Source organism: Pseudomonas sp. W2-17, assembly GCF_041060445.1.
Classification (GTDB): Bacteria; Pseudomonadota; Gammaproteobacteria; order Pseudomonadales; family Pseudomonadaceae; genus Aquipseudomonas.
On record NZ_JAUFNS010000002.1, the window covers coordinates 1 to 115,343 of the forward strand.

The following is a 115,343-nucleotide window of genomic DNA, read 5'->3' on the forward strand; positions in this document are numbered from 1 at the left end:
GTTTCGAGATTCGCCCTGGATGTACGCCATAAGAAAATGCCCCGCATCTTTCGATGCGGGGCATTTTCTTAGATCTGAGGCAGGTTGGCTAGGTTTTCACACAGTCTGTGTGGGACCGGCTTTAGCCGGGAAAGCGTCAGGTGCCACACCGCACATCTTAGGGTGTCCGGACTGGCCTATTCCAGGCTGAAGCCGGTCCTACACTGAGATCGCATGCAGCCTGAGAGACCGCATGCAGCCAAGGTGATCAGGCGTCGGACAAAACCACATGGTCCATCGCTGCCGGCACGCCCACGACCTTGATCTCGGCAGCATTCGCGGCCGGGCTAAAAGCAAAGTCCTCGGCCTTCAGGCTGTGGCTGTAATCCCCCGCCAGGGTGACCTGGAATTTCTGGCCCGCACTGTCCGCCTCGTTGCTGCGCACGTAGGTGCGGTCGCTGTTGGCGTTGTAGCTCACCTGTAATGTGCCGTCGCGGCCGTCGCCCAATCCGGTGAAGCCCAGCGCGGAAACGTCCAGCGTGTCGTGGCCGGTGGTGAAGTCGGTGATCAGATCAGCCGCGCCAACGTAGCTGTCGCTGATGTGATCGAAGCGAAAGATGTCCTCGCCCGATCCGCCGGTGAGCTTGTCGCTGCCAGCACCGCCCACCAGCAAATCATCGCCGACGCTGCCCGCCAGCACATCATTGCCCGCCAGGCCAAACAAGGTGTCGTTGCCCCAGTCGCCATACAGCGTGTCGGCGCCTGCCGTGCCGGTGGCGTTCACCGCGGTCAGCGGCTGGGACGAATCCGTGCGCGTGTCATCGGGGTTGGCGAACAGCACATTGCTGGCGGTCAGGTCATAGAGGTGATTGCCGCTGAGCAGGATTTCAAAGCGGTTGCCGTCGGCGTCCGGTTCCAGTGACTTCAGCGCCGTCTGGTCGCCGGCCAGGTTCAACACGACTTTGAGCGTGCCGTCGTAGCCGTTGCCCAAACCTTTGAAACTAAGCGCCGTGAGGTCGAGGCGATCATGGCCGTTGCTGTTGAAATCAGTAATCAGGTCGCGTTGCGCGTAGCTGCCGCTGGCATCGTTGCGCAGGCTGTCGCTGACGCCGGTGTAGACGAAAGTGTCCGCGCCCGCACCGCCCGTCAGGGTGTCGCCGCCGGTGCCGCCGACCAAGCGATCTGCACCGCCGTCGCCCGACAAGGTGTCGCGCCCGGCACCGCCGAGCAGCACGTCATCGGCAGCGGTGCCGAACAGCTTGTCGTCACTGGCCGTGCCGGTAATCGACGAAAAGAAGTTCGCCGCGCTCAGCGTGCTCAGGTGGTTGCCGTCGAGTGCCAGCTGAAAGCGGTTGCCGGCGGCATCGGCGTCCAGGCTCGACAGGTAGGTAATGTCGGTGCCAGCGTTGTACGACGCCTTCAGCGTGCCGTTGTGGCCATTGCCCAGCCCGGACAATCCCAGCAGGGTCAGGTCGAGACGGTCGCTGCTGTCGTTGAAATCGGTAATGCGATCGGTGAAGGACGTGGTGGCCGTGCGATAGCTGTCGCTGACCGAGGTGAAGCGAAACACGTCGCTGCCGGTGCCGCCGCTGAGGCGGTCCGCACCTGCACCGCCATGGATGACGTCGTCACCGGCGCCGCCGTCGATGCGATCACGCCCTGCTCCGCCACTGATGAATTCGTCCGAACGGCTGCCGATCAGCGTGTCGGCGCCTGCACTGCCGCGCACAATCAGCACATCGCTGTTGTTGTAGACCTGGGTGTTGTTGCCCGCCGCGCTGATGTCGCCCGAATGAGTGCCGTTGATGACGTTGCCGAAGATCACGCTGCCTTCGACGTTTGCCACGTCCGACGGCACCTCGGCCACGCCCCAGGTCGACCCGGCGCTGCCGGTGATCAGGTTGTCGTAGACGAAATTCTGCGTGCCGTTCTCGCTGCCCAGGTTGCGGATCGCCACTTCCGGCACGTCGTTGCTCTGCGCGTTGGCGTGGATGACGTTGTTTGACACTTCGATGTGGGTCGTTCCCTGCAGATTGACGCCCGACCCGCCGTTGTCATGGATGTCGAGGCGATACACGCCGCCGTATTCGATGCCGCGCATGTGCACGCCATCGCCGCCGTTGCCATAGACGTCGCCGCCGATGACGCTGAAAAAGCCGGTGTCGACGCCGCTTTCTTCGTGGACGTGAATGCCGTCGCCAGCATTGCCGGAAGCCTGGTTGTCGGTCAGTGAAAGCGCCACGCTGCCAAGGCCGACATTGATGCCATTACCGCCGTTGTCCAGCGCGCGGTTGTCCTGAAAAGTCAGCGCCGGCAGCGACCCGCCCAGGACGAAGCCATCGGAAGCGTTGTCTGTGGCCGTGCTGTTGCGCACCGTCAAATGCACCGACGCGCCGGTCAGGTCAAAACCGCTGCCGCTGAAGTTCGTCGCGGTGACGCCGTCGATCAACAGATTGGTACTGCTCGCCCCCGACTGAGACCAGCCACTGACTTGCCCGCCGCCGTTGACCTGATTGCCATCCAGCGAGAGATTGCTGACGGTCGCGTCCCGCACGCTGCTGCCTGCCACCACACCCAGCAGAGAGGTGGTGTTCGATCCGGCGCCATCGGCCAGCTTGAGCACGCTGTCATTCGCGCCCTCCCCGGTGAGGGTGACGTTGCTTTTCAGCGCCAGGGCGTTGCCGGAACCGTCGCTGTCCGACACAAGCCAGGTGCCGCCAGGGATGTAAACCTTGCCCCCACCCGCAGCGCTTGCGGCATCAATTGCCTTCTGGATGGCGACGGTATCGTCAGTGACGGAGTCGCCCTTGGCGCCGTAATTGCGGATATCGAAAGTGGGGGTAATGCTCATGCGCTGCTCCTGCCTGGAATACTGACGACCTGTGAACCGGTTGTTGCAACCGGTTCGGCGAACAGGTTGGACCGGCGGATTTCTTGATTGTTAGTACCGGTTTGAAGGCTTTCGTCGGATGGGCCGTATGGGATTGCGTGGCACTTTTTTGGTTAGCCATCCAGTCGCGGGAGTGAAAGGGTGGGTGACCAGACACCCCTGAATTCATTACATTCATTCCAGCTATCCACCCAAGGCCTACCGATGAACAGCTATCTGGCACAGGCACACAATAATCGATGGTCGAACCGGCGCCTGCTCTCGGCATGCCTGGGGTTGAGCAATGAAGAATACCTGGCGCCGCGAACAGGTTTTTTTCCCTCCATTGAGCTGACGCTGCGGCACATACTGGATGTCGATCAGTTCTACCTGGCCGCGCTGACGTTTGATCTCGAAGGTCAACGAAAGGAGCTGCCCGAGCATTTGTCGCTGCAGGAAATCGTCCGGCTCCAAACCGAGGCAGACGGCCGACTGGTTACCTATTGCGAAGGTCTGGATGAGCACGCGCTTGGTCGACGATCGGGTGTGGTGCGGGCGACTGGCATTATTCCGGAACGAGTGGATTGCCTGTTGCTACATCTGTTCCAGCACCAGATTCACCACCGTGGACAGGTTCACGCCATGCTGTCCGGTACCCGCGTACCGCCGCCGCAACTGGATGAGTTTTATCTTGATGGGGATTTGCCATTGAGGGCATCGGATGAGCTTCTTCCCGGCTAAAGCCGGTCCCACTAAAAAGCACCGCGTGCATCCAGTGGGATTGGCTACGTAGCCGGTCCTGCCAAGGATCGCCTACGTCCCATAAGACTGGCGAATAACCCACCGTGGGACCGGCTTTAGCCGGGAAGGCGTCAGATGTCACGCCATCATTCGTTGGCTAGGGAATCAGGTCTTAGCCAATGGCGTTATTTATGCGCCTTGCCCTTGGGCACCATCTGTTTGATCGTGCCCGTCGGAATGTCAACCAACATGTACTGGCCCTTGATCTCCACCCACTGTTGATTTTCGTCCGGCGCGCTCAGGTGACGTGCTTTCCAGTCTTTAAGCGCCAGGCTGGGACGTTGGTATTGATCAGGGACGTTGTCGCCTTCCTTGATTTCCTTGACCCCTGCGCCCGGTCGATCCAGCGTCACGCTTGGCTGTTCGGCTGCGTAGGAAAAGCTACTGACTGCGCATACTGCGGTGAACAGCAGATGAGGGAGGAACTTCTTTCCGAGCATGATCAGATCCTTTGGCAAACGAGTGCCGCTTATTGAATAAGGGGTGACGGTGCATCCGTCATGCTCTGACCGGGACTGATTCCCAGGAGTTCGATCGGATCGCGTGCCATACGCTCGCATCGACTTTCGCAGTGGTTGCCAGTGGGGCAACAGCAGATACCAGAAGCCGAAGATCAACAAAGTCCGAGAGCCAGTCTCGAGACACTTGTTCTCTGTCCACTGTATATGGCATCAATGTCGCTGCACTGCTTGCATGGAAGAAACCGCATGGAAAGCCCCGCGCTCCAGACACCCCGACTGACACTCGCCCCGCTGCGGTTAACCGATGCGCTCGTGATTCAACAGTTATTTCCCCAGTGGGACGTAGTCCGGTATCTGGACAGCCAGGTGCCATGGCCCTATCCCGACGACGGCGCGCTGACCTACCTCCGCGACGTCGCGCTTCCTGCCGTGGCGGAGGGGCGAGAATGGCACTGGACGATACGCCTGACGTCCGAACCGGCGCGTGTGATTGGCTGCATCAGCCTGCACGATCAGCCCGAGAACCACCGGGGTTTCTGGCTCGCGCCGCAGTGGCGAGGTCAGGGCTATATGCGGGAGGCGTGCGAAGTGATCAATGCCTTCTGGTTCGAAACCCTGCAGCGCCCGGTGATGCAGGTGCCCAAAGCGGCGGGCAATGATGGCTCCAGAAAGATCTCCGAACGCGAGGGCATGCGCATGATCGAGCGGCGGGACGGCCACTTTGTCTCGGGTCTCATGGTTCAAGAGCTCTGGGAATTGACGCGCGATGAATGGTTGGCCAGACAGCCGCAGACTTCGGGATGATGCAGCAGGCGCTGGTTTGCTGGGGCAGTTAGCTGATTGCCTGTTGACCTGCCCCGCCTCAATCCCTAGGGTAGCCGGCCTTCTTTACCCCTCAGGAACCCCATGTCCAGCCGCAGCAAACTCCCGTCCACCGTCTACCTTCTGGGCCTGACGATCTTCTCGCTGGTGACGGCCGAATTCATGGTCGCCGGCATGATGCCCGCGCTGGCCGACGCGTTCTCGGTCAGCCTTGCCCAGGTCGGCAACCTCATCGCCTTCTACGCCTTGGGCATGGCCATCGGCGGCCCCCTTGTGACCGTGTTGCTGTTGTCCAAAGGCGTCAGCAACAAACGCTCTTTGATCGCGCTGCTCGTCTGTTATGTGGTCGCCGGCGCAGTCGCAGCGGCGGCTCAAAGTTATCTGGTGCTCGCCGCTGCACGCGTGGTCATGGGCATTTCCAGTGCCGTCTGCATCGGTTTGTGCATGACGGTGTGCGCAGGCCTCGTCACCCCGGAACGACGCGGTCGAGCGGTTTCAGTGGTCCTCGCCGGGCTGATGCTGTCCCCTGTCGTCGGCGTGCCGCTGACCACGTGGGTCGAGCAACACTTCGGTTGGCGTGCGAGCGCCTGGCTGGTGGTGGTGCTGGCGATGCTCTGCACGGTGCTGGCGAGCAAGCGCCTGCCGGCAGGCGCCAATGGCAGCGAACCGCCGCTGCGCCAACAAGTCGCGGACATGAAGAATCCGCCCCTCTGGGCGGCGTACCTCACCAGCGGCTTGATCATCGGCGCCACCTTTGCCGCATTCAGCTATTGCACGCCCATCCTGATTCAGGAAGTCGGGGTCGCGACTAAATTCGTCGCACCGCTGCTGGCGCTCTATGGCGTCGCCAACGTACTGGGCAACTGGGTGGTGGGCCGACTGGCGGATCGCTACATGATGGCGATCGTCGGCTGGGGTCTGGCGATCATGGTGCTGGCATTGTCGGGCTTCGCCCTGGCCGGGGATCATCTGTGGCTGAACCTGATGTGCTTCCTCGCCCTGGGGCTCACCGGCGTGGCGCTGAACCCGGCGATGGTCGCGCGCGTCATGAAAGCGGCCGAGCCCGGCGCGCTGGTCAACATCATGCACACCTCGGTCATCACCGCCGGGCTGGCATTCGGCAGTTGGGCGGGCGGTGTGACCATCGATGCAGGCCTGGGTCTGCGTTCGCCGCTGTGGGTCGGCGCGGCCATGGCCCTGGCAGGATTGCTGAGCCTGGTGCGGCCGATTGCGATGCGTCGCAGCCAGGCGTTGTGCGACTGAAGGCGTCGTAACTGACGTCGGTGTATTGCGAGGTGACGTGTCCTTCAGGGCACGTCAGCGGCGCCAGTCCCCAACAGCGGACAGACCTGCCCCGCCCGCTCGGCCAACAGACTCCGCAGCGCTTGCATCTGCGCGATGCGCTCGTCCAGCAACGCGATTTTCTCGGCGAATAATCCTCTCAGCACGTCGCTTGATACCTGCTCGCTGTTCCACAGCAACGGCAGGTTTTCGCCGATCTCCTTCAGCGAAAATCCCAGCTGTTGCGCCAGCTTGATGTACCCCACCAGCTGCAGGGTCTCCTCCGGGTAGTGCCGATAGCCGTTGGCACTGCGCTGCGGTTTGATCAGGCCTTTCTCTTCATAAAAACGCAATGCGTCCACGGACACCCCCGCACGCACTGCCACTTCGCCTATTTTCATGACACTCAATGCTCACGTTGACTCTGGACCAAGGACCAGGCTTTAGCCTGCGGGCTCAACTGTGAGGGAAGATCATGATCAGCGCAAAGACCAACAGACGCATCGTCAGAAGCAGCGCCTTTTACGATTTGATAATGACGGCGGGGTTCATGACGCCCTGGACGGCCGCATGGGTGTTCGACACCTTTGCCGCGCTGTCAGCCGCTCTGGCACTGGAACGTCCGGTGCCCGTGCTGGACGTCAGCGGAATGCTGTTCGCCAATTTGCTCGGCAGCGTGGTGGTGGTCTGGTCGCTCTGGCGCCTGGCGCAACCGAGCCGTCGCGTAGGGTTATACGACGCACTGGCACGAACGCTGTTCGCGACGTGGCAGCTTTACGCGGTCGGCCAGGGAGCGAGTGTGCTGATTCTTGGGTTTACGGTGTTCGAGGCGGTGTTTGCCGTTGCGCAGGTTTTGCCGGTCAGTGAGCGGCCCCGAGGTGCGCAGGATCATTTTCGGGGCGCGACTTAATGAGCGACGAGCCTCTCACCGGCAACCCTTTCACCCTGCACAAACCCATGGGCCCGCGCCCGGAACGCAATCGCCAGGCTGATCAGCAGCACCAGCAACATCGCCCACGCAAAGGCGCCCGCGCCCCAGTGACCGAGCAGCACGCCGCCCAGAAGCCCGCCGCCCGCAATCGCGCTGTTCCAGACGACCACGTTCATCGACAGGGCCACGTCGGCGCCCTCACCTGCGGCGTCGGCCAGCGCCGTTTGCAGCAGTGTGGCGGCGCCGCCGAAGGTCAGGCCCCAGACGAAGACACCGAGATAAATCGCCGTGGCGGAGGCCGAGAACATCCCGAAGAACACCGAAACCCCGGCGAAGGTGGCGAGGCTCAGCAACACGGCGGTGCGAAGATGACGATCCACCAGACGCCCTCCGACCCAGATGCCGACCAGCGCAGCAATGCCGAACACCAGCAGCACCAGGTCGACATGGGCACCCAACCCGGCGATGGAAACAAAGGGCGCGACGTAGGTGTAGAGAATGTTGTGGGCGAGCATCCAGGTCAGCACCACGCCGAGGACGGGACGCACGCCCGGCGTGAATAAGACCTGACGCAGCGGCATGCGCCGGGAAGATGATTGACCCGGGTAGTCCGGCACTTTGATCAGCACCCAGGCGATCAACAACAGGGTCAATCCGGACATCACGGCAAACGACATCCGCCAGCCGATCGCCCCGCCCAGCCAGGTGCCAAGGGGCACGCCCAGTGACAGCGCGATCGGCGTCCCCACCATCGCCACTGCCATGGCACGACCCTGTGAAGCGGGCTCGACCATGCGTCGCGCGTAGCCGCCAATGAGGCTCCAGGCCAGTCCCGCCGACACCCCCGCGAAAAACCGCGCAATCAGGGTCAGCCAGTAAACCGATGACAGCGCCGTGATGGAGTTGAACAGCAGAAATCCGACGACGGTGAGCAGCAGCACCGTCCTGCGCCGCCAACTGCGCGTGGCAATGGTCAGCGGAATGGCCGCCAGCAACGATCCCAGGGCGTACACCGTCACCATCTGGCCCGCCAATGACGCCGATATGCCAAGGCCCTCGCCGATTTCAGGCAGCAGCCCCGCCGGCAGCGTCTCCGTGACGATGCAGATAAAACCGGTCATCGCCAGCGCCAGCAGTGCCCCATACGGCAGCTGTGTGGCATTTCCCTCATGGGTCATCTTTCGATCCTCCGACTAATATACTGATCGGTAGAAATCTAACGGACCAAGATCGAGTGGTCAACAACTTATGTATCGACTAGTATTTATCTGACTTGAAAGGAGGGTCTTATGGCTCAGATGGGACGACCGCGCACGTTTGACCGTGACGTGGCAATCACTCAGGCACTGCATCTGTTTTGGGAGCACGGCTACGATGCGACGTCACTCAGCCAGCTCAAGGCGAGCATCGGCGGCGGTATCACCGCGCCGAGCTTCTATGCGGCGTTTGGTTCAAAGCAGGCGCTGTTCAATGAAGTCATGCACCGCTACCTGAACACCCATGGACGCGTGACCGACAGTTTGTTCGACACCGCCCTTGCCCCCAGGGAAGCGATCGAGCGCACCCTGCGGTGCTCGGCAAACATGCAATGCGAGGCGGGTCATCCCAAGGGCTGTCTGGTGTCACTGGGTTTTCTGAGTGCGTCCACGGAAGAAAGCAAAACCATCTCCCAGCCACTGGCAGATGCGCGAGCGTTGAACCGTGCCGCGATTGTCGCGTGTATCGAACGGGCCATTGCTGCGGGAGAACTGCCCGCAACGGTGTCGCCGGTCGCGCTGGCCACGGTGTTCGACAGCTTCATGCTGGGCATGTCGGTATTGGCCCGCGACGGCGCGACGGTGGAAACCCTGGACGCCGCAATTACTCATGTGATGGGCGTATGGGACGGGCTGCGCATCGACATGCCGACGAAAGCTGGCGATTCGAACGGGCCAAACCCGCTTACTGCATTCCATTCAACCGGGAGGCGCTGAAAGTCGCACTGGCCAAGGCTCAAAGGCACGTTGAATTGCCCCATGGCTCGTGGCGTCACTGAATGGCGTCATCCCGCAAAGGCCCTCCAGGAAAGCCCCACCGTCCGGTAACATGCGTGCCAGTACTCGCCGTTTACATGACTTCGGGAAGGAACTTGATGATCGATCTCTCAGTATTGCTGCTTTTCGCTGGCGCCTGCCTTGCGCTTACGCTGACACCGGGCCCGGACATGCTGTTGATTGCATCGCGGAGCATGAGTCAGGGCAGAGCATCCGGTTTCGTCTCACTGGCGGGTATTCAGGTGGGCACCTATTGTCACGCGCTGGCTGCCGCACTCGGACTGTCGCAATTGTTGATCAATGTACCTACCGCTTACGACGCAGTGCGATTCGTGGGGGCTGCCTATCTGGTGTTCCTTGCCTGGAAAGCGTTCAGCTCTCCGTCGCCGCTGCGTGCAGATGCAGACCTCACACCCACACCGCTTCTGAGTATTTTTCGGCAGGGATTAGTGACCAATCTGCTCAACCCGAAGATGGCACTGTTCGTGTTGGCGTTGTTTCCGCAGTTCGTTGATCCGACGAAAGCTTCGCTGGTCGCGCAGATGCTGATATTCGCCACCGTTTTGAATGCCATCGGCTTACTGGTGAACGGCGCAGTGATACTTCTCGCCAGTAAAATCGGGTACAAGCTGGCGGCCAATGCCCACATTGCCAAGCGCCTTAATCAGCTATTGGGTGCGGTTTTCTTTGGATTGGCCTGTCGGCTGGCACTGGTCTCGGGCAGATAAGGTCGCCATTGCCCGCGCAGAAAATCTCACCGCCCATTCCGCTGAATAAGGAGCCTCACCATGGCTGCCATCACCGACTATTCGGACACGCTTCATCGCCAGGCCGTGATCGAACTCTGGGACGCCGTATTCGGCTACGAAACCGCCCATAACACGCCCAGCCTCGCCATCGACAAAAAGCTGGCCGTATCGGACGGCCTCTTTTTTGTTGCCCTGACGGACAACGAGGTGGTGGGGACCGTTCTGGCCGGCTACGACGGTCATCGTGGATGGCTGTATGCGGTGGCGGTGCACCCCGCTCATCGCAGAAAAAGCGTAGGCATGCAGCTGGTTCGTCATGCAGAGCACGCCCTGACATTGCGGGGGTGCATGAAAATCAACCTGCAGATCGTCAGCACCAATGCAAGCGTCCAGGCGTTCTATGAGTCTATGGGTTACTCAACCGAACCGCGCATCAGCATGGGCAAGAAAATCGAATCGAACATCACCCATTGATGCGTCCGACGCAGCGGCCTCCTTGCCCTGCCCCGCTGTCTGCGCGCCTGGTCAGGGGCGCAGGGCTTTGCGACCTTACTGAGCCGGATGCGCCTTCAGCCAATTCTTCATCTGCGTGATTTCCGCTGCCTGCGCCGCCACAATCTTGCGCGCCAGCTCCAGCATCTCTGGATCCTTGCCGTATTTCAGCTCGATCTTTGCCATCTCCACCGCGCCTTCGTGGTGCGGCAGCATGCCGGCCGCAAACGCCACATCGGGATCGTCGCTCATCATGCCGTGGTGCATGTCGTCTTTCATGGCGCCCATCGATTGCTGGTAAGCCTCATGCATCTGTTTGACGTCCTCCGCCTGGTCGGCCCTGACGGCGGTTACGGAAAGCAGAGCAATGACGCTGACAACGGCGGCAATCTTTTTCATGACGAAGCATCCTGGATGAGGGTAGAGACGGAGCCGTCACGCTAGACCTTTCCACTGCGGCAAGGTCAAGCGCATTCTCGATTGCCGTTTAAAACACGTCGCTCAACGCCCGAAGGCATCCTTGAGCAGCGCCGAGAGCTGTTTGGGTTTACGCCCCAGAACGTCTTCGAGGTCGGTGCTGGCCTGGTCGAAGGCACCGGCTTTGATCGCCGCGTACCAGCCGGCGATAAATCGGGCCACGTGTGGAGGCCAGCCTTCGTTTTCACGGGCCTGCAGGAAGGCTGCTGACGAGATCGGCTCATAGGGGACCGCCTTGCCCGTCAGCCCGGACAACGCTTGGGCGATGTCAGCAAAGGACCAGGGGCTCCCGCTGTTCAGCAGATAACTGCGATTTCCATGCGCGCTCTGCCTGAGCAGGACGGCACCGGCTTCAGCCAGCTCTTGATAACAGGCCAGCGCAATTCTGCCGTTGCCGGCGGGCGCCGCGAAGCCTGCATTGATCGCGTTGGCGCCGATGAACATTGGCAGATCGTTGGCATACAACGGATGCCGGAGCACGGTGTACGCCAGGCCCGACTGCTCCAGCAGGTGTCCAGTGGCGATGTCGCTGTCGGTGACGCCCTCGATCGGACACAGCACATCGTCGAGCCGCTGGATGCCGGTGTACATCACATGGCCGACACCGGCGCTACGTGCGGCATCGATCACGTTTTTGTGCTGAGCGATCCGGTCGCTGAAGGCTACAGCGGACACCATGTAAATCCTTTCTACACCCTCGAACGCGCTCACAAGGGCGTCGTAATCGGTGTAATCGCCGTAGCGCACCTCCATACCCAGTGAGATCAACGGCTGCGCTTTGACCTGATCCCGCGCCAGACCCACAACGTTGCCGGCGTCGCCCCGCTGCACCAGCGCATGCACGACCGCGTTGCCCAATCGCCCCGTGGCCCCTGTTACCAGAATCTTGCCCATCGACGTCACCTGTTTGCGTTGAGATAACGCTCACTGTGCAGTCATTCACCCGGATGAATTAGTCTTGCATGAGTAGAATCAGCTTCAACCAAACGTTGGAGGTACCGATGGAAACCCTGGGCAATCTGGAGTCGTTTGTGCGTGCTGCGCAAGTCAGCAGTTTCTCCGAAGCGGCCCGGCGCATGGGCGTTTCCGCTGCGGCAGTGAGCAAGAATGTGGCACGTCTTGAAAGCAATCTGGGCACCCGGCTGTTTCAGCGCAACACCCGCAGCCTGACCCTGACGGAAGCAGGCGAAGCCTTCTATGCGCAGGTTGCCGACAGCCTGGAGACCATTCAGGCCGCCGTCGCTCGGGTGGGTGACAATCGCAACGTCCCGGCCGGTCGCCTTCGGGTCAATGTGGCGCCCTCCTTCGCCTACGATTACTTGCTGCCGTTGCTCAAGCCCTTCAAGGAAAAATACCCGGCCGTCATCCCCGATTGGCACCTGGCGCTTGCCCGTGCTGACTTGATCGGCGACGGATTTGACGTGGCGATCGGCGGCGGCATGGAGCTGTCCCCCGGCGTTGTCGCGCGAGAACTGGCGAAGCTGCATCTGGTGGCCGTGGCCTCATCCGACTGGCTCAAAGGCCGGGACCTGCCGCAAACGCCAGCGGATTTGCAGGGGCAGCCGGGGATCGTCACGCGCTCGACCGACACCGGCCGACTGCGCGCCTGGACGTTGCGCAACGGCGTGGGCGAGACCTTTGATTTGAATCTAGACCCGACGGCCATCATGAATGACCCGGAAGCGTTATGCGGTTGCGCGCGCATGGGTCTTGGCGCAGCGCTGGTGCCGATGGAGCGCGCCTGGCCCTGGCTGCAGAACGGCGAACTGATTCGGCTGCTGCCTGAGTGGTACGTGGACCTGGGTTCGGTCTCTGTCTACTTTTCCGCCCGTAAAGCCCTGCCGGCCAAGACGCGGGTGTTTGTGGATTTTCTGGTGGAGCATTTTCGCTCCACGTTGGGCGGTCGATTTCGAGGGGACTAAGGCAGAACCTGGAGGACGCTGCCGCGCTGTTTCGCATCTATAGGCAGGGCTTATGCGAAGGATTGTTTATCGGTCTTGGACGCTATCGTCGGATGGGAAGATGATCGATTCCATCAGCAACACCCACCGGCAACCCCTACCCGCGCCAGGAGAGACCCATGACACAGTCCCACGCCTACAACGACACCAGCCTCGCACTCACCGCCGAAATCCTCGACGCCAAGCAGCGCAAGAACCTGTCCTTCCAGGACCTGACCGACGGCACCGGCCTGGGCCTGGCCTATGTCACCGCCGCGCTGCTGGGCCAGCACCCATTGCCGGCCGATGCGGCGAAAGTGATTGGCGAGAAGCTTGAGCTGAATGACGAGGCAGTCGCCCGTCTGCAGATCATTCCGCTGCGCGGCAGTCTTTCCGGCGTGCCCACTGACCCGACCATCTACCGTTTTTACGAGATGATCCAGATCTACGGCACCACCCTCAAAGCGCTGGTCCACGAACAATTCGGCGACGGCATCATCAGCGCGATCAACTTCAAACTGGACATGAAGAAAGTTGAGGACCCTGAAGGCGGCCATCGAGCGGTGATTACCCTGGACGGCAAGTTCCTCCCACTGCGCCCGTTCTAAGTTGCACCCGCGCTGAGACGTGGACCCGCCGCAACGGCGGGCCGCTTCAAGCTACTCAAGGGCAGCGGTTGTACTCAGTGATCACAACTTAGGCTCAATGACGGAGAGAGGAATACATCATGAAGGCACTCATCGACGGTCTTTTAAAGTTTCAGAAAGAAGTGTTTCCACAACGCTCCGACCTGTTCAAGCACCTGGCGACGACCCAGCATCCCGGCACGCTGTTCATCACCTGTTCCGACAGCCGTGTGGTGCCGGAACTGCTGACCCAGCAGGAACCTGGCGAGCTGTTCGTGATCCGCAACGCCGGCAACATCGTGCCGTCTTACAGTCCGCACCCGGGCGGCGTGTCGGCCACCGTTGAATACGCCGTTGCCGTGTTGGGCGTGACTGACATCGTGGTTTGCGGGCATTCCGATTGCGGCGCGATGACGGCGGTCGCCAAGTGCACCTGCATGAATCACCTGCCCGCAGTGGCCGGCTGGCTGGAGCATGCGGCCTCGGCAAAGGTCATCAACGAGTCGCGGGTTCACATCAGCGAAGCGGCGAAGGTGGGTTCGATGGTGCGCGAAAACGTCATCGCGCAACTGGCCAATCTGCAGACCCACCCCAGCGTGCGCCTGGCCCAGGACAAAGGTCCGTTGAATCTGCACGGCTGGGTCTACGACATCGAGACCGGCTCGATCGACGCCCTGGACGCCGACAACCGCAGCTTCAAGTCGTTGCTGGATCACCCCTCGACCTGCGCCGTGCACGCTCGTCAGGCAAATGCCGCGGCATGAGGGGAGGCTCGGCGTACACTCAACCGGTCTGCCCCTGCCCTTGGTGATCAATCCCATGCTGTTACGACACCTGCGTTATCTATTGGCGGTCGCCGACCATGGAGGATTCACCCGTGCAGCGGAGGTGCTGCATGTCTCGCAGCCGACGCTTTCGCAGCAGATCCGCCAGCTCGAAGACAGCCTCGGGGTGACCCTCTTCGACCGCACCTCTCGCACAGTCAAACCCACCGACGCAGGCCTGGCCTATATAGAATGCGCCCGACGCGTGCTGGTGGAGCTGGCGGCGGGCAGGCGGGCATTGCACGACGTCAAGGATCTGTCCCGTGGCAGCCTGCGCCTGGCCATAACACCGACGTTTATGGCGTATCTGGTCGGCCCGCTGGTGCGTGACTACACCGCGCGATTCCCGAATATCCATCTGGACATTTTCGAGCTGTCCATGGGCGACATCGAGATGGGGCTGGCCGATGATTCGCTGGACATTGCCATCGCGTTCGATCAGGTCCGCAACCCCGACATCGAGTGCATCCCTGCATTTGTCGAAACCCTGGGGCTGATGGTGGGCCGGGATCACCCCTTGTACGACTCACCGATCCCGCTGACCGCCACTCAGGTCGCGGAGCTGGATTTCGCGCTGCTGACTGCGGACTTCGCGACCCGGACCTGCATCGACGGTTATTTCGCCCGTGCAGGCATCACGCCCAAGGTGATGATCGAAGTCAACTCGGTGACCACCTTGCTTGAGGTGATCCGCCACACGCCGGTGGCGACCCTTCTCCCCGAACCGATTGCCACCCGAGACCGCGCACTGCACACCCTCACGCTGACCGATCCGGCGCCTCAACGTGGCGCCTCGCTCCTGCGTCGCAAGAACAACTATCACAGCGCAGCGTCGGGGGCGTTCATGGCATTGGTGCTGGGGCAGTTGGCCGGCTTGGATACCGGCACCGCGTCCCTGGCCTGATCGTCGCCATTTATTGCTTCGAATCCCAGCCGCTCGGTTCCCGAACGCGCTGGCGCAAAAAAACCAAACCAGACTGAGCAAATGCCTCTACCCGCCTGGATACCCGCCTGGCGAATCATTCCCGGTGCCGGAACCTTTGTCTTGCCGCCCGAGTCTTTTCTGGAAGCCGAATTGCATTCTGCCAGCATGCAGCGTAAAACGCTGGCCGCCGATACGTGCTGGATCAGCCGGCTGGCGCAGTCCCGGAGGGAGCATGGCGCACCTCCGACCTCAGGTCATCACGTTACGTTTGCAGGTGGAAACTTGAAGCATTTGACCCGGGAAGCCCTCGAGGCTGAAGTCATGCAGTTGCGGTCGGCGTTGAAGAAAAGTGAAGCCATGAGGCTGGACAGTCTGTGCACCGGCACACGACCGAACGATGTCGCCGAAGAGGTTGCCGAGCAAGCGATCGAAGACGCTCAGACCCGCTGCCGCCTCGCGGTAAAAGCCACCAACGATGCGATCTGGGACTGGGACCTCAAGGAAAACCATGTCCTGTGGAACGACGCCCTGGAACGGGTCTACGGGCATCCGCTCGCCACGGTCGAAATGACCGGCGACTGGTGGATTGCACAGATTCACCCCGATGACAGGCAGCGTATCGTCACCTCGATCCATGACGTGATCGACGGCAGGCAGACCGGCTGGAGTGAGGAGTATCGGTTTCGCCGGGTGGACGGCACCTACGCTCAGGTCCTCGACCGCGGGCACGTCATCCGCGACGTTCAAGGCCACGCCGTGCGCATGATCGGCGCGATGCTCGACCTCACGCCGATTCGCGACACCGAGGCTGCACTGCGTCAGAGCGAGGAGCGTTTCAGGATGATTCTGGAAACGGTCGAAGCCGCCTTTGCCATCGTTCAGGTCAAGTTCGATGCCAACGACTACCCGATCGACTATTGCTTCCTCGAAGCCAACCCGGCCTTCGAACGTGAGGCCGGGGTCAACCTGCGCGGGAAATGGGTCAGGGAATTTGCCCCGGATCTGGAACAATTCTGGTTCGATACCTACGGACGGGTTGCCAAAACCCGCGTGCCGGCCACCTTCGAAAGCTACGCCAAAGCCTTCCAGCGCTGGTTTGACGTGCGCGCCGTCCCCGTTGGCGATCCCGCCGAATGTCAGATCGCGATCATCTTCAACGACGTGACCGGGCGACGTGATGCCGAGGAGCGTCTGCGCCAGAGCGAAGCTGTCGCCCGCGCGAACGTCGAGCGGGTGCAGCTGGCCCTTGCAGCCGGCGCCATTTTCGGCACCTGGCACTGGGACTTGCCCAGCAACAGTTTCACCGTTGATGAGGCGTTCGCCCGGGCCTTCGGCCTCGACCCGCTGCTGGGCCACGAAGGGCTTAGTTTGGAGCAGGTGGTGGAAACCGTGCATCCAGAAGACCGGGCGGGCCTGATGACGGCGATCGACGAGGCCATCCGTCGCGGCGGCGCCTACGCCCATCAATACCGGGTCCGTCGGGCTGACGGCAAGTACTACTGGATCGAGGCCAACGGGCGCGTCAACTTCAGCGAGGACGGCATTCCCCTCAGTTTCCCGGGCGTGCTGATCGATGTCGAGGAGCGGCGTTCGGTCGAAGCCCAGCGCGACCTGGCAACCGCCGCCCTGCGTACCCTCAACGAGACCCTGGAACAGCGCGTGGCGGAACGCACCGCGGCGTTGATGCAGACCGAGGAAAAGCTGCGCCAGTCACAGAAAATGGAAGCCGTGGGGCAACTCACGGGCGGGCTTGCCCATGACTTCAATAACTTGCTCGCGGGCATCTCGGGCTCGCTGGAGTTGTTGAGTGCGCGGTTTGCTCAAGGTCGTCTGACGGATGTCGAACGCTACCTGACGACGGCCCAGGGCGCGACCAAACGGGCGGCTGCCCTGACTCACCGATTACTGGCGTTCTCCCGCCAGCAAACCTTGGATCCCCGGCCCACCGAGATCAACAGCCTTGTCGAGGGCATGACCGAGCTGATCCAGCGCACCGTGGGCCCCAGCATCAGCGTGCAGACCGTTGGCTCGCCGGACAGCTGCGTGGCTCTGGTGGACGCGAGCCAGCTGGAAAATGCGCTGCTGAATCTGTGCATCAACTCGCGGGACGCCATGCAGGACGGCGGCAGCATTACCATCGAAACCCGCTGTCATTTCGTGGGAACAGCGGAAGCACCCCTGCTGGAGGTCCCCGAGGGCGAATACCTGACCCTCAGCGTGACCGACACCGGAACGGGCATGCCGGCCAACGTCGTGGCGAAGGCATTCGACCCCTTCTTCACCACCAAACCCATCGGCCAGGGCACTGGCCTGGGCCTCTCGATGATTTATGGCTTCGCCAAGCAATCCGGGGGGCAGGTTCGTATCGCCTCGGTGGTCGGACAAGGGACCACGCTATCCATCTACCTCCCCCGCTACCAGGGAACGCCCAGCGTTAATGAGCTGTACGAACCTGATGCCGCGGCGTCGACTGCGGGCATCGGCGAAACGATTCTGGTCGTCGATGATGAACCCACGGTGCGCATGCTGGTGACCGAGGTGCTGGCTGAACTCGGCTACACCCTCATGGAAGCGACGGACAGCGCCAGTGGCCTGAATCTGCTTCGCTCCGACACGCGGATCGACATGCTCGTCACCGATGTCGGTCTGCCCGGAGGCATGAACGGACGCCAGATGGCCGACGCCGCGCGCCTGGTGCGTCCGGGCCTGCGGACGTTGTTCATCACCGGCTACGCGGAGGGGGCGGCGATCGGTGCGGGCCAGTTGGAGCCTGGCATGCATGTGCTCATCAAGCCGTTCGGCATCGAGACACTGGCCGCCCGCGTGCGTGAACTCATGAACACGCCGATCTGATAGACCGATCTGATAGTCAGCCCGGCGGCATGACCGGATCAGGCTGACGCGGACCTTCGGCCCACACCTCACGGCTTTTCCGAGAAGCCAGCGCCTCCCCCGGGTGACATCGGAAGCGTGACGGGGCATGGGACGGCGATGTTTCGCGTGCAAACATTGACAGCCTGCTGAAACGCTCGCTATACCTACAGCGTTGTACGACGACAGACGATCACAATCGATAACCCCAATAATAAAAAAGTGATGCCATGATCCCGAACGAGTCTACCCACACGCAAAGCATTACCCGGGCGGCCACCCGGTCCGTCGGCAAATACCGCTGGACGATCTGCGCGTTGCTGTTTTTCGCAACCACGGTCAATTACCTGGACCGTCAGGTGCTCAGCCTGCTGGCACCGGAGCTGTCCACGACGTTTGGCTGGAGTAACACCGACTATGCCAACATCGCCTCGGTATTCCAGTTCGTCTATGCGATCTCGATGATTTTCGCCGGGCGGCTGGTCGACAGGATTGGCACCAAAACCGCTTTCGTGGTGGCCATCAGTGTCTGGTCCACCGGCGCGGTGTTGCACGCGTTTGCGGTGCCACTGGGACAAGGCATTGGCGCGATCACCACCGCCCTTGGGTTCGCCGCCCTTCCGGTGTCAATTGCAGGCTTCATGTTAGCGCGGGCCGTGCTGGCGGTTGGCGAGGCCGGTAACTTTCCGATTGCAATCAAAGCGGTCGCCGAATATTTTCCGAAAAAAGAACGCTCGTTCGCCACCGGCATCTTCAATTCCGGCGCCAACGTTGGCGCAATCACGGCGCCCATTTGCGTGCCACTTATCGCGGCATTCTGGGGCTGGGAATCAGCGTTCATCGTGGTCGGTCTGCTGGGTTTCGTCTGGCTGGGCGTGTGGATTTCGCTGTATGAAAAGCCGGGTCAGCAAAAGCGCCTGACGGCCGAGGAGCTGGCTTACATCCGCAGCGATGAAATCGAGCCAGTCAAGACGGCCCCGCTGCCGGGCGCACCTGCCAGCAAAGTCTCCTGGTTCAAACTGCTCACCTATCGCCAGACATGGGCGTTTGCCTTCGGCAAGTTCATGACTGACGGCGTGTGGTGGTTTTTCCTGTTCTGGCTGCCGACCTACCTGTCAGCGCAGTACGGGATGAAAGGCCAGGCCATCGTCCTGCCGCTGTTCGTGCTGTACAGCATGACCATGGTCGGCAGCATTGGCGGGGGCTGGTTCCCGAGCTACTTCATGGCGCGCGGCGACAAGCCTTATGACGGCCGGATGAAAGCCATGCTGGTGATCGCGCTGTTCCCGCTCGTGGTGCTGCTTGCGCAACCGTTCGGCTATATCAGCTTCTGGGTGCCCGTGCTGTTGATCGGCGTCGGCGCGTCCGCGCACCAGGCGTGGTCCTGCAACATCTTCACCACCGTCTCCGACATGTTTCCGCAGAAGACCGTGGCGTCTGTGGTCGGCATCGGTGGCATGGCGGGCGGCCTGGGCGGCGTGGTCATGACCAAGATCGGCGGCTGGGTGTTCGACTACTACAAGTCGATCAACGACATTCACACCGGCTACATGATCATGTTCGCGATCTGCGCCCTCGCCTACCTGGTGGCGTGGAGTGTGATGAAGACGTTGGTACCGCGCCACAAAGAGATCACCGACCTTTAACCTGTCGGACGAAGCCAGGCCCCCGGCATAACCCGGGGTTGAGGCAACCATGTGGGACCGGCTTTAGCCGGGAAGGCGTCAGGCGCCAGACCGCAAAAGTGATGGCGTTTGCACTGGCCTCTTCCCGGCTGAAGCCGGTCCCACTGAGATCAAAAGCAATACGCACTCGGACGTCGGGTGTGGGCATCCGCAGTGATCACCTCATTCCGGAAACCTCGATAGGTGGTTTCTACCCCGATGGTTGAGTCAAGGCCTCAACCTATGCACATTGCCAGGCGCAGCCCGTGTGGAGCGCGCGTCATTCGCCCAAGCGGGCACCCGCGTCAGCTTCAGTTGTGGCCTCAGGTCCTGGCACCGCGGCGAAGTCGACCAGGGCCGGCGCGGCGACTGTTTCATCGGCCCGTTCGGCAACGACGTCCAATCGAGATTGAGCCAGCAGATCGTTCAGCGCGGCGTGCAGCTTTTGCAACGCCCCTTCCTTACCCACCCACCAGTCGGTGGACCACAGCCACAGCAGGTTCCAGCCCAGACCGGTGAGAATCGCGCCGCGCACTTTGTCCCGGTCCCGGGCAGTGGCAGCGCTGTGGTACGTGGCGCCGTCGCACTCAACCCCCGCCAGGTAATCGCCCGGGCGATCCGGGTGAACGATGCCCAGATCGATGCGGAAACGTGACACCCCTATCTGCGGAAGGACCTGCCAGCCCAGACGCCTCAGCCCTTGGGCCACGGCTTCTTCGAACGGCGAGTCGTAACCGCCCACCGAGCCTTGAACCGCCTCGGCCAGCGCTTTCGGGCCGCTCTGGGCGAACTCGATGAAGTGCTTCAGATCGCGCACGGCCCGCGCATTGGTGCGGTTGAGGTCGATCATCGACGGATCGAACGAGGTGAACACCAGCATTTCTCGCCGCGACCGGGTGATGGCGACATTGAGCCGGCGCCATCCACCGTCCTTGTTGAGCGGCCCGAAGTTCATCGACATCACCGGCGCACCGGGTTCGGTGGGGCCATAACCAATGCCGAGCATGATCAGGTCACGCTCGTCGCCCTGGACCGTTTCCAGGTTCTTGACCACCACCGGCTCGGTCTGGGTGTCCTGGAAGAACGGCTCGATCTGCGGGTATTGCTTGCGGGCCGCGTCCAGCAGGTCGTTGATCAGTTTCTGCTGGTCGGCGTTGAGGGTGATGATGCCGATGGAATACCCCGCCGCCACGAACGCAGGGTCGGTGAGGCGCTTGACGGTTTCATCGACGATGGCTTGGGCTTCGGCCTGGTTGTAACGCCCCTTGCCCTTGGCGTACACGCCCTCGACCTTGCGCCATTCGACGGCGCTGGCGCGGGTTTCCGCTGCCGGGAAAGTGATCAGGTTGCTGTCGTAGTAACGGTGATTGGAGAAGGCAATCAGGCTTTCATGGCGACTGCGGTAGTGCCAGCTCAGACTGTGGCTCGGCACCCCTGCCCCCAGGCATTCGTCGAGGATGCTTTCCATGTCTTCGGCCGTGTCGTCGTCGCCGGCATTCGGCCCCCGGTTGAAGAAGTTGGTCGGCGGCATCTGCCGAGGGTCGCCGGCGATGATCACCTGCTTGCCCCGGGCAATCGAACCGATGGCGTCCCACGGCGCGATTTGCGACGCCTCGTCGAAGATCACCAGATCGAACGGCGGCTGGTCGGCGGGCAGGAACTGCGCAATCGACAGCGGGCTCATGAGCATGCAAGGGGCCAGGCGATTCAGCGCATCGCCCATTTCGATCGCCAGCTGTCGGACCGGTTTGTGCCGGCGCGACTTCTGCAACTCGTGCTTGAGAATGGCAAAGCCGCTGCTTTTCGGGATGTCGTTTTTGGACGGAATCAGACCGCAGAGCTTGGCGCGGATATAGCGCACCGTGAGTTTCGCCAGCTCGTCGTCCAGACGCACGAATGCGCCGATGTCGCTCATGTGTTCGGCCGCCACGAAATTGCGCAGCAAGGGTTCGCCGTCGATGCCCTGGGTCGCGAACCAGTGGGCATAGGCCGTGATGAAGGTCTCCTCGGTGGCGGACGGCAACAGGCTGCCGGCTTCCAGTGCCTGAGCCAGAGTGGCCAAGCCTGCTTGCGCCGCCTGTTCCCTCACGCGGCACCAGTCGCACCACGCCTTGAGCTGCTCTTCCTGCTGCTGGATGGCGAGTGACGTCGCCCGAAGCGTCGCCACGCTCAGGGACATTTCAGTGCTCGTGCACGCCAACCCAGCGAACAACCGCGTGGCCGCCTCAACGCGGGACAACGCCTGTTGCAAGGTCGATACGGCGGAAGCGATTGGGCCGCTGGGCGCCAACATGTCGTTCGCATCAATCACCAGACGCGCCACGGCGCCGCGCAAGACAATCAGGTGCTCGGGTGATTCGGCCAGCCCGATCAGCATGCCGCGCAGACGCTCGGCCAGAGCCACCGCCTGCAGCGTTCGCACCGAATCACTGGTCATGCCTTTCCAACCAGGAAGCGACTGCATGTCGCTGGCCAACGCGTCCAGCTCCAGTAGCTGGGCCTGCAGGCGTTCAAAAATGGCGAGGTCGCCCAGGGTGTCCGGCAGCCCCGCCGCGCCACCCAGGGCGGCAAGTTTCTTCGCCACTTTTTTCTTGGCGAGCGTCGCCAGGAACCAGAACTTGCCCTCGGCTTCGTGCCACTCGGTGCGCATTTGCGCCACCGGCACACGACGGCACGCTTCATCGGCGTAGTCCAGGGACAGGGTTTCTTCAAGCTCCCGATAGCTCTCGATCAATTGGCAACTGCGCCGGGCCGCTTCGATGCGCGCGGCAGCGTCGGGTGCAAAGGCAAATGACAGGTTCAGGCCATGGGATTCAAGGATCAGGGCGGCCAGGTCCGTCAACTGCTGGACCTGAGCCACTTCAGCGACAGCCAACGGCCAGTGGGTCAGTGCCAGCAGCCGCTCGCTGGCGGCGTTCAACTGATCAAGGGCTTGGGGAATCTCGCGGGCCACGCTGGCGATCTGTGCCTGCCAGGCATTCGACCATTGCGTCTGCGCCAGGGCGCCGAATTTGCCTGACAGGTCGCGGGCAGCGCTGCCATTGAGTCCCAGGCGACGGGCGAGATCCAGTAGCTGGGCGTACTCGGTTCCATCGTGTTCCGTGCCTGTTTCCCAGGCCAGCCTTGGGGTCTGAGGGCTATGGTCGCGAACCACCCGACCGATGGACTGATGCAAGGTCAGGCCGTTATCCCAGCGTCGGTGCAGCACATCGACCAACTGGTTGAGCCGTGAGCGCAGGGTCTGCAACCGGGCGGCTTCCCGCTCCCATTCCTCGGCGCTCAGGGCCTCACTCACGTCCCAGGCGCGGTCCAGCTGCTTGAGCACTTCAACCTTGGACGCTTTGCTCGAATGCAGCTCCAGACAGAATTCGCCAAGGCCCTTCTCGGCCAGACGACGAAACACCACGTCAAGGGCTGCGCGTTTCTCGGCCACGAACAGCACACGGCGGCCGAGGGCCAGGTTGTGGGCGATCATGTTGGCGATGGTCTGGGATTTGCCGGTGCCGGGTGGCCCGTCCATGACGAAGCTGTGGGTGTTGGCCGATGCCACCACCGCGGCCACTTGCGAAGAGTCGGCCGGCAAGGGGGCGAACAGCTGCGCCGGCGTGACGGTCGCATCCAGACGCTCGGGGCGGGGGAATTCGGCCGAACCGGAAAAGCCTTCACCCGCTGCGTCGGGATCCAGCAGATGCTTGACCAGAGGACTTTGCAGCAGTTGCGCCGCGTTGGCGTTCAGGTCTTTCCACATCAGGTATTTGGCAAACGAGAAGGTGCCCAGCACCAGCTCGGTGCTGACCTCGAAGCCGGGTACATCGCGCACGGCCCGTCGCACGCTGTTCCAGATGCCGGCGACATCAATGCCGCTGCCATCGCTGGGCAGCTCACCGTCCAGCCCGGGAATCAGCAACTCGAAGTCGTGGCGCAGCAGCTCGAGCAAGGTCAGGTTGAAGCGCGGTTCCTCGTCTAGCAGGCTCAGGGTGACCCCGGACAAAGCGCTTTTGCGATCGAGTTTCACCGGCAACAGAATCAGCGGCGCGGAATAGGTTTTCGGGTCGTCGGCGCTTTTCTTCCACTTGAGGAAGCCGATGGCCAGGAACAGCGTGTTGGCCCCGCCTTCCTCCAGATCGCTGCGGGCCTTGCGGAACAGGTCGATCAGCGTGGCTTCCAGCTTGACCTTCTCCAGACTGGCCAGGACTTCGCCACGCGCGAGTGCCTGACGGGCCACTTCGTCGACCAGGCTTTCGTTGTTCTGCTGTTCATACAAGGCCTCATCGCGGCCGCTGCTTTTCAGGTCGGGAACAGCCACCACGCGAATGCGCTGACCGCTGGAGAGCAGATCCTCAAGGGCCGCCGGATCGGGGCACAGCAGCCGCACACCTTTGGCGCTGTCCGGCAGATGCAGCAGACGATTGCGCGTGGTCAGATCAAGCAGTTTGCGTTGCCACAGGGTGAGTTTTCCCGCCGGGCCCGAGGCGTCTTCATTGATCTCGACATCGAACCCCGGCAGCGACGGTGCTTCCTCCAGCCCTTCAATCACGGGCGGTGCTTCCTCGGCGCCATCGACAGGAGCGACCGCTGACACCAGCGCCATCGGGCGAATCTTCTGCATTCGGGCGCGATGCACATCAATGGCCATGATGAACTGCTCGTCGTTGAGCTCCCGTTCGGCGGCGGCCACGGCCCGGGAAAAACTCGGCGCAGGCGCCTGGGTCGCGAGGGTCGTTTCGAACACCAGCATTTCTTTCAGGTCGAGACGCTTGCGCACGGCCGAGGCTTCATCGGTCAGCAACTGGGAAAATTCCTGCGGCTGCAGCCAGACCCCGGCGAACGCGTGGCCCTTGGTCATGACCAGCAGAGCATTCAACCCGGCCTGCTCCAGCGCGGCAGCAAACAGCAGCGCGGTGTCGAGGCAGGTCGCGACGCCGTTTTCCAGCACCACACTCGGGGGCCGGATCTTCTGGCCCTGCTGCTCGAAACTGGCAGGTGGCAGCGCGTAGCTCAGTTGAAAGCTGCACACCCCCGACCAGATGGCGGAAGCCAGTTCCCAGGTGCGCGTGCGGGATTTGCTTTCGTAGCCGTCGATGCCGTCTTTCTTGCCGGCACGGCGCAGGACTTGCGAGGCGGCTTTGAGCACCCGGTCCACTGCGGGGTCATTGGGCATGCAGAACGCGGCGAGCAGTTCCGGCATGGCGCTCAACCCGCCCCATTCAGTGCGGGCCAGCAGCTCGGTGGGGAAGCGCTGTTCGACGAGCACCGTTTCGCCCCGGGACACGCGCATCACCACGTCGGCGTTCAGGCTTTCCGTCAGGCCGGACAGGTAACCGGCGTTCAGCTTGATGTCGCGATCAGGGATGCCGAGGCGATCACCGGGGTGGATGCGGTCAATATTCCAGCTTCGGCTTTCAACGAAGTCCGGGTCGGTGCTTAAGGTCAGCACCAGATTTTCGAGGGTGGTTTCTTCCTGGTTCCAGAGGCTCAATTCACGCACGAGGGGAACGGCATTCTGGTGGGAGGCGAAGCCGATCTTGCGGGCGATCAGCGCGTCAATCTTGATGTTCATTCACAGGATCCTGAAGCTACGAGCGCTGGCCCCATTAGGGGCGCGCCAAATGGCGCCTATAGTCCATGAGTAATCGATACTTGTGAATGTGTTTATCGGTCAATCAGCCCGCCGGGCATTTTGCAGGGACGCCGGCGCAGCGGTCGGCAACGCCCCGGCTTGCGGCCCGCGCGAGGGCTTCACTGCCTGCGTGAGCCTTTGCTGCCGGCCCGGGAGATGTCCCCCCAGCGGCGCACCAGGTAGTTGTGTTCATCCATGACCGCATTCCATACCGCGATGTGGCCCATGCGCTGCTCGTAGGAGCCGCCATCGCGCACTTCGCCGACGTCGATCAGCGGCAGGCCGTCACTGCCCATCAGTTGTTCCCGCGCGGGCAGTCCGGCGTACCAGTAATCCCACTCGGCCGCGCTCAAGTGTTCGCGGCTGCGGGCCGGATTGCCGATGTAATAACCCTGGCGGGCCATGACCGCACCGGGCCAGCCGGACAGCCACCAGTTGAGGTAGGCGTAGGCCGCATCGAGCACCGCGCCCCTGGCATGGCGCGACAGGGACAACCCGCCGAACCAGCCGCGATAGCCCTCGCGCGGGACGGCGACGCGGTATTTCACGCCGGCCCGATGCAAGCGCACCAGGGTCGGCGACCACAAGCTCTGGATGTCGATCGTCGGATGCAACATCAGCTCCGCCGCTTCTTCATCGTCAGACCAGAACGCGCCGAACATGCCCTGCCCCTGCTTGCGCACGAGGGTGTCGGCCAGCACGTCGATCTCTTCGATGCTCAGGTTGCCGATGTCGCGGAACTGCGCCAACCCTGCGCCTTGCAAGGCGAGCGCCGCGTCCAGCGCGCCAATGGCCGCGTCACTTTGCAGCGCCACCCGCCCGCACCAGGCCGGATCGACCAGCCAGCCCCAGCTTTCGTCCGCCGAGCTGAAGCCGGCGGGAAGGCGTTCGGGACGGTAGGCGAAACTGTCGGCATTGTGGGTCAGCGGCAACATGCTGATCCGTTCGCTCACCGCGCTGCCGAGGCTGCCGTCGTGCTGCACGAACAGGCGCTCGCTGGGCACGCTGCCGCTGCCGAGGCGATCACTGGCCGACAGCCTGCCGCGTTTGGGCAGGTCGTTGATTTCATGCCACAGGGCAACACGGCGCGTGTCGATGGGCTGGATGGCGCGGGCGGGCCAGACGAAATCCACGTTATGGAACCACTGGTCATAGAGGTCGTAACTGTCGGGCTGCATGACCGCGATGCGCTGGGCGGTCTGCACGTCATGCACCTGATAGACCAGCTTGATGCCGAGGTCTTCTTCGGCGCGAACCCGCAGGGATTCAAGCAGCGTCACCGAAGTGCCCAGTACCCGCAGCGTCACGGTCATGCCAGCGCTTCCCGGGGCGCCGGCGCCAGGCGTTCGCTGAACACCTCGAACGAGCGGCGCAGCAGCGCGGTGTCGAGTCCGCGGACGATAAACACCAGCCGCGATCGATGATCGCCGCCCGGCCACGAAGGCAGGTGCACCGGCGCGTGCAGGCAATGCTGCACGCCATGAATGACGACGGGGGCGTGGCTGTTGTTCACGTTAAGCAGTCCTTTGACGCGCAGGATTCGTTCGCCGTGGCATCTTAGCAGCATGGACAGCCAGACCCCGAAAGCGACCCAGTCCAGCGGGCGTTCAAGGGTCAGGCAGCAGACCTGCGCCTCGCCGTGGCGGGCGGCCGTCGAGCGCACGCCCATCAATTGCCAGCGCGCGACCTCCTGGGCGGGATCACTGCTGTGCAGCCCGTCACCGAGCAGCAGTTGATCGCCGCTCTGAATGGCATCCGTGGTCAGCACCGGCGCGGGATTGATGGCACGCAAACGCTGCTGCAGCGTTCGCAGCGCGTCTTCGTCGGCGACGTCGGTCTTGCTGATCAGCAGCCGGTCGGCAGCGGCGACCTGGGCCATCCACTCCGGGTGCAGGCGTTCCTGCAGCGCAGCGTGGCTGGCGTCGACCACGGTCACCACCAACCCGATATGCACCCGCCCGCGAAGGTGCGGGTCATTGTTGATGGTCGCCAGAATGGGCGCCGGATCGGCCAGGCCCGTGGTTTCCAGGAGGATACGCCGAAAGGCCGGCACTTCGCCTCGTGCGCGGCGCTGGAGCAAATCGGTCAACGCGTCGCGCAATTCGCCGCGAATCGAGCAACAGACGCAGCCGCTGGGCAGCAGGACGGTGTCCGGCGCCACCTCTTCCACCAGCAGGTGATCGATGCCGACGTCGCCGAACTCGTTGATCAGCAGCGCCGTGTCCCCGAGGGTTTCGCCCTGCAGCAGGCGCTTGAGCAAGGTGGTTTTGCCGCTGCCGAGAAAACCGGTGATGACGTTCAGCGCGATGCTCATGGGTGCTGCTCCAGATGGTCCAGCAGTCGTTCATCGAGGGGGTCCAACGGGCGCCCGATCAATTGCTCGGCCCGTTGCCACAACTGGTCGAGGCCGCTGGCCAGTTCCTGTTTGCCGGTGGCGCCGAGCAGCAGGTAGGAGACGCCCTGAAAGTCCTCGACCTTCAGGCGGAATGGCGCCACCACCTTGTTGATCGCGGCAATCCGGCGCAGGCGTTCGCGGCGACGGGGCAGTTCGTCGCCCAGCGGGTCGCTCCAGTGCACGTCTTCACCCAACAGGCCGCAGAGTCCACACATGGTTATTTGCTCCTGTTTTATTCGATCTGATGCATCAGGGCATCACATCGCCGGAATTCGGCCCCAGGGTCTGGCCGACGAACAGATTGCCGCCGGGCTCGCTGGCCAGCAGCACCGCGACGGGCGCCACTTCTTCCGCCAGGCCAAAACGCCCCAGAGGCAGCTCTGCCGCCTTGGCGGTTTTCCAGGCGCTGCTGATGCCTGCCACCAGCGGCGTCTCGATCGGTCCCGGCGCAATGGCGTTGACCAGCACGTTGTCCTTGGCCACTTCCAGGGCAAGGGACTTGCTGAAGCCGATCACCCCGGCCTTGGCCGCCGCGTAATGGGTCAGCTCGGCGCCGCCCTTGATGCCCAACTGTGACGCGACGTTGATGATGCGTCCCCAGCGCTGCGCCAGCATGTGCGGCAAGGCGCGCTGACTGGCGATGAACACGCTGGTCAGGTCCACGCGCAGCATGTCGTTCCACATGTCCAGGGTCAGGTCGACACAGCGCGCCTGGGTCAGCATCCCGGCGTTATTGACCAGAATATCGATGCCGCCAAAGTGCTCGACGCAGGCATCGACACCGGCCTGGGCGCCCTCGACGGTACCGACATCGGCCACGCTTTCGACCACTTGGGCACCTAATGAGCGACAGGCCTGAGCGGTGGTCGCCAGGGTAACGGCGTCGCGATCGGCCAGGACCAGCCGCGCGCCCTGCTCGGCATAGGCCCGCGCAATCGCAGCACCGATCCCGCTGCCTGCGCCGGTGATCACAGCGCGTTTATTAACCAGTTGCATGGTGTTTCCTCTTTCAGTCCAGCGCCTGTAGCGCGATCAACAGCGGATCAGCGCTGCGCCCTACTCCGGCCAACGCACGGTCAGGCCGCCATCGATGACAATGCTTTGGCCGGTGAGATAACTGGACTCCTCGCTGCACAGAAAACGCACCAGCGAGGCGACTTCATCGGCCCGGCCGACACGGCCCAGCGGGATGGCCCGGGCCGCTTTGGCAAGGCCCTCCGGCCCGAGTGAGTTTTTGCTGTCCAGCGATTGCGGTGTCTCGATCAAACCCGGAATCACGGCGTTGCAGCGAATCCCCCGGGGTGCCAGTTCAACCGCCAACGAGCGGCACAGCCCCGGCACACCGGCTTTCGCCGCGGCGTAATGCGAGTGGTCCTGCCAGCCATAGACGCCCCCGGCAATCGACGAAATGGCCACCATCGAACCGCCCTCGCCCATGTGCCGGGCCGCCGCGCGGAAGGTGCGCATCACGCCGGTGAGATCGACATCGAGCATCTCGTTCCAGTGCTCATCGGTCATCTCCAGCAACGGCGCGCGGCGCAGCAGTCCGGCATTGGCGACGGCGTAATCGATGCGACCGAAGCGGCTGATCGCCTGCTCGGCCAGGGCGTCCACCGAGGCCGTTTGAGTGACGTCCAGCTCAGCCATCACGCATTCGCCACCGGCGTCGGCGACCATCCGCGCAGTGATCTCAGGGTCATGGGGGTCGGCCGGGTAATAGCCGCCCACCACCGCGACGCCCTTGTGCGCGAAGGCCACCGCCAGGGCTTGGCCGATCCCGCTGGCGGCCCCGGTAATCAACGCTACTCTGCGAGTCATGTTCAGTTCCTTATTGGACGGTTGCTAGTGGACTGTTGCTATTGGACGGTTTCGGGGCGCACGTGGCGGGCGGCGAACATCAGTACACCGGACAAGAAGCACGGCACGGCACCGAAATACAGCGCCGACGTCTGCCAGTCGCCGCCGGCGCTCAGGACCGAGGTCGCGCCAAAACCAGCGACCACGGCGCCAATCGGGCCCATGGCGTGGATGATCGCGCCGCCGGTGGCGCGGATGCTGGTCGGGAAGCTTTCGCTGATGAAAAACAGGGCGGCGGAATACGGACCGATCAGGAAGAACAGCCCGAGGCTGTACAGACCGACCACCGTGGGCATGTTGCTGGGGCCGAAGAGCATGCCGGTGAACGACAGACCGCCGAGCATCCAGCCCAGGCCGATGACGTTGCGTCGGCCGATCTTGTCGCCCATCCAGCCGTGGCTCAGGTAGCCGCAGTAGCCCACCAGGTTCGACAGCACCAGGATGATCAGCGAGTTCTCGAAGGAGATGTGGTGAACGCTGACGATGACCGAGGTGCCCAGCACGCTGAACACCTGAATCGCCGCCCAATTGAGCAGGATCGCCGCGCCGATCACCAGCGTCGCCCGGCGCGAGGTGCCACGGAACGCGGCGCCGATGCCAGCGGTACGATGTTCCTCGTAATCCACGCCGTAGGTCATCGCCACTTGTTTGGCCTGCTCGGCGTCGCCGGCCTTGCGCAACTGAGTGATGCGCTGGTGAATCTGGAACTGCGGGCTTTCCTTGAGCTTGCGCGCCATGAACGCAATCACCAGCGCCGGTATGGCGGCGAAGACGAAGCAGCCCTGCCAGCCGATGACCGGCAGCAGTACAGCGGTCAAACCGGCGGCGATCAGCGCACCGACCGGCCAGCCGCCCTGCACCAGGCTGTAGATGAAGCCGCGGCGTTTGGCCAGTCTCGGGTCTTCCGACGCCGCATAGATTTCGCTGAGGTACGTGGCGTTAACGGTTTCTTCGGCGTAACCCAGCCCGCTCAGGGAGCGAATCAGGATCAGCGGCGACTTGCCCCATGACCCGCCCAGCGCCGTCAGCGCCGAGCAGATCGCGGAACCGGTCACCGTGAAGATGATGCCCATGCGTCGGCCGAGGCGATCCACCAACGGACCGATGGCCAGCGCGATGACCGCAGTGCCCACAGCAGCCCAGGTGGCGATTTCCGCCTGTTCCGCTTCGCCCCATTGAAAGTGCCGACCGATTTCCGGCAGCAAGGTGCCGAACAGGATGAAGTCGTACACCGCAAAGACCCACGCGAAGAAGGCGATCCAGGTGGCGTAGCGCACTTCTTCGGAAGTCAGTTGCCGGGGTTTCCAGCCGGTCAGATCAAGTTTGTTGTAGATGGACATGGGTCACGCCTCGGAATGAAGGGGCTATCAGCTGTGGCGCGGATGACGGCGGACGAAGTCGTCGGCGATTTCGTCGAAGGTGACGAACTTGACCCCGGCGTGGCTCTGGATGTGCTCGATCAGACGCTCCAGCATCAGCAGCACTTGCGGGCGCCCGGAGACGTCCGGGTGGATGGTCATGGTGAACACGGCGTGCTCATGCTCGCGGTAGACCCAGTCGAACTGATCGCGCCACATCTCTTCCAGATGGCGCGGATTGACGAAGCCGTGGCTGTTGGGCGCCTTTTTGATGAACATCATCGGCGGCAGGTCATCGAGGTACCAGTTGGCCGGAATCTCCACCAGATCGGTTTCCTCCCCGCGCACCAGCGGTTTCATCCAGGTGTCGGGGTGCTGGGTGTAATCGATCTTGGTCCAGCTGTCGCCCACGCGCACGTAGTAGGGATGGAAGTCGTTGTGCATCAGGCTGTGGTCGTACTTGATGCCCTTCTTGAGCAGCAACTCGTTGGTGACCTTGCTGAACTCCCACCACGGCGCGACGTAGCCGGTCGGCCGTTTGCCGGTCATCTGGGTGATCAGCTCGATGGACTTGTCGAGGACGATTTCTTCCTGCTCGGGCGTCATGGCGATCGGGTTTTCGTGGCTGTAGCCGTGCACCCCGATTTCGTGACCGGCGTCGAACACGGCCTTCATCTGCTCGGGAAAGGTCTCCATCGAGTGACCGGGCACGAACCAGGTGGTGCGCAGACCGTAGCGCTCGAACAGCTTGAGCAGGCGCGGCGCACCGATTTCACCCGCGAACAGGCCACGGGAAATGTCATCCGGCGAGTCCTCGCCACCGTACGAACCCAACCAGCCTGCCACGGCGTCTACGTCGACGCCGAACGCGCACAAGATTTCTTTAGCCATCATCGTTCTCCAGCGGAGTTATCGGATCATTCGTTTCGGGACGTGCGCAACGCGGCTTCAACGGCCAGCGCAGCGCGCAATAAACGTGAGTCTTCGCCACTCGGCGCGCTGATCAGCAGGCCGGTGGGCAGGCCAAGGCCGTCGCAGCCGCTGGGCAGCGACACGCCCGGCATGTCCAGCAAACTGCCCGGCATGGTCAGGCGCAACGTGGCCAGGTTGGTGCGGATGAACAGCTCATCGTCGCTGAACAACGGCGTGAGCGGCGGCGCCACATGGGCCACGCTCGGGGTGAGCAGAAACGCGCCATCGAGTTCGTCGCTGATCTGTTGCTGAAGACGCTCGCGGGCGCTGTAGAGGTTGATCAACTGGCTGGCCGGGAACGCCCGCGCCGCTTCAAGACGGCGGCGTACGCGAGGGTCGAGTTGTGCAGCGGCGTCGCTGTCGAGCAAGGGCTGATGGAGGGCAAACGCTTCCGCCGCGCCGAGCCAGCCTTGCTGCTGGATGAGATCAAGCGTGGCCTGAAAGGCAGGCGAAGGACGCACCTCGATCAGCGCACCCTGGGCCTCAATCGCGCTCATACAGCGCAGCAGGTTGTCGCGTACGGCGGGCTCGACGCGGGCGTCCTCAAGAACAGCCTGATCGACCCGGAACCGCTGACCGGCCAACGGGCGCGGCAGCAAAGAGGTCGGCTTTGTGCGGCCGCGGAGAATGTCGTCAATGGCCACGGCATCGCGCACGCTGCGTGTCAGAGGGCCGAGGCTGTCGAGGGTATGCGCGAGAGGGAAGACCCCGTCGCGGCTGTAGCGGCGGCAACTGCTGCGAAAGCCGACCAAGCCATTGAAGGCGGCCGGGATGCGGATCGAGCCTGCGGTGTCGGTGCCCATGGCGACAGGGACGATCCCTGCTGCCACCGCGACCGCCGAGCCGGACGAAGAGCCACCCGGAATGCGCGGCTGGTCATGCCCGAGGGGATTATGGGGCGTGCCGAAATGCGGGTTCAGGCCCAGACCCGAGTAGGCGAATTCACTGAGGTTGGTTTTGCCGACACTGACCATCCCGGCCCGTGACAGCAGGCCGACGCTCTGCGCATCCAGCAGCGCCGGCGCGTATTCACGGCGCAACGCCGCGCCGGCGGTGGTCGGGCTGCCGGCTACGTCAAACAGGTCTTTCCAGGCGATGGGCACGCCGTCCAGCGCGCTTGCCGGTTGTCCGGCCTTCCAGCGTGCCGCCGAGGCTGCTGCTTCGCGGCGTGCCCGGGCAGTGGAGAAAGAGATGAACACGTCATCGACGGCGGCGGCCTTCGCCAGCGCTGCGTCCAGGGCCTGCACCGGGTCGTTCGTTCCGTTGGCGAACGCTTCGGCCATTGCCAGCGCATCGGCGAGTGTCGGATCCGGGAAGCGAGCGTCGGACATTTCATCTACCCTTTAATGTACATATTCGGAGAATGTACATTTGATAAAGGCAGAAAGCGTGCCAGAGTCGACGTGCTCTGCTTGTGTGGCCCGATGGGGCATATGGCAACTTGGTCGAGGTGGCCGGGCTAGATGGGTTGCCGGGTTTTGGCCAGCGAGTCGGGGCATTGATTTTTCAGGTGGCGCACGCTAACCGACCCAAGGATGGATATTTACGCAAAGGTACGTTTTAGTGCAGAAAAGTAACAACAGCTCCAATACCGTGCGTTCCTACGTGTCCCGCAGTGACGCGCTGTCTTGTGCGAGAATCGCCGCCCGCCTTCCGAGAAGTGTATGAAATCGATGTCTGCCGAGGATTCCCGCACTGCGTCCCGCTACGCCACGATCCGACAGGTCCTGCGCGATGCCATCGTCAACGGTGACGTGGTTGAAGGATTGGTGCTGCTCGAAGCACCGCTGGGAGAGCTATTCGGCACCAGCCGGGTGCCGGTGCGACGGGCGCTGGATCTGCTGCATGACGAAGGTCTGATCAGTCGCTTCGATGGGCGCGGTTATCTGGTCAATCCCAACGGCAACGATGTACAGCCAGTGCGCCTGGCCCTGACCCACCATCAATTGGGCCTCGATAGCAGTGAAGAGCTGGTCGACACGCGCCCGCTGGGCGAACGGATCTTCGAGGAAATCGGCGCGGCGTTATCGACTTGTATCGCGTTCGGTCATTACCGGCTCGATGAGCAAATCGCCGCCGAACACTATGGCGTCAGCCGGGCGGTGGTGCGCGAGGCGCTGATGCGCCTGCGTGACCGGGGGCTGGTGGAGAAAGAACCTTACTCCCAATGGCTGGCCGGGCCGCTCACCGCTCGAGAAGTGACCGAAGATTACGAGCTGCGGGCCTGCCTCGAGCCTGAGGCGTTGCGCCAGACCGCGCCGGGCTTGAGCCGGGACGACCTGGCCGCCATGCTCGGGCGAGTTGAAGCCGCGCAAAACAATCCGCAGTGCAGCCTGGCAGACATCGAGCGACTGGAAGAAGACCTGCATCACCACTGCCTGGCGGGCATCAGCAACCGCAAGATTGCGACGCTGATCCGCCAGGGCCAGAGCCCCATGATCATCAGCCGGATCTTCTACAGCCAGCTGGGCATCGGCCCCGACGAAGCGATGCTGGCCGAGCATCGGTTGATCCTCGAATTATTGCTGCACGGCGCATTCGATGCCGCCGCGCTGAACCTCAAGGAACACCTCAACCGCGCCCGTCAGCGGATGCTGCAGCGGCTGAAAGTCCTGTCCGTGCTGCCTGAACAGCCCGTCCCGGCGTATCTGACCCGACTCAGCTGAAGAAGCGGGTATGCGCAGAGCAGGACCGGCTTTAGCCGGGAAGTTGCTGGGTGGTGCAGGCAAAACGCATGCTCTCAGTGGGACCGGCTTTAGCCGGGAAGGCGTCAGGTGCAACACCGCAAAATTGATGGCGTACGCACCGGCCTCTTCCCGGCTGAAGCCGGTCCCACTGAGATCAAAAGCATCCGCCACTGACACACCGCGCGTATTTAGTGGGACCGGCTTTAGCCGGGAAGACGTCAGGTGCAACACCGCAAAATTGATGGCGCGCACACCGGCTTCTTCCCGGCTGAAGCCGGTCCCACTGAGATCAAAGCATCCCCCACTGACACACCGCGCGTATTTAGTGGGACCGGCTTTAGCCGGGAAAGCGTCAGGCGCCACGCCGCACAATTGATGGCGCACACACCGGCCTCTTCCCGGCTGAAGCCGGTCCCACTAAAACGCTGCGTGCAGTCAGCGGGACCGGCTTTAGCCGGGAAGACGTCAGGCGCCACACCGCAATATCAATGCGCACGCACCCGCCTGAAATCACTCGGTCACCCACGACCCCCCCAGCGCTGCCTGCAGCTGAACACTGGTGATCAGCTGCGTGGCCACCAGATTGAGCAGGGTCTGGCGCTCGTTCAAGCTGGTGGCCTGGGTGGTGGCGACGTCGAGGTAGTCGATGACGCCGGCCTCATACTGGTCACGGCTCACCGCTGCGGAATCTTCTGCAGACTGCGCGGAGCTGCGGCGTGCTTCCAGCTCAGGCTCCAGGGTGCGCAATTCGACCAGGTAATCCTCGACTTCGCCCAGACCGGTCAGCACGGTCTGGCGATAGGTCGCCACTGTAGCGTCGTAGGCATGACGGGCCTGTTCGACGCTGGCGCGGGTGGCGCCAAAATCGAGAATCGTGCCGGTCAGGCTCGGGCCGATCGACCAGAAGCGGTTGGGCAGCGAGAACAGGTTGCTCAGGGTGGAGCTCTGGTAGCCGCCACTGGCGCTCAACGTCAGGTCCGGGTAGTACGCGGCCGTTGCCACCCCGACCGCAGCGTTGGCGGCGGCCATTTGCCGTTCGGCGGCGGCGATGTCCGGGCGACGTTCCAGCAAGCGGCTGGGCACGCCCAAAGGCACGCCGGGCACGTGGTACTGCCAGGCCGGGTCTGCGGCGAGGGAAAAGTCCGCCGGCGGTTTGCCCATCAGCAACGCGATGGCGTGCTCGTACTGGGCGCGCTGCCACTGCAAGTCGAGCATCGAGGCCTGGGCGCTCTGCAATTGGGTTTTGCCCGTCGCCAGATCGGCCCGCGAGGAGATCTGCTCGTCGTACTTGTTCTGGATGATTTGCAGGTAGCGCTCGTAGCCGGCAATGGTCTCGCGGTACAGCGTGATGCGCCGGTCCAGCAGGCGCAGCTGGAAGTAATTCTGCGCCAGGGACGATTGCGCGCTGAGGGTGGCGTTGGCCAGATCGGCCGCACTGGCCTGTGCGCTGGCGCGGTCCTGTTCGTTGGTGCGGCGCAGTTTGCCCCAGATGTCAGCCTCCCAACTCAGGTCCAGGGTGGCCGAATGCACTTTGCTCACACCCCCTGCCCCGCTGGACGACGAGCCGCTGGCGGACTCGCTGCGGCTGCTCGCCCCGGTGCCGGTCAACGTCGGAAATTCTTCGGCGCGGGACTGACGCACCAACGCCAGGGCCTGCTGGTATTGCGCGGCGTAGACCGCGACGTTCTGGTTATTGAGCTGCACCTGGGACACCAGCGCGTTCAGTTGCGGGTCCTGATAAAGCGCCCACCAAGGCCCTTTGGGCAACTCGTCCTGGGGGTTAGCCGCTTTCCAGCCCCGGGCTTCCTTGAAGGTGGCGGAGATCGGCGCACTGGGTTTCTGGTAGTCGGGGCCAACCATGCAGCCCGTCAACAGGGTGCCGGTCAGCAGCAGAGCGATGGACAGACGGGAAGGCAGCAAAGCGTTCATTCATTCAACCTTGTCAGTCAGCCGGGCACGTGAGTGCGGCGGATACGCATGTGCCAGAAACGCCGCGAAGAACGGCTCAGGCGATCGAGATAGAGGTACACCACCGGGGTGGTAAACAGGGTCAGCAACTGGCTCAGCACCAGGCCGCCGGCAATTGCCACACCCAGCGGTTTGCGCAGGTCGGCGTCGCCGCCGCTGCCGAGGGCCAGGGGCAAGGCGCCGAAGAAGGCCGCCAGCGTGGTCATCATGATGGGCCGGAAGCGCATGCGGCAGGCTTCAATGATGGCTTGCTCAGGCGACATCTTGCGGTCGCGCTCGGCCATCAGGGCGAAGTCGATCATCATGATGGCGTTCTTTTTGACGATGCCGATCAGCAACAGAATGCCGATCAGGGCGATGACCGTCAGTTGCATGTTCACCGCCTTGAGCAGCAGCAAGGCGCCAACCCCCGCCGACGGCAAGGTCGACAGAATCGTCAGCGGGTGGATGTAACTTTCGTACAGCACGCCCAGCACGATGTACACCGCCAGCAAAGCGGCCCCGATCAACCACGGCATGCTGGCGGCGAGCGCGGCGAAAGCCTGGGCTGTGCCGGCGAATCCGTACTGGATGTCACGGGGCAAGCCGACCTTGTCGACGGCCGCATTAATGGCCGCCGTGGCCTGTTCCAGAGAGACGCCGTCCTGCAGGTTGAACGCGATGGTGCTGGTCGCCGACTGCCCCTGATGCGCCACGGCCAGCGGGGCGTTGTCGGGACTGAAGGTGGCAAACGCGGTCAGCGGCACTTGCTGGTTATCGGCGTTAATCACGTACATGCGGTCGAGCATCGTCGCGTCCTGGGTGTACACCGGGTCCAGGCCCATGATGACGTGGTACTGGTTCAACGTTTTGTACAAGGTCGCCACCTGCCGCTGGCTGTAGGCGTTGTTCAGCAGGTTGTCGATGTCGCTGACGCTCACCCCCAGCCGGCTGGCGGCGGCACGGTCGATGTGCAGTTTCATCTCCTGGCCGCCGGTCTGGGAGTCCGAGTCGATACCGGTCAGTTGCGGCAATGCCCGCAGCGCCGCCTCGACCTTCGGTTCCCACACCCGCAGCAGGTCCAGATCATCGGCCTGCAGGCTGAACTGGTAAGTGGCGTTGGCGCTGCGCCCGCCCACACGAATGTCCTCGGCGGGCATCAGGAACACCTGAATCCCGGCCACCTTGTTGTTTGCGCGGGTCAGCCGGTTCGCCACCGCCGCCGCGCTGCTGGTGCGCTGCTTGTAGTCCTTGAGCCTAATGAAGAAGTCGCCGGTGTTGCGCGACCCTGCCCGCCCGCTGCCGGTCGACGACATCACCGCCTCGACGTCGGGATCGGCCGCCAGGTCATGGGCGATCTGCAGCAAATGCGGTTTGAGGGCCTGAAAGGAAATGTTCTGGTCAGCCCGCACGGCGCCCATCAGCACGCCGGTGTCCTGGGCGGGGAAAAACCCTTTTGGCACCGTGGCGTAGAGATACACGTTGAGCCCCACGGTCAGCAGCAGGCTGAACATGGTCAACAGCCGATGACGCATTACCCAGGCCAAGGCCGTGAGATAGGCGCCCTGCATCCGCGCAATGCCGGCTTCAATCCAGCGATAAAGCCGCGGCTCGCGGGCGTCGTGGGCGGGCTGCCGCAGCAGCAGGACACAGAGCACCGGCGTCAGGCTCAGGGACACCAGCATCGACAGGCCCAGAGCAATGCTCAAAGTCACCGCGAACTCCCGGAACAGTCGCCCGACAATGCTGCCCATCAGCAGGATCGGAATGAACACCGCGATCAGCGACAGGGTCATGGACAGCACCGTGAAGCCGACTTCGCGGGTGCCCATCAGCGCCGCACGCAGCGGACGCATGCCGAGTTCCTGATAGCGGGCGATGTTTTCCAGCACCACGATGGCGTCGTCCACCACAAAACCGGTGCAAATGATCAGCGCCATCAGCGACAGGTTGTCGAGGCTATAACCCAGCAGGTACATGATCGAGCAGGTGCCAATCAGCGACACCGGCAGCACCACCGCCGGAATCAGCGTCGCGCGCAGGTTGCGCAGAAACACGAAGACCACGGCAATCACCAGCAAGGTGGCGATCAGCAGGGTTTCTTCGGTGTCATGCAGGGACGAGCGGACGGTCGGGCCACGGTCGATGACGCTGATCAGCTGCACGTCACCGGGAATTTCCCGCTGCAACTCGGGCATCAGCGCCTTGATGCTGTCGATGGTCTTCAGCATGTTGGCGCCGGCCTGCCGGGTTACGCCCAGCGTCACCGAGGGCTGACCGTTGTAATAGCCGCCGACGAAGGTGTCTTCCACCGAATCGTAGACGTTGGCCACATCGCGCAACCGCACCGCAGCGCCGTTCTGGTAGGTGATGACCAGGTCCTGGTAATCGGCGGCCTTGTCGATCTGGTCATTGCCGTCGATCACCCAGCTCTGCCCCTCGCCCTGGAGAATGCCTTTTGGCTTGGCCTTGGTGGCGTCGTTGATGGTCTGCCGCACGGCCTCCAGGGAAATGCCAGCGTGGTTGAGCAGGTTGGGCTGAACGTCGATGCGCACGGCCGGCAAGGCGCCGCCGCGGACCGACACCTCGCCCACGCCGTTCACCTGGGCGATCTTCTGCTGCAACTTGCTGTAGGCCAGGTCGTAGAGTTCGCCAGGGCTGCGTGTCGATGAGGTCAGTGCCAGCATCAACACCGGCGCCTCGGACGGATTGGCTTTGCGGTACGTGGGCAGCGACGGCATCGAACTGGGCAGCAAGCTGCGCGCGGCGTTGATGCCGGCCTGCACATCCCGGGCGGCGCCGTTGATGTCGCGGTCGAGTTCGAACTGCAGGATCAGCGTGGTGGAGCCCTGGCTGCTGGTGGACGTCATCTCGGTAATGCCGGCGATCTGCCCGAGACTGCGCTCCAGCGGCGTGGCCACCGTGGCGGCCATGGTTTCCGGACTGGCGCCGGGCAGCGAGGCGCTGACCATGATCGTCGGGAAATCCACCTGGGGCAGCGGCGCCACCGGCAACAGCATGTAACCGAGAATGCCTGCCAGGGTGATGCTCAGGCTCAGCAACAGCGTCGCCACCGGACGACGGATAAACAGCCGAGACAGATTCATGGCCGAGCACTTCCCCGGGTGCTGTCCCGGCCGCTGCCCCGCTTGAAGCGCGCCCTGGCCCGCTCGGACAGGCGATCAAACATCAGGTAGATCACCGGCGTGGTGAACAGCGTCAGCACCTGGCTGAGCAACAGCCCGCCGACGATCACCAGCCCCAGCGGCCGACGCAGTTCCGCCCCGGCCCCCGTGGCGAGCATCAGTGGCAGCGCGCCGAACAGCGCCGCCAGCGTGGTCATCAGGATCGGCCGCAAGCGCAGCAGCGCCGCCCGGTGAATGGCGTCCCGGGCGTTGAGGCGCTGGTGCTGGCGACCCTCCAGGGCGAAGTCGATCATCATGATCGCGTTCTTCTTCACGATACCGATCAACAGCACCACGCCGATCAGCGCGATCAGACTGAATTCGGTGCCGGTCAGCAGCAACGCCAGCAAGGCGCCGATCGCCGCCGAGGGCAACGTCGACAGAATCGTCACCGGATGGATGAAGCTTTCGTACAGCATGCCCAGCACGATGTACATGGTGACCAGCGCCGCCAGGATCAGCCACAGCGTGTTGCCCGTGGCGGTCTGAAACGCCTCGGCCGCACCCTGATAACGCAGGGTGATGCTGCTCGGCGCGTTGAGTTCAGTCATCACCTCGCTGATGGCATGCTGCGCTTGCTCCAGGGAATAGCCGTCTGCCAGGTTGAACGACACCGTTACCGCCGGAAATTGATCCAGGCGGCTGAGGGACAGCGAACCGGTGCGCTGGCCGACCTTGGCGATGTCGGTCAGGCGCACCATCTGCGCCGCAGTGCCTGTCGTGCTGGTCGAACTGGATGACGTGCTCTGGGTGGAGGTGCTCGAAGACGTGCCCGATGTCGTGCTTGCCGTCGTCGTGGCAGAACCGGTCGCCGCCGCCAGATAGATGTTGTCGAACGCCGCCAGGGATTGCTGGAACTGCCCCGGCACCTGCAGCACCACGCGGTACTGGTTGGACTGCGTGAAAATGGTCGATATCAGCCGCTGACCGAAGGCGTTGTACAGCGCGGTATCGACGTCGGAGGCGCTGATGCCGTAGCGCATGGCGGCCGCCCGGTTCAGCTCGACGTACGCCACCAGGCCCTGGTCTTGCAGGTTGTCGACGACGTCGCGCATTTCCGGGCGGTGCTGCAATTTCTCGATCAGCCGGGGCGTCAGCGTCGACAGATTCGCGCTCTCCGAGTCGTCGAGGGTGAACTGGTACTGGCTCGGGGTCAGCTGGTCATCGACGGTCAGGTCCTGGGACGACACCAGATGCAGCTGAATGCCGGACACGGCGCTGGCGGATTTCTCCAGCCGGGTGATGACCTGGGTCGCAGTGTCGTCGCGGTCGTCGAAAGGCTTGAGCCCGATCTGCAGGCGGCCGTTGTTCAGCGAATCATTGCTGCCGTCGACGCCGATGGTGGACGACACCGACTCCACCGCCGGGTCCTGACGCACCACTTCCACCAACGCCTGCTGACGACGGGCCATCTCGCTGAACGACACGTCCTGGGAGGCGCGGGTGAAGCCCTGAATCAGGCCGGTGTCCTGGGTCGGGAAGAAGCCTTTCGGCACTATCAGGTAGAGGAAGCCGGTGAGCGCCACGGTGCCGACAGCCACCAGCAGCGTGAGACGCTGGTGATCGAGTACCCGCACCAGACCCCGGTCGTAACCGTTCAGCACCTTTTGGTACTGGCGATCGCCCCAGGCGGCGAAGCGGCCTTTTTCGCCCTCGGGCACATGCCGCAGCAGGTGCGCGCAGAGCATCGGCGTCAGGGTCAGCGACACGACCATGGACACCAGAATCGCCACCGCCAGGGTGATGGCGAACTCGCGGAACAGCCGCCCCACCACGTCGCCCATGAACAGCAGCGGGATCAGTACGGCAATCAGCGAGAAGGTCAGGGAAATGATGGTGAAGCCGATTTCCTGGGAGCCTTTCAGCGCCGCGGCCATGGGCTCTTCGCCCTCCTCCAGGTGCCGGGAAATGTTCTCCACCACCACAATCGCGTCGTCGATGACGAAACCGGTGGCGATGGTCAGCGCCATCAGCGTCAGGTTGTTCACACTGAAGCCGGCCAGGTACATGATGCCGAAGGTGCCGATCAGCGACAGCGGCACTGCGAGGCTCGGGATCAGCGTCGCGGTGAAGTTGCCGAGGAACGCAAAGGTCACCAGCACCACCAGCCCGATGGACAGCAACAGCTCGATCTGCACGTCCTTGATCGAGGCGCGGATGGTCTGGGTGCGGTCGCTGATGACTGTCAGCTTGACCGAGTCGGGCAAGGCCGTTTGCAGGGTCGCCAGCTTCTGCTTGATGCTGTCGACCACGTCGATGACGTTGGCGCCCGGCTGGCGCTGGACCGCGATGACAATCGCCGGTTGCCCGTTCGCCGTGGCCCCCAGGTACTGATCCTGCGGCGCCTCGGAAGTGGTGGCGACATCTTTGAGACGCAGCGCGGCGCCGTTCTCGTAGGCCAGCACCAGCTCGCCGTACTCCACCGCGTCGCGCAACTGGTCGTTGGCGTCGATGGTGATGGAGTGGGACGGGCCATCGAAGCCGCCCTTTGAACCGTTGACGTTCGCGGCGTTGACCTTGTCGTAGACGTCTTCCAGGGTCAGGCCGTGGGCCGCCAGGCTGGTGGGGTTGACTTCGATCTTCACGGCGGGCTGCTGACCGCCGGCCAGGCTGACCATGCCGACGCCGGAAATCTGCGAGAGCTTGAGCGCCACACGGGTGTTGACCAGGTCCTGCACGCGGGTCAGCGGCAGGCTGTCGGACGTCGCCGCAAGGGTCAGCACGGCGGTGTCGGCCGGGTTGACCTTTTTATAGGTCGGCGGGTTTGGCAGGTCAGTGGGCAGCAGGCTGTCGGCGGCATTGATCGCCGCCTGCACTTCCTGTTCGGCAACGTCCAGCGACAAGTCCAGGGAGAACTTCAGGGTGATCACCGATGCCCCGGCCGAACTGGTCGAGTACATCTGCGCCAGCCCTGACATCTGCCCCAACTGGCGCTCCAACGGCGCAGTCACCGCCGAAGCCAGCACGCTAGAGCTGGCGCCGGGGTACAGCGTGGTGATCTGGATGGTCGGGTAGTCCACTTCCGGCAGCGCCGAGGTCGACAGCAGGCGATACGCGAAAATACCGGCCAGCATCACCGCGAGCATCAGCAGCACGGTTGCCACCGGGCGCTGGATAAACAGTCTTGAGGGATTCATGGGGCAGCGTTGCCGGCAGCCGACTTCGTGGCGCTGACAGGGGTGCTGGATGCGGCGACATCCGCGCCGGCCGGTTTATCCGCCTCGATGGTCACCGTGCTGCCGTCACGCAGATGATCGATGCCTCGGGTGACGACCTGATCGCCCTTGTCCACGCCCTGGCTGATCACCGTTTGCTCGCCGAAGACCGGGCCGACCTTGACGCTGCGGCGGGCGACCTTGCCGTCTTTCACCACGTACAGAAACTCGCCGTCGCTGCTCAATTGCACGGCGGCCGACGGCACCACCACGGCATTGTGCAGGGTGTCGGTGGTCAGCTTCACGTTGACGAACTGGTTGGGGTAGAGCTTCTCGGCAGGGTTATCGAACACCGCTTTCAACTTGATGCTGCCGGTGGTGGTGTCTATCTCGTTGCTGATGAATTTCAGCGCGCCGTTGGCCAGCGGCGTGTTGCCCAACTGATCGAGGGCCTGCACGCTCAACGGCTCGCCCTTGCGCACCTTCGGCAGCAGGGTCGCCAATTGCGCCTGGGGCAGGCTAAAGGTCACGGCGATCGGGTTGGTCTGGGTCACGGTGACGATGCCGGTGGTGCTGCTGGACGAAACGATGTTGCCCGGATCCACCAGACGCAAGCCGACGTAGCCATCAATCGGCGAAACGATTTTCGCGTACAGCAGATTGAGTTTCGCCGCATCGATCTGGCCCTGATCCGCCTTCACCGCGCCGGCGTACTGGCCGACGGTGGCGATCTGCGTGTCCAGGTCCTGCTTGGCGAGGGAGTCCTTGGCGAACAGTCGCTTATAGCGTTCGGCGGTCAGTTGCGCGCTTTTCAGCAGCGCCTGATTCTGGGCCATGTCGCCCAGGTATTGGTCGAGGGTGGCCTGATAGGCACGGGGGTCGATCTGCGCCAGTAACTGGCCCTTCTTGACGTACTGCCCCTCGGTGAAATACACGGCCATCAGCTCACCGTCGACCCGACTGGTCACGGTGACCGAGTAGTTGGGGACGACCGTGCCGAGCGCCTGCTGAATCACCGGAACATCCGCCGTCCCGGCCGTGCCCACTGCGACGCTGACCGCTGCATTGGGGTCCGCCATCCCCGGCCCACCGTGGCGACCACCGGGTCCGGCGGAAACAGTAGCGCCAGCATCGGTCGACGGCGTCGGGTTGGAGGCGTGCCGGTAGTAGACATAAACAGCCCCAACGGCTGCGGCTATGAGGAGCGCAAGGACAAGGCGCTTTCGTGAGCGGGCTGCCGAAATCTGGGTCATGGTTTACTTCTTTGTGGCCAAGGGACAAAAGTGAAGCCGTCAGCCCGCGCGTCGCCGGGCGGATCGGTAGGGTGTGCAAAACGCTGCGCCAGGCAACGTCGATGCGCGCGGCGCGCTGCAGTCGTGCAGCAGGCGCCGCCTGGCCGGCAGGCTGACGTTCGGATAGAGGTATTTCGAATTGTTGCGACATTTAGCCCTGCGTGATCGGCAGGAACAAGCGACGAGCCCGACCTTTGCAGAGAATTTACATTCGGCGGGTGCATCGGGCGGGCTGCGTGAGACCCGCCGCGCTCACTCCGCCAGCATGACCCGGTTGCGTCCCTCCTGCTTGCCCTCGTACAAGCGCTGATCCGCCCGCTTCAGCGCATCCCGAAACGTCTCCCCGTCCTTCAGGATGGCCACCGCAAGGGTCGCCGTAAGGTTCAGGCTCATCTGCCTGATCTCCCCGGCCTGTTCGCGAATGTGCGTGAGTATCCGCTCGGCGATCAGCCGGGCGTCCTCGAAGCGGGTGTTGGGCATCAACACCAGAAACTCTTCGCCGCCCCAGCGCGCGGCGATGTCCGTGGTGCGTACACACTGGGCGATGACGTCGGCCACCTGCTGCAGCACCACATCGCCCATGTCATGACCGTGCTTGTCGTTGATTTGTTTGAAGTGATCAATGTCAATCAGCACCAGCGCCGTGGGGATCTCCCGCCGCCCTCCACCCAACTGACGCAAGCGCTGCAGCACCCGCCGCCGGGTATAAAGATTGGTCAGGCTGTCGCGGTGGGCGGAGTGATAAAGGTTCATGTGCATCGACAGGTTGAAGCGCACCGACAATGCCGTGGCGTGCAGCAACAACGCCGTTGCGGTCAACGCGTTGGCTGCGCCGAACAGGTCATGGGCGTTTTCGCTGATGCTGAAGACCGGCACTTTGTTGCGCAGCAGGTACCCGCCCACGGTGACGATGAGCACGGCGGCGCTCAGGCAGCCACGGCGCACCGGCGAGGAATGAAAGCCGAAGGCAATGATCGGCACGATGCAGAACACGTAGAGGTGGAAGTTGCTGTCCCAGCCCAGCACCCAGGTGGCGATGGCGGCGTGGGCGATGATTTCAATACAGATGAGCATGCCGGCACATCGATACAGGCGGCGTTTGATTGCCAGCAGACAGGCGATGTACGCCGTGACGCTCACCGCATTGGTGACCCACATCACGGGCAGATCCACGATCAGGAACAAACCCAGCAGCAGCACGTGAATCGCGAACGCGATTTGTACGATCGGGATGATGTGTTTCCAGTATTCAACGGTGGCTTCGCGAGTGACCTGAGTGCGGTCATCGGCGGTAAGGCTGTTCATCAAGGTGTCTCGGGGGAAGTGAATACGGTGAGGATAGGAAATATCCAGGAACAGTGTCCGGCGTCACGCCATATCGCGCTGAGTTTTAGCTTTAATCGCCATTTGATCTGAGTGCAGGCCTTTGATTTTCCGATGTTTTAAAGTTTAGGCGTTTTACCTGCGTTTTATTTGGCACTGGCATAAAACTAATTAAAAAGCGCAACGGTCATTGAAGTACGCGCAACAAGTCTTGCGTACTGCCCATGACCAAAGGAACTGCCACTATGATTCGCGATGACCGAGTAACGCCCGCTGCCTACGACGATCCTGTCTATCGGGGGACCGCTGTTGCCCCCTTGCTCAAACGTATTTCCTGGGGCGCCATTCTGGCCGGTGTGGTCCTCGCACTGGTGGTCTCGCTGATGCTCAGCCTGCTGGGCACTGCGATTGGCAGCGCCAGCATCGATCCGCTGCAAGAAGCCGATCCGCTGGCGGGCATGGGCAAAGGCACCGGCATCTGGCTGGGTGTGAGTATGGTCATTTCCCTGTTCGTCGGGGGCTGGGCCGCCGGCCGCTTGGCCCATCGCGAAGGCGCCTTCCACGGAATTCTGGTCTGGGCCAGCGTTTCGCTGATCAGCGTTTACCTGGTGTCCAGCGCCGTGACCGGCGTCGTGCGTGGCGGTTTGAATCTGGCGGGCAGCGGCCTGTCGGCAGTGGGCAGCGGCATTGCGCAAGTGGCCCCGGCCGTGGGCGGCAAGATCCAGGAGCAGCTGCGCGCCCAAGGCATCGACTTCAATCTGGACGATATCCAGGGCGAAATCGAACAAGCCATGCGCCAGACCGGCAAGCCTGAGCTGGACCCGAACAAGGTCAAGCAGGACGTTGCTACCACCCAGGAAGACGCAAAAAACACCGCTCAACGCAGCGCCGAAGCCCCACAACAGGCCGACGAGCAACTGAGCGGCTTGCTCGACCGTCTGAAAGCCAAGGGCGACCAGGCGTGGGATGCCGCTGACCGTCAGGCCTTCGTCAACCTGATCAAGGCCCGTGGCAACAAGACCGACGCCGAAGCCAACCAGATCGTCGATCAGGCCCAGGCCAGCTACCGTCAGGCGTACGCCAAGTACCAGGAGCTGAAAGCCCAGGCCGAACAGAAAGCCCGTGAAGCGGCTGACGTCGCGGCGAAAAACATTTCCCGCGCCGCCTGGATCCTGCTGATCACCCTGGTGGTTTCTGCCCTGGTGGCAGCCGGTGCCGGTGCAATGGGTCGTCGTACCCAACCGCCTGCGAAGATCGTCGGCGCTGTCTAAGCGTCACGTTCAAGCCCGCCAATGAAATGGCCCGATCGCAAGATCGGGCCATTTTTGTTTGCGCTGAGTGGGGGATCTACAAACCGCACCGTACGTCTGAAAACGCCGGTTCACGCCTGAGCCAGAATGCACCCCAGCAACCCCGGAAAGCGAATATCCAGCTCCTCGGTGCGCAGCGAATTCATGTGCGTGGTGCCGATGTTGCGCGTGTGCACCAGGCCTGCATCGCGCAACACGCGGAAGTGGTGAGACATGCTGGACTTGGGCCGTCCGCCGTCGAGCTCGCCGCAGGTCGCCTCCGCCACCAAGGACAGGCAGCGAACGATTTCGAGGCGCACGGGGTCACTTAATGCGTAAAGCAAACGCTCAAGTGTGAGTTCGGTCGGTAACGGATGTTTGAAGGCGCGCATGCCGCGCATCATACCGAGGGGTTTCATTCTTCGCCATATTTCGAATACTATCGAACAAGCGAATTCAATCATCAGGAGTATTTCATGTCTGCATTGTTCGAACCCTTCACGCTGAAGGACGTGACCCTGCGTAACCGCATTGCCATCCCTCCAATGTGCCAATACACAGCAGACGACGGCGTCATCAACGAGTGGCACCACGTTCACCTCGCGAGCATGGCCCGCGGTGGTGCGGGCCTGGTGGTTGTCGAAGCCACTGCCGTCTCCCCTGAAGGCCGCATCACTCCGGGTTGCGCCGGCATCTGGAGCGACGAGCACGCCAAGGCGTTCATTCCTGCGGTGCAGGCGATCAAGGCAGCCGGATCGGTTCCGGGCATCCAGATCGCCCACGCCGGTCGCAAGGCCAGCGCCAACCGTCCATGGGAAGGTGACGACCACATGGCCGCCGATGATGCCCGCGGCTGGCAGACCATCGCACCCTCGGCCATCGCCTTCGGCGCCAACCTGCCGAAAGTCCCCCAGGCAATGACCTTGGACGACATCGCCCGGGTCAAGCAGGACTTCGTCGACGCTGCACGCCGTGCCCGTGAAGTCGGCTTTGAGTGGATTGAGCTGCACTTCGCCCACGGTTACCTGGGCCAGAGCTTCTTCTCCGAACACTCCAACCAGCGCACCGATGCCTACGGTGGCAGCTTCGACAACCGCAGCCGCTTCCTGCTGGAAACCCTCGCCGCCGTGCGTGAAGTCTGGCCGGAAAACCTGCCGCTGACCGCGCGCTTCGGTGTGATCGAGTACGACGGCCGTGACGAGCAGACCCTCAGCGAATCCATCGAACTGGCCCGTCGCTTCAAGGCCGGCGGTCTTGATCTGCTGAGCGTCAGCGTCGGTTTCACCATCCCGGAAACCAACATCCCGTGGGGCCCGGCCTTCATGGGCCCGATCGCCGAACGCGTACGCCGTGAAGCCGATATCCCGGTGACCTCGGCGTGGGGTTTTGGCGATCCGAAACTGGCTCAGGCCGCCGTGCAGAACGGTCAGCTGGACCTGGTGTCGATCGGCCGTGCTCACCTGGCGGATCCGCATTGGGCTTATTTTGCCGCCAAAGAACTGGGCGTCGACAAAGCCTCGTGGACCCTGCCTGCGCCCTACGCGCACTGGCTGGAACGCTATCGTTAAGCGTCCCGCTTAAAAAATGCCGCCGCTGAGGCGGCATTTTTATTTGTCGACGGCACTGGTTACTATCCGCTGCCGGCCGCCTGTGGGTGCGCCCTGCCCGATTTGAATTTCCTGCCAGGACCTGCCGATGATCAGAGAGTTGAAAACCTTCGTCTGCGTCGCGCGTCGAGGCACCTTTGCGGCGGCCGGACGCGAGGTCGGGCTAACCCAATCGGCGGTGAGCGCGCAGATCAAGAACCTCGAAGACGCTCTGGGCGTCACCCTCTTCGATCGCACCGGCCGCGCCGCCACCCTCAACGCTGCCGGACAACGCGCCGTGGCACTGGCCGAGGAAATGCTGCAGCTGTTCGGGCGCATGGGCAGCCCCGACAGCGCCAATGACTTTCGCGGCGCGCTGCGCATCGGCGCCATCAGCACGGCGCAGACCGGCATCCTGCCCCAGGCCTTGGTGGCGCTGCGCAGCAAGGCGCCGTTCATTGAAGCCAGTCTGGTGCCGGGGGTTTCGTTGAACCTGCTCAGTCAGGTGGACGCCGGCGAGCTCGACCTGGCGATCATGATCAAACCGCCGTTCGCCCTGCCCAAAGAGCTGCACGCCGAGGTCCTCGCCAGAGAACCGTTCGTGCTCATCACGCCATCCGGCATGCAGGGCGACGACCCTCGGCAGATCCTCAGCGACCACCCTTTCATTCGCTACGATCAGCGCTCGTTCGGCGGCCGCCGGGTCACGCAGTTCCTGCGCGAGCGCAAACTTGAGGTGCGGCAAACCCTGGAGCTCGATGAGCTGGACGCCATCGTCAAGATGGTCCGCGCCGGGTTGGGCGTGGCGCTGGTGCCCATGGCCGGGTTATGGCTGGAGCATGCGGAGGACGTGCGGATCATCGACCTCGGTGAGCTGACCTTCTTCCGCGAGATCGTGCTGGTGAGCAAATACCTGCAGCGGCACACGCCGCTGCTGGAGTTGTTCAGAAGCTGCATCGTGGACGCGCTCCCCCGCGCAGGCTGAGGCCATTGCCCGTCGCGCAAGTGCGCTTCGGCGGTTACACCTTGAATTTCCCGACCAACGTCTGCAAGTGCACGCCCAACCGTGCCAGCTCAACACTGGACGCCGCGGTTTGTTCACTGGCGGCCGAGGTCTGCTCGGAGACTTCGCGGACGCTCATCACGCTGCGGTTGATTTCTTCGGCGACAGCGCTTTGCTCTTCAGCAGCAGCGGCAATCTGTTGGTTCATCGACTCGATGGACTGCACCGAGCGGGTGATGCCCCCCAGTGAAACCCCGGCACGGCGGCTCAGTTCGACACTGCTGTCAGTCAGCACGCGACTGTTTTCAAGGATCCCCGCCACCTGCTGAGTGCCGCTCTGCAAACCTGTGATCAGTTGCTCGATTTCTTCAGTGGAGGACTGGGTACGCTGGGCCAGGCTGCGCACCTCGTCAGCGACCACGGCGAAGCCCCTTCCCGCCTCGCCCGCTCGCGCAGCCTCGATGGCGGCGTTCAACGCCAGCAGGTTGGTCTGCTGAGCGACTGACTTGATGACGTCAAGAACGCTGCCGATTTTGCCACTCTCGGTTTTCAGGTCCGCCATTGCCACCGTCGAGTGACCGACTTCGGCCGCCAGACGCTCGATCTGGTCGATGGCCTGACGCACTACCTCGTCGCCATCACGGGCCTCGCGGGTGGCGGTGGCTGCGGCATCGGAAGCGTTTTCCGCGTTGCGTGCAACTTCCTGCACCGTGGCCGCCATCTCGTTCATGGCCGTCGCCACCTGATCGGTCTCGATCTTCTGGCTGTTGACGCCCGCACTGGTTTGCTCGGTGATCGCTGACAGTTCCTCGGCGGCACTGGCGATCTGCGTCACGCCATTGCGCAGCCCGGCAATCAGTTCGCGCAGGTTGACCGTCATCCGCGCCATGCTGCGTTGCAACATGCCAAGTTCGTCTTTGCGCGACACCACACGGGCATTTGTCAGGTCGCCACCGGCCACCTGCTCGGCGGTGCGAAGCGCGTCCATCAAGGGCAGGACAATCAGGCGAGTGATCAGCCAGGCCGCCAGAATGCCGAGGATCAATGCGCCCAGTGTCGCGCCGCCCAACACGTTCCGAGCATGGTCCACGTCTTGGCCGCGCAATACCGCCTGATTTTTTGCCAGTGCATTACTCGCGGCGAACAGATTGGCGATGTCATCGTTCAGGCCCAGCTGGGCCTTGGCGGCGCCCGCCTGGGCCTCACTGAACTGGCTCACGGTCAGCAGATAGGCGTCGAGGGCCGAACCCAGACGCTGGATGGCATCGCCTTGTGCCGCAGGCAGCGCCTGGCCAAGCACCGTGGTGTACGCGCGGGCGTCAGCAATCGCCTTTTTGGCCGGTGCTTCAAGCTCGGGTTTGAGGCTGTAGGTGTAGCCGCGCAATTGAAAGCGCGCCTGCTCGACCAAGGCCTGCGCCTTCACCACCGCAGCGGTCTGTGCAGCGTCGCCGTTCGCGGAAATAGCGGCCTCAATCTTCTGCAATTGCTCCACCGCGGCGTCCGCATTGCTGCCGAAAATCCCACGGGAGGCCTCGCGATTCTGCACAGATTGAACGTAGTCGCTGAAGTGCGCGCGGTAGCGCTTGACCGCCTCCGTCGCCGACTGAATATGGGGAATATTAAGCGCCGAATCGAAATTGGCGCGGCAGTACGCCAGGTGACTGTCGAGGTTGTCCAGCGCCTTGACCACCACAGCGGCGTGCTCTGCATCGTAATTGAGCGTGTAGGACAAGCGCGCAATGCGCATGTCCCGCGTGAGGTCGTTGAGTGTTGCGATGTCGAGGATCCGGTCGCCCCTCTTACTCAGTCCGCCGATCCCGGACCAACCTGCCAGCGCTATCAATAAGGTCAACACCAGCACTGCGCCAAAGCCCAGAGACAGCTTGGATCTGACGCTGATGTTTTCCAGCATCCTGTTCATCGCAGTGAGCATAAGTATTCCAGTCCGATCCGATCATTAAGAGATGCTGAATCGGTTTATCGGCCGCTGGACAGGTAAGTTGAAGTGAAAGCGATGCGGCTGAAACGAAAACAGGCGCTTCTGGCAAGCGCCCGCTGGCAAGGCCGGGTCACTTGGCGAACAATTGGCTCATGTCCTTGAACGCCTTGAACTCCAGCGCGTTGCCGCACGGATCGAACAGAAACATGGTGGCCTGCTCGCCGACCTGGCCCTGGAAGCGGATGTAGGGTTCGATCACGAACCGGGTTTCCCGGCCGCGCAAACGCTCCGCCAGCGCCTCCCATTCTTCCCAGTGCAAGATGATGCCGAAGTGCGGGACCGGCACGTCGTGGCCGTCCACTGCGTTGGAATGCACGGATTCCTGGGAGGTGGTTTTCGGGTGCTCGTGGATGACCAGTTGGTGACCGTAGAAATCGAAATCGACCCATTGCTCGCTGGAGCGGCCTTCGGAAAGACCGAATACGTCGCCGTAGAAGTGGCGCGCGGCGGCGAGATCGTAGACGGGAATGGCGAGATGGAAGGGCGAGAGGCTCATGGTCGATCCTTGGGGACGGGAATGGGATGCCCGATTGTTGGCCTTAATCGGGTGCAGTAAAAGCGGATATTTCTTCTGCTGAGCCTCAATTTTTCCGATCAGTTTCCAACATTTGCCAGGGCCTACCATCGAGCCTCTCACTGCTCGACTGCGCGCCGGGGCCGTGCGAATGGCGCTGCAAGCTGATAGCCGCACGCGTCAAGCCACACTTAATCCCGGCCTTGCACACCCGTTGCCTACCACCCGAATGTGACAGGCGGTCCTTACAGCCACGACCGATTGTCAGATTCCAGTCAAACAGAGGCCTGATTGCGCAGGGAGGCATTCATCTATCGCGCCGCCCGCCGATAGACCGGCAGACAGACTGCAATCCTTTCCCTGCAATCGCTTGAAGGCTCGTACGGCATGACCAAATCCCTGAAATTCAGCCACAAAATCCTGCTGGCGGCCTCGCTGGTGGTAATCGCTGCATTTACTTTATTCACCCTCTACAACGATTATCTGCAACGCAACGCCATCCGGGATCAGTTAAGGGAAAGTCTGAACCAGATGGGCGAAAGTACGGCCGGTAATATCCAGAACTGGATGTCGGGACGCATCCTGCTAGTGGAAAACGTCGCCGAGGGCGCCGCCGTCTCGCCGTCGCCTGAGGTGTTCAACCGCCTGCTCGGTCAGCCAACGCTCATCTCGACGTTCATGAGCATCTACCTCGGCAAGGCCGATGGCTCGTTTGTGACGCAACCGCCTGACGACATGCCCGGGGATTACGACCCGCGCACCCGCCCGTGGTACACCGATGCGCTGAAGGCCGGCAAGACCACCCTGACCGAGCCCTATCTGGACGCCGTGACCAAGGGCCTGATCGTGACCATCGCCACGCCGGTCAAAGGTCCTTCCGGAGTCGTCGGCGTCGCGGGCGGCGACCTGAGCCTGGAAGTGCTGGTGAAGATGATCAGCGCGCTGCGCCTGCAGAACGACGGCCATGCCTTTCTGGTCGACGCCAACGGCCGCATCCTCGTGCATCCGGACACCTCGCTGGTGATGAAAACCCTGGCCGAGGTCTACCCGAACGCTACGCCGCGCCTGTCTGAAGACGTCAGCGAAAGCGAGCACGCCGGCAAGACCGAAGTCGTCACCTTTGCTCACGTTGACGGTCTGCCGTCGGTCAACTGGTACGTCGGCATCGCGGTGGACAAGGCCCAGGCCTACGCCGCACTGGGCGATTTCCGTAACTCGGCGATCGTCGCCACGATCATCGCCGTGGTGCTGATCATTGCGCTGCTGGGCGTGTTGCTCAGCGTGCTGATGCGTCCGCTGAACACCATGGGCCGCGCCATGCACGACATCGCGGCAGGTGAAGGCGATCTCACCAAGCGCCTGGAAATCCTCAGCCAGGACGAATTCGGTTACCTGGGCAACGGCTTCAACCTGTTCGTGGAGCGGATCCATGACTCGATGCGCGAAGTGGCCTCCTCCACCGTGCAGCTCAACGAAGTCGCGCTGCGCGTGGTCAGCGCGTCGAACTCTTCGATGCTGAACTCCGACCAGCAAGCCAACCGCACCAGCAGTGTGGCGGCAGCCATCAACGAGCTGGGCGCTGCGGCGCAGGAGATCGCGCAGAACGCCGCCATGGCGTCCGGGCATTCCAGCGACGCACGCAATATGGCGTCCAGTGGACAGGCCGTGGTCGTTCAGAACATTCAGGCGATGAACCGTTTGTCGACGCGCATCAGCGGCGCCAGCGAGCAGATCGAACAGCTCAACACCAAGACCGCCAACATCGGGCAGATTCTCGAAGTCATCACCGGCATCTCCCAGCAGACTAACCTGCTGGCCCTCAACGCCGCCATCGAAGCGGCGCGTGCCGGGGAAGCCGGACGCGGGTTCGCCGTGGTCGCTGACGAGGTCCGCAGCCTGGCGCACCGCACTCAGGAGTCGGCCAGCCAGGTGCAGAAAATGATCGAGGAGCTGCAGCACGGCGCCCGTGAAGCGGTGGCGATCATGAATGACAGCCAGCGCGAGAGCCATGAAAGCGTGAGCATTGCCAATCAGGCCGGCACCAGCCTGGAAAGCGTGACCGTGCGCATCGGCGAGATCGACGCGATGAACCAGTCGGTCGCCACCGCCACCGAGGAGCAGACTTCGGTGGTCGAAGCGATCAACGTCGACATCACCGAGATCAACACACTGAACCAGGAAGGCGTGGAAAACCTGCAGGCCACGTTGCGCGCCTGTTCCGACCTGGAACGCCAGTCGGTGCGTTTGACACAGCTGGTGGGCAGTTTCCGTATCTGAGGCAAGACGGAGCGCTGTTCATCGCAAACCTGACGCTTGATCGGTCAGTCCTTGCGAAAACAGCGCGCCGACGAAATGATGGCACTAAGCCATCACCGATGATGTCATAGTCCGGTCAACCCAGCCCTTTGGTGCAACATGCTTTCCTTTGTCCTCGATCGACCTGACCCCAATGACGCGCAACTTCTGGCCGAGGTCGATCGCACCATCGCATCGCGTTTTCGCAGCCTGCGTTTCAGTCCCGAGCTGGAACGGCGTTACGAGGCCGAGACGATCGAGCAACGCCGGCAATTTCTGACGGCGGTGGGCATTGGCGGCATCCTCATCTACAACCTGTTCATGGTCAGCGACTGGCTCAGCCTCAACGACATGTTTACCTACGTGGCGCTGGGCCGTGTGTGCCTGATGACGCCGATCTTCCTCATCCTGTTGATCATCGCGCAGCGCGCCAGAACCCGACGCGTTGTCGAAACAACGGCAGCCGTCGGCACCGTGCTGTGTTCGGTGATGCCGCTGATTGCGATGATCTACAGCGAAAGTCCGTTCCGCTTGCACTATCAGTTGGGGATGCTGCTGATCATGGTGTATTGCACGGTGATCCAGCAGGTGCCGGTGCGCTGCGCGGCGGTGGCCATGGCCTGCATGCTGGTCATTCAGCTGGTGACCACTTACCTCGCTGAGTTCGCCGACTTTCAGATCTGGCAAGCCAATGCGCTGTTGTTCTTCTCCACTGCGGCGTTGCTGATGATGGCGTCGTGGTTTCTGGAACACGGCAGCCGCTTGAGTTATCTCTTTGCGTTGCGCGGGCGGTTGCTGCAATCGAAGTTGGTGGAACTGGCGCGCATCGATTCGCTGACACAATTGTTCAACCGGCGTTTTCAGGGCGAGGTGCTGGCCTCCCTGTGGAGCCGCGCGGCGCAGACGCCCATGAATGTCGCAGTCATCCTGCTGGACATCGATCACTTCAAATCCTACAACGACAACTACGGGCACCTGCAGGGCGACACCTGCCTGCGGTTGCTGAGTGGCGTGATCCAGCGCACGGCGCAGAAAGCCAACGCCCTGACCTTCCGCTTCGGCGGCGAGGAAATCCTCGTGCTCATGACCCACGCCCACCCGGCCCAGGCCAGGGCCCTGGCGGAAAACCTGCGCTCGGCGGTCGCCGCGCTGAACGTGCCCCACCCGGTGCTGGGCGACGGCGCCAGAGTCACCATCAGCCTGGGCGTCGCCATCGCCAGCGCACCCCAGACCAGCGCCGAAGTGCTCATCGCCATGGCCGACAAGGCGCTCTACGTCGCTAAAGGCGAAGGCCGCGACTGCCTGCGCTGCGCCCCCGCTGAAGTGGCCTAATAGGCCCGCTAACCCATAGCAGGAACGGCTAACGCGAACATTGTGGGACTGGCTTTAGCCGGGAAGACGTCGGCGTTTACACCGCAGAATCGAGGGTGCACACACGGGTCTCTTCCCGGCTGAAGCCGGCCTGCCAAGCGATCATCCTCGCCCGCAGCATCCTCATATCTCCAAAAGTGCCAGAAAAGCATATCCCCCCAAACGTCAATTACGTGACACCTATAACCGCCCAAATGTGCCGATCGTCACCAAACGACGGTTTCCCGACATACGGCGACAACTTTTCCGTTCAGGTAGGTCATACCTGCTGCAGTGCCGATTGGAAATTGGCACGCAGCGTGACCTCAGCCTGTGACCGGAGATAAGTACATGATTTTTAACGTCCAAAATTTTGGCGCCAAGGGAGATGGCGTCTCTGACGACACCGCGGCCATCCAACAAGCGATTGATGCAGCTGCGGCGGCGGGCGGAGGACAAGTCTATGTACCCCCCGGGACCTACATCGTGTCAGGCGGCGAGGAACCGTCCGACGGCTGCCTCATGCTCAAGAGCAACGTCTACATGTACGGCGACGGCATGGGCGTCTCCAACATCAAGGTCGCGGACGGTTCCGACACGAAAATCACCGGTGTCATTCGCTCCGCCTACGGCGAAGAGACCCACGACTTCGGGCTGAGCAACCTGACCATCGACGGCAACCGGGACAACACCACCGGCAAGATCGACGGCTGGTTCAACGGCTACATCCCGGGCAAGGAAGGTTACGACTCCAACGTCACCCTCGATGGCGTGGAAATCAAGGACTGCTCCGGTTACGGCTTTGATCCCCACGAACAGACCGTGAACATGGTCATCAAGAACAGCGTGTCCCACGGCAACGGCCTGGACGGCTTCGTCGCTGACTTCCTCAGCGACAGCACCTTCGAAAACAACATCGCCTACGACAACGATCGCCACGGTTTCAACGTGGTCACCAGCAGCCACGATTTCACCCTCAGCAACAACGTCGCCTACGGCAACGGCGGTGGCGGCATCGTCGTGCAGCGCGGCAGCGAGAACATTCCTTCGCCGAACAACATCACCATCACCGGCGGTGAGGTCTATGGCAACGGCGCCGAAGGCGTGCTGATCAAGCTCTCCAGCGAGGTCACCATGACCGGTGTCGATATCCACGACAACGCCAGCGCCGGCGTTCGCATCTACGGCAGCAACAACGTCGACGTCATCAACAACACCCTGAGCAACAACTCACTGGGCGGCGGCGTACCGGAAATCATCATCCAGTCCTACGACGACACCAAGGGCGTTTCCGGCAAGTATTACAACGGCAGCGACAACACCGTTCAGGGCAACACCATCAACGGCAGCGCCCTGTCGACCTACGGCGTCGCCGAGCGCAACGAAGACGGCACCGACCGCAACGCCATCATCGGCAACACCATCACCCACACCACCAAGGGCGACACCCTGGTGTATGGCGATGGCAGCTACGTCAGCGCCACCGTGCCAGTGGTGGCGGTTCAGGGCACCGACGGCAACGACACCCTGCTGGGCAGCGACGCCAACGAGATCTTCTACGCCGGCGCGGGGAATGACACCGTCAACGGCGGTGGCGGCAGCGACATCCTCATCGGCGGCGCCGGGGTCGACAAGCTCACCGGCGGCGCAGGCGCGGACATCTTCCGCTTCACCAGCGAGTCCGACAGCTACCGCACCGCGACCACCAGCTTCGACGACACCATCACCGACTTCGACCCGACCCAGGACAAGATCGACCTCGCCGGCCTGGGCTTCACCGGGCTGGGCAACGGCCGTGGCGGCACCCTGCAGATCAGCTACAGCGCCAGCAACGACCGCACTTACATCAAGGATTACGATGCCGACGCCAACGGCAATCGCTTCGAGCTGATCCTGGCCGGCAACCTGGTCAGCGCGCTGACTGCCGACAACTTCATCTTCAACCGCACCCTCACCGGCACCACCGGCAACGACTCGCTGCAGGGCACTGACGGGGCCGACACGCTGCTGGGCCTGGCCGGCAACGACAGCCTGGCGGGCGGCGCCGGGGACGATCGTCTCGACGGCGGCGCCGGCCAGGACACCCTCAGTGGCGGCGCCGGGGCGGACACCTTTGTGTTCTCCAGCCGCATCGACAGCTACCGCAACTACAACGCCGGCGGCGCGAATCTGGGTGACGTGATCACCGATTTCGACGTCACCGCCGACAAGATCGACCTCTCCAAGCTGGGCTTCACCGGCCTTGCCGACGGCATGAACAACACCGTGTACGCAGTGCTCAACGACGCCGGCGACAAGACTTACATCAAATCGCTGACCGCCGATGCCGAAGGCAACCGCTTCGAAGTCGCGCTCGTGGGCAATTACCTCGACAAACTGACCAGCGCCAACTTCGTCTTCGCCACCGCCCCGACGGTCAATCAGGCGCCCGTCGTCGCCAACCCGCTGCTGGACCAGAACGCCACCGAGAACACGCCGTTCAGCTACGTCGTGCCCGGCACCAGCTTCACCGATCCGGACAATGACACCCTCAGCTACAGCGCAACCCTGGCCGACGGCACCGCCCTGCCGACCTGGCTGATCTTCGACGCCGCGACCCGCACCTTCAGCGGCACCCCGGGCAACACGGCGTCGGGTACCTACGCGATCAAGATCACCGCGAGCGACGCCAGCAACGCCACCGTCAGCGACAGCTTTACCCTCGCCGTGCAGGACGTGCCGGTAACGCCGGGCGTGATCAACGGCACGCCGGGCAACGACACGCTGACCGGCACCACCGGTAACGACCAGATCTTCGGCGGCGCGGGCAATGACACCCTGAACGGCGGCGACGGCAACGACGTCCTCATCGGTGGCGCCGGTGCCGACAAACTCACCGGCGGTGCGGGGGCGGACGTGTTCCGCTTCACCTCCACCCAGGACAGCTACCGCACGGCGACCACCAGCGCCAGCGATCAGATTCTCGATTTCGATGTGGCTGCCGACAAAATCGACGTCTCGGGCCTGGGCTACACCGGTCTGGGCAACGGCCTCAACGGCACGCTGCAGGTGTCCTACAACGCCAGCACCAACCGCACCTACGTCAAGGACAGCGTGGCAGACGCCAACGGCAACCGTTTCGAGCTGTCACTCGCGGGCAATCTGGCCGGCAGCCTCAACGCCAGTCACTTCGTCTTTGCCAGCCAGAACCTGCCGCCCAACGTGGCGCCGGTGGTGGTGATTCCACTGCTGGACCAGAACGCGACGGAAAACTCGCCGTTCACCTACGCGGTCACCAGCAACAGCTTCTCCGACGCCAACAACGACGCGCTGACTTACACCGCGACCCTGGCCGATGGCAGCGCCCTGCCCGACTGGCTCAGCTTCGACAGCACCCGCCTGACCTTCAGCGGCACGCCGACCAGCACGGCCTCCGGCAACTACACGCTATTGATCAAGGCCACCGACCCGTCGGGCGCGTCGGTCAGTGACAGCTTTGCCCTCGCCGTTGCCGATGCGCCGGCCAGCACCATCACCGGCACCGACAACGGCGAAACGATCGCCGGCACCGCAGGCGCCGACCTGATCCTCGGCCTGGGCGGCAACGACACCATTCGCGCCGGCGCAGGGGCAGACATCATCGACGGCGGCGCTGGTCGCGACTCGCTGTACGGCGGCGACGGTGCCGACACCTTCCGCTACACCAGCGTTCAGGACAGCTACCGCGACTACAACACTGGAGGGGTGACAGCCACCGACACGATCTACGATTTCACCCACGGCGTGGACAAGATCGACGTCTCCGCCCTGGGCTTTCTCGGCCTGGGCGATGGCAGCAACGGCACGCTGTACCTGAGCCTGAATGCCGCTGGCGACAAGACCTACATCAAATCCAGCGTCCCCGATGCTGACGGTCACCGCTTCGAGATCGCCTTGAGCGGCAACTACATGAATACCCTGACGGCGGACGACTTCGTGTTCGGCTCCCGGGCCGACCAGGACATTCTGTTCCTGCCGACCCTCGGCCAGTCCAACGCACGTCTGCTGCGCATGACCGAAGACGACAGCCAGTCCGGCACCACCATGCTGGTGGACGGTTTGAGCAAGTACACCACCTACGACGTGCGCAGCCAGTTCAACGACGCCGACGGCAATGGCATCGACATCGCGGTGGGCGGCAGCACGGTCAACGGCCTGTCGACCCTCGGCCCTGAAGAATTGAAGCTGTGCTGGTGGCTGACCGACACCGACCAACCGGGCCCGGCCCTGTTGCGCGCCGTGGCCTTGCTGAACGACCAGCTCACCGAGTTGAAGTCGATCGACAACGTGACCATGGGCATCATCTGGGGCCAGGGCGAGGAAGCGGCACAGGAAATCGCCCGCGCTTCGGACAAGGATGCGGCGGCGGCGGCGTACAAGGCGGCGACCTTGTCGGTGTTCGATTACCTGCACGCGCAGTTCGGCAACTTCAACGTGTACATGATGGAAACCGGTCACTACGACCAGGACGCGGCCCGCGCCCGCGGTTTCTCGGAAGAGAAGATCGCCGGCATCGTCGAAGGTGTCGGCTATGTCCGCGCCACCCAGGAAGCGATCGCTGCCCAGCGTGACGATGTGAAGATTGCGGTGGATTACACCGACCTGCCCCTGCGCCACGAAGTCGACCCGCTGGTCTACCCTGACGACGTCTGGCACTTGCACGAAGAGTCCGCCGAGATCGTCGGTCAGCGTCTGGCCGACTACATCGCCGACGACCTGGGCTTCCACGGTGACCCAAGCGACAACAACAGTGTGCATGCCATCTTCGACGGTGCGCAGAACGAAGGCGGCATGATCTTCGGCACCGACCAGGACGACACGCTGGTGGGCTCGTCCGGCAACGACACGCTGGACGGCGACCTTGGCGCCGACAGCATGAGCGGTGGCGACGGCAACGACATTTACATCGTCGATAACGCTTTCGACAGCGTCACCGAAAGCAGTGACTCGCCGTCGCAGATCGACACCGTGCAGGCGTCGGTCAGCTGGACCCTCGGCGCGAACCTGGAAAACCTGGTGCTCACCGGTGTTTCAGCGATCGACGGCAACGGCAACGACCTCCGCAACTTCATCACCGGCAATGCGGCCGACAACGTGATTGATGGCGCCGGCGGCGCCGACAGCATGAGCGGCGGCAATGGCAACGACACGTACTACGTCGACAACAGCGGCGACAGCGTGATCGAAACCAACACCGATCGCGTCTCCGGCGGCATCGACAGCGTGCACAGCACCCTGGCAACGTTCACCCTGGGCGCCAACGTCGAAAACCTGTACATCGACAGCCTCGATGCGGCCAATGGCATCGGCAACGCGCTGGACAACGTGCTGTTCGCCGGCAGCGGCAACAACGTGCTGGACGGGCGGGACGGTAACGACACCGTGTCTTACGTTGGCGCGCAGGCCGGCATCACCGCCACGCTGTCGACCTCTGCCCAGCAGAACACCGGCGGCTCGGGCCTGGACACGCTGAAGAGCGTCGAGAACCTGATCGGCAGCGCCTTCGCCGACAGCCTGACCGGCAACAGCGGCGCCAACGTGCTCAACGGCGGTGCCGGCGATGACACGCTGATCGGCGGCTCGGGCAACGACCGTTTGATCGGCGGCGCGGGTACCGATTCGCTCACTGGCGGCACCGGGGCGGATACCTACGTGTTCGACTCCGTCGCCGACATGGGCGTCGGTGCGTTGCGCGACGTGATCAATGGCTTCAAGAGCGCCGAGGGCGACTTGCTCGATTTCAGCGCCCTGGACGCCAATCCGCAGACACCGGGGATCGACGCGTTTACCTTCATTGGCAGCAACGCCTTCGACAGCAATGACGCGACCGGGCAGATACGCTTTGCCGACGGGATCCTCTACGGCAGCATCAACGCCGACGCCACCCCGGATTTCGAAATCCAGCTGGTGGGCGTCAAGGAGCTGCACGTCACTGACCTGGTTGCCTGATTGATCGCGTAAACACAACAACGGCCTCCGCAATGGAGGCCGTTTTTTTTGATGGATAGCGCACCTGCCGGCCCCTTCCCGGCTAAAACCAGTCCCGCTGAAAGCATCCCGTGCATCCCGTGCATCCAGTGTCACTGACTGAACCCGGAAGGTGGGACCGGCTTTAGACGGGAATGGGGGTTATGCGCACCGCAAACTCCCGGGGTTGCTGCGGTTCATGTGGGAGTGAGCTTGCTCACGAAGAGGCCAGGACATTAAGTGAATCTTCAGGGGCTGGAACGGCGCCTTCGTGAGCAAGCTCACTCCCACAGGTTCGGTGTTTGTTGAATGGCCGAAGTCTACACGGTGAGGCGAAAACGGCGCGAGGTCGTCTATCCGACCCTCGGCACGGGGGCCCGTCCTTGTACGATCCTGAATCCAGTGATCGTCATTTGAGTACAGATCCCGGCCATTCATCCGCCACGGGTGTCGATCATCGACTGCCCTGCAACTCGATTGAATTTTCGCGAACCGCCTCCCTCTGACCTACATATCAAGAAAAGTCAGCAGGCTACCCATGACCTCTTTACAGCTTCTTTCCGAGCGTTCTGCCACGGCGCACTTATCCAACGGCGCCCACCACTCGCTGTACTCCCGTCTGCTGCGCGGACAGGTAGAAGCCGAGCGGGATAACGTCCGTGATTTTCTCCAGGAGCAACTGGAAATCGCGAAGACGCTGCCGTCCAATCTGCCTGCTGACCTGAATGATCTGTCGGCATGGGTGGCCAGCAACAGTCATTCCGTGGCCGAGCAATATCGCGTCTATCTGGAGGAGCGCCGCGCCGGTGGGCCCCGTAAATTCTTTACCAATAAGGCCCACGCTCTGTATTTCCTGCAAAGCGTTGCGCCGAGCAAACTGGTGGACGGCGCCTGGCTGTACGGCACGGTGAAGCATGCCAATGACTGGCGCTATCACGGCCTGATCCGCACCTACCTTGAAGAGCTGGGCGACGGTGAGCCTGCGCTGAACCACGTCGTGCTGTACCGCAATCTGCTCACCGAACACGACTGCGCGCCCATCGCGCAGCTGGACGATTCGCTGTATTTGCAGGGCGCGATTCAACTGGGTCTCGGCCACTTGAGCGACGAGTTCCTGCCAGAAGTGCTGGGCTACAACCTCGGCTACGAACAACTGCCGCTGCATTTGCTGATTACCGCCTTCGAGCTAAGTGAGCTGGGCATCGATCCGTATTACTTCACCCTGCACGTGACCATCGACAACGCCAGCTCCGGCCATGCCCACAAGGCGGTACAGGCCGTACTGGATCTGCTGCCGAACGACGACAGCAAGGATGAATTTCTCCAGCGTCTGCGCGCAGGCTACCTGCTCAACGATCTGGGCATTGGTTCGACCGATATCGTCCGCGCGTTCGATCTGGAAGAAGAAGTGGTCTCGATGCTGGAGACCAAAAGCACCTTCGGCCAGCACATGCATTCGGATTATTGCCGCCTCGAAGGTCGCACGATCAATGACTGGCTCGCCACCCCTGGCCAGAGCCGTCAGCTGCTGAGTGCGCTGGAAGATCGCGGCTGGATCAAGCGCAATCAAGACCCGCAGGACAGCCGTTTCTGGCAACTGATCGACGGCCCCGGCGCGGTGATGTTCGGCGTGTTCAGCGGTTATGAAATGCAACTGCTGAAGGACTGGATCGCCGGTGACTGGCAGGCCGCCGAGCAGAGCAATCCGTTCCGCACCCGCTTTCGTCGCCGCCACGTGGTCGCAACCGATGTCGTACAACCGCGCAACGCCCCTTCCCTGCCCCTGGAAAAACTGGTTGAGCTGATCGCTCCCGATTCCCATCCAACGCCGGAAGGTCTGGCGGCCACCCGAATCTATGCCCGCCAGTTGGCGCAAGGAAGCCTGACACGATGAACCAGCAGACAGTGCTCGAGCCGACACTCGATACCCCGGAAATGACCGACGAAAGCCACGACCTGGCGCTGCTGCGGTTGGGCCAACGCCTGCAGGCTGATCACTATCGTTTCATGACGGTCACACCCTTGACCCATCAGCGCGTCAACGGACGTGAGCAGAACCGAAAAGCCCGTAGCCTGCGCGACGTCTTCGGCTGGAGCCGCCCTTTCGAAACCGGTTTGCTGGACGAGTCCGAGCTCGAAACCTTGCTTGCCGCCGGTGTACTCCGTGCCCATGCTGGCCTGTGGGTCAGCGACGTGCGGTGGTCGAGCCTCGACGATTTGCTGTTCGTCCACTCCGCCTTCCCCACCGTGGCCCACGACTCGGTGTTCTTCGGACCCGACACGTATCGCTTCGCCCAGGCCATCGAAGAGCATCTGCGCACCTCCACGCACCCGATTCGCACTGCCGTCGACATCGGCTGCGGCAGTGGCGTCGGCGCGATATTGATCGGCCGTGCCCGTCGGGATGCCAGTGTGCTGGCCGTGGACATCAACCCGACTGCCTTGCGCTTTACTGCTGTCAACGCGTCGTTGGCCAATGCCGGCAACGTGGTCGCCTACCACAGCGACATTCTGGCGGGCACCACGGGCGAGTTCGACCTGATCGTCGCCAACCCGCCCTACATGAAAGACAGCCAGGAACGCGCCTACCGTCACGGTGGCGATCAGCTGGGTTCGGAGCTTTCCGTGCGCATTCTGGCCCAAGCCATCGAGCGACTGGCCCCGGGCGGCAGCGTCTTGCTGTACACCGGTGCGCCTTCGGTGGACGGCGTTGACCTGTTCCTTGAGCAGGCGCGCAAGCTTGTCGACCGTCCCGACCTCGCCTGGTCCTATCGCGAGATGGACCCCGACGTGTTCGGCGAAGAGCTGGAAACCGAGACCTATCAGGAAGCTGACCGCATTGCCGCCGTGGTGCTGACGGTGACGCGGATCCAGTGATCTATCCGACCACGCCGGACGGTCGCTATTTCGTGGTCAAGGGCCAACTGTGGCGATGCAGCAACCCCGCCCTTGGCGAAGAAGAGCGGCAGCAGTGGGTCAACGCGCTGATGAAGGCCCGGCAAGCGGTCAAAGCCGCCAAGCGCGCCGAAGATGCTGACGCGCTCAAGGCGGCTCGCGCCTCGGTCAACGCGGCAAAGATTGCACTGGGCGAACGCGGCCCGGTGTGGTGGTCGGACGGTGCGGCAGACTTCAATCGCTATAAAGCTGTGAATACGCCCTATCGGGACTGGTTCGAGTCACTGCAACAGTGAGCGGCTGCAGTCCCCAGACTTGCAACACATGACCTGACAGCGGCGCGTTATCAAATTCTCTGAACGATTAATGCGTTCATTGCGTCGGAATAATTACGGGCACTCAAGCCACGTCAAGGACAGAAGAGGAACTTCACTATGGCAAATCTCATTCAGACTTCCGCACTCGCATTGTTGATGGCCATCGGTAGCCAAGGCGCTTTCGCTGCCCAGGACAATGACGACTTCGTTGAAGATGCATCGGCCAAAGGTGTGGCTGAGGTCGAAGCCGGCAAACTTGCGCTGGAAAAAGGCAGTTCTGCGGATGTAAAAGCGTTCGCGGAAATGATGGTCAAAGACCACACCGCCGCTAACACCAAACTCAAAGGCATCGCTGACACCAAGAAGCTGGAAGTCTCTGACAACGCCATGCTGATGGACAAAGCGAAAGCGATGATCCTGGAATTGCGCAGCTCGAAGTCGTTTGATCAGGCGTATGCGAACAACCAGGTGGTCGCCCACGAGCAAACTATCGCGCTGTTCAAGAAAGAAGCCGCTGAAGGCAAGGATGCAGATCTGAAAGCGTTCGCGACTGCGACTTTGCCTAAGCTGGAAGAGCACCTGACCCACGCCAAGGCCTTGGCCAAAGCACACGGCGGTGACGCTGCCAAATAATTCGGACGGTGCCTGTCACGGGCTGATTCGAACATTTAGTTGAGAGAGGCAGGGTTTAAACACCCTGCCTTTTTCACATGTGTCAGAGTGTCGTCATGCGACACACGCCCGCCCCTTAGTACGTGAGGCCCGACATGAGCAATGCAACCCGCAATCAAATGGCTGTTGTCCTCAACCAACTCAACGAACTTCGCAGCAGCGTGAACGAACTGTTCCGCCTTGAGCTTTCCGAAGTCACCGAGCTGACCGGGCACCAGACGGTGGACTACAAGCAGAGCATCGCCCAATGCTTCGCCACGCTGGAGGCCTCCATCGTCGACATGGAGCAGACCCTGTCAATGCTGGCCGAAGCGACAGAGCAGCGTGGGGCTGTTTGACCTGCTCCGCTATTGTGATCTTGCAGTGTCTGGGCCGACGCCTTCCCGGCTAAAGCCGGTCCTACTATGGAAACGTGATCCTTTAGTGGGACCGGCTTCAGCCGGGAAGAGGCCCGTTCAGGCGCCATTGGTTTTGCGGGTGTGAAGAGACGATCGCTCCCACTCTGGAACTCCGCCCTCGCCGCGAACTCTGCGTTTAACAGACACATGCCGCAGGGTGAGGGATTTCCATGAATGCCGGACTGGACGACTACAACCGCAAGCGGGATTTCGACGCCACGCCGGAGCCCTCAGGCAGTGCCAAGAAAAAACGCGCTCCGAGCAAAAAGGCAGCCCATGCCCTGCAGTTCTGCATCCAGAAGCATGACGCCTCCCGCCTACATTACGACTTCCGCCTCGAAATCGATGGCACCCTGAAAAGCTGGGCCGTGCCGAAAGGCCCTTCGCTGGACCCCAAAGCCAAGCGCCTGGCGGTCCATGTGGAAGATCATCCCGTCGAATACGCCACCTTCGAGGGCAGCATTCCCGAAGGGCATTACGGTGCAGGTGACGTCATCGTCTGGGACCGCGGCGTGTGGACGCCCCTCTCCGACCCCGCCGACGCCTACGCCAAGGGCAAACTCAAATTTGAATTGCAGGGCGAGAAGCTCGGCGGCGTGTGGAACCTGGTCAAGACGCACATTCCCGGCAAGCAGGAACAGTGGTTTCTGATCAAGCATCAGGACGAATTCGCCCGCCCGGAAACCGACTACGACGTGGTCAAGGCGCTGCCCGACAGCGTGCTCAGCGAGCGCACCCTGATCCCGAAAAAACGTGGCGGCAAATCGACCGCATCCAAGTCGGCAAAGCCCCGGCCTGAACAGCCAAAGCCTGTAGAGAAGGTCCCTGCCCCGCGCAAGAAATTCGCCAGGGCGCAACTGGTGGGCGCCGAACCTGCGGAGCTCCCGGACCTCATCAAGCCGGAACTGGCCACGCTGGTGGAGTCCGCCCCCGAAGGCGACTGGCGCTACGAGATCAAATTCGATGGCTACCGGGTCATGGCGCGGGTCGCCGACGGCAAGGTGCAGCTGTTCACCCGAAACGGCCATGACTGGACCCACAAACTGCCGCGCCAGGCCGAAGCCATCGCCGGGCTGGGCCTTGAGTCGGCCTGGCTCGACGGCGAGATGGTCGTCGCCAACGATGACGGCGTGCCAGACTTCCAGGCCCTGCAGAACGCCTTCGAGGCCGGCCGCAGCGGCAACATCATTTATTACCTGTTCGACATGCCTTTCCTGAACGGCATGGACCTGAGGGAAGTGCCGGTGGAACAGCGACGCGCCGCGCTGTCCAAGGTGCTCGAACGGACCGACGACGAGGTGCTCAGGTACTCCGAAGATTTCGCTGAAGTGCCGGAAGTCCTGCTTAACAGCGCCTGCCAGATGAAGATGGAAGGCCTGATCGGCAAGCGCGCCGGCAGCCCTTATGTGTCGCGCCGCAGCGGCGACTGGATCAAGCTCAAGTGCAAACGCCGCCAGGAATTCATCGTCGTGGGCTACACCGATCCGAAGGGCGCGCGCAGCAAATTCGGCGCGTTGCTGCTGGGTCTGCACGATGCCGACAGCGGTGAATTGAGGTACGCCGGCAAGGTCGGCACCGGCTTCAACGAAGCGACATTGGGCACGATCTACGACCAGTTGACCCCGCTCCACGGGAAGAAGGCTGCGGTGGTCAATCCGCCCACCGGCTTTGAAGCCAAAGGCGTGCACTGGCTGAAACCGGTGCTGCTGGCGGAAGTGGCCTTCGCCGAGATCACCAAAGAGGGATCGGTGCGCCACGCAGTGTTCCATGGCCTGCGCACCGACAAGCCTGCCGAATCGATCACCGAAGAGCTTCCGGCTCCGGCGTTTTCTGCCGAGCAAAGCTCCGAGCCAGAGTCGGAGCCAGAGTCGGAGCCAGAAGAGCCAGAGGAGAAGCCAACGCCCGCGCGCAAACGCGCAACAGCATCCAGGGCGGCCAAGTCCGAAGAAAGCCGGCCTGGATCAGCAGCGCCCACCGACGCCACAACGGGCAAGATCCGCCTCACCCACCCCAAGCGGGTCATCGACCCCACCAGTGGCGTGACCAAGCGCGACCTCGCCGATTACTACATCCGTATTTCCGAGTGGCTCCTGCCGCAGCTGTCTCAACGCCCCGTGGCGCTGGTGCGTGCGCCCGAGGGCATCGGCGGCGAGCTGTTCTTCCAGAAAAACGCCGACCGCCTGGCCATCCCCGGTATCGAGACCATGGGCAAGGAATACACCGGCCACCCCGTGATGCTGATCAACAACATCGAGGCGCTGATCGGTGCGGTGCAGATGAGCGCCATGGAGCTGCACACCTGGAACGCCGTTGCCAAGAATCTGGAGCGGCCGGACCGTTTCATTCTCGACCTCGACCCTGACCCGGCGCTGCCCTGGAAAACCATGGTGGAAGCCACGCAACTGACCCTCGCCGTGCTGGATGAACTGGGGCTTAAATCGTTCCTGAAAACCAGCGGCGGCAAGGGCATTCATGTGGTCGTGCCGCTGACGCCGAAAGCCGACTGGGACGCCGTGAAGGAGTTCAGCCACGCCATCGTCAAGCACATCGCCAGGCTGCTGCCGGAGCGGTTTTCGGCGGTGTCGGGGCCGAAGAATCGCATTGGCAAGATCTTCATCGATTACCTGCGCAACGGCCTCGGCGCCACCACCATTTGCGCGTACTCTGTGCGCACCCGGGAAGGCCTGCCGGTCTCGGTGCCGATCCATCGCGAAGAGCTGCTGGAGATCAAAGGCGCCAACGCCTGGGACATCAACACCGTCCACGAACGCCTTGCCGAACTCGACAGCGACCCGTGGGCCGACCTTGGCAAAACCCGCCAGACCATTACGGCGGAGATGCGCAAGCGGGTTGGGCTCAAATAGCCGCCGCGCACACTTCGTTGTGAGGCCGCGATCACATAATGAGACCGCGTGCTCATTGTAGGACTGGCTTTAGCCGGGAAAAGCGTCGGCAGTCACACTGCAGAATTGAGGGTGCACCCACCGGCCTCTTCCCGGCTAAAGCCGGTCCTACTAAAACACCGCATTTCTCCCGTGGGACCGTGATCACATGGTGGGACCGGCTTTAGCCGGGAAGGCGTCAGCAAACGCACCGCAGAATTGATGGCGCTCACTCCGGCCTCTTCCCGGCTGAAGCCGGTCCTACTAAAACACCGCATTTCACCAGTGGGACCGTGATCACATGGTGGGACCGTGATCACATGGTGGGACCGGCTTTAGCCGGGAAGGCGTCAGCAAACGCACCGCAAAATTGATGGCGCTCACTCCGGCCTCTTCCCGGCTGAAGCCGGTCCCACTAAAGCACCGCGTTTCACCAGTGGCACCGCGATCACATAATGGCACCGCACGCACCGCTAATCCCCCCACCGCTGCAAAGTCCTGAACTAAACCCCCCGCCGCCTGCTCCGCTACTTAGTTGCCCCTAATTAATCGCGGAGAAAAATCACAATGAGAGCACTCACCTATCACGGCGCCCATGACGTCAAAGTCGACACCGTTGCCGATCCGGTCCTCGAACAAGCTGACGACATTATCCTGCGCGTGACCGCCACGGCCATCTGCGGCTCCGACCTGCATCTGTATCGCGGCAAGATCCCCACTGTCGAACACGGCGATATCTTCGGCCATGAGTTCATGGGCATCGTTGAAGACACCGGCTCAGCCGTGACCGCCGTGCAGCGCGGCGACCGGGTCGTGATCCCCTTCGTCATTGCCTGCGGCGAATGCTTCTTCTGCAACCTGGACCTGTACGCCGCCTGTGAAACCACCAACACCGGTCGCGGCGCGATCATGAACAAGAAGGCCATTCCACCGGGTGCTGCGCTGTTCGGCTTCAGCCACTTGTACGGCGGCATCCCCGGCGGCCAGGCCGAATACGTGCGCGTGCCCAAAGCCAACACCGGCCCGTTCAAGGTCCCCGGCACGCTGTCGGATGAAAAGGTGCTGTTCCTCTCCGACATCCTGCCCACCGGTTATCAGGCGGTCCTGAACACCGGCATCGGCCAGGGTTCGAGCATCGCCATCTACGGCGCGGGGCCTGTGGGTCTGATGGCGGCGGCCGTGGCCCGAATGCTCGGCGCCGATCAGATCTTCATGGTTGACCACCACGCTTACCGGCTGGCTTACGCCCAGGCCACCTATGGCGTCATCCCGATCAACTTCGATGAAGATGACGATCCGGCCGACACCATCATTCGTCAGACCAAGGGCATGCGCGGCGTCGACGGCGTGGTCGATGCGGTAGGTTTCGAAGCCAAAGGCAGCACCACGGAAACCATTCTGACCAACCTGAAAATGGAAGGCAGCAGCGGCAAAGCCTTGCGCCAGTGCATCGCGGCAGTACGCCGTGGCGGCGTGGTCAGCGTGCCGGGTGTGTACGCCGGCTTCATTCATGGCTTCCTGTTCGGCGATGCGTTCGACAAGGGTCTGACCTTCAAAATGGGCCAGACCCACGTGCAGCGCTACCTGCCGGAACTGCTCGAGCACATCGAGGCCGGGCGTCTTGCCCCCGAGGCGATCATCAGCCACCGAATGTCGCTGGAGCAGGCCGCCGAGGGCTACAAGATTTTCGACAAGAAACAGGAAGACTGCCGCAAGGTCATCCTGACACCGGGCAGCCCCGAAATCCCTCTGACCGAAACCGAAACCGTGACCCAGACCGGAACCGTCACCGGCATCCCCGCCATGTGATGGCACGCGCACCGAGGACAATGATATGGAAACGCTCTTCTCGATCGCCCTGGCGGTGATCATCCTGCTGGTCGACGTCTGGGCCATCGCCAGTGTCTGGCGCAGCACCAAATCGTCCGGCACCAAGATCGGCTGGGCGGTGCTGATCTTCGTTTTCCCTGTCATCGGTGTCGCCATCTGGGGCATCGCCGGGCCGCGAGGCATCGCCGAAGCACCCACGTCCAAGGAGCACAGCAAGGGCTGAAAGAACGAAGGGGCTGCACAGGCAGCCCCTTTTCCATGCGTGACGTGTAGTCGCAACTTCCTATGTGCGGTGCCGCAGCGCCGACAAGATCCTCTACAGGATCGGCTTGCCGCCGGTCACCCCATAACGCGTTCCCGAAATGTAACTGCCTTCGTCGGAGCCCAGCAGCACATAGATCGGCGCCACTTCCACCGGCTGACCCGGCCGGCCGAGCGGTGTTTCCTGGCCGAAGCTTTTCACGTCTTCGTCGGTCATGGTCGACACGATCAACGGCGTCCAGATCGGGCCGGGCGCGACGCTGTTCACGCGAATGCCGCGTTCACCCAGCAACTGCGCCAGGCCGGCGGTGAAGTTGGCGATGGCGCCTTTGGTGGCGGCATAGGGCAGCAGGGTCGGCTTCGGCGAGTCGGAATTGACCGAGCTGGTGTTGATGATCGAACTGCCCGCGGCCATGTGGGGCACTGCGGCCTTGCAGATGCGAAACATTGCGGTGATGTTGATATCGAAGGTCTTCACCCACTCCTCGTCGGGGATTTCTTCGAGGGTTTTGTGGGACATCTGAAACGCAGCGTTATTGACCAGCACGTCGATGCGGCCAAATTGCTTGACCGTTTCATCGACGATGGCCAGGCACTGCGCCTTCTCGGCCAGATCGCCCGGCAACAGCAGGCACTGACGGCCCGCCTCCTTCACCCAGCGGGCGGTTTCCCTGGCGTCTTCGTGTTCATCGAGGTACGAAATCGCCACGTCAGCACCCTCACGGGCATAGGCAATCGCCACTGCGCGACCGATGCCGCTGTCGCCGCCGGTGATCAGCGCAATCTTGTTGCTCATGCGGCCGGAGCCCTTGTAACTGCCTTCGCCGCAGTCCGGGGTAGGCTCCATCTTGCTCTGATCGCCAGGCACTGTTTGCTGCTGAGGCTTGAACGGCGGTTTCGGGTAATCAGTCATGGGGCTCTCCTTGAAATAGTCCAACACAAACGGTCAGCGTCAAGGGTGGACTGAAGGCGCGAGGGATGAGTTCGGAGTTTTTTAAAACGGGCTTGCCAGGCGGTTTCATCGAGTACCGATGCGATGTGGATTCTTTCCACATCCGCAACACTGTATTGCTAAATGTTAGCTAGCTAACGGAATTGACCGCTGCTACTTTCAATCACGTTGAATCCGCCGATTTGACAACCCCCCCGGGGCCGCCTTCGCGTCAGAGATAACGCGACGGCGGCTCGCTTTTTTTGTGCCGGCCCCTCGCACATCCGTATCAGGATTTGATCGCAAGCCATGCCCACGTGGCTCGCCAAAACACAGTCAGGCCTCCCCTTTCCCTTCCGAGTCGGACATCATGAGCGTCGGCCGTTTCCTGGCCCGTCATCCACACACTCGTAGAAGAGAGCTCCCATGGCAAACCCCGACATCACCTTCACGCCGGATCCCGACGCCGATTCCATCTCCTCGGACGTCGCCGGCTTTGGCGGTCTGCTGGTGTCCACGCAGATCCCCACGCGCGCCGACGGCACTCTGGAACTGGGCGGTATCGTCGAGCAGAGCGAATGCACGCTGCAGGCGCTGAAAGTGGCGCTGGAGCGGGCCGGCAGTTCCATGGACCGCGTGTTGCACCTGACCATCTACCTCACCGACATGGCCGATCGCGCCGCTTTCAACGACGTCTATAAACGCTTTTTCGCCAAACCCTGGCCCGTGCGCGCGGCGGTTGGCGTCGCTGCGCTGGCCGTCGAAGGCATGCGCGTGGAAGTCACGGCGATGGCCGCCAAGGCCTGATCTCGCGGGTTTCCCGGCGCCCCGCTCCACAGGCAGGCGCCACCGGGCAGCAGACGGGTGCCGGTCAAGCGTTTCGCCGCTACAATGCGCGCCTTGACCGTGACCGTGCCGACTAAAAAAATATGTCTCTGCCCAAACATCACCTGGAATTGCTCAGCCCCGCCCGCGACGTGGCCATTGCCCGCGAGGCCATTCTGCATGGCGCTGACGCGATCTACATTGGCGGCCCCAGCTTCGGCGCGCGCCACAACGCGGCCAACGACGTCAGCGAAATCGCCCAACTGGTCGAGTTCGCCCGCCGTTACCACGCCCGCGTCTTCACCACCATCAACACCATTCTTCACGACAACGAGCTGGAGCCTGCGCGCAAGCTGATCCATCAGCTCTACGACGCAGGCGTCGACGCGCTGATCGTGCAGGACCTCGGCGTGATGGAGCTGGACATTCCGCCCATCGAGCTGCACGCCAGCACCCAGACCGACATCCGCACGCTGGAACGCGCACGCTTCCTCGATCAGGCCGGCTTCTCGCAGCTGGTACTGGCCCGTGAGCTGAACCTGCAAGAGATCCGCGCCATCGCCGACGAAACCGATGCCGCCATCGAATTCTTCATTCACGGCGCGTTGTGTGTGGCCTTCTCCGGTCAGTGCAACATCTCCCACGCGCACACCGGCCGCAGTGCCAACCGGGGTGACTGCTCCCAGGCCTGCCGTCTGCCCTACACGTTGAAAGACGATCAGGGTCGCGTCGTCGCCTACGAAAAACACTTGCTGTCGATGAAAGACAACAACCAGAGCGCCAACCTGCGCGCACTGGTGGATGCAGGCGTGCGCTCGTTCAAGATCGAAGGCCGCTACAAGGACATGGGCTACGTGAAGAACATCACGGCCTATTACCGCCAGCGTCTGGACGAGATTCTGGAAGACCGCCCGGACCTGGCACGCGCTTCTAGCGGCCGCACCGCGCACTTCTTCCTGCCGGACCCGGACAAGACCTTCCACCGGGGTAGCACCGACTACTTCGTCACCGACCGCAAGATCGACATCGGCGCGTTCGACTCTCCGACCTTCACCGGCCTGCTGGTCGGCGTGGTCGAAAAAGTCGGCAAGCGCGACTTGCAGGTGGTCACCCATGAGCCGCTGTCCAACGGCGACGGCCTCAACGTGCTGGTCAAGCGCGAAGTGGTGGGTTTCCGCGCCAACATCGCCGAGCCCAAAGGCGAGTTCGAAGAAGATGGCGAAAAGCGCTATCGCTATCGCGTCGAGCCGAACGAGATGCCGAAGGGCCTGCAACTGCGGCCCAACCATCCCCTCAGCCGCAACCTCGATCACAACTGGCAGCAAGCGCTGCAGAAGACCTCGGCCGAGCGCCGCATCGGTTTGTCATGGGTTGCGCGTCTGCGCGAAGAGCGTCTGGAACTGGTCGCCACCAGCGAAGAAGGCATCAGCGCCCGCGTCGAGCTGAACGGCCCGTTCGGCGTTGCCAACAAACCGGAGCAGGCACTGGAACAGCTGCAGGATCTGCTCGGCCAGCTCGGCACCACTGAATACCACGCGACGGCCATCGAGCTGGACGCGCCCCAGGCATTCTTCATTCCAAACTCGCAACTCAAGGCCTTGCGCCGTGAGGTCATCGAGAGCTTGACCACCGCTCGCATCCAGGCGCACCCGCGCGGTGCCCGCAAGCCGGAAACCTCGCCGCCGCCGGTTTACCCTGAGGCGCACCTGTCGTTCCTCGCCAACGTCTACAACGAAAAGGCGCGGCACTTCTATCACCGTCACGGCGTGCAGCTGATCGACGCCGCGTATGAAGCCCATGAAGAGAAAGGCGAAGTGCCGGTGATGATCACCAAACACTGCCTGCGCTTCTCCTTCAATTTGTGTCCGAAGCAGGCCAAGGGCGTGACCGGCGTGCGCACCAAGGTGGCGCCGATGCAGCTGGTGCATGGCGATGAAGTGCTGACGTTGAAGTTCGACTGCAAGCCGTGCGAAATGCACGTGATCGGCAAGATCAAGGGGCACATTTTGGGACTGCCGCATCCGGGCAGCGGCGTGCAGGTAGTGGGGCATATCAGCCCCGCGGACTTGTTGAAAACCATCCCGCGCGCACCCCACTGATCCGGGCCTGTGGCGCTGACCGCGCTGCACCTTTCGGAATGGAGCCTCCGGGATGCAGCGCGGTGAGTCAGCGCCGTGCGACTTCGTGCTTGATGCAGCCTTCGTAATACACCTGTTTGACGCTTTCCGGCCGCAGCCTTGAAGGGCTGTCGTAGGTCTGTTCGGTGATGCCCAGCGCGCTCATGCGCATCCATTGCTGGGCGAAGTGCTGGGCCTGCATCTTTTTGCGTGCGCCGTACAGCGTCAGGCCGGAGAGTTTGTATTGCTGAGCGGTGCCCGCCATCCCGGCGCCCCAGGTGCAGAGGTCGCGTTCGTTCTTGCTCGGAGGCCGCGCGAAGGCCTGGGAAGTCACCGTTGCGAGAACGCAGAAGGTCAGTAGAGCCCTGAGAAATGACATGCGATTCCTTGCCTAAGTAACTGATCAGGCGTGGATTCTGACGAGAGCGCCCTTTCACCGGGGCCAGCATATTGCCTTTTTTCTCGACCAACCGACCAATGACACCCGCGCCGCCACGTCTCAGGGCCTGGCGTCACATTTGAGTAACGAAAGCCTGCGCCGCCTGCTACCGTGTAGGGGTCACGTATGAACCTTATTGGCCGATCCCCGGTCGATAGATGCACCTCTGGTTCCGTCGACCGCTGCTGTACCCGACCGAACCCGCTTATTTCCAGAAGGACCGTCCATGATTCCAATTCAACGCATCGCCTGGCTCAAGGCCTGGGGCGCCCATGGTTTTACCGCCACGGGCGTGGTGCTCGCCTTTCTCGCGACCATTGCTCTGTTCGACAATCAACCCAAGGCCTGCCTGCTCTGGCTGGGCTTTGCCCTGATTGTCGATGGCGTGGACGGCTCCTTGGCGCGCAAGCTCAACGTGCAGTCGGTCCTGCCGCACTTCGACGGCTCCGTGCTGGACCTTGTGATCGATTACCTGACCTACGTATTCATCCCCGCCTTGTTCATCTACCGCTACATCCCGCTGCCGGAATACACCCTGCTGCTGACCACCTCGATCATTCTGGTGTCGTCGCTGTTCTGTTTCTGCAACGTCGAGATGAAGAGCAAGGACAACTACTTTCAGGGCTTCCCCGCCGCATGGAACGTTGTTGCCCTGTGCGTGTACATCCTTTCCCCTGCGCCGTGGCTGACCTTCATCACGGTGATCTGCCTGGCGTTGCTGACCGTCACACGCATGAAGTTTCTGCACCCGTTCCGCGTTCGCCGCTTTATGCCGCTCAACATCGCGGTCACGGCCGTGTGGTTCTTCTGCAGCTTCCTGCTGGTGATGAACCACCCATACAACGGGTCGGTGACGCTGTTCGTGTGGCTGGCGATGTCGGCGTACTTCCTGGGGATCTGCATCTGGCGCACGTCGATGGAATGGATCGACAAAGCTCGCGTTTGACTTTCCCAGGCATAAAAAAGCAGCCATCGTCGTATGGCTGCTTTTTTTTGGGCTGTATTTAGACCGGGCGTTATTCACTCGTTTTGACGGGCTGCTTACACGGTGTAGTTCAAAGGAAGCTGGGTCGTTGATTTGATCTGCTCCATGGCAAAGCTGGAACTCATGTCGGTAATGCCCGACAGCTGGATTAGCTTTTTGTAAACGGCGTCGTAGCCAGCGATGTCCGGCACCACGATCCGCAGCATGTAGTCGGTGTCGCCGGCCATGCGGTAGCACTCCACCACCTCGGGCAACGTGGCAATCAGGTCGTGAAAACGACCCAGCCACTGGGCGTTGTGCTGGCTGGTGCGAATGGCGGCGAACACCGTCACGGCGACGTTCAATTGCCCGGGGTCAAGCAACGCCACCCGCCCGCGAATCATGCCCTGCTCTTCGAGCTTCTGTACCCGACGCCAGCATGCGGTGCTGCCAAGGCCGACGCTGTCGGCGATTTCCGCAATCGGACGGGTGCAGTCGTTTTGCAGGATGCTCAGGATGGCCTGGTCGAATTTGTCCATGGGATGCGCGGTGGCCTCAGGTGAAGTCATATGCCGGGAAGCGATAAAGATAGGTCAAAAAGCGCGCAGCTGAAAATCATATTCCGTTAACTGTGGTTTTACCGAAAATATATTCTAACCCGGGCTCAAATCTCCGTTGAGGAATCAATTTTTTTTCAGCCTGACGCTAGTAGTATTTTCTGCACGACGGACAGCGCAGAAATCCCCATGAAAACACTCCCTTGTTATTTCGATTACGCCGCCACCACACCGGTTGATGACCGCGTCATCCAGGCCATGGTCACCTGCCTGGGCCGCGAAGGCACCTTTGGCAACCCGGCGTCCACCTCCCACGCCTACGGCAATCAAGCCCGCCAGGCCGTTGAATTGGCGCGCCGTCAGGTAGCAGAACTGGTGGGCTGCAGTGCCGATGCTCTGGTCTGGACCTCAGGGGCGACCGAATCCAACAACCTGGCGATCAAGGGCATCGCGCTCAACCCCAACAACGGCGCCCGCCGCCACCTCATCACCAGCACCATCGAACACAAAGCCGTCATCGACACCGTGCGCCAGCTTGAGCAGGCCGGGTGCCCGGTGACCTGGCTCGAACCCGACAGCCGCGGTCTGATTCACCCCGACGCCGTGCGCCAGGCACTGCGCGACGACACCCTGCTGGTGTCGCTGATGCTGGTGAATAACGAGCTGGGCACCGTCACTGACATTGCCGCCATCGGCCAAATCGTGCGTGAACACGGCGCCCTGTTCCACGTCGACGCCGCCCAGGGCGCTGGCAAACTGGCAATCGACTTGAGCGCATTGCCGGTGGACCTGATGTCCTTCTCGGCGCACAAAACTTACGGCCCCAAAGGCATCGGCGCACTCTACATCGGCGATCACGCACGGCCGTTGCTCGAAGCACAGATGCACGGCGGCGGCCACGAACAGGGTTACCGCTCCGGCACCCTCGCCACCCACCAGATCGTCGGCATGGGCGCGGCGTATGCACTGGCCAGCGCTGAAATGGACGAGGAAGTTGCGCGCATCAGTGCCTTGTCGGCGCAACTGCGTGAAGGCCTGCTCAGCCTGGGCGGCGTGAGTCTTAATGGCGATCTCCATCAACGCGTTCCCCATACGCTCAACGTTTGCATCGACAGCCCGGGGTTCAACGTTGCCAGCCTTGCCAGTGAGTTGGCGGTTTCTTCGACCTCGGCGTGTAACTCTGCAAGCAGCAGCGTTTCCCACGTGTTGCTGGCGTTGGGGTTGAGCCAGGGTCAGGCGGGCAGCAGCTTGAGGCTGAGCCTGGGGCGGTATACCGAGGTGAGTGATGTGGAAAAGGCGATCGCAGTGATTGCCGGGAAGTTGACTGCTCCGGCGGCGACGTTTTGGTGAGAGGTGAGTAGGATTGTACGGGGGCTGATTTATTTACAGCGCTTCACCGTAAATAAACCTGTCCCCTCTGATTGCTTGGAACTTCGAAAGTTAAGGGGAGCTGTATTTATACAGCACTTTAATTTCGTTAGTTTTCTACCAAAGACTGTAAGACGCTGTACACTCTTGGCTATGTAGGCGCCCCATAAAAGCAAAACTTAGAGACCTCAACTCCCCTTTTTCTTGTTCTGTTTACTCTTAATATCTTCAAGGTTGTAGCCTGCGGCGCGTGCCACATGCTTGTTTTTATCACCATACAATCTTTCCAATATTTCAATTGGTGTTTTTTTGTTGGCGGCTATAGCTATTCTTACAACATAGCTCTCATCCTGAGAAAGAGACTCAAACATCGCTGGTGATAGCTTTCTCTTGGCTGCCACGAACTGCCTGATAGTACTATCAAACTGGCACAGCTCCTCTAAAATTTCCAATGGCACACTTTTATTGTGCGCCACCCATCGCCTGTAATCCGGATAATTTTTGATCACCTCGCGCCACACCGAAATGGGTGCCTCCTCAGTTGCCGCTCTGTCGTACTCACTTTTCATGGAGCTACTCCGTAGCGCAACAAATTCCTCAGCAGACGTGATCATCGTTCATCACTGGCTAGTTTTTCGATCATCAAGGTTGAGTCTAGCTACGTTCGCGACATCTTCGTCCTGATCTGTCAGCAATCTCTCTAAAATCGCAATTGGTGTTTTTCTATTTGCGGCTATCGCCACCCTGACAACATCACTAACGTCTCTGGAGAGTGTTTCAAACAGCGCCGGCGATAATTTCCGTTTTCTTGCGACGGCCTGCCTGATCGTACTGTCAAAAATACACAGATCTTCAAGGATCTCCAGCGGCACGGTTTTGTTATGCGCAACCCATCGCCTATAGTTGGGGTATTTGATGATGATCTCGCGCCAGACAGATACCGAAGCTTCTTCCATCGCAGCTCTGTCATACTCACTTTTTAAGTCGCTACTTCGTAGCGCGACAAATTCTTCAGCAGACTTTATCATTTATTGTCCTTGAGCGAGTTGAAGGGGTCCGTCCCCTTTAACTCCTCCTCAGCATAAGGGGCTGTCCCCTTTAGCCACTGGCTAGCCTTTTGTAGGTTCAACAATTTCACGGTTCAGGGCGATGAAATCTACATGAGTTTCATGGGAAAAATTTTCAACTAGGTCTTGGAGGTGGAGGTGCTCCAAGCCGAACTGTGCCATTTCGTCCGCCGCAATGATTAGAAAATTCCCTAAAGCTCTCATGGTTTCGGAATCCGCGATAATTGATATCTCATCAAGTTGAATATTTTTATTACTGCCAGTGGCCGTGCCATGTACGGTAAAAGCCGTAAGATTTTTCATAGGTTGAATCCCTGCGATCGAAGGTAATCTTTCTCTTTACGCGTCAAATCATCCACATCACCACGTGAGCCGTGACTCTGTGAGCCGTCTCGGTTTACAACAATCTCTTTCTTTCTGGACTTGCATTGGCAGTGAGCATGAACCTGCTGATTAGTGTTTTCCACATGGGGCGGGTCGAGTCGTATTCGGCCTGTACCTATCGGTTCCCAACGCCCCGAGCTCGCCAAGCCCGTTGGATCAATCCACGATATCGGGTTCGGCGCATAAACATGGAGGTTCAATCCGCCCGCGTAGCTGATCGGATCCTTACTGATGAACCGCCCAACTCTAGGATCATAATACCGATGCCGGTTGTAGTGCAGGCCGGTTTCCTGGTCGTGGTACTGCCCCTGGAATCGGATGGGGTTGGTCAGGCTGATTTGTTGGGCGAACTCGGAGCGCTGTTCGCTTGCTTCGCCCCACGCCTTGTATTGGGCGCTCCAGGCGGTGTTGCCGTTTCGATCGGTGATTTCCTGGGGCGTGCCGAGGTGGTCGCATTGGTACCAGGCGAGGACGTCGATGGGCAGTGCGACCGGTTTGTAGGTCCAGAGCGGATCTTCCTTGAAGTTGTAGCGGCCGGTGTAAGTTGGCTGGCTGACGAGGCGAATCGTTTCGTGGCGGATAGCCTGCGCCACGGGAACGAAAGTGCCGGGTTCGTGGATGTAGTGGACGGTTCGGCCGAGGGCGCCGGCATAGGGGGGCGGACTGCTTTCCCAAGCGAGGTTGTCGCCATCCCAGCCGTACAGGGTGAAACCGCAGCCGAGCTCGCGCTCTTTGCGGGCGTGTTCATTTTCGTTCCAGCCGGTGCCGGCTTCGGGGCGTGGCCTGTAGTGGGCTTTCGAGAGTTTATAGAGGCGACGTCCGAGGGGGTCGTAGCCGAAGTCGACAGTCAGACGCGGATCGCGGAAGTGCACCAGACGATCGAAGAGGTCCCAGTGCAGTTCGCTGCGCAGGCCGTTGGTCCAGCGCTCTGTCTGGTTACCGCGTTCGTCGTATTCATAGTGATTGCCGGCGTAGTCGCGCAGCTGGTTGTCGATCAGTTTGTGGCGGACAGGCTCTGGATCTAAAGGGCGGCGGACGGTTGCGGCGCTTCCATCGAGCAGGTTGCTGGCCGGGTCGAAGGCGAAGGTTTCGGTGCCGAGGCGGCTCGTTGCGGCGAGCAGGCGGCTGACCGGGTCGTATTGATAAACAAGGACCCCACGGCGGCTGTCGTTGATGTCGGTGAGCTGGCCGGCGGCGTCGTATTGGTAAGCGCGTTTGATTAGGGTGGTTTTGTCGTCTGCTCGGCCCAGTAATTGTTCTTGAAGGCGTCCCGCCGGATCCCAGCTTTGGGTTTGCAGCAGTTGGTTGCCCTGATGACGGGCGACTTCGCGGTGCAGATCGTCGCGCTCGTAGCTGAGCAGTTCGTGCTCGTCGAGCTTCAGACCGAGCAGATGGCCGCTGCCGTAAGTTAGCCAGCTAACGCGATGGCCGTCCGGGCGGACAGTCGCGACGCGGTTATTGAGGGCGTCGTACTCGTGCTGCCAGACGGCAACCAGTGGCTTATCCAGGTTCGAGTAATGCTGGTGCTCTCGCAGCAAGTTTCCAGCGGGGTCATGGAACCACTGCAGCTTGCTGACGGCGTTGGTTGCCATGACCAACTGGCTGTTGCCGTCGTAGGCGAAGGTTTCGCTTTGGGACTTTTCGCCCAGGGTTGCACGACGTTCGGTCAGACGGCCCATGGGGTCGAAGGTCAGTGCGATCGTGCGTTGGCCGTTGATGGTCTCGGCAAGGCGCCCGGTTTCAGGGTCGTAGCGGTACTGTGTGCTGCGCCCGTCGAAGCCTCTCTCTTCAAGCAGTCTGCCGACCGGGTCGTAATGAAAGTGGGCGCGGCGTTCGTTTTCGTTTTCCAGCGCAACGAGACGACCAAGTTTGTCCCAGCGGTAACGCAAGGTTTGCTCGGCAGCGTCGACGCGTTCAGCGATGAAACCTGCAGCGGTGTAGCGCCAGGTGGTGCAGCGTTCCAGGCCATCAGAGTGCGCCAGTAAGCGACCTTCGGCGTCGCGGCTAAAACGCTCTTCGGTTTTGTCGGGGTGTTTGATCAGTACCAGTTGACCGGCTTTGTATTCGTAAGCGGTGCTATGCCCGGCCGGATCTGTGAAGCGGATCATCTGGCCGCGTTCGTCGTACTCCCAGCTACTCACCTTCCCCGAGCAGTCGGTGTACTTAACGAGTTGTCCGGCATCGTTGTAGGCCAGCGCTTTCGTATTGCCGTTGGCGTCCTTGATAGCCGTAGGAAGACCGAACGCGTTGTAGGCGTATTCGGTAACGTTCTCTAGCGGATCGGTCGCCTCGATCAGATTTCCACGAAGGTCGTAGTCCCGTTTCCACATTCCGCCTTCGCCATCGCTGATCTTGATCAGATGGCTTTTGTCGTCGTACGCGTAATTCATCACGCTGTGATCAGCGCGGGTGTGCTCAGTCAGATTGCTTAGCTTGTCGTAACGATAACGGTCGGTGCTGCCGTCGGTGTGGACGTGGCGGATGATGTTCTTCGCGGCATCACGGAAGAACCACTCGGAACGGCCGTCGGCATGGCAGATGCGGTACGTGTAACCGAGGCTGTCGTAGTAATGCCGAGTTTCGTGACCGAGGGCATCGGTCACGTAGATCAGGCGAATGTTCTCATCCCACGCCAGCCGCGTATCGAAGCTGCCGTCATCGGCCCATTCGCGGATGGCTTTCGCGTCGGGGCCCGTGCCTTGCCACTGCAAATTCAAGCCACGATTGGTGCGGTCGGTGTAGCGCGTGATGAGGTGGTTTTGATACTGATAACGCCACGCGGCGCCGTTCTCATCCTGGGCCAGAACAAGGTCGCCAAAACCGCCGTACTGATACGCGCACAGTTGACGTTTAACGTCGCCATCACGAATTTCCCAGAGACCGGTCAACCGGCCGTGATCGTCGATCAACGTGCCAAGTCGCAGATGGACTTTGTTGACATCTTTCTCCGAGTAAGTCACCAGCTCGGAAAGCACCGAATTCCCGTCATGCCGATGCTCGTAATGCAACATAACCCCGGCGCTGTTGGGCAAAACCTTGTTGATCAGAACAAAACGGTCACCCCGGCGGACATAGGTTTCCCCATGCTCAAGCCCCCGCATCAGCACCAACCGATCGTTGCTGAGGCGAATGACGGTCAGATTTTCAATGGCGTTGAAGTGAAACAGCTTGACCTTGGGAAGAGGGAAATCGTGGCTGCGGCCATCAGCGTCGTGGAAGACCAGACCGTCGCCGACGAGATCAAAACGTGTAGTAAACGGCGTGATCCAACGCGCGCCCACCACGTCATGATCGTAAGCATCCAGACTCGAACAGTAAGTCCGCGTCCACTCAATCGGAAAAGGCCCTGGCAGGCTGAAATCGGTATGACTAACCGACTCCGAACCCATCGCAAAACTGATGCTCCTCGCCGTGGACCCACAGGCACATTCACAAGGACACTGACACGTACAGTTCTTCCGCTTGTTAGGCCGGGCTTTCGCAGGCTTCTCGAAACCAACCGCCTCCAGCTTCCCTTCGCCGCCCTGGCGCCTGGCCTGATTAACAACCCCCGGTTTGATGTTGAAGGCTTGCCCATGCCCATTGCGCGAACGCCAACTGAGAACGGCGTCACCCAGCGTCAGCAGCAGCGAACCAATGGAGTTCTGAACCCCAGGGTCCGCCAGACCAGTAATTCGGGTGCGAAGGTCCGGCCCCATGGCGCGCAACAATTCGGCCTGCCTGACCACCTCCGTCTTAACTGCGTCAGGCACCACATGCTCGACGGCCCCGTTAACCGCACCCTTACCCGCAGCAACGCAAACATCCGCAGCCGCCGCAAAAATGTTGCCAATCGCGGCTTTGGGGTCATAGGCCCACTGATCCCCAGCGGCCTGAACCAACTTCTCGGCCTCAAGCAAATCAGCCTTGGCGTTCAGCTTCGGGTCAACCAGCTGTTCAAGACCGGCAGCGATCTCAAGGAGCACGCCTTCCCCAAGTTTCCCGGCATCCTCGAGGATCCCCGGAAGCTTCGCCTGCGCCTGGGTCACAAAGTCATCAAGCGTCCCAACAATGTCGGCATTGAGATGCCCGATCAGAATCTCGACCACCGCATCGCCCAAAACCGTCTTGCCGCTCCGACGCATTTCCTGGCGCACCAGAAATAGCATTGGCCGCAGGCTCATACGCGCTGCGGCCATGGTGGGCGGGAATGGCATCATCCCGATCAGATTGATGCCGAGGCTGACCCAATCCAGAAGATCGCGCTCCGGACTTTTCGAGAGCGTGGCGATGTCATTCAGCGCATCAACCAGCGCCATGATGTTGCCCACCACAGGCAAAAAACCCGCAGCGCTCTCGATCCGCTCAAGCGAAACCACCCCGCCGCTGATCTCCTGTAACCAGGCATCGACGTTTGCAGCACCGACGCCAACGTCCTCAAGTTGAATCAGATCAAGCGGAACGATCGCCACTTGAGGCTCGCGTTTCTGGTCGCTGCCGGGCGTAACTACGGGGTTTGCCAAGGATGCTCTCCGTGCTCAAAAACCATCCGGCAGGCGTGTTTGCCGAACCGGGGGCGACGGAGATATCAAGGGTTGTGCCATCTGCGAATTAGCCAATAAAAATCAATGACTTATGAGGAAAAACGGCAGGTTTAAGCGAACGCTAAACCCGAAAACAAAGAAGAAGTGCGCAAGAAGCTGCGCACCCCTGTGCAACTTCTTGCGCACTCGTCTGTAGGGCCCTAACGACGTGACCTCCATGGCAACAGCTCGACCATTTTCCCAATCCGAGTGCGCAACTTTTTACGCATCATGGCTATGAGTCATCCCAAGGGTCTCTGCGCCAGCCCCTCCCCGACCCCAAGCACAGTGAGAAATGCGACAACCCCGATCAGCATCAAGCAGGCGCCATCAGGACGAAGCTGATAGACTGCGCCCCGAAATTACTCAAGAGGAACGCTTCATGGCCACTAACCGCTCCCGTCGTCTGCGCAAAAAACTCTGTGTCGACGAGTTCCAGGAATTGGGCTTCGAACTGAAGCTGGGCTTCAAAGAGGACCTGGATGACGAGGCCATCGATGCTTTCCTCGACGCTTTCCTGACAGAGGCCATGGACGCTAACGGTCTGGACTACGTCGGCGGCGACGACTTCGGTCTGGTTTGCCTGGCCAACCGTGGTTCGGTCAGCGAAGAACAGCGCGCTGCTGTCGAAGCATGGCTCAAAGGCCGCAGCGAGCTGACTGAAGTTGAAGTCAGCCCTCTGCAGGACGCCTGGTACCCGGAAAAGCCGATCAACGCGGCTGTCTGATGAGCTGGCGGGCCTTCCCGCCGAGCTGATACTGAAAAAGCCATCCTTCGGGATGGCTTTTTTGTGTCCGGGATTCGACGTTTTGGTGTGTCACCGGACAAAAACCGCAGCTGGCCGTCACGAATGCTGCTGGGAAAGGGCGGCCTACAGCGGGCGTTACGCGAAAAACCACGGTTTAACGTGACTTTGAAGGGGCAAGCGCAAAAAATAGCGCCGTTTGACGGCAGTACCCCGGCGCAAGTCACGAAAGCTTGGGGCATAATGCCGCTTTACCGAAACGCCAGTGTCACGCCCTGCCATCGGGCATTTTCTGGCGGCTCGTTCACCGTGCGAGGGAATTCACCCCCTCTTCATCTTCGTTGTTCGCTGCAGTAGGGTTTATTGAATGATCAAGTCTTTGCGTCCGCTGTTTATCGCCACCCTGCTTTTGCCCCTCTCGTTCTCCATCGCCGCCGCCCCCATCAATACCGCCCTGCCCCCCAAGGTTCAGGAAGCACTCAAAGCCAGCAAGCTGCAAAACGATGCCCTGTCGCTGGTGATGCTGCCGGTCAGCGGCCCCGGCACCCCGACTGTTTTCAACGCCGACGTATCGGTCAACCCGGCCTCGACCATGAAGCTGGTCACCACCTACGCCGCCCTGGAAATGCTCGGCCCGACCCATCAATGGAAAACCGAGTTCTACACCGACGGCACCCTCAGCAATGGCGTTCTGCGCGGCAACCTATACCTCAAAGGCGGCGGCGATCCCAAGCTGAACATGGAACGCTTGTGGCTGCTGATGCGCGACCTGCGCGCCAACGGCGTGCAGCAAGTGACCGGTGATCTGGTGCTTGATCGCAGCTTTTTCGTACAACCGCAACTGCCGGTGTTCGACGACGATGGCAACGACAAGAACAAACCGTTCCTGGTCCGTCCCGACTCCTTGATGGTCAACCTCAAGGCCCTGCGTTTCGTCACCCGCAACGACGGCGGCAGGATTCTGGTGTCGGTGGAGCCGCCGATTGCGGCGATCCACATCAACAATCAGGTCAAGGCGCTGTCATCCAGCAAATGCACCGGCGACGTGCTGTACAACCCGGTGCCGGAAGCCGATGGCGGCATCACCGTGACGGTGTCCGGCCAGTTGGGCGACGGCTGCAACTCCCAGACCTATCTGTCCCTGCTCGATCACCCGACCTACACCGCCGGTGCCGTGCGCGCCATCTGGCAGGAACTGGGCGGGACCATTCTCGGCAAGGACCGTCTGGACGTGACACCGGGCAGCACCAAGTTGCTGGCCAGGGCCTTCTCGCCGGATCTGGCGGAGATCATTCGGGACATCAACAAATTCAGTAACAACACCATGGCCCAGCAGCTGTTCCTGAGCCTGGGCGCCGAGTTCCGTAACGAAGCCGACGGTGACGACGCCAAAGCCGCACAGCGTGTGGTGCGCCAATGGCTGGCGAAGAAGGGCATCATCGCGACGCATCTGGTGATGGAAAACGGCTCAGGCCTGTCCCGCGCCGAACGGGTCAGCGCACGGGAAATGGCGCAGATGCTCCAGGCCGCGTGGAACAGCCCGTTTCAAGCCGAATTCATGAGTTCGCTGCCGTTGGCAGGCATGGACGGCACCATGCGCAAACGCCTGAAACGTACCGCCCTGCGCGGCGAAGCCCACATCAAGACCGGCACATTGAACACCGTTCGCGCCATCTCCGGATTCAGCCGCGACAGCAATGGCAACACCTGGGTAGTGGTCGCGATCCTCAACGACCCGCGTCCGTGGGGTGCGTCTTCGGTGCTGGATGAAGTACTGGTCAGCCTGTACAACCAGCCGAAACTGGCGAGCACATCGATTTCTCTTCAGCAATAACGTCCCGCGCCGGGCTGTGCGAAGTCGCTGGCCGACATGCGCACAGCCCGGCGGCCAGTCTTTACGTACCTGCTCTGCCTACCAGCTCTGCCCCAACCCCAGCCATCCGAGAATCTGTTTGCGCAGGTCAACCAGATACGGGTCGTCACGGTGCCGTGGATAGGCACGATCGATGATCAGCTCGGCCTTGATCTGCGCGGGCCGGTCGCTGAAGACAATGATGCGATTGGCGAGCAGCAGCGCCTCCTCGACATCGTGGGTGACCAACAGCGCGGTGTAACCCTGGCGTTGCCACAGATCGATCAACTCCTGCTGCATGGCAATCCGGGTCAGCGAGTCGAGCTTGCCCAGCGGCTCATCGAGAATCAGCAGTCTTGGCTCGTTGACCAAGGCCCGCGCCAGCGCCACCCGCTGGGCCATACCGCCCGACAGCTGTCGCGGATAGGCTCGTGCGAATTGAGTCAAACCGACCTTCGCCAAGGCCTCATCAACCTTGCCCTTGGTGGTTTTGAGCAGACCCTGGGCTTCCAGGCCGAGGGCAACGTTGTCCCAGACCCGACGCCACGGGTACAGGGTCGGGTCCTGAAACACCACCACCCGCGTCGGATCCGGCCCGGTGATCGCCGCACCGTCCGCGGTAATGCTCCCGCTGTCCGCACCTTCCAGCCCCGCGACCAGCCGCAGCAGGGTGGATTTTCCACAACCGGACGGGCCCAAAAGCGCGACTAACTCCCCCGGTTCAACCTCCAGCGACACCCGCTCCAGCACCGGTAGTTTGTGCCCTTCGAGGGAGAAACCGTGGCTCAGGTTATCGATGCGCAGCGCCAGGCCACGACTGTGCTCGGCGCTTGCGGCTCTGGCTGCATTTACCATTTCATTGCTCCTTGCTGCCAGGCCAGCAGACGGTCACGAATCAGAAACAGCGCCGAGATAAGGCCCGAGCAAGCCAGTGCCATGATCAACAGCGCCGCGTACATGTTGGCGTATGCCGCCCACCCCTGGGCCCATTGCAGGTACCAGCCGATGCCGGACTTCACGCCCATCATTTCGGCTACCACCAAGGTCGAGAACGAGGCGCCGAGGCCCATGAACAAGCCGACGAAAACGTGAGGCAGCGCTGCGGGAATCGCCACTTTGAAGATGAGAAAACCCTGTTTTGCGCCCAAGGTGCGGGCCACGTCGTAGTAGGCCTTGTCCACGCTCGACACCCCTGACCACGTCAGCACCGTCACCGGAAACCAGGTCGCCAGCGCAATGAGAAACACGCTGGCACTCCAACTGCTGGGGAACAGGAAGAAGCACAGCGGCAGCAAGGCGGTGGACGGGACCGGGCCGAGGATCCTCAACACCGGGTGCAGCCAGTAGCCGATGCTGCGCGACCAGCCGATGGCGACGCCAGCGATGAACCCTGTCAGTGCGCCGAGGGCGACACCGCTGCCTAGCAGAATCGCCGAATGCAACAGGCTGTCGGCGAGGCGCGGCCAGTCCTCGACATAGACGTCCAGCAGCGCTTGAGGTGGCGCGAAAAATGGCACCGGCAATACACCGAATTTGGCGGTGAGCAGCTCCCAGATCGTGAGCAGAATCGGCAGCGCGATCAGCCAGGGGCCGAGCGTTTGCGTACGCGCGGCGACGCGCGGAGACCAACGCCCCCCAATCACCGCCAGCAGGATCAGCCCGGCCATGATCAGGCACAGATTCGCCAGACCCTGGGTCATCGGCCAGAGACGGGTGGGGTTGGGCAGATACACGATTAATAGCGCCGCCGCGAGCCAGACCGCCGCCGCCACTACGCCGTGCACCCAGAAGCGTCCCGCCGGGGTTTTCAGCCGTTCGATGCCGGCCGCCAGCTCAACTGAAGACATCGGCAGTGATCTCCGCAGCAAAGGCGTTGGCATCAGTGCTTTGACGGATGACCTCGACGGTTTTCAGATCACGCACGTAAGTGGCAATCTCGGCGGTCAGTGCCGCGCCGACGGCGTGGTGCCCATGGGGGTGATCGTGAAGAATGGCGACGACTTCCTCGGTGGTGGTGTTCAGCGCGTAGGCCTGGAACCCTTTGGCCACCTCCTCCGGATGCTTGACCGAGTAATCGTGGGCTTCAAGAATCGCCTGAGTCAGCGCGGCCACGGCGCGTTTGTCGTCCCGCGCCAGCTTGCCGGTCACGCCCACCACGCAGCAGCTGAGGTTGGCGTAGTCCTCCACCAGGTTCGAGGACAGTTCGCGAGCCTTGCCGGCATTGATCAATCGGTACATGAACGGGTCGCTGCCGCTGACCGCCTGCACTTCACCGCGCTCCAGCGCCGTACCCAGCAAGTCGGCCGGATACAGGCGCCACTCGACGTCGCGCACCGGGTCGACGCCATGTTTCTTCAGGAGGATGGAAAAGAAGTTACGGTCGGGACTGGCCATGTCGGTCACGCCGATGGCCTTGCCTTTGAGGTCTTCGAGTGTCTTGACGCTGCCACTCGCCGCCGTCAGCAACCGCAAGCATCCGCCGTGGGTTCCGGCAGTCAGCTTGACGTCGAAACCCTGCTCCAGCGCTTTCAGCCACCGCAGCGCCATGCCGATGCCGGCGTCCGCTTTGCCCGTCGCAATGGCTTCCAGCAACACTTCCGTCGAGTTGCCGAAATTGACCAGCTCGACGTCCAGATTGTGCTTTTTGAAAAAGCCCTGCCCGTGGGCGATGACCACGGGGGCCAGGCACACGGCGTTCAGGTTGATCGCAAGCTTCAGCGCCCTTGGCTGATCGAGTCTGATGAGCTCGCCCGTGCCCGCGGGCTCGCTCGCCCCGCCACTGGCGTCGGCGCCGTGGCCGGCATGCTCCGCATGTTCGTCCGCAGCCCAGACGCCGCGCGGTAACGACAGCAGAAGTGGCGACGCCAGCGCGGCGCCGGCGAGGCCCAGCACCCGACGACGGCTCAATTGATCGAAAACGGCCATGGTGTTCCCTTACCCGGTGAGTGAGATGGTCGTCGCCGAACACGCATTTTTAATAACCAAATCTTGGGGTTTCGCCGACTGCTTAAAACATTAGCACTGGCCATTTAATTAATTAAATTCATTTTTGTTCTATATGACTATGCAAATAGTCTATCTGGATGAGTTCGCATCCTGCATGCAGGCGGCATCGAGGCGTACTGGCTGACGGCAATGTCATGCACCACCTCGTGCACTCCAGCTATGCTGCGTGCTCGACCCATCACCGGATTCGCGCCGCCTATGAAGACCTCCAAGACCCAGACCCTCCGCCACTCTCTTCTCATCTCGGGATTGCTCAGCGCGCTGCTATCGGCAGCGCTGCCAGCCCACGCCGAAGACAGCAAACCCACCCGCGTGCGCGGCGCCATCACAGCGGTCGAAGGCGATGCGCTGAAAATTCACAGCAATCGCGGAGAGGACCTGCAGGTTGTGCTGACCCCTGAGACGCAGATTCGCGGCGTCACCCTGGCGCAGGTGTCGGAAATCAAACCGGGCAGCTACATAGGCTCCGCCGCGGTGCCGCTGCCGGACGGTTCGTTGAAGGCGCTCGAGGTGCATGTGTTCCCGCCGGAAATGGCGGGCACGGGGGATGGCCATCGGGCCTTTGATCTCACGCCGGACAGCACGATGACCAACGGATCGGTCGGCGATCTGGTCGCCAGTAATGGCCGTACCATCACGGTGAATTACAAGGGCGGGCAGAAGAAGATCGTCATCCCTGATGACGTGCCGATCGTCAACCTGGTGCCAGGCGATCGCAGCTTGCTCAAGCCCGGTGTGAAGGTGGTGCTGCAGGCGCAGAAAGGTTCGGACAACGCGCTGACGGCGCTGTCGATTTCTGCGGGGGAAAATGGCGTGACTCCTCCCATGTGAAGGAGCCGAGGTGAAGCGTTCAGAACCTGCGCGGGGCCGGGTATTGATCAGGCCGTTCAGAACGCGCAGGTCAGTGAATGCAGGGCTGACTCAGAGACAGGTCGCGAGCACCGCGCCACGTTGCTCGATCACCTTGGCGCCGGGCTTGGCGTAGAAATTGACCTTGGTCATGCCCGCCTTGCCCGCCACGTCCGCGAAGTATTCACCCTCGGTGGTGTAGACCGTGAAAGCGCCAGGCTCGCCTTTGGCCATGAACACGTCGGCCACATCACCGAACAGCTGAACGTTGGCCCAAGTGACCTTGATGCACTCGGCAACGGCGACCGCAGGCTTCTGACTGGTGTAAACCTGCGCCGGCCCTGCCGAACGTGTCTGATTCAAGCTCATGCAACCCGACAACAGGATCAGTGCCACAGCGCCCGCCCAATGTTTCATGCCAGTCCCATTCATCAAACGTCCTTTTCGTTAAAAAAGGAACGATGTTACCAGCAACCTCAAGCGAGCCCCATGGATAAGCCGTCCAAGCGCTTAATCATCCAGCCCGGCGGGCGGTGCAGCAGGCGCGGCCTTGCCGGGCTTGGCCGATTTGCCTGACGGCGTTGCGGTCTTCGGCTCGGCGACGGGCGCAGGTGGAGCAGCGGCGGCCGCTTCCTTCTCGGCCATGGGCATCTGGTCGATGGTGCTGAAAATTTCCTTCGGATCGATGGGGCCGTTGTGAGTCATTTTCTTCTCGCCGTCCTTGCCCACCAGAATCACCTGCGCCTGCTTTTCTGTCTGTGCGCCAAGCTTGAGTTCGCGGATCAGGGCCATGGTGGTCTGGGCGTCGAGGTCCTTGCCGTTACGCTGCCCCACGGTATTGATGATGGTGTAAAGGACCATGTCACGTTTGGCGAAACCCTCCTTGTTGGCGGGTTCGTCCAGAGTTTTCTTCAGACTCATCAACGTCGGATCAACCGAACTCGACGCGATAACGATCAGTGGACGGGTCTTGCCGCGCTCCTGGGAAAGTGGGCCATCACCGTCGGCAGCCAGCAAGGGGCTGGACACGGCGAACAAAACGGCAAGGGTCAACGACCGGCTAAACATACACATCTCCTCTGGTTTTCCATGCACTGATGATCGCGCATCATGGGAAAAGGTCCAGACGCTATCGGGAAAAAAACCGGATTTATTTCGCGGTCTGTGATGGCTCGTCGGGGTGAAATCGGGTCGAGACGTCCGGCCATAGGGGCTGAGGCGGGATCGAGGAAGGTTGGCCTGAGGGGATAATTTCAGGCAATAAAAAAGGGCGAATCTTTCGATTCGCCCTTTTTTGTCACCGCCCAGCAGAGCGGATTTGTTTGGTAGGCGCGATTGGACTCGAACCAACGACCCCCACCATGTCAAGGTGGTGCTCTAACCAACTGAGCTACGTGCCTGCTGTGGGTCGGCATTCTACGGATATTCAAATGACTGTCAACGCCTTTTTCGCCCACTAAGCCTATGAATACGCAAATTATTTCCCCGTCGCATCGACATGGGCGGATCAACCTACAGAGTCGTCGTCGATCAGCGAGATTCGGGCGGTGAACGCCATGACCGGCATCCCGATCGACAGCGGATGCTTGAGTGAATCAACGAGGGGCCTCGACTTGCGCACCGAACATGCCGCCTGTCGCCATCATGGCACTTCGGACGAACTTCAGATGCCCAACGATGACAAGGAATCACGACACGGAGATCACCTGATGAACAGATTATTGACTGCCCTGACCCTCGGTTGCGCGCTGACATGCACTTCCCTCGCAGCGCTGGCTGGGGCCACATCGCCAGACATGGGTCCGCCACCTTCCCAGACCGGCATCGACCCGCGCGTACAGGGCAGCGACCCGGCCCGCCAGGGCGCTGATGTGGACACGCAAACCAAGAAAGGCATCAGCATTGGCGGCGGCACGTCGATGAGCAATGGCACTGGCAATAACAACGATGCCGATTTGCCCGGTGGCGATACCACCAATGGCGGTGGCAGCAAAGGTTCGGGTTCGTCGAGCGGGGGCGGCGCGGGCGGCTGAAGCATCTCGTAGGCACGGGCCATTACACACGACGCATAAAGGGGCGCTTGAACAGCGCCCTTTTTCGTGTCCGGTTGTCGTGGCTTGTCGTCGTGCTTTGATATAGTGCGTCGCCGCCGCGCCTGAACCAGAGTCGCGGACCCGGGCGTCATCAACAGTGGAGAGCGGCACCGTGGGCATGAAGAAATCAGCGCTGGAACTCAAGCGCGACCTGAGCACCATCGCGGCCAATCTGGAAAGCACTGCAGGCGAAATCAGCCGACTGGCCGAACGGGTCAACGATGTGGACGTGGTCGCGGTGCTGCACTTGATGAATCAGCAGTACAAGGACGCTGACCGTCTGCGCGCCTATGTGGACGAGATCAGGGCGGGCCGCATTACCCGCGCCAAACCCGAATGATCGGCAGGCGGAATAACCGGACGCCCGGGGTGATTCAGCTTCGAGCAAGCAAAAAAAAGGGTGACCCTCTCGGGTCACCCTTTTTCGTTACCGCCCAGCAGAGCGGATTTGTTTGGTAGGCGCGATTGGACTCGAACCAACGACCCCCACCATGTCAAGGTGGTGCTCTAACCAACTGAGCTACGTGCCTGCTGTGGGGCGGCATTCTACCGGGATCCGGATCGCTGTCAACTTTGATTCACCCCTAAGCCTATGAATGTCCGAGCTATTTGCCCCTGCACTAGCGAATCGGGCTAAATGAATGCGCCCGTGCCTCGGTGGCCGATGCCTTGCCAGCATCGCGTCAAGGCCCGCAAACCTCCAGCGTCGGCTGGCCGCAAAATTTCATCTCAGGTAGGATCCGCCCATTCGTAAAAAATATAAAACAGGGGTTACAGGATGACGAACACGCCATACCCACATTCCTACTACGCCGCTTCCGCCAATCCGGTTCCGGTTCGGCCTCGGCTGCAGGGGGACGTCGAGACCGACGTGGTCATCATCGGCGCCGGTTACACCGGGCTCTCCAGCGCGCTGTTTCTCCTGGAACACGGCTTCAAGGTTACCGTGCTGGAAGCGGCTAAAGTCGGTTTCGGCGCCTCGGGCCGTAATGGCGGACAGATCGTCAACAGCTACAGCCGCGACATCGACACCATCGAAAAGAGCGTCGGGCCCAAGGAAGCACAATTGCTCGGGCACATGGCCTTCGAGGGCGCACAGATCATCCGCGACTGCGTCGCGAAATACCAGATCCAGTGCGACCTGAAAGACGGCGGGGTTTTCGCCGCCATCACGTCCAAGCAGATGGGCCATCTGGAATCGCAGAAACGTCTCTGGGAACGCTACGGCCACACGCAGCTGGAGCTGATGGACCAGCGCCGCGTCCGTGAAGTGGTGGCGTGCGACCAATACATCGGCGGCATGCTCGACATGAGCGGCGGTCACATCCACCCGTTGAACCTGGCGCTGGGCGAGGCAGCGGCGGTCGAGTCCCTGGGCGGGGTCATTTATGAACAGTCTGCGGCCACCCGCATCGATCGCGGTGCCAGCCCGGTCGTGCACACCGCCGAGGGCAAGGTTCGCGCGAAGTTCGTGATCGTGGCGGGTAACGCCTATCTGGGTAATCTGGTCCCGGAACTGGCCGCCAAATCAATGCCCTGTGGCACACAGGTGATCACCACCGAGCCATTGAGCGAGGAACTGGCGAGTACGTTGCTGCCCCAGGATTACTGCGTCGAGGACTGCAACTACCTGCTGGATTACTACCGGCTTTCCGGCGACAAGCGTCTGATCTTCGGCGGCGGCGTGGTGTACGGCGCGCGCGATCCGGCGAACATCGAAGCGATCATCCGGCCGAAGATGCTCAAAGCGTTTCCGCAACTGAAGGACGTGAAGATCGATTACGCCTGGACCGGCAACTTCCTGCTGACCTTGTCGCGGTTGCCCCAGGTCGGTCGGCTGGGGGACAACATCTATTACTCCCAGGGATGCAGCGGACACGGCGTGACTTACACCCATCTGGCCGGCAAAGTGCTGGCCGAAGCCTTGCGCGGACAGGCAGAGCGATTCGACGCCTTCGCCGGCCTGCCGCACTACCCATTCCCCGGCGGGCAATTGTTGCGCACGCCGCTGACCGCATTGGGTGCCTGGTATTACAGCCTGCGGGACAAGCTGGGGTTCTGAATCAGAGGCGATGAACGGCCAACCGTTAACGGGCAGCTGGATTGTTCAGCGCCTTCACCGCCTCGCCCGCCGCCTGTTCCTGACCCGCCTGAGCCAGATCATTGGCGGCTTGGAGCCAGCGTTCACGGTCCACCGGCACCGGCACCTGGCGTGGGCTCTGGATCAGCACGGCCCAGTTGCCGGCGTCGTTCCAGTCCGAGGTGAACGAATCGAAGCTCACCGTCACTCGTCCCGGCCCGGTATAGATCAGCACCGTGCGCTTGTTCTGATCGAACCCGACCAGTACGCCGTAGCGCTGTTCTTTCCAGAACATCGAGCCATCCGAGAACCGCACCATGACCGGATACCCCGCCGACACCTGGGCCAGCAAGTCCGTAAAACCGTGGTCGACGGGATACACCACAAACCCGTATTCCCGGGCCAGGTCCAGCATGCTGCGGTCGAGCTTGTCTTCGGCGCCCGGCAGTTTCAGCGGTTTTTCCAGCAGCCCCGGCGTGGTTTGTACACCATGGACGGTCAGCATGCTGGCCAGCGCGAACGGCGCGCTTTGATAATCCTTGCCCCGGAAGGACGGCACGGCGTTGATTTCCACCCGGTCGGGCAGCGTCTTGTACATCGGCGGGTAGCCGGGTTTCCAGTTGTGGGCATTCGAGCAGCCTGCCAAGACCAGCACGGCGGCGAGCGCCAGCCATTTGCGTCGACCTGCAACGCTATCCAATCGCGTCAATGCCCGCACGTTCTTCACTCACTTGACTGATGGCGACGAATCCCGAGATCCGGCCGGAACGCGGATGATAGAGCCGCCACCGGTTGCGGTATAGCCCGAAACGCTGTCAACGCGAGTGGATAGAACAAATCGGTCATGCAATGCCTACCATCGGTCAATTTTTGGCAACAACAGGGAGACTAGACTGTCGGTTACTAAGAGACGAAGAGAAGAGCCGGAGGAAGCCATGAGCCTCGGAATGACCATTGTAATGTTGATTGCTGCCTGGCTGGCCGTTGCGGCCGCCATGTTGTGGGGGGTGATGCGTATCTCGCGTCGCCATCATCCGCATTATCGGGAAACCGAAGCCGCGAGATCCGTAGAACGCGCACAACGCAAAATCCGTCATGTCACGGCCCATTGATAAAGCCGTGTAACGACTGATCACACTACAAACGAAAACGGTCGGTAATGGCACCCCATTCCCGACCGTTTTTTATTGCCCTGCTTTGGTACTGCTCCGCTCTTTATCGGCGGGCGGAGCTTATCCAGGCGTCAGACCTTCCGGCCCTGCGCTTCGGCGTCCAGGCGGCGCTGGCGGGACCGACGAACCAGCATGTTCAGCACTTCAATCAGCGCCGAGAACGCCATGGCGGTGTACACGTAGCCTTTCGGAACGTGGGCGCCGAAGCCTTCGGCGATCAGCGTCATGCCGATCATGATCAGGAAGCCCAGCGCCAGCATGACCACGGTCGGGTTATCGTTGATGAACTTGGCCAGAGGCTCCGACGCCACCAGCATCACGACCACGGCGGCCACCACGGCGATGACCATGATCGGCAAGTGCTCGGTCATGCCAACGGCGGTGACGATACTGTCGATGGAGAACACCAGGTCGAGCATCAGGATCTGACCGATCGCCGCCGCCATGCCCAGGGTAACGGTACTGGAAGCGGCTTTCTCGGCTTCGCTTTTGACGTCGACGCTGTGGTGGATCTCGGTGGTTGCTTTCCAGACCAGGAACAGGCCACCGGCGATCAGGATCATGTCCTTCCAGGAGAAGGCCTGGCCGAACACTTCGATCACCGGCGCGGTCAGCTGGACAATCCACGCCACGGTGGTCAGCAGGCCCAGACGCAGGATCAACGCCATGCTGATACCGATCCGGCGCGCCTTGGTGCGCTGATGAACCGGCAGCTTGTTGGTGAGAATCGAGATGAAAATGAGGTTGTCGATACCGAGCACGATTTCCATGACGACCAGTGTCGCCAGAGCGATCCACGCCGTTGGGCTTGCAGCCAGTTCCAGAAGGTATTCCATATACGCGAGTGTCCAGGATCAGTTCAGGGGATAGGGCGGCATTCTAGGGACGGAAACACTTCAGTAAAATTCGTATTTTTCAGGCGTATACTTCGGTTTTCCCGAAGTGACAGCACCCATGCTCAATTATCGACAGCTGCATTATTTCTGGGTCGTGGCCAAAACCGGCAGTATTGTTCGCGCCTGCGAGCAATTGAACCTCACGCCACAGACCATCAGCGGGCAAATCAGCCTGCTGGAGCAGACCTACGGCGTCGAGTTGTTCAAGCGCGTTGGCCGCCAGCTGGAGCTGACCGAAACAGGCCGCGTCGCCCTGCCCTACGCCGAGCAGATGTTCCAGCTCGGTGGCGAGCTCGAAGCGGTGTTGCGCGCACAGCCCGACGAACAGCAAATCCTCTTTCGCGTCGGCGTCGCCGATGTCGTGCCGAAGTCCATCGTCTATCGACTCATCGCGCCGAGCATGGCGCTCAATGAGTTGGTGCGCATCAGTTGCCGGGAAGACCAGCTCGAACGCCTGCTGGCGGACCTCGCGATTCAGCGCCTGGACCTGGTGATTTCCGACAGCCCGATGCCCTCTCATCTGGACATTAAAGGCTACAGCCAGAAGCTGGGCGAATGCGGCGTGAGTTTTTTCGCCACCCGCGCCCTCGCCGCTCTGTACGGCGAGAACTTCCCCCACGGCATGCAAGGCGCGCCGCTGCTCGTGCCGGGCCAGCAAACGGTGGTGCGCAGCCGCCTGATGCGCTGGTTCGCCGAGCAGAATATCCAGCCGAAAATCGTCGGGGAATTCGACGACAGCGCCTTGATGAAGGCCTTTGGCAAATCCGGCAGCGGGATCTTTATTGCGCCGAGCGTGATCGCCGATGAGGTGATCGAGCAATACGACGTCGAATTGATCGGCCATACCGACGCCGTGACCGAGTCGTTCTACGCGATTTCGGTCGAGCGCAAGGTCAAGCATCCTGGCATCGTCGCGATTACCGAAGGCGCACGGCGGCAGCTGTTCCCGGACTAGGCGTCGCAGGCTGCGGGGTTGGGGCGGACCGTCATCAGCAGCAGGGCCAGCAGGATCGACAGCAGAATGATGCCGGCCGCGGCGAAGCCCAGACTGCCAAGGCCCAGATGATCGATCACCCGCCCGCCGATGATTGCGCCAATGCCGATGCCCAGATTGGCCCCGGCGATGTTCAGCGATGCGGCGAAGGCCGGGGCCTGTGGCGCCGCTTTCATCAGCCGGACGTGGCTGACCAGAAACAGCGCCGCCTGGGTCGCGCCCCACACGGCCAGTGCCAGAGCCAGCGCAGGCAGGGAATGCATGCTCGGCACCACCATGACCATGCCGCCGATCATGAAGGTGCAGAAGGTCAGGCTGGCGATCAGTGGGTGGCGATCCACCAGCCGCCCGCCCAGTGAATTGCCCAGCAAGCCCACCGCACCGAAACCCATCAGGCACCAGCCGACCACCGTGCCGTTAAAGCCGGCGAGGCGCTCGAGCATGTCCGCCAGGTACGTGTACGCGGTGAACATGCCGCTGAAGACCAGCACCGACAGGAGCACGTGACCCTGCATCAACGGGCTGCGAAGAATGCGGAACTGGCTGCGGAACGAGGCCTGATCCTTGTGCACGCTGCGGGGCAGGTAAATGAACAGCAGCAGCGCCTTGGCGAACGCCATCACCGCGAGGACGGCGAAGGCGCTGCGCCAGCCGATGGCGTCCGAGATCAAGGTGCCGACGGGGATACCGAACACCGTGGCGCAGACAATGCCGAAACCTATCTTGGCGATCGCACGGCCGGCATGGTCCGGTCCGACGATGTCCACAGCGGTTTCGCTGGCCAGCGCCCAGAACACCGGCAGTCCAAGCGCCGGGATCAACCGCGCGGCGGCCATCACCCAGATGTTGGGCGCCAGCGCGGCGACGACGTTGGAGACGCCAAACATGATCAGCACCGAAATGAACAGGCGCTTGCGCTCGAAGCGCGAGAAATACGCGGTCAGGAACGGCCCGAAGCAGGCCACCGTGAAGGCGAACAACGTGACCAGCAGGCCGGCCTGGGGGATGGTGACGGCCAGGTCGCGGGCGATGGCGGGCAACAGACCGACGATGACGAACTCTGTGGTCAGCACGGTAAAACCCGCAGCCGACAGCAGGTAAATGGGGAAAAACATGAAGTCTCCAGAACGACAAAACGACCAGTCCTCGCGGAGCGGTCGATCGGATGTGGCATGAATCAGGACGCGGAGGGTAACAGCGCCGGGCGCCTGGGAGCCAGGCGCCGGACGAAACACGTGTCGCTGCCCGCGCCGAGGCGGGCAGCGAGACCTGTCAGTAAGCGCCCATGTAGTCGCGCTTGCCGACTTCCACGCCGTTGTGGCGCAGCAGGTCATAGGTGGTGGTGACGTGGAAAAAGAACTGCGGCAGCGAGTAATTCAGCAGGTAGGTCTGGGTGTTCAGACGCTTTTCCTTGTCGGTGCCAGGACGCAGGACGATTTCCCGGGCTTCGTTGCCATCGACCTGTTCGGCCTTGATCGTGTCGAGAAACGCCAGCACTTTGGTCAGCAGCGCTTGCAGGTCGGCGAAGGTGGTTTCGGTGTCTTCGTACTTCGGCGGCTCGAGGCCTGCCAGTCGTGCGCCGGCGCCTTTGGCGAAATCAACGGCGATCTGCACCTGACGCACCAGCGGGAACATGTCAGGGAACAGACGCGCCTGCAGCAGGGCATCCGGCTGAATGTTCTTGGCGGTAGCGTGGGCTTCGCCTTTGGCCAGGACGGCGCCGAGGGCGGTGAGCATTTGCTTGAAGACAGGAATCGAAGCGGCGTAAAGAGAAAGGGTCATGGCAGTTCCTGGAGAAATGAGTCGCACGGAGGCGGACGCGAACGCGGCTTGTCTTTTACCTCATCCAGCCCCTACCCTCATAGCCTTTTCAACGCTTGGGGAATGGGTCATGTCTGACGAGCTGGATTCCGAAAACACCGTTGAAGCCTCGGATGCGCTGCAGCTGAGCAGCACCGAAGTGCGCATTCTGGGCTGCCTGATCGAAAAACAGGCGACCCATCCCGAAACCTACCCCCTGACCCTCAACGCGCTGGTGCTGGCCTGCAACCAGAAGACCAGCCGCGAGCCTGTGATGAACCTCACGCCTGGCCAGGTTGGTCAGAGCCTGCGTGCGCTGGAAAGCCTGCAATTGACGCGTCTGGTCATGGGCAGCCGGGCGGACCGCTGGGAACACCGCGTCGACAAGACGCTGGAGCTGGTGCCGGCGCAACTCATCCTGACCGGCCTGCTGTTGCTGCGCGGCCCGCAGACCGTCAACGAACTGTTGACCCGCAGCAACCGCCTGCATGACTTCGAAGATACCGAGGCGGTGCTGCATCAGCTTGATCGGCTGATCGGCCGCGGGCTGGCGGTGCTGATCCCGAAACAGGCCGGCCAGCGCGAAGACCGCTATATGCATGCGCTGGGTGATCCGGCTGATAGGGAGACAATCCTCGCCGCCCGCGCGCACCCGGCAGAGCGCAATAGCGGCGGCCATTCGGGCAGCGCGGGCAGCTCGGCGATGGCGGAGAGGGTCGAAGCCCTTGAAGCCCGCATCGCTGCCCTCGAGGAACGGCTGGCAATGCTGGAAGGTTGAGAGCGGCTCCGAGAAATCCTGAGCCTGGTGCAAAACCTGTGGGAGCGAGCTTGCTCGCGAAGGGGGTAGCACATCCGCTACATATGCAGCGGCTGATGAACCGTCTTCGTGAGCAAGCTCACTCCCACGTGCCCCCTGTCTGCTGCGCGACAGCGTGCTGCCTGAAGATCGCTAGCCAAGCACACCCTGGCGTTACCCAAGCGCAAGCATCAACCCCGCGCGAACGCCGCCGCTGCCTGATACTGCGCCTCACTCGGCGTCACGCCGGTGTAAAGAATGAACTGCTCCAGCGCTTGTATCGCCGCGACCTGGTCACCGGTGATCAGGCGCTTGCCGAGGCGCTCGGCCTCAACGATGAACGGCGTGCGCGCCGGCGTGGCGACCACGTCAAACGCCGTGTCGGCCTGCTCGATGGCGGACGCATCGAAGGCCAGCGCATCGGCTTGATCCCCTGCCATGCCCAACGGGGTGACGTTGACCAGCAGCGGTGGGCGCTCACTGCCCAGTTCGGCTTGCCACGCGAAGCCGCAGGTCTGTGCAAGCGCCCTGCCCGCCTGCTCGTTGCGCGCCACGATCAGCCCGTCAGTAAACCCGGCGTCACGCAGGGCACAGGCGACGGCCTTAGCCATGCCACCGCTGCCGCGCAGGGCAAAGCGGGTGCGCGGCACTTGATGGGTGTCGACCAGTTGGGCGATGGCGATGTAATCGGTGTTGTAGGCTTTCAAGTGGCCATCGGTATTGACGATGGTGTTGATGGATTGAATGGCGTCGGCGGACGCGTCCAGTTCATCGACCAGTGCAATAGAGGCTTCTTTAAACGGCATCGACACGCCGCACCCGCGAATGCCCAATGAACGCATACCGGCAATGGCTGCAGGCAGGTCGTTCGGCGAAAAGGCCTTGTAATAGAAGTTCAAGCCCAACTGTTGATACAGGTGGTTGTGGAAGCGCACGCCGAAGTTGCCCGGGCGTCCGGCCAGCGACATGCACAACAGCGTTTCCTTACTGGCAGTGACCAACATGAAATCTCCCGAGTGGTATTAGAAGACGCCTGGGGAAAGGCGTAGAATCGCGACGCTTGGCCGAAAGCGGCAAAGCCATTGTCATTAAATGTGTCGAATACCTTACACAAAATTTACGCAACGGCCTCGCAGATATTTCCGAAACCGTTGTCTGAGAAGTTATCCCGTGGCAGTGCCTGAGCGTAACGCAGGCTCGCGACAACGGGACTGAACACCGAGGAACAGTCATGATTCGTCAGATCCCCAAAGTTGCCTTGTTGTTAGGCGCCCTCGCCCTCGCAGGCCAGGCTGAAGCCCATGGCGGCGGCCCGGGCTGGGGTGGAGCCGCCGTGATCGGTGCGGTCGTCGGCGGTGTTGTCGGCGCGGCAGTGGCGTCCGGGCCGGTTTACGCAGCACCCGCTCCCGTGTACGCGGCCCCGGCGCCGGTTTATTACGCGCCACCGCCTCCACCGCCGGTTTACTACCAGCCGGCTTATGTCGTTGAGCGCCCGGTCGTCTACGCACCGCGTTACTACGGCCCGCCACGTTATTACGGCCCACCACCGGGCTACTACCACGGTGGCGGTCGCTGGTAACAGCGGTTTGCTCCTGAGCACAGGGCTGTCGATCCATGGTCGCCAGCCCTCACCCAACACAGACCCCGCCTTCCCGGCGGGGTTTTCGTTTCAGAGGAATTGATGCCGGACCGCAGCACGGTCCTGCGCACGTGTCTCCATCACTGTCCCTACCCGCTCATCAATGACGACTATCGAGAGCGGTGATTTCTGCATCAACCGGTCGCGCCGTAAAGTAGCGCCATAGATTGTTGGAGGCACTTATGACCAAGGTTCAAATCATGTCGGTTGTCGGCAGCGCAGTTCCCTCTCAGCTGCGTGAGCGCGGTCTGTTGGCGTGCTGGTACCTGATGCACAACGGCGAACCCGTCAGTGGTCCTTTGCCTTCACTGCCAGCGGCGCAGGCCCTGTCGCAGCAACTGGAATGCCGCTCGCTCAACAGCTGAACCCCTATTCGCTCTTCCCTGTGAATCGTGCGTTGCTCCGCACACCCCTTTAGCCCGCCTCTTCAATGACGCGGGCTTTTTTTGCGTAACGATTCGCTGTTGATGCGCAGCGCTGTTTGTCAGCCGGCCGATAATCGTCAATTCGACCCGTTTAAATACAGGCTTTTTGGATCCGCCACCTGAACCTGGCCTATACAACTGCGCTTTATTAGCGAAACCCCGCACCGCCCCATCGACAACTTCAGAAACTTGCTCCTAAAATGCGCCGAACTTGTTGTCGTGCTTGAAGAAAGTCCGACGTTCCACGCTGTTTCCATCCTTTAGTGAGCTTTGCTCTTGAAAATTCGCCCAACCGTCATCGGCCTATTATTTGCACTTACAGGCTGCGCACTTTCCACCGCCGCATTTTCCACCACCGCACTGGCGAAAGAGCCGGCGGCGTTCAATCGCGACCCGGCCAATCTTCATCTGGCCTCCGGCAGCGCCATGATCACCGACCTGCAAACGGGTCAGGTGTTGTATGCGAGTAACCCCGACATCGTCGTGCCGATCGCCTCGGTGACCAAGCTGATGACAGCGATGGTCACCCTCGACGCCAAGCTGCCCATGGACGAGATGATCAAGGTCGACATCTCCCAGACCGCCGAAATGAAAGGCGTGTTCTCTCGGGTCAAGCTCGGCAGTGAGCTGAACCGCCACGACATGATGCTGATCACCCTGATGTCGTCGGAAAACCGCGCAGCGGCAAGTCTGGCCCACAGCTACCCGGGCGGTTATCCGGCGTTTATCCGGGCGATGAACGCCAAGGCCAAGTCACTGGGCATGAACCATACCGTGTACATGGAGCCCACCGGGCTGTCGGTGTACAACGTTTCCACCGCACGTGACCTGACCAAGCTGGCCCTTGCTGCGCGGAACTACCCAATGCTGCGCGAGCTGAGCACCACGCCGGAGAAAACCGTGACCTTCCGCAAGCCGAATTACATCCTCGGCTTCAGCAACACCGACCATCTGGTGCGTAAATCCAACTGGGACATCAAGCTGACCAAGACCGGCTTCACCAACCAGGCGGGTCACTGTCTGGTGCTGTTGACCAGCATGGCCAATCGTCCGGTGTCGGTGGTCATTCTCGACGCCTTCGGCAAATACACCCACTTCGCCGATGCCAGCCGCATGCGTCTGTGGATGGAAACCGGCAAGAGCGGCCCGGCGCCGGAAGTCGCGCTGCAGTACAAGAAAGAAAAGAACCAGGTGATGAGGCAGAAGGGTTTGCAGGCGTCGGAATAAGACGTCGCGCCCCTTTCAGTGGGAACCCCTCGGGCGCCCACTGAGCACTGACTCGCCCGTGCCATGCGCTTGAGTATCACCACCATCCCCACGCCCAGCCCGGCCATGCCGACCAGCAATGCCGGGTAGCTGATCCACCACGCAATGGGCGTGGTCATCATGCTGTATTCCGACATCCCGCCAATCCCCGCCACCAGATTCAATGGCAAGAACACCACGTTGATCAACGTCAGCTTGCGCAGCAGGTTATTGGTGTTGTTGTTGACCAGATTGCCCCGCGCGTCCATCAGGCTGGCGAACACCGTGGAATAGATGTTCGCCTGTTTATGGCACTGCTCGTTCTCGATAATCATGTCTTCGATCAGCGCCAGGCTGTCGCCGGAGAACTGATGCTTGTGGGCGTGATTGCGCAGGCGGGTCAGCACCGAGCCGTTGCTGTCGATGGCGTTGATGTAATAGACGAGGCTTTCGCTGAGGTTGAACATCTGCACCAGATGGCGGCTGTCCATCGACGCATTGAATTGCTGCTGCAATTCCCGGGCGATCATCTTGATCACTTTGAGGTGACCCAGATAATGATGGATGTTGTGGAACAGCACCTCCAGCAACACGTCCAGCAGCGTGTGCATCGGCCGGTGCTGCCCCAGGTCGCTGATCTGCTGGCTGTCGGCACAGATCAGCACCATGTGATGGGGGCTGAGCAGCACCCCGAACGACGACACGTCGAAGGAAAACGTGTCCTTGCCCGAGTAGTTTTCCGGGCGCTTCCAGATCATGAACAGCGCGTCCGGATGAAACTCGATGCGCGACACCTCGTCGGGGTCGAGCGCCGAGGCCAGAGCGTGGTCGTCGAGGTTGAAGCGCTCCAGCAGCAGCGTCTTTTCGGCGGCGTCCGGGTCGCTGAACCAGAGCACGCTGGCCTCGGCTTCGGCGCATTCCCGTAACCTGCCCGCCTCCAGGCGGTGGCCCTTGATCACCGGCCTAACCCGCCAGACCGCGACGTTTGATGTCGAGGCGGCGAATGAACTCTTCCAGCACCAGCGCGTACAGATCGTCCTGCAGCCAGGCGTCTTCGATGCCGGCGTCGAGGTTGGGGTTGTCGTTGACTTCGATGACCACCACGCGATCGCCGGACTGCTTCAAGTCGACGCCATACAGCCCGTCGCCGATCAGGTTGGCAGTCTTCACCGCCAGATCCACCACGGCCTTTGGCGCATCGTGAACCGCGAGCGTGCGGCACTCGCCGTTGATTTCCGCGTCGATGGCCTTGTGGTTGTAAATCTGCCAATGCCCCTTGGACATGAAGTACTGGCAGGCGAACACCGGTTTGCGATTGAGCACGCCGATGCGCCAGTCGTATTCGGTGTACAGGTATTCCTGGGCCAGCAACAGCACCGAATGCTCAAACAGTTCCCGCGCCGCTTCCTGCAATTGCTGCGCGTCCTGCACTTTGATCACGCCCTTGGAAAAACAGCCATCGGGGATTTTCAGCACCAGCGGAAAGCCAAGCCTTGCCGCGACGTGCTCCAAATCATCCGGTCGCTCCTTGTAGAGGATTTCCGTGGCCGGCATGCCCAGCTTGTGGCTCTTGAGCAGGTCGGTCAGGTAGACCTTGTTGGTGCAGCGCAGGATCGACGCCGGGTCATCCATCACCACCAGCCCTTCGCTCTCGGCCTTCTTGGCGAAGCGGTAGGTGTGGTTGTCGACGCTGGTGGTCTCGCGGATCAGCAGCGCGTCGTATTCGGCCAGCCGCGAGTAATCCTTCTTCTCGATCAGCTCGACGTCCACGCCCAGTTGCTGGCCGACGCGGATGAAATTATCCAGCGCCTTGCGGTTGGACGGCGGCAACGCTTCCTGCGGGTCATGCAGGATCGCCAGGTCGTAGCGATAGGTGCGAGGGGACCGGGGCTGGCGCCAGATCTTGCGGCTGAAACTGTCGAGAGACTGGGCGAACTGGTCCTGCTGATGATCACGCAGGCGGGTCAAGGCGCCGGTCTTGATGCCGACGATGTGCCAGTTGTCGCGCTTGCGAAACTCCACCAGCAGGATCGGCGCCGGAAACGCTTCGAACAATTGACGGGCAAGGTCCTGCAACGGTGCCAGATCGGTCTGACCGAAATACAGGCTCAGGGTGAAGCCTTCGGTTTCGTCATACGGATGGTCCCGCAGCGCGTGTTCGAGGCGCTTGTCGAGGTCATCCAGGGCCAGGCCGTAAAGGGATTTGCGGGTCAGCTCGCTGATGGTTTTCACCGACGGAATCACGTGGTGACCCCGGGCTTCAGCCAGCAGCGAGCAGTAATAACCGTGGCCCAGGTAACGGTAACTGCGGCACAGGTTGATCACCTGCACCCGCTGACCGGCAGTGTTCTGGGGCGGGTTTTCCAGGTAGTCCTGGGCGCTGATCAAGTGTTCGCTGGGCAAGTAAGACGACCAGTCTTCGAGCCGCTCCACAACAATCACCAGTTGGCTTCGGGATGAAACAGGTCTCAGCGGATTGACATTTAAAGTTGCCGAACGCTGAGGTTGTGCTGATACTTCGTCGGTCTTCACCGGCACCGCATTCATGAGTTGATCCTTCGGGAAACAGTCCTTTCTATAAAACATGGCTTTGTAGAAATGTCCCGTTTCGTTACTCACTCTTTACGGTGTCGGACATGAACTTTATATATCGCCTCGCCCAGCCAGCGGATGTGGATGAACTGTTGGTGCTGGAAAACCAGTGCTTTGAATCCGACCGCCTGAATGCGCGCAGCTTTCACTGGATGGTCACGCGGGCCAATGCGCGATTGATCGTCGCGCTGCGCGATCAGGCCGATCAACGTCTGGCCGGTTACGCGCTGGTGCTGTGCCATCGCGGCACGTCGCTGGGCCGGCTTTACTCCCTGGCGATCAGCGACGATGCCCGGGGCCAGGGCCTCGGGCAGCAACTGCTGGCCCAGGCCGAACAGCATGCCCTTGAGCGTGAGTGTGCCTATTTGCGGCTCGAAGTCCGCCCGGACAACGCCCCGGCGATTCGCTTGTACGAGCGCAACGGCTATCGCCTGTTCGACCGCATCGACGATTACTACGAAGACCACGCCCCGGCGCTGCGCTACGAAAAACGCATCCGCGAACACGCCACCGGCGTTGCCCGCCACGTGCCCTACTACCCGCAAACCCTGGACTTCAGCTGCGGCCCGGCGTGCCTGCTGATGGCGATGAAAGCCCTGCAACCGCCACGCGCCATGCAGCGTCATGAGGAGCTGCAGATCTGGCGCGAGGCGACCACGGTGTTCATGACCTCCGGCCATGGCGGTTGCAGCCCGCAAGGTTTGGCACTTGCCGCGTTGCGCCGGGGGTTCGAGGTCGGTCTGCAAGTGTCGGTGCGCGGGCCGCTGTTTCTTGCCGGCGTGCGCAGCGAAGAAAAACGAGAAGTCATGCGCCTGGTGCATGAAGAATTCAGCCGCGAGCTGGCTGAAAGCGCGGTCCGTCAACTGGGCAGTGCGCCGCTTAATCTCTGGCAACTGCAAAAGGACAGCAGCCTGGCGCTGGTGCTGATCAGCAGCTGCCGGTTGACCCGTTCCAAGGCACCGCACTGGGTGCTGGTCACCGGTTGCGATGATGACTTTGTGTATTTGCACGACCCCGATATCGATCACAGCCAACAGCGTCAGGCCATGGATTGCCAATACATGCCGGTCAGCCACAAAGAGTTCGCCGGCATGAGTTGTTTTGGCGCCGACAAACTTCGCGCGGCGGTGGTTCTGTATCCACAAGTAGATCCGCAGGGACAGGCGCATATATAAATGGCGTCAGGTGAAGCACTGTTCGCGTAAAGATCCCGTCGTATTGATTGCAGTTGCACCGGCAAAAGGAATGAATAGGCGCTCGGCCTTCGGGCGACTTGCTGGATGAGCGTGATGGATAACTCGGTGATCGGTTTGATAATTCTTTCGGTGATAGCGCTGTTCGGCATATCGGCGTTCTACTTTGATTTTGTTCATCCGCACCGCGAGGGCAAGCACCCGCAGAAATGATGAGCGACGCCCCGACGGATTATTTTTCTTTTCCCACTTGATCGATCAAGGCGTAACGCCAACGACCCGCTAAGCTTGAACCGTTGACGCTTGCTTTGCACATCGCTCGGGGGAGTTGAAACATGCTCATCAAATGGGTACTGGCTGCGTTGCACCTTCTGGCGTTCGGTTTTGCCATAGCGGCGGTGCTGGCGAGGGGACGGGCGTTGCGGCGGTTGCGCACGGATGATCCGCGATCGTTCAGGGATGTCTTCGTGGTCGACAATATCTGGGGCGTTTCAGCGGGCATTCTGCTGATCACCGGGGCGTTTCGGGCGTTCGGCGGGCTGGAAAAAGGCTCGTACTACTACCTGCATCAGCCACTGTTTCACCTGAAAATGGCGGCGTTCGTGGCCATGCTGGCGCTGGAAGTGGTGCCGATGTTCGCGCTGATCAAATGGCGCATCGCGTTCAAGAAGAACCAGCCCATTGATACGTCCCTGTCCCGGCGGTTCGCGCGGATCAGCCACATGGAGGCGCTGCTGATGGTCATCATCGTCATCGCCGCCACGGGCATGGCGCGGGGAATCTTGTTGAGCTGAGCTGCGCTGAGTTGAGGGCCTGAGGCGACTCGCCCAGACCCGAAACCGTCAGGTCACCCAGAAAAACATCAGGGTCAGGTTCGCGCCCGAGATCAATCCGAACAGCCCCCAGGCCAGGGTTTTGGTCAGGCGGCTGTTGGCGAACGGGCCCATCAGTTGCGGATCGCTGGTGAAGCGGATCAGCGGCCACAGGGCGAACGGCAACTGCAGGCTGAGGACGACCTGGCTGAGCACCAGCATCTTGCCCACCGCACCATCGCCAAACCAGATCACCCCGACAAACGCCGGAATCAGCGCCAGGCCGCGTGTCGCCAGGCGGCGTTGCCAGCACGGGATCTTCGCTTTGAGAAACCCCTCCAGCACCACTTGACCGGCGATGGTGCCGGTGAACGTCGAGCTCTGCCCTGCCGCCAACAGCGCGACGCCGAACAGCACACTGGCCACGGCGCCGCCCACCAGCGGATCGAGCAGGTGGTAGGCGTCCTGAATTTCCACGATGTCGCTATGGCCGGTGCCGTGGAACGCGGCAGCCGCCAGAATCAGAATGGCGGCGTTGATCACCAGCGCCAGGCTCAGGGAGGCAATGGTGTCGACCCGGGCGTAACGAATGGCGCTGGCCTTGCTTTCGACCGACGTGCCGTTGACCCGGGTCTGCACCACCGATGAATGCAGGTACAGGTTATGGGGCATGACCGTCGCACCGAGAATACCGATGGCGATGTACAGCGGCTCTTGATTGCTCAGCATCTCCCACGACGGCTTGAGCCCCGCCACGACGTCCGGCCAGAACGGTTTGATCAGCACCAGCTCGATGAAAAAACACGTCGCGATGGTCGCGATCAGCCCCAGGACAATGGCTTCCAGTCGCCGGAAATTGGCGCCCTGCAAAGCCAGCACGATGACCGTGTCGAATGCCGTCAGCGCTACCCCCGTGGTAATCGACACCCCCAGCAGCAGGTGAAACGCCAGCGCGGCACCCAGCACTTCCGCCAGATCGGTGGCGAGGATCGACAGCTCGGCGAGAATCCACTGGCCCATGCCGACCCGGCGGCTGTAGTGCTCCGAGGACAGCTGCGCTAGATCGCGGCCGGTGGCGATGCCCAGGCGTGAACACAGATTTTGCAGCACCATGCCCGACAGACTTGCCAGCACCACCACGAACAACAGCGAATACCCAAAGCGCGAACCCGCCTCGATGGCGGTGGCCCAGTTGCCGGGGTCCATGTAGCCGATGGAGATCAACAGGCCGGGGCCGACGAACAGCATCAGCTTGCGCAGGAATGACGCGTTGGCGGGAATGGCGACGCTGTCGGTGGTTGCCGACGGGCAGAAAGGCGCGGTAGCGGTGGTCGGGAGTTTGTACTTCACGGGAATCCGAAACGTGGTGGCGGTCAGTCCCGGAGCTTAAACGCGCAGAAATGTTTTGTCTTGAATCTCTGGGGCACTAACATGCTGCGTCTCACCGATCCGGAAAAAACAATAATGCATGCCGCCTCTGACAGCCCCGATAACCCCCGCCCGATGCAGGACGGACTCGACCCGATACGCGCGGCGCGGATTTCCGCCCGCATCGACCGGCTCCCCGCCGTCGCCACGATCTGGAAACTGGTGGCGCTGCTGTCCATTGGCGGTTTCTTCGAACTCTACGACCTGTTCCAGACCGCCTACATCAGTCCCGGCCTGGTCCGCGACGGGCTGTTCGCCACCGGGGCGCAGGGCGTGTTCGGCTTTTCCGATCAGGCGGCGTTCGCGTCGGCGACCTTCCTGGGCCTGTTTCTCGGCGCGAGCCTGCTGAGCCCGATCGCCGACCGCTACGGCCGCCGCGCGATCTTCACCTTCGCGTTGATCTGGTACACCGTCGCCACGGTGCTGATGGGCATACAGACCTCCGCACTGGGCATCATCTGCATGCGCTTTCTGGTGGGCATCGGCTTGGGCATCGAACTGGTGACCATCGATGCGTACCTCTCGGAACTGGTGCCCAAGCGGATGCGCAGCTCGGCGTTCGCCTTCGCGTTTTTCGTGCAGTTCCTGTCGGTGCCTTCAGTGGCATTGATGTCGTGGTGGCTGGTGCCGCAGGACCCGTTCGGCGTCGCCGGCTGGCGCTGGGTGGTGTTGGCCAGCGCCGTGTTCGCGCTGTTCATCTGGTGGCTGCGCTCGCGCCTGCCGGAATCACCACGCTGGCTGGCGCAACACGGCCGCTTCAGCGAGGCGGAAAAGATCATGGACGACCTCGAAGCCCGCTGCATCAAAGACCACGGCCAGGCCCTGGACGAACCGGAAACCCACAATGTGGCGGTCGAAGGCAAGGGGCGTTTCGCCGACATCTGGCAACCGCCGTATCGCCGTCGCGCGCTGATGCTGATTGTGTTTCATGTGTTTCAGGCGATCGGCTTTTTCGGTTTCGGCAACTGGCTGCCTGCATTGCTGTCGGGTCAGGGCGTGAGCGTGACCCACAGTCTGGCGTATGCCTTCGTGATCACCCTCGCCTATCCGCTGGGGCCGTTGTTGTTCGTGAAGTTTGCCAACCGATTCGAGAACAAATGGCAGATTGTCGGCTCGGCCTTGGGCTCGATGATTTTCGGCACGCTGTTCGCGCAGCAGACAACGGCCGCCGGGCTGATTTTTTGCGGGGTGATGATCACGTTCTGCAATGCGTGGCTGAGTTTCAGTTATCACTCGTACCAGAGCGAGTTGTTCCCGACCAACATCCGCGCGAGGGCGGTGGGGTTCTGTTATTCGTTCAGTCGTCTGTCGACGGTGTTCAGCAGTCTGTTGATCGGGTTGTTCCTGGATCACTTCGGCACGCCAGGGGTGTTGACGTTCATTGTGATGAGTATGTTGATTGTGATCATCACGATTGGCGGGTTTGGACCGAAGACGCGGAATCTGGCGTTGGAGGATATTGCTCATCGATAGGGTTCGCGGTGCGGCTGAGAGAAGATCAAGAGCGTCTGCCTGGGGGCAGACTGTTTCGCCTTCGGCGAGTTACTTGATAAAGCCCCAAGTAACCAAGGGCTTGTGCTCCTGGTTGGGCCCCTCCTGCGTCGGGGTTCCTTCACTCCGGTCTCACTCCGTGGGCCCGCGCCGAACGGACATCCATGTCCTGACGGCGCTCTCGCCGCATCCATGCGGCTCGACCCACTGCGCGAGACCTGCGTTCAGCCTGCACCCAAGTCGCGATTGGTGGTGACCGGACTTTTGCGCATGAAGATCAAAAGCAGATCAGAAGCAGATCAGAAGCAGATCAGAAGCAGATCAAGCCCGGGGACTTGTGAGAGTGAGCTTGCTCACGAAGGGGTCGGTACATCCACCGGATCTTCGGTGTTAGAGATAAAGCATTCGCGAGCAAGCTCGCTCCCACAGGTAGGGGGTGTAGTCATCAAAATTGTTGGCGCCTAGGCTGGCGTCTTCCCGGCTAAAGCCGGTCCCACTAACAGCAGCGCATGCATCCAGTGGGATTGGCTCCGACTGTAGGACCGGCTTCAGCCGGGAAGCCGTTGCTTTTGCCTTTGCCGTTGCCGTTGCCGTTGCCTTTGATCTTCCTCCACAAAAAGCCCAGTCACCGCCAATCGCGACTTGGGTGCAGGCTGAACGCAGGTCTCGCGGAGGGGGTCGAGCCGCATGGATGCGGCGAGAGCGCCGTCAGGACATGGATGTCCGTTCGGCGCGGGCCCAAGGAGCGAGACCGGAGTGAAGGTACTCCGACGAAGGAGGAGCCCAACCAGGAGCAAGCACCCTTGGTTACTTGGGGTGCTTTTCCAAGTAACTCGCCGAAGGCGAAACAGTCTGCCCTTAGGCAGACGCTCTTGATCCTAAGGATCTTGATCCGAAAAAACCTACCGAATTCCCAATCGCCGGGCCAGGCGACTGAGGTTAGCCCGATCAACACCCAGCTCCCGCGCCACATCCGCCCATTTCCCGTCATGCCGCTCAAGCGCCTCCCTGATCAGCTGCTTCTGAAAACCGTCCACCGCCTCCTTCAACCCCTCCCCCGGCAGAATCACCGGCATGGCGCCATTCACACGCAACACAGCAGGCGCAGGCGCCCCTGACTCCTCAAGCCCCAACACATCCGCCTCGATCGTCAGAATCCGCGGTCGCTCGCGATGCACCGACAGCGCCTTGAGCACCGCGCGGCTGATCAGATGCTCCAGCTCCCGCACATTCCCCGGCCATGGATACGCCAACAGCACCGCCTGCGCCGCCGGGCTCATGCGCAAGCTGCGCAGCCCCATCCGCGCCCGGTTCTCCTCCAGAAAATACCCCGCCAGCAGCAACACATCGCGACCCCGTTCGCGCAACGGCGGCACCACCAGCGGGTAAACGCTCAAGCGGTGATAGAGATCCGCGCGGAAGCGACCGGCGCGCACCTCCTCTGCCAGATCACGGTTGGTCGCGGCGATGATGCGCACGTCCACGCGATGCTCCTGATCGGAGCCGACCCGCTGCAACTGGCCGCTCTGCAACACCCGCAGCAACTTCGACTGCACCGGCAGCGGCAGCTCGCCCACCTCATCGAGGAACAACGAACCGCCGTGGGCCAGCTCGAATTTACCGCTGCGCCCACTGACCGCGCCGGAAAACGCCCCTTTGACGTGACCGAACAACTCGCTTTCCACCAACAGCTCCGGCAGCGCGGCGCAGTTAAGGCTGATCAGCGGCTTCCGTGCCCGGGGTGACTGCAGGTGAATGGCCTCGGCGACCAGCTCTTTGCCCACACCGGTTTCGCCGGTGATCAAGACTGTCAGCGGGCTGTTGCCCACCAGCTGGATTTCCTGCTGCAAACGTTTGTGCACCGGGCTTTGCCCGATCAGCTCCCGGGGCCCGCGTCCGCCTGCGGCACGTTTGTACACCTCGGCCAAGTGGCGTTGATCCTCAAAGCCGCGCGCCAGTTGGCTGATCCGCTCGCTGGCCGTCACGGTGGCCGCCGCCAGGCTGGCGAATGCCTGAAGATCGCCCAGATCAACCCGGCCAAAGCGCGCCGGATCAACAGAATCCAGCGTGATCACCCCCCACAGCGTGTTCTGCACGTAGAGCGGGCAGCCGAGGCAATCGTGCACCTCCAGATCGCCATGCACGCCTTCGACCAGCCCGTCGTATGGGTCCGGCAGGTCGCAGTCGGTGGAGAAACGCGTCGGCTCGCGTTTTTGCAGAATGATGTCCAGCCGCGGGTGCTCCCCCAGCCGGAATCGTCGCCCCAATGTGTCCGGGCTCAAGCCCTCGACGGACAAAGGCACCAGCACCTCATCCTCCAGCCTGAGCAACGCCACGGCGTCACACGGAAAAAGCTGGCGCAGCGATCGCAGCAACCGGCGGTAGCGCTCATCGTCCGGCAGGTCCCGGGAAAGGTCGGCAACCAGCGGAATCAGCGCCAGCAGTAGAGGATGGGTCATGGAAGCTCCCGGTCATGGCATGGGAAGGGGGTGCAAGGGCCGAGTCATTATGACTGCGATGCGAGTCGAAACGACAGCGCCGTTCCGAAGTCAGGCTCTGGCGCTGCCCTGGGAGCACGCTAAACCCAGACAGACGAGAATCGACGAATTGTATACGGCACTAAACCGTCATTCTCGAGAAGTCATTAGTTGGTCGCCAATTCCCCGGCAGCGCTTGGCTTATTAATGAGAAATAATCCCGCAGACTTCCCTTAAACATGCGCCATTTTATTCTGACGCCACTTCGCCGACGTGCGGGGCGCGCCTCTTTAATTTAAATGAAGTTGTGAAAATCCTATTTTGTTTATAGTCCCGTGACCCTACAGGAGCACTCACTATGGCCAGAATTCAGGGACGAGTTCTCGAAACTTCCCCACCGTTGGTAGTTGATCTCGACGGCACGTTATTGCGCTCGGATCTGCTCATGGAAACGGCCATGGCGTTTGTTCGAGGCCAGCCGCTGAAAGCCCTGAAAATGCTCGGCTGGCTGTTCAAAGGCAAGGCCGCGCTCAAAGAAGGCCTGGCCCTCAACTCCGAAATAGACGTCTCGGTGCTCCCATACGATCCGCAGATCATCGAGATGATCCAGCGCGAACGTGACACCGGCCGGATGGTGGTACTGGCGACGGCGAGTCATGTAAGCCTGGCCGAGCGCATCGCCGAACACCTGCAATTATTTGATCTGGTGATGGCCTCCAATACCAACCGCAACTTGTCCGGCAACAACAAGCGCGACCTGTTAGTTGCGCACTTCGGCGAGGGCGGTTTCGATTACGTTGGCAACTCCAAAGATGACTTGCCCATATGGGATGTGTCCCGCCACGCCTATGTGGTCAACCCCGGTCGCGGGGTGGAAGCAAAAGTAAACGCGCAAGTGCGCGTCGAACCGACCATTCATAGCAACACGCCAAGCCTGCGGGACTGGCGCAGGGCCCTGCGCCTGCACCAGTGGCTGAAGAACGCACTGATCTTCGTGCCGCTGCTGGCGTCCCATCGCCTGGCGCAATTCGAGCTGATGCGCGACGGCGTCATTGCCTTCCTCTGCTTCGGCCTGTGCGCCTCCAGCGTCTACATCCTCAACGACCTGCTGGACCTGTGCGACGACCGCCACCACAGGAGCAAATGCAAACGGCCGTTCGCCAGTGGGCGTCTGTCGATCAAGACCGGACTGGTGATGGTGCCGACGCTGCTGGCGATGGCCTTTGGCGCCGCGCTGTTGCTCCTGCCCTGGCAGTTCTCGGCGGTGATGGCCGCCTACTACGGCCTGACCCTGACCTATTCGCTGAGACTCAAACGCCTGATGGCTTGGGACGTGATCGCCCTGGCGATGCTCTACACCGCCCGAATCATCGCCGGCGTCGCGGCGTTCAGCCTGACCCTGACGTTCTGGATCCTCGCGTTCTCGATGTTCATCTTCCTCAGCCTGGCCATGGTCAAACGCTACGCCGAGCTGCGCGATGCCCGCGCCCGGGAGGTGAATACCCTGGCCCGCGGCCGCGGCTACCACCCCGGCGACCTGGACATGATCGCCTCCCTGGGGGCGTCGTCGGGTTATCTCGCGGTGATGGTGCTGGCGCTGTACATCCAGGACGCGAAGACCACCGAGCTGTACGTCACGCCGCACATCATCTGGCTGGCCTGCCCGCTGCTGCTGTTCTGGGTGACGCGGGTGTGGATGTTGACCCATCGCGGGCAGATGAACGAAGACCCG

91 protein-coding genes, 2 tRNA genes and 1 pseudogene (1 of these 94 running past the window's edge) are annotated in these 115,343 nt (G+C 61.7%); 48 read left to right on the forward strand and 46 right to left on the reverse strand.

Going from position 1 to position 115,343, the window contains the following annotated elements:
• Window positions 1-247 precede the first annotated feature (247 nt).
• Complete coding sequence (locus QWI20_RS02395) at window positions 248-2,830, reverse strand: glycosyl hydrolase family 28-related protein (RefSeq protein WP_369304004.1); 2,583 nt, start codon at window positions 2,828-2,830, stop codon at window positions 248-250.
• Between the two features lie 243 nt (window positions 2,831-3,073).
• On the opposite strand from QWI20_RS02395, the gene QWI20_RS02400 reads away from it, so the two are divergent.
• A complete protein-coding gene (locus tag QWI20_RS02400) occupies window positions 3,074-3,589 on the forward strand; it encodes a DinB family protein (protein ID WP_369304005.1) in 516 nt (171 codons plus the stop codon).
• Between the two features lie 185 nt (window positions 3,590-3,774).
• Here QWI20_RS02400 and QWI20_RS02405 read toward each other — a convergent pair whose 3' ends face one another.
• Entirely contained in the window at window positions 3,775-4,089 is a 315-nt protein-coding gene (locus QWI20_RS02405) for an RcnB family protein (RefSeq protein WP_369304006.1), read from the reverse strand.
• 267 nt (window positions 4,090-4,356) lie between these two features.
• On the opposite strand from QWI20_RS02405, the gene QWI20_RS02410 reads away from it, so the two are divergent.
• Together QWI20_RS02410 and QWI20_RS02415 are read left to right on the forward strand one after the other, a co-directional pair.
• Window positions 4,357-4,914, forward strand: coding sequence for a GNAT family N-acetyltransferase (locus QWI20_RS02410; protein ID WP_369304008.1), 558 nt, complete (start codon window positions 4,357-4,359; stop codon window positions 4,912-4,914).
• Window positions 4,915-5,016: 102 nt separating this feature from the next.
• Window positions 5,017-6,195, forward strand: coding sequence for an MFS transporter (locus tag QWI20_RS02415; protein WP_369304009.1), 1,179 nt, complete (start codon window positions 5,017-5,019; stop codon window positions 6,193-6,195).
• A 44-nt stretch (window positions 6,196-6,239) separates the two neighbouring features.
• Here the strand turns inward: QWI20_RS02415 and QWI20_RS02420 are convergent, their stop codons facing one another.
• On the reverse strand, window positions 6,240-6,614 hold the full coding sequence (locus QWI20_RS02420; protein ID WP_369304010.1) for a MerR family transcriptional regulator: 375 nt from the start codon (window positions 6,612-6,614) through the stop codon (window positions 6,240-6,242).
• A 149-nt stretch (window positions 6,615-6,763) separates the two neighbouring features.
• On the opposite strand from QWI20_RS02420, the gene QWI20_RS02425 reads away from it, so the two are divergent.
• Window positions 6,764-7,123: a hypothetical protein gene (locus QWI20_RS02425; RefSeq protein ID WP_369304012.1), complete on the forward strand. Its 360-nt coding sequence runs from the start codon at window positions 6,764-6,766 to the stop codon at window positions 7,121-7,123.
• Here QWI20_RS02425 and QWI20_RS02430 read toward each other — a convergent pair.
• The gene (locus QWI20_RS02430) at window positions 7,120-8,322 is read right to left on the reverse strand and encodes an MFS transporter (protein WP_369304013.1); all 1,203 of its coding nucleotides are present in this window, start codon (window positions 8,320-8,322) and stop codon (window positions 7,120-7,122) included. The two genes, QWI20_RS02425 and QWI20_RS02430, sit on opposite strands and share 4 nt — an antisense overlap.
• A 111-nt stretch (window positions 8,323-8,433) precedes the next feature.
• Here QWI20_RS02430 and QWI20_RS02435 point away from each other — a divergent pair, with 111 nt between their 5' ends.
• The 3 genes from QWI20_RS02435 to QWI20_RS02445 all read left to right on the forward strand — a co-directional run bounded on the left by QWI20_RS02435 (window position 8,434) and on the right by QWI20_RS02445 (window position 10,400).
• On the forward strand, window positions 8,434-9,117 hold the full coding sequence (locus QWI20_RS02435) for a TetR/AcrR family transcriptional regulator (protein WP_369304014.1): 684 nt from the start codon (window positions 8,434-8,436) through the stop codon (window positions 9,115-9,117).
• A gap of 158 nt (window positions 9,118-9,275) precedes the next feature.
• Window positions 9,276-9,905, forward strand: coding sequence for a LysE family translocator (locus QWI20_RS02440; RefSeq protein ID WP_369304015.1), 630 nt, complete (start codon window positions 9,276-9,278; stop codon window positions 9,903-9,905).
• A 60-nt stretch (window positions 9,906-9,965) separates the two neighbouring features.
• Window positions 9,966-10,400 carry a GNAT family acetyltransferase gene (locus QWI20_RS02445; RefSeq protein WP_369304016.1) on the forward strand — a complete coding sequence of 145 codons (435 nt, stop codon included), beginning with the start codon at window positions 9,966-9,968 and terminating at the stop codon, window positions 10,398-10,400.
• Window positions 10,401-10,475: 75 nt separating this feature from the next.
• On the opposite strand, the gene QWI20_RS02450 is transcribed toward QWI20_RS02445, so the two are convergent.
• Window positions 10,476-10,817 (reverse strand): DUF305 domain-containing protein, encoded by a 342-nt coding sequence (locus tag QWI20_RS02450; RefSeq protein WP_369304017.1) that lies wholly within the window; start codon window positions 10,815-10,817, stop codon window positions 10,476-10,478.
• 102 nt (window positions 10,818-10,919) lie between these two features.
• Entirely contained in the window at window positions 10,920-11,789 is an 870-nt protein-coding gene (locus tag QWI20_RS02455; protein ID WP_369304018.1) for an SDR family oxidoreductase, read from the reverse strand.
• Between the two features lie 107 nt (window positions 11,790-11,896).
• On the opposite strand from QWI20_RS02455, the gene QWI20_RS02460 reads away from it, so the two are divergent.
• The 6 genes from QWI20_RS02460 (at window position 11,897) to QWI20_RS02485 (ending at window position 19,727) form a co-directional block, all read left to right on the forward strand.
• Complete coding sequence (locus QWI20_RS02460) at window positions 11,897-12,817, forward strand: LysR family transcriptional regulator (RefSeq protein WP_369304278.1); 921 nt, start codon at window positions 11,897-11,899, stop codon at window positions 12,815-12,817.
• Between the two features lie 158 nt (window positions 12,818-12,975).
• Window positions 12,976-13,443 (forward strand): cyanase, encoded by a 468-nt coding sequence (gene cynS / locus QWI20_RS02465; protein ID WP_369304019.1) that lies wholly within the window; start codon window positions 12,976-12,978, stop codon window positions 13,441-13,443.
• A 119-nt stretch (window positions 13,444-13,562) separates the two neighbouring features.
• Complete coding sequence (locus tag QWI20_RS02470) at window positions 13,563-14,225, forward strand: carbonic anhydrase (RefSeq protein ID WP_369304020.1); 663 nt, start codon at window positions 13,563-13,565, stop codon at window positions 14,223-14,225.
• Between the two features lie 55 nt (window positions 14,226-14,280).
• Window positions 14,281-15,189, forward strand: coding sequence for a transcriptional regulator CynR (cynR, locus tag QWI20_RS02475; RefSeq protein ID WP_369304021.1), 909 nt, complete (start codon window positions 14,281-14,283; stop codon window positions 15,187-15,189).
• A 342-nt stretch (window positions 15,190-15,531) separates the two neighbouring features.
• Entirely contained in the window at window positions 15,532-18,063 is a 2,532-nt protein-coding gene (locus QWI20_RS02480) for a PAS domain-containing protein (RefSeq protein WP_369304280.1), read from the forward strand.
• 248 nt (window positions 18,064-18,311) lie between these two features.
• Window positions 18,312-19,727: an MFS transporter gene (locus QWI20_RS02485; protein ID WP_369304023.1), complete on the forward strand. Its 1,416-nt coding sequence runs from the start codon at window positions 18,312-18,314 to the stop codon at window positions 19,725-19,727.
• Window positions 19,728-20,025: 298 nt separating this feature from the next.
• Here QWI20_RS02485 and QWI20_RS02490 read toward each other — a convergent pair whose 3' ends face one another.
• From QWI20_RS02490 to QWI20_RS02530, 9 genes are all read right to left on the reverse strand, one after another.
• Window positions 20,026-25,305 carry a DUF4011 domain-containing protein gene (locus QWI20_RS02490; protein WP_369304025.1) on the reverse strand — a complete coding sequence of 1,760 codons (5,280 nt, stop codon included), beginning with the start codon at window positions 25,303-25,305 and terminating at the stop codon, window positions 20,026-20,028.
• A gap of 179 nt (window positions 25,306-25,484) precedes the next feature.
• Window positions 25,485-26,678 carry a PotD/PotF family extracellular solute-binding protein gene (locus QWI20_RS02495; protein WP_369304026.1) on the reverse strand — a complete coding sequence of 398 codons (1,194 nt, stop codon included), beginning with the start codon at window positions 26,676-26,678 and terminating at the stop codon, window positions 25,485-25,487.
• On the reverse strand, window positions 26,675-27,679 hold the full coding sequence (locus QWI20_RS02500; protein ID WP_369304027.1) for a GTP-binding protein: 1,005 nt from the start codon (window positions 27,677-27,679) through the stop codon (window positions 26,675-26,677). The genes QWI20_RS02495 and QWI20_RS02500 overlap by 4 nt, the downstream gene beginning before the upstream one ends.
• Window positions 27,676-27,975 carry a hypothetical protein gene (locus QWI20_RS02505; RefSeq protein ID WP_065989066.1) on the reverse strand — a complete coding sequence of 100 codons (300 nt, stop codon included), beginning with the start codon at window positions 27,973-27,975 and terminating at the stop codon, window positions 27,676-27,678. The genes QWI20_RS02500 and QWI20_RS02505 overlap by 4 nt, the downstream gene beginning before the upstream one ends.
• Before the next feature lie 34 nt (window positions 27,976-28,009).
• Window positions 28,010-28,756, reverse strand: coding sequence for an SDR family NAD(P)-dependent oxidoreductase (locus QWI20_RS02510; RefSeq protein WP_369304029.1), 747 nt, complete (start codon window positions 28,754-28,756; stop codon window positions 28,010-28,012).
• Between the two features lie 60 nt (window positions 28,757-28,816).
• On the reverse strand, window positions 28,817-29,578 hold the full coding sequence (locus QWI20_RS02515; protein WP_369304030.1) for an SDR family NAD(P)-dependent oxidoreductase: 762 nt from the start codon (window positions 29,576-29,578) through the stop codon (window positions 28,817-28,819).
• Between the two features lie 38 nt (window positions 29,579-29,616).
• Entirely contained in the window at window positions 29,617-30,957 is a 1,341-nt protein-coding gene (locus QWI20_RS02520) for an MFS transporter (protein WP_192172525.1), read from the reverse strand.
• Between the two features lie 27 nt (window positions 30,958-30,984).
• Complete coding sequence (locus QWI20_RS02525; protein WP_369304031.1) at window positions 30,985-31,866, reverse strand: polysaccharide deacetylase; 882 nt, start codon at window positions 31,864-31,866, stop codon at window positions 30,985-30,987.
• Window positions 31,867-31,892: 26 nt separating this feature from the next.
• Complete coding sequence (locus QWI20_RS02530; RefSeq protein ID WP_369304032.1) at window positions 31,893-33,278, reverse strand: amidase; 1,386 nt, start codon at window positions 33,276-33,278, stop codon at window positions 31,893-31,895.
• Window positions 33,279-33,611: 333 nt separating this feature from the next.
• On the opposite strand from QWI20_RS02530, the gene QWI20_RS02535 reads away from it, so the two are divergent.
• A complete protein-coding gene (locus tag QWI20_RS02535) occupies window positions 33,612-34,613 on the forward strand; it encodes a GntR family transcriptional regulator (RefSeq protein WP_369304033.1) in 1,002 nt (333 codons plus the stop codon).
• Between the two features lie 531 nt (window positions 34,614-35,144).
• On the opposite strand, the gene QWI20_RS02540 is transcribed toward QWI20_RS02535, so the two are convergent.
• The 5 genes from QWI20_RS02540 to QWI20_RS02560 all read right to left on the reverse strand — a co-directional run bounded on the left by QWI20_RS02540 (window position 35,145) and on the right by QWI20_RS02560 (window position 45,518).
• Window positions 35,145-36,563, reverse strand: coding sequence for an efflux transporter outer membrane subunit (locus tag QWI20_RS02540; protein WP_369304034.1), 1,419 nt, complete (start codon window positions 36,561-36,563; stop codon window positions 35,145-35,147).
• 17 nt (window positions 36,564-36,580) lie between these two features.
• The gene (locus QWI20_RS02545) at window positions 36,581-39,688 is read right to left on the reverse strand and encodes an efflux RND transporter permease subunit (RefSeq protein ID WP_369304035.1); all 3,108 of its coding nucleotides are present in this window, start codon (window positions 39,686-39,688) and stop codon (window positions 36,581-36,583) included.
• Window positions 39,685-42,903, reverse strand: a complete 3,219-nt coding sequence (locus QWI20_RS02550; RefSeq protein ID WP_369304036.1) for an efflux RND transporter permease subunit — start codon at window positions 42,901-42,903, stop codon at window positions 39,685-39,687. Before QWI20_RS02550 ends, QWI20_RS02545 begins: the two co-directional genes overlap by 4 nt.
• Window positions 42,900-44,174: an efflux RND transporter periplasmic adaptor subunit gene (locus tag QWI20_RS02555; RefSeq protein ID WP_369304037.1), complete on the reverse strand. Its 1,275-nt coding sequence runs from the start codon at window positions 44,172-44,174 to the stop codon at window positions 42,900-42,902. The genes QWI20_RS02550 and QWI20_RS02555 overlap by 4 nt, the downstream gene beginning before the upstream one ends.
• A 291-nt stretch (window positions 44,175-44,465) precedes the next feature.
• Entirely contained in the window at window positions 44,466-45,518 is a 1,053-nt protein-coding gene (locus tag QWI20_RS02560; RefSeq protein ID WP_369304038.1) for a GGDEF domain-containing protein, read from the reverse strand.
• A gap of 263 nt (window positions 45,519-45,781) precedes the next feature.
• Between QWI20_RS02560 and QWI20_RS02565 the strand changes: the two genes are divergently transcribed.
• The gene (locus tag QWI20_RS02565; protein ID WP_369304039.1) at window positions 45,782-46,807 is read left to right on the forward strand and encodes a hypothetical protein; all 1,026 of its coding nucleotides are present in this window, start codon (window positions 45,782-45,784) and stop codon (window positions 46,805-46,807) included.
• Between the two features lie 110 nt (window positions 46,808-46,917).
• Here the strand turns inward: QWI20_RS02565 and QWI20_RS02570 are convergent, their stop codons facing one another.
• Entirely contained in the window at window positions 46,918-47,217 is a 300-nt protein-coding gene (locus QWI20_RS02570) for an ArsR/SmtB family transcription factor (protein ID WP_369304281.1), read from the reverse strand.
• 84 nt (window positions 47,218-47,301) lie between these two features.
• Between QWI20_RS02570 and QWI20_RS02575 the strand changes: the two genes are divergently transcribed.
• Window positions 47,302-48,393, forward strand: a complete 1,092-nt coding sequence (locus QWI20_RS02575) for an NADH:flavin oxidoreductase/NADH oxidase (RefSeq protein WP_369304040.1) — start codon at window positions 47,302-47,304, stop codon at window positions 48,391-48,393.
• Between the two features lie 127 nt (window positions 48,394-48,520).
• Window positions 48,521-49,396 carry a LysR family transcriptional regulator gene (locus QWI20_RS02580; RefSeq protein WP_369304041.1) on the forward strand — a complete coding sequence of 292 codons (876 nt, stop codon included), beginning with the start codon at window positions 48,521-48,523 and terminating at the stop codon, window positions 49,394-49,396.
• Window positions 49,397-49,430: 34 nt separating this feature from the next.
• Here the strand turns inward: QWI20_RS02580 and QWI20_RS02585 are convergent, their stop codons facing one another.
• Window positions 49,431-51,347 carry a methyl-accepting chemotaxis protein gene (locus QWI20_RS02585; RefSeq protein WP_369304042.1) on the reverse strand — a complete coding sequence of 639 codons (1,917 nt, stop codon included), beginning with the start codon at window positions 51,345-51,347 and terminating at the stop codon, window positions 49,431-49,433.
• Between the two features lie 136 nt (window positions 51,348-51,483).
• Complete coding sequence (locus tag QWI20_RS02590) at window positions 51,484-51,909, reverse strand: VOC family protein (RefSeq protein WP_369304044.1); 426 nt, start codon at window positions 51,907-51,909, stop codon at window positions 51,484-51,486.
• Between the two features lie 405 nt (window positions 51,910-52,314).
• Between QWI20_RS02590 and QWI20_RS02595 the strand changes: the two genes are divergently transcribed.
• From QWI20_RS02595 to QWI20_RS02645, 11 genes are all read left to right on the forward strand, one after another.
• On the forward strand, window positions 52,315-54,204 hold the full coding sequence (locus QWI20_RS02595; protein WP_369304045.1) for a methyl-accepting chemotaxis protein: 1,890 nt from the start codon (window positions 52,315-52,317) through the stop codon (window positions 54,202-54,204).
• Between the two features lie 138 nt (window positions 54,205-54,342).
• Window positions 54,343-55,554, forward strand: a complete 1,212-nt coding sequence (locus QWI20_RS02600; RefSeq protein ID WP_369304046.1) for a diguanylate cyclase — start codon at window positions 54,343-54,345, stop codon at window positions 55,552-55,554.
• A gap of 369 nt (window positions 55,555-55,923) precedes the next feature.
• The gene (locus QWI20_RS02605; RefSeq protein ID WP_369304047.1) at window positions 55,924-61,539 is read left to right on the forward strand and encodes a putative Ig domain-containing protein; all 5,616 of its coding nucleotides are present in this window, start codon (window positions 55,924-55,926) and stop codon (window positions 61,537-61,539) included.
• Between the two features lie 556 nt (window positions 61,540-62,095).
• Entirely contained in the window at window positions 62,096-63,451 is a 1,356-nt protein-coding gene (locus tag QWI20_RS02610) for an iron-containing redox enzyme family protein (RefSeq protein WP_369304048.1), read from the forward strand.
• Between the two features lie 41 nt (window positions 63,452-63,492).
• Window positions 63,493-64,434, forward strand: coding sequence for a methyltransferase (locus tag QWI20_RS02615; protein ID WP_369304282.1), 942 nt, complete (start codon window positions 63,493-63,495; stop codon window positions 64,432-64,434).
• Window positions 64,434-64,748: a hypothetical protein gene (locus tag QWI20_RS02620; RefSeq protein ID WP_369304283.1), complete on the forward strand. Its 315-nt coding sequence runs from the start codon at window positions 64,434-64,436 to the stop codon at window positions 64,746-64,748. The genes QWI20_RS02615 and QWI20_RS02620 overlap by 1 nt, the downstream gene beginning before the upstream one ends.
• A 138-nt stretch (window positions 64,749-64,886) precedes the next feature.
• Window positions 64,887-65,402 (forward strand): DUF4142 domain-containing protein, encoded by a 516-nt coding sequence (locus QWI20_RS02625; RefSeq protein ID WP_369304049.1) that lies wholly within the window; start codon window positions 64,887-64,889, stop codon window positions 65,400-65,402.
• 134 nt (window positions 65,403-65,536) lie between these two features.
• On the forward strand, window positions 65,537-65,779 hold the full coding sequence (locus QWI20_RS02630) for a hypothetical protein (protein WP_369304050.1): 243 nt from the start codon (window positions 65,537-65,539) through the stop codon (window positions 65,777-65,779).
• A 230-nt stretch (window positions 65,780-66,009) separates the two neighbouring features.
• Complete coding sequence (ligD, locus tag QWI20_RS02635) at window positions 66,010-68,703, forward strand: DNA ligase D (RefSeq protein ID WP_369304051.1); 2,694 nt, start codon at window positions 66,010-66,012, stop codon at window positions 68,701-68,703.
• A gap of 585 nt (window positions 68,704-69,288) precedes the next feature.
• On the forward strand, window positions 69,289-70,530 hold the full coding sequence (locus QWI20_RS02640) for a zinc-dependent alcohol dehydrogenase (protein WP_192172496.1): 1,242 nt from the start codon (window positions 69,289-69,291) through the stop codon (window positions 70,528-70,530).
• 25 nt (window positions 70,531-70,555) lie between these two features.
• On the forward strand, window positions 70,556-70,774 hold the full coding sequence (locus QWI20_RS02645; protein WP_369304052.1) for a PLD nuclease N-terminal domain-containing protein: 219 nt from the start codon (window positions 70,556-70,558) through the stop codon (window positions 70,772-70,774).
• 93 nt (window positions 70,775-70,867) lie between these two features.
• On the opposite strand, the gene QWI20_RS02650 is transcribed toward QWI20_RS02645, so the two are convergent.
• On the reverse strand, window positions 70,868-71,725 hold the full coding sequence (locus QWI20_RS02650) for an SDR family oxidoreductase (RefSeq protein ID WP_369304053.1): 858 nt from the start codon (window positions 71,723-71,725) through the stop codon (window positions 70,868-70,870).
• Window positions 71,726-72,169: 444 nt separating this feature from the next.
• Between QWI20_RS02650 and QWI20_RS02655 the strand changes: the two genes are divergently transcribed.
• Window positions 72,170-72,550 (forward strand): RidA family protein, encoded by a 381-nt coding sequence (locus QWI20_RS02655; protein ID WP_369304054.1) that lies wholly within the window; start codon window positions 72,170-72,172, stop codon window positions 72,548-72,550.
• Between the two features lie 122 nt (window positions 72,551-72,672).
• Window positions 72,673-74,667, forward strand: a complete 1,995-nt coding sequence (locus QWI20_RS02660; protein ID WP_369304055.1) for a U32 family peptidase — start codon at window positions 72,673-72,675, stop codon at window positions 74,665-74,667.
• Window positions 74,668-74,734: 67 nt separating this feature from the next.
• Here the strand turns inward: QWI20_RS02660 and QWI20_RS02665 are convergent, their stop codons facing one another.
• Complete coding sequence (locus tag QWI20_RS02665) at window positions 74,735-75,064, reverse strand: hypothetical protein (RefSeq protein WP_192172488.1); 330 nt, start codon at window positions 75,062-75,064, stop codon at window positions 74,735-74,737.
• A 286-nt stretch (window positions 75,065-75,350) separates the two neighbouring features.
• Here QWI20_RS02665 and pcsA point away from each other — a divergent pair, with 286 nt between their 5' ends.
• On the forward strand, window positions 75,351-76,070 hold the full coding sequence (gene pcsA / locus QWI20_RS02670; protein ID WP_369304057.1) for a phosphatidylcholine synthase: 720 nt from the start codon (window positions 75,351-75,353) through the stop codon (window positions 76,068-76,070).
• A gap of 95 nt (window positions 76,071-76,165) precedes the next feature.
• Here pcsA and QWI20_RS02675 read toward each other — a convergent pair whose 3' ends face one another.
• On the reverse strand, window positions 76,166-76,627 hold the full coding sequence (locus QWI20_RS02675) for an Lrp/AsnC family transcriptional regulator (protein WP_369304058.1): 462 nt from the start codon (window positions 76,625-76,627) through the stop codon (window positions 76,166-76,168).
• A 207-nt stretch (window positions 76,628-76,834) separates the two neighbouring features.
• Here QWI20_RS02675 and QWI20_RS02680 point away from each other — a divergent pair, with 207 nt between their 5' ends.
• Entirely contained in the window at window positions 76,835-77,995 is a 1,161-nt protein-coding gene (locus tag QWI20_RS02680) for an aminotransferase class V-fold PLP-dependent enzyme (protein ID WP_369304059.1), read from the forward strand.
• Window positions 77,996-78,201: 206 nt separating this feature from the next.
• Here QWI20_RS02680 and QWI20_RS02685 read toward each other — a convergent pair whose 3' ends face one another.
• From QWI20_RS02685 to QWI20_RS02700, 4 genes are all read right to left on the reverse strand, one after another.
• The gene (locus QWI20_RS02685; protein WP_369304060.1) at window positions 78,202-78,582 is read right to left on the reverse strand and encodes a hypothetical protein; all 381 of its coding nucleotides are present in this window, start codon (window positions 78,580-78,582) and stop codon (window positions 78,202-78,204) included.
• 51 nt (window positions 78,583-78,633) lie between these two features.
• The gene (locus QWI20_RS02690; protein WP_369304061.1) at window positions 78,634-79,041 is read right to left on the reverse strand and encodes a hypothetical protein; all 408 of its coding nucleotides are present in this window, start codon (window positions 79,039-79,041) and stop codon (window positions 78,634-78,636) included.
• 81 nt (window positions 79,042-79,122) lie between these two features.
• On the reverse strand, window positions 79,123-79,383 hold the full coding sequence (locus QWI20_RS02695; RefSeq protein ID WP_369304062.1) for a hypothetical protein: 261 nt from the start codon (window positions 79,381-79,383) through the stop codon (window positions 79,123-79,125).
• Window positions 79,380-83,966, reverse strand: coding sequence for an RHS repeat-associated core domain-containing protein (locus QWI20_RS02700; protein ID WP_369304063.1), 4,587 nt, complete (start codon window positions 83,964-83,966; stop codon window positions 79,380-79,382). The genes QWI20_RS02695 and QWI20_RS02700 overlap by 4 nt, the downstream gene beginning before the upstream one ends.
• A 442-nt stretch (window positions 83,967-84,408) precedes the next feature.
• Here QWI20_RS02700 and QWI20_RS02705 point away from each other — a divergent pair, with 442 nt between their 5' ends.
• The gene (locus QWI20_RS02705) at window positions 84,409-84,753 is read left to right on the forward strand and encodes a YggL family protein (RefSeq protein ID WP_065988787.1); all 345 of its coding nucleotides are present in this window, start codon (window positions 84,409-84,411) and stop codon (window positions 84,751-84,753) included.
• A 385-nt stretch (window positions 84,754-85,138) separates the two neighbouring features.
• Window positions 85,139-86,605: a D-alanyl-D-alanine carboxypeptidase/D-alanyl-D-alanine-endopeptidase gene (gene dacB / locus QWI20_RS02710; RefSeq protein WP_369304064.1), complete on the forward strand. Its 1,467-nt coding sequence runs from the start codon at window positions 85,139-85,141 to the stop codon at window positions 86,603-86,605.
• A 78-nt stretch (window positions 86,606-86,683) separates the two neighbouring features.
• On the opposite strand, the gene QWI20_RS02715 is transcribed toward dacB, so the two are convergent.
• The 3 genes from QWI20_RS02715 to QWI20_RS02725 are packed head-to-tail and all read right to left on the reverse strand — an operon-like array spanning window position 86,684 to window position 89,548.
• The gene (locus QWI20_RS02715; RefSeq protein WP_369304065.1) at window positions 86,684-87,478 is read right to left on the reverse strand and encodes an ABC transporter ATP-binding protein; all 795 of its coding nucleotides are present in this window, start codon (window positions 87,476-87,478) and stop codon (window positions 86,684-86,686) included.
• Window positions 87,472-88,470, reverse strand: coding sequence for an ABC transporter permease (locus tag QWI20_RS02720; RefSeq protein WP_369304066.1), 999 nt, complete (start codon window positions 88,468-88,470; stop codon window positions 87,472-87,474). Before QWI20_RS02720 ends, QWI20_RS02715 begins: the two co-directional genes overlap by 7 nt.
• Window positions 88,457-89,548 carry an ABC transporter substrate-binding protein gene (locus QWI20_RS02725; protein ID WP_369304068.1) on the reverse strand — a complete coding sequence of 364 codons (1,092 nt, stop codon included), beginning with the start codon at window positions 89,546-89,548 and terminating at the stop codon, window positions 88,457-88,459. Before QWI20_RS02725 ends, QWI20_RS02720 begins: the two co-directional genes overlap by 14 nt.
• A gap of 279 nt (window positions 89,549-89,827) precedes the next feature.
• On the opposite strand from QWI20_RS02725, the gene QWI20_RS02730 reads away from it, so the two are divergent.
• On the forward strand, window positions 89,828-90,460 hold the full coding sequence (locus tag QWI20_RS02730; RefSeq protein WP_369304069.1) for a DUF5666 domain-containing protein: 633 nt from the start codon (window positions 89,828-89,830) through the stop codon (window positions 90,458-90,460).
• A 90-nt stretch (window positions 90,461-90,550) separates the two neighbouring features.
• Here the strand turns inward: QWI20_RS02730 and QWI20_RS02735 are convergent, their stop codons facing one another.
• The 3 genes from QWI20_RS02735 to QWI20_RS02745 form a co-directional block, all read right to left on the reverse strand.
• Window positions 90,551-90,910, reverse strand: a complete 360-nt coding sequence (locus tag QWI20_RS02735) for a 2-oxoacid ferredoxin oxidoreductase (RefSeq protein ID WP_346627742.1) — start codon at window positions 90,908-90,910, stop codon at window positions 90,551-90,553.
• A gap of 78 nt (window positions 90,911-90,988) precedes the next feature.
• Window positions 90,989-91,546, reverse strand: coding sequence for a DUF4174 domain-containing protein (locus QWI20_RS02740; protein ID WP_369304070.1), 558 nt, complete (start codon window positions 91,544-91,546; stop codon window positions 90,989-90,991).
• 255 nt (window positions 91,547-91,801) lie between these two features.
• Window positions 91,802-91,878: transfer RNA gene (locus tag QWI20_RS02745), tRNA-Val, on the reverse strand.
• Between the two features lie 309 nt (window positions 91,879-92,187).
• Here QWI20_RS02745 and QWI20_RS02750 point away from each other — a divergent pair.
• On the forward strand, window positions 92,188-92,511 hold the full coding sequence (locus QWI20_RS02750) for a hypothetical protein (protein ID WP_369304071.1): 324 nt from the start codon (window positions 92,188-92,190) through the stop codon (window positions 92,509-92,511).
• Between the two features lie 172 nt (window positions 92,512-92,683).
• Window positions 92,684-92,911 (forward strand): hypothetical protein, encoded by a 228-nt coding sequence (locus QWI20_RS02755; RefSeq protein WP_133770607.1) that lies wholly within the window; start codon window positions 92,684-92,686, stop codon window positions 92,909-92,911.
• 113 nt (window positions 92,912-93,024) lie between these two features.
• Here the strand turns inward: QWI20_RS02755 and QWI20_RS02760 are convergent.
• Window positions 93,025-93,101 (reverse strand) — tRNA-Val (locus tag QWI20_RS02760).
• Between the two features lie 248 nt (window positions 93,102-93,349).
• On the opposite strand from QWI20_RS02760, the gene QWI20_RS02765 reads away from it, so the two are divergent.
• Window positions 93,350-94,633 carry an NAD(P)/FAD-dependent oxidoreductase gene (locus tag QWI20_RS02765; protein ID WP_369304072.1) on the forward strand — a complete coding sequence of 428 codons (1,284 nt, stop codon included), beginning with the start codon at window positions 93,350-93,352 and terminating at the stop codon, window positions 94,631-94,633.
• A 25-nt stretch (window positions 94,634-94,658) separates the two neighbouring features.
• Here QWI20_RS02765 and QWI20_RS02770 read toward each other — a convergent pair whose 3' ends face one another.
• Complete coding sequence (locus QWI20_RS02770; protein WP_369304073.1) at window positions 94,659-95,360, reverse strand: peptidase C39 family protein; 702 nt, start codon at window positions 95,358-95,360, stop codon at window positions 94,659-94,661.
• A gap of 226 nt (window positions 95,361-95,586) precedes the next feature.
• On the opposite strand from QWI20_RS02770, the gene QWI20_RS02775 reads away from it, so the two are divergent.
• A complete protein-coding gene (locus tag QWI20_RS02775) occupies window positions 95,587-95,763 on the forward strand; it encodes a hypothetical protein (RefSeq protein WP_369304074.1) in 177 nt (58 codons plus the stop codon).
• Window positions 95,764-95,894: 131 nt separating this feature from the next.
• Here the strand turns inward: QWI20_RS02775 and QWI20_RS02780 are convergent, their stop codons facing one another.
• Window positions 95,895-96,659: a TerC family protein gene (locus QWI20_RS02780; RefSeq protein WP_369304075.1), complete on the reverse strand. Its 765-nt coding sequence runs from the start codon at window positions 96,657-96,659 to the stop codon at window positions 95,895-95,897.
• A gap of 118 nt (window positions 96,660-96,777) precedes the next feature.
• Between QWI20_RS02780 and nhaR the strand changes: the two genes are divergently transcribed.
• Complete coding sequence (gene nhaR / locus QWI20_RS02785; RefSeq protein ID WP_122538157.1) at window positions 96,778-97,674, forward strand: transcriptional activator NhaR; 897 nt, start codon at window positions 96,778-96,780, stop codon at window positions 97,672-97,674.
• Here the strand turns inward: nhaR and QWI20_RS02790 are convergent.
• Together QWI20_RS02790 and QWI20_RS02795 are read right to left on the reverse strand one after the other, a co-directional pair.
• A complete protein-coding gene (locus QWI20_RS02790) occupies window positions 97,671-98,828 on the reverse strand; it encodes an MFS transporter (protein WP_369304076.1) in 1,158 nt (385 codons plus the stop codon). The two genes, nhaR and QWI20_RS02790, sit on opposite strands and share 4 nt — an antisense overlap.
• A gap of 157 nt (window positions 98,829-98,985) precedes the next feature.
• Entirely contained in the window at window positions 98,986-99,495 is a 510-nt protein-coding gene (locus QWI20_RS02795; protein ID WP_369304077.1) for a DUF1993 family protein, read from the reverse strand.
• 109 nt (window positions 99,496-99,604) lie between these two features.
• Between QWI20_RS02795 and QWI20_RS02800 the strand changes: the two genes are divergently transcribed.
• Window positions 99,605-100,291: a YceH family protein gene (locus QWI20_RS02800; RefSeq protein WP_369304078.1), complete on the forward strand. Its 687-nt coding sequence runs from the start codon at window positions 99,605-99,607 to the stop codon at window positions 100,289-100,291.
• Between the two features lie 209 nt (window positions 100,292-100,500).
• On the opposite strand, the gene QWI20_RS02805 is transcribed toward QWI20_RS02800, so the two are convergent.
• Window positions 100,501-101,313, reverse strand: a complete 813-nt coding sequence (locus QWI20_RS02805; protein ID WP_369304079.1) for a shikimate 5-dehydrogenase — start codon at window positions 101,311-101,313, stop codon at window positions 100,501-100,503.
• A 227-nt stretch (window positions 101,314-101,540) separates the two neighbouring features.
• Between QWI20_RS02805 and QWI20_RS02810 the strand changes: the two genes are divergently transcribed.
• The 3 genes from QWI20_RS02810 (at window position 101,541) to pbpG (ending at window position 103,600) form a co-directional block, all read left to right on the forward strand.
• Window positions 101,541-101,888: a hypothetical protein gene (locus tag QWI20_RS02810; protein WP_192172466.1), complete on the forward strand. Its 348-nt coding sequence runs from the start codon at window positions 101,541-101,543 to the stop codon at window positions 101,886-101,888.
• A 242-nt stretch (window positions 101,889-102,130) separates the two neighbouring features.
• Window positions 102,131-102,313, forward strand: coding sequence for a hypothetical protein (locus QWI20_RS02815; protein WP_369304080.1), 183 nt, complete (start codon window positions 102,131-102,133; stop codon window positions 102,311-102,313).
• Window positions 102,314-102,649: 336 nt separating this feature from the next.
• Window positions 102,650-103,600, forward strand: a complete 951-nt coding sequence (gene pbpG, locus QWI20_RS02820; protein WP_192172464.1) for a D-alanyl-D-alanine endopeptidase — start codon at window positions 102,650-102,652, stop codon at window positions 103,598-103,600.
• Window positions 103,601-103,650: 50 nt separating this feature from the next.
• On the opposite strand, the pseudogene QWI20_RS02825 reads toward pbpG, so the two are convergent.
• A pseudogene (locus QWI20_RS02825) lies at window positions 103,651-104,577 on the reverse strand (magnesium transporter CorA family protein); the annotation flags it as partial.
• A gap of 4 nt (window positions 104,578-104,581) precedes the next feature.
• On the reverse strand, window positions 104,582-106,165 hold the full coding sequence (locus tag QWI20_RS02830) for a RimK family protein (protein ID WP_369304081.1): 1,584 nt from the start codon (window positions 106,163-106,165) through the stop codon (window positions 104,582-104,584).
• A gap of 89 nt (window positions 106,166-106,254) precedes the next feature.
• Here QWI20_RS02830 and QWI20_RS02835 point away from each other — a divergent pair, with 89 nt between their 5' ends.
• Complete coding sequence (locus tag QWI20_RS02835; RefSeq protein ID WP_369304082.1) at window positions 106,255-107,385, forward strand: GNAT family N-acetyltransferase/peptidase C39 family protein; 1,131 nt, start codon at window positions 106,255-106,257, stop codon at window positions 107,383-107,385.
• Window positions 107,386-107,738: 353 nt separating this feature from the next.
• Window positions 107,739-108,197, forward strand: a complete 459-nt coding sequence (locus QWI20_RS02840) for a DUF2214 family protein (protein WP_122624181.1) — start codon at window positions 107,739-107,741, stop codon at window positions 108,195-108,197.
• A 48-nt stretch (window positions 108,198-108,245) separates the two neighbouring features.
• On the opposite strand, the gene QWI20_RS02845 is transcribed toward QWI20_RS02840, so the two are convergent.
• On the reverse strand, window positions 108,246-109,565 hold the full coding sequence (locus QWI20_RS02845) for an Nramp family divalent metal transporter (protein WP_369304083.1): 1,320 nt from the start codon (window positions 109,563-109,565) through the stop codon (window positions 108,246-108,248).
• 153 nt (window positions 109,566-109,718) lie between these two features.
• Between QWI20_RS02845 and QWI20_RS02850 the strand changes: the two genes are divergently transcribed.
• Window positions 109,719-111,116: an MFS transporter gene (locus QWI20_RS02850; RefSeq protein ID WP_369304284.1), complete on the forward strand. Its 1,398-nt coding sequence runs from the start codon at window positions 109,719-109,721 to the stop codon at window positions 111,114-111,116.
• 920 nt (window positions 111,117-112,036) lie between these two features.
• On the opposite strand, the gene norR is transcribed toward QWI20_RS02850, so the two are convergent.
• Complete coding sequence (gene norR, locus QWI20_RS02855) at window positions 112,037-113,593, reverse strand: nitric oxide reductase transcriptional regulator NorR (RefSeq protein WP_369304084.1); 1,557 nt, start codon at window positions 113,591-113,593, stop codon at window positions 112,037-112,039.
• 376 nt (window positions 113,594-113,969) lie between these two features.
• Between norR and QWI20_RS02860 the strand changes: the two genes are divergently transcribed.
• A protein-coding gene (locus QWI20_RS02860) for a UbiA family prenyltransferase (RefSeq protein ID WP_369304085.1) crosses the window boundary here: on the forward strand, window positions 113,970-115,343 show its 5' portion. 78 nt of this gene lie beyond the right edge of the window; only the first 1,374 of its 1,452 coding nucleotides appear in the window; its start codon is at window positions 113,970-113,972; its stop codon lies off the right edge, out of view.

Coding starts and splice junctions, on each gene's coding strand:
- QWI20_RS02395 (WP_369304004.1), bottom strand. CDS start 2,830: ATGAGCATTACCCCCACTTTCGATATCCGCAATTACGGCGCCAAGGGC.
- QWI20_RS02400 (WP_369304005.1), top strand. CDS start 3,074: ATGAACAGCTATCTGGCACAGGCACACAATAATCGATGGTCGAACCGG.
- QWI20_RS02405 (WP_369304006.1), bottom strand. CDS start 4,089: ATGCTCGGAAAGAAGTTCCTCCCTCATCTGCTGTTCACCGCAGTATGC.
- QWI20_RS02410 (WP_369304008.1), top strand. CDS start 4,357: ATGGAAAGCCCCGCGCTCCAGACACCCCGACTGACACTCGCCCCGCTG.
- QWI20_RS02415 (WP_369304009.1), top strand. CDS start 5,017: ATGTCCAGCCGCAGCAAACTCCCGTCCACCGTCTACCTTCTGGGCCTG.
- QWI20_RS02420 (WP_369304010.1), bottom strand. CDS start 6,614: ATGAAAATAGGCGAAGTGGCAGTGCGTGCGGGGGTGTCCGTGGACGCA.
- QWI20_RS02425 (WP_369304012.1), top strand. CDS start 6,764: ATGACGCCCTGGACGGCCGCATGGGTGTTCGACACCTTTGCCGCGCTG.
- QWI20_RS02430 (WP_369304013.1), bottom strand. CDS start 8,322: ATGACCCATGAGGGAAATGCCACACAGCTGCCGTATGGGGCACTGCTG.
- QWI20_RS02435 (WP_369304014.1), top strand. CDS start 8,434: ATGGCTCAGATGGGACGACCGCGCACGTTTGACCGTGACGTGGCAATC.
- QWI20_RS02440 (WP_369304015.1), top strand. CDS start 9,276: ATGATCGATCTCTCAGTATTGCTGCTTTTCGCTGGCGCCTGCCTTGCG.
- QWI20_RS02445 (WP_369304016.1), top strand. CDS start 9,966: ATGGCTGCCATCACCGACTATTCGGACACGCTTCATCGCCAGGCCGTG.
- QWI20_RS02450 (WP_369304017.1), bottom strand. CDS start 10,817: ATGAAAAAGATTGCCGCCGTTGTCAGCGTCATTGCTCTGCTTTCCGTA.
- QWI20_RS02455 (WP_369304018.1), bottom strand. CDS start 11,789: ATGGGCAAGATTCTGGTAACAGGGGCCACGGGGCGATTGGGCAACGCG.
- QWI20_RS02460 (WP_369304278.1), top strand. CDS start 11,897: ATGGAAACCCTGGGCAATCTGGAGTCGTTTGTGCGTGCTGCGCAAGTC.
- cynS (WP_369304019.1), top strand. CDS start 12,976: ATGACACAGTCCCACGCCTACAACGACACCAGCCTCGCACTCACCGCC.
- QWI20_RS02470 (WP_369304020.1), top strand. CDS start 13,563: ATGAAGGCACTCATCGACGGTCTTTTAAAGTTTCAGAAAGAAGTGTTT.
- cynR (WP_369304021.1), top strand. CDS start 14,281: ATGCTGTTACGACACCTGCGTTATCTATTGGCGGTCGCCGACCATGGA.
- QWI20_RS02480 (WP_369304280.1), top strand. CDS start 15,532: ATGCAGTTGCGGTCGGCGTTGAAGAAAAGTGAAGCCATGAGGCTGGAC.
- QWI20_RS02485 (WP_369304023.1), top strand. CDS start 18,312: ATGATCCCGAACGAGTCTACCCACACGCAAAGCATTACCCGGGCGGCC.
- QWI20_RS02490 (WP_369304025.1), bottom strand. CDS start 25,305: ATGAACATCAAGATTGACGCGCTGATCGCCCGCAAGATCGGCTTCGCC.
- QWI20_RS02495 (WP_369304026.1), bottom strand. CDS start 26,678: ATGACCGTGACGCTGCGGGTACTGGGCACTTCGGTGACGCTGCTTGAA.
- QWI20_RS02500 (WP_369304027.1), bottom strand. CDS start 27,679: ATGAGCATCGCGCTGAACGTCATCACCGGTTTTCTCGGCAGCGGCAAA.
- QWI20_RS02505 (WP_065989066.1), bottom strand. CDS start 27,975: ATGTGTGGACTCTGCGGCCTGTTGGGTGAAGACGTGCACTGGAGCGAC.
- QWI20_RS02510 (WP_369304029.1), bottom strand. CDS start 28,756: ATGCAACTGGTTAATAAACGCGCTGTGATCACCGGCGCAGGCAGCGGG.
- QWI20_RS02515 (WP_369304030.1), bottom strand. CDS start 29,578: ATGACTCGCAGAGTAGCGTTGATTACCGGGGCCGCCAGCGGGATCGGC.
- QWI20_RS02520 (WP_192172525.1), bottom strand. CDS start 30,957: ATGTCCATCTACAACAAACTTGATCTGACCGGCTGGAAACCCCGGCAA.
- QWI20_RS02525 (WP_369304031.1), bottom strand. CDS start 31,866: ATGGCTAAAGAAATCTTGTGCGCGTTCGGCGTCGACGTAGACGCCGTG.
- QWI20_RS02530 (WP_369304032.1), bottom strand. CDS start 33,278: ATGTCCGACGCTCGCTTCCCGGATCCGACACTCGCCGATGCGCTGGCA.
- QWI20_RS02535 (WP_369304033.1), top strand. CDS start 33,612: ATGAAATCGATGTCTGCCGAGGATTCCCGCACTGCGTCCCGCTACGCC.
- QWI20_RS02540 (WP_369304034.1), bottom strand. CDS start 36,563: ATGAACGCTTTGCTGCCTTCCCGTCTGTCCATCGCTCTGCTGCTGACC.
- QWI20_RS02545 (WP_369304035.1), bottom strand. CDS start 39,688: ATGAATCTGTCTCGGCTGTTTATCCGTCGTCCGGTGGCGACGCTGTTG.
- QWI20_RS02550 (WP_369304036.1), bottom strand. CDS start 42,903: ATGAATCCCTCAAGACTGTTTATCCAGCGCCCGGTGGCAACCGTGCTG.
- QWI20_RS02555 (WP_369304037.1), bottom strand. CDS start 44,174: ATGACCCAGATTTCGGCAGCCCGCTCACGAAAGCGCCTTGTCCTTGCG.
- QWI20_RS02560 (WP_369304038.1), bottom strand. CDS start 45,518: ATGAACAGCCTTACCGCCGATGACCGCACTCAGGTCACTCGCGAAGCC.
- QWI20_RS02565 (WP_369304039.1), top strand. CDS start 45,782: ATGATTCGCGATGACCGAGTAACGCCCGCTGCCTACGACGATCCTGTC.
- QWI20_RS02570 (WP_369304281.1), bottom strand. CDS start 47,217: ATGCGCGCCTTCAAACATCCGTTACCGACCGAACTCACACTTGAGCGT.
- QWI20_RS02575 (WP_369304040.1), top strand. CDS start 47,302: ATGTCTGCATTGTTCGAACCCTTCACGCTGAAGGACGTGACCCTGCGT.
- QWI20_RS02580 (WP_369304041.1), top strand. CDS start 48,521: ATGATCAGAGAGTTGAAAACCTTCGTCTGCGTCGCGCGTCGAGGCACC.
- QWI20_RS02585 (WP_369304042.1), bottom strand. CDS start 51,347: ATGCTCACTGCGATGAACAGGATGCTGGAAAACATCAGCGTCAGATCC.
- QWI20_RS02590 (WP_369304044.1), bottom strand. CDS start 51,909: ATGAGCCTCTCGCCCTTCCATCTCGCCATTCCCGTCTACGATCTCGCC.
- QWI20_RS02595 (WP_369304045.1), top strand. CDS start 52,315: ATGACCAAATCCCTGAAATTCAGCCACAAAATCCTGCTGGCGGCCTCG.
- QWI20_RS02600 (WP_369304046.1), top strand. CDS start 54,343: ATGCTTTCCTTTGTCCTCGATCGACCTGACCCCAATGACGCGCAACTT.
- QWI20_RS02605 (WP_369304047.1), top strand. CDS start 55,924: ATGATTTTTAACGTCCAAAATTTTGGCGCCAAGGGAGATGGCGTCTCT.
- QWI20_RS02610 (WP_369304048.1), top strand. CDS start 62,096: ATGACCTCTTTACAGCTTCTTTCCGAGCGTTCTGCCACGGCGCACTTA.
- QWI20_RS02615 (WP_369304282.1), top strand. CDS start 63,493: ATGACCGACGAAAGCCACGACCTGGCGCTGCTGCGGTTGGGCCAACGC.
- QWI20_RS02625 (WP_369304049.1), top strand. CDS start 64,887: ATGGCAAATCTCATTCAGACTTCCGCACTCGCATTGTTGATGGCCATC.
- QWI20_RS02630 (WP_369304050.1), top strand. CDS start 65,537: ATGAGCAATGCAACCCGCAATCAAATGGCTGTTGTCCTCAACCAACTC.
- ligD (WP_369304051.1), top strand. CDS start 66,010: ATGAATGCCGGACTGGACGACTACAACCGCAAGCGGGATTTCGACGCC.
- QWI20_RS02640 (WP_192172496.1), top strand. CDS start 69,289: ATGAGAGCACTCACCTATCACGGCGCCCATGACGTCAAAGTCGACACC.
- QWI20_RS02645 (WP_369304052.1), top strand. CDS start 70,556: ATGGAAACGCTCTTCTCGATCGCCCTGGCGGTGATCATCCTGCTGGTC.
- QWI20_RS02650 (WP_369304053.1), bottom strand. CDS start 71,725: ATGACTGATTACCCGAAACCGCCGTTCAAGCCTCAGCAGCAAACAGTG.
- QWI20_RS02655 (WP_369304054.1), top strand. CDS start 72,170: ATGGCAAACCCCGACATCACCTTCACGCCGGATCCCGACGCCGATTCC.
- QWI20_RS02660 (WP_369304055.1), top strand. CDS start 72,673: ATGTCTCTGCCCAAACATCACCTGGAATTGCTCAGCCCCGCCCGCGAC.
- QWI20_RS02665 (WP_192172488.1), bottom strand. CDS start 75,064: ATGTCATTTCTCAGGGCTCTACTGACCTTCTGCGTTCTCGCAACGGTG.
- pcsA (WP_369304057.1), top strand. CDS start 75,351: ATGATTCCAATTCAACGCATCGCCTGGCTCAAGGCCTGGGGCGCCCAT.
- QWI20_RS02675 (WP_369304058.1), bottom strand. CDS start 76,627: ATGGACAAATTCGACCAGGCCATCCTGAGCATCCTGCAAAACGACTGC.
- QWI20_RS02680 (WP_369304059.1), top strand. CDS start 76,835: ATGAAAACACTCCCTTGTTATTTCGATTACGCCGCCACCACACCGGTT.
- QWI20_RS02685 (WP_369304060.1), bottom strand. CDS start 78,582: ATGAAAAGTGAGTACGACAGAGCGGCAACTGAGGAGGCACCCATTTCG.
- QWI20_RS02690 (WP_369304061.1), bottom strand. CDS start 79,041: ATGATAAAGTCTGCTGAAGAATTTGTCGCGCTACGAAGTAGCGACTTA.
- QWI20_RS02695 (WP_369304062.1), bottom strand. CDS start 79,383: ATGAAAAATCTTACGGCTTTTACCGTACATGGCACGGCCACTGGCAGT.
- QWI20_RS02705 (WP_065988787.1), top strand. CDS start 84,409: ATGGCCACTAACCGCTCCCGTCGTCTGCGCAAAAAACTCTGTGTCGAC.
- dacB (WP_369304064.1), top strand. CDS start 85,139: ATGATCAAGTCTTTGCGTCCGCTGTTTATCGCCACCCTGCTTTTGCCC.
- QWI20_RS02715 (WP_369304065.1), bottom strand. CDS start 87,478: ATGGTAAATGCAGCCAGAGCCGCAAGCGCCGAGCACAGTCGTGGCCTG.
- QWI20_RS02720 (WP_369304066.1), bottom strand. CDS start 88,470: ATGTCTTCAGTTGAGCTGGCGGCCGGCATCGAACGGCTGAAAACCCCG.
- QWI20_RS02725 (WP_369304068.1), bottom strand. CDS start 89,548: ATGGCCGTTTTCGATCAATTGAGCCGTCGTCGGGTGCTGGGCCTCGCC.
- QWI20_RS02730 (WP_369304069.1), top strand. CDS start 89,828: ATGAAGACCTCCAAGACCCAGACCCTCCGCCACTCTCTTCTCATCTCG.
- QWI20_RS02735 (WP_346627742.1), bottom strand. CDS start 90,910: ATGAATGGGACTGGCATGAAACATTGGGCGGGCGCTGTGGCACTGATC.
- QWI20_RS02740 (WP_369304070.1), bottom strand. CDS start 91,546: ATGTTTAGCCGGTCGTTGACCCTTGCCGTTTTGTTCGCCGTGTCCAGC.
- QWI20_RS02750 (WP_369304071.1), top strand. CDS start 92,188: ATGAACAGATTATTGACTGCCCTGACCCTCGGTTGCGCGCTGACATGC.
- QWI20_RS02765 (WP_369304072.1), top strand. CDS start 93,350: ATGACGAACACGCCATACCCACATTCCTACTACGCCGCTTCCGCCAAT.
- QWI20_RS02775 (WP_369304074.1), top strand. CDS start 95,587: ATGAGCCTCGGAATGACCATTGTAATGTTGATTGCTGCCTGGCTGGCC.
- QWI20_RS02780 (WP_369304075.1), bottom strand. CDS start 96,659: ATGGAATACCTTCTGGAACTGGCTGCAAGCCCAACGGCGTGGATCGCT.
- nhaR (WP_122538157.1), top strand. CDS start 96,778: ATGCTCAATTATCGACAGCTGCATTATTTCTGGGTCGTGGCCAAAACC.
- QWI20_RS02790 (WP_369304076.1), bottom strand. CDS start 98,828: ATGTTTTTCCCCATTTACCTGCTGTCGGCTGCGGGTTTTACCGTGCTG.
- QWI20_RS02795 (WP_369304077.1), bottom strand. CDS start 99,495: ATGACCCTTTCTCTTTACGCCGCTTCGATTCCTGTCTTCAAGCAAATG.
- QWI20_RS02800 (WP_369304078.1), top strand. CDS start 99,605: ATGTCTGACGAGCTGGATTCCGAAAACACCGTTGAAGCCTCGGATGCG.
- QWI20_RS02805 (WP_369304079.1), bottom strand. CDS start 101,313: ATGTTGGTCACTGCCAGTAAGGAAACGCTGTTGTGCATGTCGCTGGCC.
- QWI20_RS02810 (WP_192172466.1), top strand. CDS start 101,541: ATGATTCGTCAGATCCCCAAAGTTGCCTTGTTGTTAGGCGCCCTCGCC.
- QWI20_RS02815 (WP_369304080.1), top strand. CDS start 102,131: ATGACCAAGGTTCAAATCATGTCGGTTGTCGGCAGCGCAGTTCCCTCT.
- QWI20_RS02830 (WP_369304081.1), bottom strand. CDS start 106,165: ATGAATGCGGTGCCGGTGAAGACCGACGAAGTATCAGCACAACCTCAG.
- QWI20_RS02835 (WP_369304082.1), top strand. CDS start 106,255: ATGAACTTTATATATCGCCTCGCCCAGCCAGCGGATGTGGATGAACTG.
- QWI20_RS02840 (WP_122624181.1), top strand. CDS start 107,739: ATGCTCATCAAATGGGTACTGGCTGCGTTGCACCTTCTGGCGTTCGGT.
- QWI20_RS02850 (WP_369304284.1), top strand. CDS start 109,719: ATGCAGGACGGACTCGACCCGATACGCGCGGCGCGGATTTCCGCCCGC.
- norR (WP_369304084.1), bottom strand. CDS start 113,593: ATGACCCATCCTCTACTGCTGGCGCTGATTCCGCTGGTTGCCGACCTT.